Origin of the sequence: Aeromonas sp. s3, assembly GCF_040907805.1 — a bacterium.
Lineage (GTDB): Bacteria > Pseudomonadota > Gammaproteobacteria > Enterobacterales > Aeromonadaceae > Aeromonas > Aeromonas dhakensis.
The window spans coordinates 685,912-799,129 of record NZ_JBFOCQ010000006.1 but is presented as its reverse complement, the minus strand read 5'-3'; the positions used below and the strand labels follow the sequence as shown (position 1 = coordinate 799,129).

The window sequence follows — 113,218 nt, the reverse complement described above, 5'->3', positions numbered from 1 at the left end:
AGAAAAGGTCTATAAACCCCAGTTAAAAAAGACATTTTTATAATCCAGGTTGATTTTCGATCCGTTTTTGAGACTTAGATCAACGCTCTCTAATATATAAACCTTACAATTAAGATGGAAATGATTTATACCGTATTCAGTCCTCTTTTGACCCTTAAGTAGTATCTTTTTGGGAATTTTTTGAGCTGGCTCATATATGGAACAATAAGTCCGATAAAAAAGGATAAAAGAATGAAATACTGGAAAGTATTGGTGGCTGCAGCAATGGTGTTCACCCTCTCCTCCTGCGGGGGCGGCGGTGATGGCAACGACAAGACGGACCCACCGCCCCCTCCGCCGGGAACCCCGGATTCGCTGGTGATCTCGGCCTCCACCCCGCAACTTGGCGAGAGCGGTCAGCTCTCGGTGCAGTTCAAGGTCACCGACAAGCAAGGCAAGGGCTATGACCTGGGTACCACCCTCCCCTCCTTCACCCTGGCCAAGGTGATCCCCGGCCGTGATGCCACGCGGGAAGACCCCGTGATCTGGAAGAGCTTCATCTACAGCACCCGCAACAACCGCCCTACCGGCGAGAACAGCGGCAAGCTGGAAGCCCTCGGCAATGGCCAGTACCGCTACACCTTCTCCTTCAATGCCACCACGGTGCGCGACCCTTATCCGAGCGATTCGCAGGACAACAACGGTTTGATCCGCTGGGATGAGGCAGCGACTCACCGCCTCGGCATCTACTTTGGCGGCAGCAACGACATTCCGGTCACCGACTACGTGCTGGACTGGGTGCCGGCCGGCACGCCGCCGCTGCTGACCCGCGACATCCTGGAGCAGCAGAGCTGCGACAGCTGCCACATGAAGCAGCCGATCCACCACAGCAACCGGGCCGATCCCAAGCTCTGCGTCACCTGCCACAACGAGAGCGTGCCCGGCAGCGGACGGGGCGATCTGACCACCCTGGTGCACAAGCTGCACGGCAACCTGGATGCCACCGCCACCAAGCTGGTGAGCCACTTCCCGCAGGATCCGCGCAACTGCGACACCTGCCACAAGGGCGTCACCCCGACCACCCCGGATGCCAACAACTGGCAGCACGCCCAGGAGAAACCCTGCGGCGCCTGCCACGCGGACTCCACCACCACGACCGGCTACATCAGCCACATCAACGGCAAGATCAGCAGCGGCACCCTCTGTACCCAGTGCCACGCCGAGACACCCGGCAACACCAAGTCCCCCAGCAGCGTGCACATGGGCTACCTCGCCAACGAGGCTGCCGGTCGCGACAAGCTGGTGTTCAAGTTTGACGACGTGCGTTACGCCGCCCCCAACATCGAGGTCGAGCTGACCGTGACCGCCAACGGCACGCCGGTCGAGACCATGGACGGGGTGCTCAAGTACATCAAGTACGGCGATCTGGCCAAGGCCCCCTACATCCTGGTCAACTGGGATCAGGGCAACGGCTTCGAGCTGGGCTACACCAACCCGCAAACCTTCGTCGCCGGCAACAAGATTGACTTCACCAGATGCGACAGCCAGGGCGGAGGCAGCTTCCTGTGCCGCAAAGAGGTGGGTAACGAGGTGAGCGGCACCCTGGCGGCCACGGTTGCCGAACTGCAGGTGTGCGTGGCCCGCAAGGCGGATCGCAACGGTGCCTTCGCCGCCGGGGATCTGCTCCCCTGCAGCAGCACAGCCAGCGCCCTCTCCTACGTGCCTATCAATCCGGTCAAGGCCTACTTCCGGGCCGAAGGCGGGGTGGACGGCAACTATGTGCTCAAGGCAGGGGCGGATCTGGCCTCCTGCAACGGCTGTCACAAGGATCTGGCCGTCCACACCGAGGGCAACGCGGGCTCGGCCCACGCCTCCAAGGACTTTGCCCAGTGCACCAGCTGTCACAACGCCACCCGCACCTCCTTCTATGCGGGTGTGCCGGGGGATCTGAAGTACCACGTGCACTCCTTCCACGCCTTCGGCTCCCATCGCAGCGGTGATGCCACCTTCCCGGGCAAGCTGAACAACTGCGAGTCCTGCCACACCAAGGGTCAGTACAACCTGCCCAATCAGCAGAACGAACGACCCTCGCTGGTGGCGACCACGGCGGACAACAAGCAGCCCAGGTTCTTCAGTCCGACCCTGGTGGTCTGCGCCAGCTGCCACCTCAAGTCGCCGCTGGGGCTGGTCAAGCCGGACAGCCCGGTCGCCGGGGATGAGTGGGCCACCCACATGAAGAACAACGGCGCCATCTTTGGTGCAGAGACGATAGAGGCCGCCACCGGAGTTGAACAGTGCGCGTCCTGCCATGCCGTCGGGCAGGAGCAGGGCGTCGACAAGGTTCACAAGGTGTATGACTTCCGTTGAGACCACCAGGCCGGGGGGATGCCTCTCCCCGGCCCTTTGCCGTTGAAGGACACGATATGAAAAGAATCACCCCGCAGTGGCTCCTGGCGGGTTTGCTGGCTCTCGGTTGCCTGCCGGTCTGGGCCAAGAGCGATGCCCAGCCGGCGGCCGATGCCGATCCGCGCCTGCAGGTCGAGGCCACCCTCGACCAGAAATTCGACCAGGGCAAATACTCCCCCAAGGGGGCCGATACCTGCCTCAAGTGCCACGATGCCGACTCGCGCAAGCCCGCCACCGGCATCTTCCACAATGTGCACGGCAATCTCGGCAACCAGAACGGGCCGATGGCCGACAAGCAGTGTGAAGCCTGCCACGGCCCCGCCGGCAACCATCCGCGCAATCCCCGCAAGGGGCAGCAGCGGGAACCCATGATCACCTTCGGCCCCGACTCGCCGGTGCCGGTGGAAAAGCAGAACAGCGTCTGCCTCTCCTGCCACACCGATACCCAGCGAATGGGCTGGCATGCCAGTGCTCACGCGGTGGAGGATCTCTCCTGCACCAGCTGCCACAGCCTGCACCAGGCCAAGGATCCGGTGATGGACAGCAAGAAACAGGTGGAGACCTGTACCAGCTGCCACGCCCAGCAAAAGGCTGATCTGCACAAGCGCACCAGCCACCCCATTCTCAATGGCGAGCTGCCCTGCTCCAGTTGCCACAACCCGCACCAGTCGCAGAACGAGGCCAGCCTCAAGCAGCCCAGCCTCAACGAGAGCTGCTACGAGTGTCACGCCGAGAAACGGGGCCCCTTCCTGTGGGAACACGAACCGGTGACCGAGGATTGCTCCCTCTGCCACAGCCCGCACGGCTCCATCAACCAGGCGCTGCTCAACAAGCGGGTGCCCCAGCTGTGCCAGGAGTGCCACAGCGTGCCCCATGCCAACGTCTCCATCCCCGAGGGGGATCTCAAGGTGCGTGGCGGCAGTTGCCTGAACTGTCATAACCAGATCCACGGGACCAACCATCCCAACGGTCAATCACTGCGGCGCTGAGGAGAGAAGTCATGAAATACTCAACACTTTGGCTCTCCCTGCTGGCGGTCTGCTCGGCCCAGGCGGCCGAGGAGCCGCTGGCAGTCGGGGATTACGCCCTGCAGCAGAGCAAACCGGCCAAGACCGAACGCTGGAGCTGCAAGTCTTGCGAGCGCGATGAGGGCTGGTTTGGCGAGGTGGGGCTGGGTGCCGGCTATGCCAACGACGATGGCGCCACCCGCTTTCGCAACTGGGTGCCCAGCCAGCAGGACAGCGGCATGCTCGGCATCTTCAACGCCGACCTGCAATACCGGGGAGAAGGCTCCCGCTACGGCAGCCTGGAGGTAAAAAACCTCGGCATGGAGCGCTTTCGCCTAGCGACCGAACAGGGCCACTACGACGGCATGCGCGCCCGGCTGGGCTACTCGGAGTCCCCCTTCTACTGGAACAGCCACGGCCGCAGCGTCTATCAGCCGGACGAGAGCCCGCTGACCCAGGGATCGCTGGCCGAGTTCGACAAGGATGTGGTGCGCAAGAAGCTGACCGCCGGGCTCGCCTATACCCCGAAGAGCCCGTGGCGCCCCTACGCCGATTTTTCTCATGAGAAAAAAGAGGCCACCCTCGCCTACTACCAGTCGAGCGTGCCCGGCATCGGCAGCGGACCAGGCCTCTTGCCCAAGCCCGTCGACGGCAGCTCGACCACCCTGGTCAAGAGCGGCGTCAGCTACCTGGGAGAAGGCTGGCTGGTCGATCTCGCCTACAACGGATCCCTCTACCGTACCGATGACACGGCGCTCTACTATGGCAGCGTCACCGATCCTTACGCCAACGAGCGCGCCTACGAGCCGGACAACAACTTCCACCAGCTGAGCCTTTCCGGCCAGTACAACTGGGACCGGCAGAGCCTGACCGGCCGCGTGCTCACCAGCCAGGCCACCTCCAACGGCAGCCTGACCGCGTTTCGCAACGCCCCCATCACCCAGGATGACTTCCACGGCGAGGTCAGCACCCTGCAGGCCGACGCCAAGTGGGTGGGTCGCTTTGGCCGGGATCTCACCCTGCGCGCCGGCGGCGAGTATCGGGACCGCAAGGACAAGTCCGATGAATACGCGGTGGTCGGCAAGCAGCGCGGCAAGAGCGATCGCACTCGCAGCAAGGCGGATCTGGCGGCCGACTACCGGCTCAGCCGCTCGGTCAAGCTCACCACCGGCTATCAGTACAAAGCCGATCAGCGCGAGCAGGCCGACCGGCAGGACACCGACGAGCACACCCTGTTCCTCAAGGGGCGCTACCGCCCGGCCGGGGCGCTGCAACTGGGCGGCAAGCTCGCCTGGAGCACCCGCGACGGCTCGGACTGGCGCCACGACAGCGCCGGTGGCAACGGCAGCCCGACCCTGCGCCAGTTCTATCTGGCAGACAGGGACAGGGTCGAATTCAGGGGGGATCTCGGCTATCAGTTCAGCGAGGGGATGGATGCCCGCCTCGAAGGGTGGTGGGCCAGGGATGACTACAAGGAGCCGGACATAGGGCGCAGCGAGGGCAAGGATTATGGCATCGACCTGACCCTCAACCAGCAGTTCGACGACAACCTGAGCGGTCACCTGTTCAGCAACCTGCAGTGGATCAGCTCCAGCCAGAACCACGCCTACACAGGCGCGCCGGACTGGGATCCCTACAGCACGGCGGTGCGCGACGATATCTCCACCCTCGGGCTCGGGCTCACCCAGAAGAAGGCGTTTGACCGGGATCTCGAGCTCGGGCTCGATTACAGCTTCGCCTATGGCCGCGGCAAGACCGACGCCAGCAAGGGCTATGACTACCCGGATCTCACCAGCAAGCAGCACCGGCTGGAAGGCTACGCCCTCTATCAGCTCACCAAGCAGCATTCGCTGCGCTGGGATGTGCGCTACGAATACTTCCAGGACGTGGATTACCTCTACACCGGCGAAGAGCGCAACCTCGGCAACCTGAACCAGGACTACAACGGCTACTTCACCGCCGTCTCCTGGCTCTACAAGTTCTAAAGGACGGCCACGCGCCGGATAAGGACTGCCCCCCGGGGTTGTCAGCCCAACAATAAAGAGGGGAGCCCAGGCTCCCCTCTTTCATATCAAGTCAAAATACACCAGATAAAAATTCTCAGATGACGTGAGAAAATCCTATGTTCAGTAACCGATAAATATTAGAACGGCATTCCACCATTAATTACTATTGAAAAGGCTTGTGCATAGTTTGGTGTATTGTTTGCATAGTAACCATTGGCAACGAGTGATACCTGCCCCTGTGATGCGTCCGATGGTTGGCCTTCGATAACACCATATCCAGGATCAGCATTACCACCAGTGATAATACAGAACATAGCCGTTTTCCGTGGATCTAGCGTAAAGGGAGTATCCAGTGCAGAAATGATATATGTAGATGCCAACTTTCCGGAAAAAGGCTCGCCTGTTCTATCAAACATCTTAATATTGATTACTGCGCTACTAGCTGAAACGTTGGACACCTTATAGCAAGATTGTCCACCCCCATCCCAAACATAATACGCAGGAATAATTGCTGTGCCTGCATGCACACTAATTGAGAACACACTACACAATAGGCTTGCAGCGATAAGAGCTTTTTTCATGATGGAACCTCATTGTAAAAGCCTCAACCTTATCAGCATTAAATAAATACTCAAGTGACCCCCATCAATATTCTAAAAGAAGTCAGCTTCATAGGTATATCAAAATAACTGTCGCCACTTTGTCGCCATTTCGCCAAAAACAAAAAGGCCGCTATTGCTAGCGGCCTTTCGTAAGTATTTGATTGCTTTATTCAATAACTGGTGCCCGAGGCCGGAATCGAACCGGCACGACGCGAACGTCGAGGGATTTTAAATCCCTTGTGTCTACCGATTTCACCACTCGGGCACCGCAATCGGTATCAAGCTCGCGTGGCGGGCTTGTCAATATGGAGGCACGTTCCGGAGTCGAACCGGACTAAACGGATTTGCAATCCGCTGCATAACCGCTTTGCTAACGCGCCATGCAAAAGAGAGAAACTCTCTATTGTCTGAATTTGGAGCGGGAAACGAGACTCGAACTCGCGACCCCGACCTTGGCAAGGTCGTGCTCTACCAACTGAGCTATTCCCGCATCGGTCTGGCTGACTGCCTGACTACGAGGACGCATTCTAGCGATGTTCCTCGCCCAGTCAACCAAAAATGTTTAATACCCTGATCGTTCGAGTGTTTTTTGCCCTTTTCCTGCCTTTTCAGCGCTCACGACCGTTTCCCTGCCCCAAGAACGGGGAAACGGTTCTTTGTGTCGGCAGCTCAGAACCGGGAGTGATAGCTGAGATCGCCCCAGGCGGCCTTCATGTACTGGAACATGGACCAGAAGGTAAGCACGGTGGCCACGTAGAGCAGCACATAGGCCAGCCACACCATCCAGATGTCGTACTGCCAGATGAGGCCGGTGAGCGAGACCATCTGGATCATGGTCTTCCACTTGCCGATCCAGCTGACCGCCACCGAGGAGCGTTTGCCAAGCTCGGCCATCCATTCGCGCAGGGCGGAGATGATGATCTCGCGGCCAATCATGGTCATGGCAGGAATGGTGACCCAGATGGTGTTGTAGTGCTCGACGATCACCACCAGCGCCGCCGCCACCATGATCTTGTCGGCGACCGGATCGAGGAAGGCACCGAAGGCGGTGGATTGATTCAGCTTGCGGGCCAGGTAGCCGTCAAACCAGTCGGTCGCCGCCGCCAGGATGAAGATGATGGCCGCCGCCAGATAGGACCACTGGTAGGGAAGGTAGAACAGGATGACGAAGACGGGGATGAGCAAGATCCGAAAAAACGTCAGCAGATTAGGAATATTTGTCATTATTTTCAGCCACTTCTTGTATGCCGCTACATGGTAGCCCCAAGCCGATCACGGATGCAACCGGACAGGCGCCCGCCTTGGTCTATTAATCCATCAACAACCTCAGGATGCGGGCCATTATGGCATTTGCGGCCCCCCGGCGTCACGGCTCTTGTGTGCCGGGATCCCTGAAGGGGATGAACCCGGGGTGAATGGTGTGACTCACCTCGCCCCTTGTCGATACCCAGGGCGACAGCCCCTGCTCGCCGTCTGGGCAAACAGGGGCAACACGGAGGGGTATTCCCCCTTCTCGGCTACCAATGGCTAGAGGGAATGCAGGGCATCGTGGATGGCTTGGGCCAGCTCCTGGCTGATACCGGGCACCTTGGCAAGCTCCTCCACCCCGGCTTTTTTCACCTCCTGCAGACCGCCCAGGTACTTGAGCAGCGCCTGCCGCCGTTTCGGCCCCACCCCCGGAATATCCTCCAGGGTACTGGTGGTGCGGGCCTTCGCCCGTCTGGCGCGGTGGCCTGTGATGGCAAAACGGTGGGATTCGTCGCGGATGTGCTGGATGAGGTGCAGGGCGGACATGTCCGCCGGCAAATGCAGCTCTTCGTGGCTCTCCCCCAGGATCAGGGTCTCCAGCCCCGCCTTGCGGGTCACCCCCTTGGCAATGCCCACCAGCAGCGGATATTTGCCCCCCAGAAACTCCAGCTGACGGGCCAGGATCTCCTCGGCGCGGCGCAGCTGGCCGAGGCCGCCGTCGATAAACAGCACATCCGGCACCTTGTCCGGCTCCTGCTGCTTGCCAAAACGGCGCTCCAGCGCCTGCTCCATGGCGGCGTAGTCATCGCCGCCGGTGATGCCGTCGATGTTGAAGCGACGATATTCCGATGAGAGCGGCCCCTCCCGGTTGAACACCACGCAGGAGGCCACGGTGCGCTCCCCCATGGTGTGGGAGATATCGAAGCACTCCATGCGGGCGATGGGGCGCTCGAGCTCCAGCAGCTCCTCCAGCTGATCGTAGCGGGCGGTGATGGTGCTCTTGTGGGCAAGGCGCGAGCGCAGCGCGGTCTGGGCATTGATGGAGGCGAGCTTGATGAAGCGGGCCCGCTCGGCGCGGGTACGGCTCACCACCCGCACCTTGTAGCCCGCGGTCTGGCTCAGGGTCTCGGCGATGACGCTCTCGTCTTCGAGCGCCACGTCTAGCAGCACCTCGCTCGGGATCTGCCGCCCCCCCTGCCCCGACAGATAGAACTGCAGCAGGAAGGATTGCACCACCTCGTCGAGCTGGGTATCGGCCGGCACTTTCGGGAAGTAGCTGCGCGAGCCCAGCACCTTGCCCTGGCGAATGAATAGCACGTGAATGCAGGCGGTCCCCTGCTCGAAGGCCACCCCCACCACGTCGAGCTCGTCCAGCACGTTGCCGCTTACCGACTGCTGCTCGGTGACCCGGCGCAGGGCCTGGATCTGATCCCGGTATCGGGCCGCCTCCTCGAAGCGCAGATCGCCGCTGGCGGACTCCATCTTGCCCACCAGTTCGCCGATCACCTGCTGGTTCTTGCCCGCCAGAAACAGCTTGGCCAGCTCCACCTGCTGGGCATACTCGGCCTCGCTCACCAGCCCGGCCACGCAGGGGCCGGCGCAGCGTTTGAGCTGGTAGAGCAGACAGGGGCGGGTGCGGTTGGCATAGACTGCATCTTCGCACTGGCGTACCGGGAAGATCTTCTGCATCAGGTGCAGACTCTCGCGCACCGCGCCGCCGGAGGGGTACGGGCCGAAGTACTCCCCCTTCACCTTGCGGGCACCGCGATGGACGCCGATACGCGGATGCTGATGGGCGGTGATGATGATCCAGGGGTAGGACTTGTCATCCCGCAACAGCACGTTGTAGCGGGGCTGGTACTGCTTGATCAGGTTGTGCTCGAGGATCAGCGCCTCGGTCTCGGTGTGGGTGACCGTCACCTGCACATCGGCGATCTGGCGCACCAGAGTGCGGGTCTTAATGCTGTCGACGTTGGCCCGAAAGTAGGAAGCTAGCCGTTTCTTCAGATCCTTGGCCTTGCCCACGTAGATGACGGTGCCGCCGCTGTCGTACATGCGATAGACACCGCTCTGATGGGTGACGGCACTGAGAAACGCCTTGCTGTCGAAGAGAGGTTCAGAGGAGGTCATGCTGGCTCCGGCAACGGGGATCGAGGTGTTGGGTCTGGGATATCGCGGCAAGCGGAAGATCGAAAGAGAGGCTCATCGGCAACTCGGCTCAACGGATGAAAGCAGAAAACGGCACAGAGCATACTGCGCCAGACCGGCAAAAAGCAAAAAGGCGGCACAGGCCGCCTTTGATGGCTACACGCCGCCCGTTACAGGGTGTCGGCATCCAGCATGCCATAGCGAATGGCCAGATGGGTCAGCTCCACATCGCCATTGATGTTGAGCTTGCTGAACAGCCGGTAGCGGTAGCTGTTGACCGTCTTCGGGCTCAGGTTGAGCTGCTCGGAAATATCGGTCACCTTCTGCCCCTTGGTGATCATCATCATGATCTGCAGCTCGCGCTCGGAAAGAGACTTGAAGGGGTTCTCGTCGGCCGAGGCAAACTGGCTCAGGGCCATCTGCTGGGCGATCTCCGGGGAGATGTAACGCTGACCGGAGTGGACCAGGCGAATGGCGTGGATCATCTCGTCCGGTGCGGCTCCCTTGGTGAGATAACCGGCGGCACCCGCCTGCATCACCTTGGTCGGGAACGGATTTTCTGAATGAATGGTCAGCACTATGATGCGCACATCGGGTCGGATCCGCAGGATCTTGCGGGTTGCCTCCAGGCCGCCGATGCCCGGCATGTTCATGTCCATCAGGATCACGTCGGGATGGTTCTGACGACAGAAAGTGACTGCGGTTTCCCCGCTCTGCGCCTCGCCCACCACCTTGATCCCGCGGACATCTTCCAGAATGCGTCTTATCCCTGTACGCACCAACTCATGATCATCGACCAGGAATACATTAATCACCCAAACACCCCGTTTTTTATCTCGTTATATGCCAGTTAGGGTTAACACGGCGTCTTGCATCATAACCAAACTCGTCGATTTGGCAAACCATGGCCGGGAAAAGTTTGAAAGTGCTCATAAATGACGTTTGTAATCAAATAATTATGTAAAGATTAAACACAAAAAACGGCGCCCGCAGGCACCGTTCAGAGTCATTTTTGCTGTTGTCGGCATCAGTTCGCCAGCAGTGCGCGCACCTTGTCCAGATCGGCCTGGGTGTCCACCCCGACCGGCGGCGCCTCGAGGGCCTGGGCCACGTGGATCTTCTCCCCGTACCAGAGCACCCGCAGCTGCTCCAGCGCCTCTACTTGCTCGAGCGCGCTCGGCGCCCAGTCCACATAACGCTGGATGAAACCGGCGCGATAGGCATAGATGCCGATGTGGCGCTGGTAGTGATCACCAATCTGCTCGCGGCTTGCGGCAAAACGATCGCGATCCCACGGAATGGAGGCACGGCTGAAGTAGAGGGCGTAGCCATCCTGGTCGGTCACCACCTTCACGGCGTTCGGGTTGAACGCCTCTTCGGCGTCCTGAATTGGCACCGACAGGGTGGCCATGGGCGCGCTGGCGGCGGCCAGGTTGTCCGCCACCTGACGGATGATGACCGGCGGAATGAGCGGCTCATCCCCCTGCACGTTGACCACTATGGTGTCGGCGGCAAAACCGTAGTGACGGCACACCTCGGCCAGGCGCTCGGTACCGGACTGGTGATCCTTCGAGGTCATGCACACCTCGAACCCGGTCTGGCCGGCCAGCGCCTGCTGCACCCGCTCGTCATCGGTGGCGACGATCACCCGATCGGCGCCCGACTGCAGGGCCTTTTCCACCACGTGCTGCACCATGGGCTTGCCGTGGATGTCGGCCAACGGCTTGCCCGGCAGCCGGGTGGAAGCGTAGCGGGCCGGAATGACGACGACGAAGCTCATGACGACAGCTCGTCGCTATTGAGCTGCCGGGCGCGGTTCTCCAGCAGCACCGGGATCCCCTCCTCCAGCGGATAGGCCAGCTTGTCGAAGCGGCAGACCAGCTCATGCACGGACTTGTTATAGTGCAGCTTGCCCTTGCAAACCGGGCAGGCAATGATGTCGAGCAACTTGATGTCCAAAGCCAAAACGATACTCCTTCAACGATGTCGCGCCAGCGGCTTAATCACGCCGGCGATGGGTGTCGAACCAACCAGATGTTTCATGCGGGGCATGACAAGCCCCCTTCTCTCCCGCGCTGGCGAGCGAGATCAACCTTGTGCCTTGGTTGCGCCCTGCCCCTTCCCGCTCGCCCCCAGCTTGTGCAGCAGGGTATCGAGCAGGGAGGCGGGCAACTCGGCGCTGACCGGCAGATACCACCAGTTGTCGAGGGCAAAGGCGCGGCACTTGACCGCATCCTTCTCGGTCATCAGCAGCGGCTTGCCGGCAAAGCGGCCCACCAGCTCGTCCCGATCGAAGGGGTGGTGATCCCCGTAGGCCACCCGCTGATCCAGCTGGTAACCAAGCCCCTCGAGGGTGGCGAAGAAACGGGGCGGATGACCAATCCCCGCCAGCGCGTCGACCGACCCCGACAAGGGGGAGACCAGCTGGGCCTCGTCGCGCACTCGACGCGGGGCGTCGGCGACCAGTTGCATGGGGTACTCCCCCCGCCCCGGCTCGCCGCCGTTGCAGATGATGGCGTCCACCCGCTTGAGCCGGGTGACCGGCTCGCGCAGCGGCCCCATGGGCAGCAGGCAGGCGTTGCCGAAACGGCGGGCGCCATCCACCACCACCAGCTCGATGTCACGGGCCAGCGCATAGTGCTGCAGGCCATCGTCGGTGATGATGATGTCCACCTCACCGCTCTGCTCCAGCAGCCGTACCGCATCGGCCCGTTTCGGGGCAACCACCACCGGGCAGCCGCAGCGCCGGGCAATCAGTACCGGTTCATCCCCCGCCTGCGCCGTGGTGCTGGCGGCATCGAGCCGGTACGGGTAATGGGGCGCCTTGCCGCCATAGCCGCGGCTCACCACCCCGGGGCGATAGCCGCGGGCCTGCAACTGCTCCACCAGCCAGACCACTACCGGGGTCTTGCCGTTGCCACCCACCGAGATGTTGCCCACCACTATAACTGGCAAGGAGGCACGATAGCCCTTGCGCCAGCCGTGCCGATAGGCGTAGCGGCGGGTGCCGCTGACAACGGCAAACAGCAGGGCAAAGGGGGCCAGCAACCAGCGCCAGCCACTCTTTGCATACCAGAGCCGCTCCAGCATCAGACGTTGCCACCTTCGGTGGCATGGCCGAACTGGATGGCGCGCAGCTGGGCATAGGTGCCCTGCTGGGCCATCAGGGCCGCGTGGTTGCCACGTTCGACGATATGACCCTCATCGATCACCAGGATCTCGTCTACCTTCTCGATGGTGGAGAGGCGGTGAGCGATCACCAGCGAGGTGCGCGCCTTGCACAGCTCGTCGATGGCTGCCTGAATGTGGCGCTCGGACTCGGTATCCAGCGCCGAGGTGGCCTCATCCAGCAGCAGCACGGGGGCATCGCGCAGCAGGGCGCGGGCGATGGCGATGCGCTGACGCTGACCGCCGGAGAGCGACGCGCCGTTCTCGCCGACCACGGTGTCATACCCGTTGCTCATCTTGCTGACGAACTCGTCGGCGTGGGCGATGCGGGCCGCCTGCTTGATCTCGTCGAGGCTGTATTGCTCTTCCGCGGCGTAGGCGATGTTGCTCGCCACCGTGTCGTTGAACAGGTGGACATGCTGGGAGACCAGGGCGTACTGCTTGCGCAGCTCGCTCAGGCGGTAATCGCGGATGTTGACGCCGTCCAGCAGGATCTCCCCCTGCTCGATGTCATAGAAGCGGGTCAGCAGGCTGGCGATGGTGCTCTTGCCAGAGCCTGAGCGCCCCACCAGGGCCACCGATTTGCCCGCCTCCACCTTGAAGCTGACGTTGTGCAGCGCCGGGGTGTCCTTGGTCGGGTAGGTGAAGGTGACGTTGCGAAACTCGATCTCGCCGCGGGCGCGCTCCAGGGTACGAGTGCCGGTATCCTGCTCCGGCTCGGTATCGAGCAGGCCAAACAGGCTGTGGCAGGCGGTGATGGCGCGCTGGAACTGGTTGTTGACGTCGGTCAGGCTTTTCAGCGGCTTGAGCAGCATCATCATGGAGGTGATCATGACGGTGAAGGTACCGGCAGTCAGCTCGCTGCGCACGCTGTCGATGGTGGCCACATAGAGGAAGGCCGCCAGCGCGATGGAGGCCACCATCTGCACCACCGGGCTGCCGATGGCATCGGCGGCAACCATCTTCATGGTCTGCTGGCGCATGTTGTTGCTGACCTTGAAGAAGCGTTTCTCCTCCACCTTCTGGCCACCGAACATCAGCACCTCTTTGTGCCCCTTGAGCATCTGCTCGGTAGAGGTGGTGATGTCACCCACCGCCTGCTGGATGTGGCGGCTAATCTGACGGAAACGGCGGCTGATGAGACCGATGATGATGCCCACCACGGGCCCCACCACCAGGAAGATCACCGACAGCTGCCAGGAATGCCAGAACATCAGGCCGAGCAGACCGATGACGGTCGCCCCTTCCCGCACCAGGGTGACCAGGGTGGTACTGGCGGCCGAGGAGACCTGACTCGCGTCATAGGTCACCTTGGAGAGCAGGTGGCCGGTATTCTGACGGTCGAAGAAGCTCATCGGCATCGCCACCATGTGGTTGAATACCTGCTGCTGCAGGCGCATCACCACGTGGTTGCCGACCCAGGCCATGCAGTAGTTGGAGAGGAAGTTGGCGACGCCGCGCAGGGCCACGATACCCAGCACGAAGAAGGGCATCCACTTGAGCACGGTCGGATCGTTGCCGTTGATCCCCTTGTCGATCAGCGGCTTGATGGAATAGACGAAGGTGGTATCCACGGCGGCGTAGCCCAGCATGCCGATGATGCCGCCAATCAGGCCAAGCTTGCGGTCACGGACGTAGCCGAGCAGACGCTTGAAGACAGGCCAGCTGTCTTGTGAGGTTTCTTGTTGCATGAATAGCCGTTAATAAGGGAAATGACGGGCTATTCTAGCCAAAGCGCAGGATTACACCAAGCAGTGCCCATCACCAGAGCGGGAAATCACGGCCGTTATGCCAGCCACAGCCGGGTTTTCACCAAGCGCTGCCCATCACAAAGGCGGGCAATGACGGTCGTTATCCCAGCCAAAGCCGGTTTTACGCTCAGCGCTCAGGCCAGAATGCAGGACGCCACCAGTCACCATTGTGACGAAACCAGGGGCCCTGCTCCCGTTCGGCACGGATCCGCAGCCCGTCCGCCGCAGGCTCGACCAGGATCTCCCCGTCCAGTCCGGTGACCCATTGCTGCGCCTCCCGGTAGCGGGCCACCACCTCGGGGCGGGGAAATCCCCACTGGTTCATGAAGCCGGCGCTGTGCACCACATAGCGGGGAGCTACCGCCGCCACGAAGGGGGGCGTGGAGGAGGTGCGGCTGCCATGGTGAGGGCTCACCAGCAGGGTGCTGGCAAGCCCGGCCCCTTCCAGCGCCAGCAGCCGCTGCTCCGCCTGCCGCTCGATGTCGGCGCTGAGCAGGATACGTCGATCCCCGTCGCGGATCTGCAGCACGCACCCGTCGTTGTTGTGGCCGCCTCCAGGCTGCTGCGGCCAGAGCACTGCTATCTCGAGCCCCTGCCAGCGCCACTGCTGGCCACGCCGGCACAGGGTCGTGAAGCGGCCGAAGTCGAAGGAAGAGAGCTCGTGGCGTACCGGCAGAGCCTGAAGGATGGCACGCCGGTTGCCGGCGTGATCCCGGTCCTTGTGGCTGATGACCAGATAATCCAGCACCCGCACATCGAGCCGGTTCAGCAGCGGCAGGATCACGGCATCCGCCATGTTGTAGCCGCCCGGGTAGCGATCGCCGGTGTCAAACAGGATGCCGCGCTCACCCCGGGTGACCAGCACCGCCAGCCCCTGCCCTACGTCCAGCACCCTCAGTTGCCAGTGGGTCGGCGCCGGCCAGGCCGCCAGCAGCAGGGCCACGCCCCCCAGCAACAGCAAGGAACGACCGCCCGGCACATGCCAGGCGCACCATAGCAGGCTCAGCAGGGCGGTGAGCGGCAGTACCCAGCCCGGCACCGGCCACCAGAGCTGCCACTGGCTGGCCAACCTCTCCAGCGCCCACAATATCCACTGCAGGCCGACATCGGCCAGCCAGAACAGCAGGTGGGCCAGCTCCCCCGAGAGCGGCGCCAGCAGCACCCCGATGAGCGCCAGCGGTATGATGCCGATGCAAAAGAGCGGCAATGCCAGCAGATTGAGCAGCAGCGACAGCGGCGCTATCCCTTCGAACAGCGCCAGTTGCAGCGGCAGCAGCCCCAGCAGCAACAAGCCCTGCAGGCGAACGAGCCCGGGCTTGGCCTCCAGCAGGCTCGCCACCAGCAGCAGGGCCACCGCCAGGAAGGAGAGCCAGAATCCCGCCGAATAGAGGACGAAGGGATCCCAGAGCGTCAGCACCACGAAGGCCCACAACCAGACGCGATGGGCCGGCCACTCCCGCCGTCGCCAGCGCAGCAGACTCCACACCAGCACCATGATGAGGGCCCGCTCGGTGGCCACCGCAAAACCGGCCAGCCAGCTGTAGAGGGCGGCAAACAGCAGGGCAAGCAGAATCGCCCCCCGCAGCCCGAACAGCCGCCCCAGCCACCAGCCGAGCACCGCTACCAGCGCGATGTGCTGCCCCGAGATGGCGATGATGTGGGTCAGCCCGCTGCCGCGAAACAGGCTCCACTGCTCAGTCGTGATGCCCGCTTGCTCGCCGAAGGTGAGCGCCGCCAGCAGCGGGCCCTGGCTCAGATCCTGCCAGCTGGCGGCGGCCCGGGCCAGCCAGCGCTCGCGCAGCCCCGCTGGCACCGCTTCAATCTGGATCACCCGGCGCAGGTTGCCGGTGGCGGTGATCCCCTTGCCGAGCAGCAGGCGCCGCCCGTCCATCCCGGCCTCGTTGGCTAGGCCGTGGGCCGGCTTGAGGGAGACCTCCAGGGTCAGGCGACTGCCTGCCGTCATGGTGGGCAACACCTGGTAGGCATTGATGCGCACCAGGGGCGCCGGGGTGAGCGCCTGCTCATCGAGCCTGTTCACCCGCAGCACCAGCCGGACAAATTTATCGCCCTCGGGTTCTGCACTTTGCAGTTGTGCGGTTATGATGTGGCTCGTTTTTTTGCCAAGCTGATCCAGCCAGGCGAGCCGGTGCTGCAAATTCCCCTGCATCCAGAGGATGCCGCCCAGCAAGAACAGCAGCCGCCAGCAGCGGCAACCGGCGAGGGGAAACGCGAACAGCAGCATCAGGCCACCCCATTCCCATGAAGGCAACCATGGCCAAAGCAGTGAGGAGCTTGCCCCGAGGGCAAACGACAGCAGGCGCAGATCCATGGTGCAAGTATTTAGCAAGGTTTCAATATGCCCAAACGACTCATACAACGCTGGCTGCCTGATCCGGCGACCCTCAAGGAACACAAGCACTTGCGGTTGTTTGGCAAGCTGCTGCTGGACGCCAACCTGTGGCACCTCAATCGCCGCTCGGCGGCCGGTGCCTTCGCGGTGGGGCTGTTCATGGCCTGGGTACCGCTCCCCTGCCAGATGCTGCTGGCGGCCGGCGGCGCCATCGCCTGTCGGGTCAATCTGCCGCTCTCGGTGGCGCTGGTCTGGCTCTCCAATCCCATTACCATGCCGCCACTGTTCTACGGTGCCTACCTGACGGGCTGTCAGCTGCTGGGGCAATCCTCCCAACACATCGAGATCGAGTTCACCTGGGCCTGGCTGGTGTCGGTGTTCGAGACCGTGGCTCCGCCGCTGCTGCTGGGTTCGCTGGTGCTGGCACTGCTCAGCTCCCTCATCGGCTACGCCCTCATTCGCACCTGCTGGCGAATCAGCACCGTGCGTCAGTGGCAGAAACGCAAGGTGGCACGCGCATGCTGAATCGCTGGTTTGCCCGCTTCAAGATTGACCCCGATACCCTGCGCCAGCAGAAGTGGTTCGCCCTGTTTGGCGAGCGCCTGCTCGCCCCCGCCCTCTGGCAAGGGGGGCCGCGCGCCCTGAGCGGGGCGGTGGCTGCCGGCATCTTCGCCTGCTGGTTTCCCATCCCCATGCATTCACTCATCGCGGTCGGGCTGGCGCTGGCGTTCAGCCTCAACCTGCCGCTGGCGCTGCTGGCGGTCTGGTTCAACAACCCGCTGACCCTGCCCTTCATGTACCTCTACGCCTATCGCACCGGTTGTCTGGTGCTGCACAAGACGCCGGAGCCATTTCACCTCACCTGGACCCTGCACTGGCTGGAGCACGAAGCGGCCACCCTGGTGCCCCCCTTCCTGCTCGGCAGCCTACTGCTGGCGGTACTGACCGCCGCCACCGGCGGCCTCCTCACCCTGCTGTTGCTGCGCCTTGGCAAGCTGGTCCGCCCCCGCTGATCTCACCCGCCTCGTCAGCCTCTGGCGCGCTGACGAGGCACTGCCTTGCCATCCCCGGCACCTGCCACCACACTCCTTGTAACCCGTTGTTTTTAGTCCCCCATTTGCCACAAGGAGCCCACCATGGCCGAACCGCTCACGCTGGCCTATGCCAGTGGTCATCCCCTCGCCCTGCTGCCAGCCATGGCCAATCGCCACGGCCTCATCACCGGCGCCACCGGCACCGGCAAGACAGTCACCCTGCAGGTGCTGGCGGAGGGTTTCTCCCGCCTCGGCGTGCCGGTCTTTCTGGCCGACGTGAAGGGGGATCTGAGCGGCCTTGGCGCCGCCGGAGCGGGCTCGGCCAAGCTGGATGCCAGGCTGGCCCAGCTCGGCATCCCGGCCCCCGCCTTTGCCGCCAGCCCCACCCTGTTCTGGGATCTGTTTGCCGAACAGGGCCACCCGGTGCGGGCCACCATCTCCGACATGGGGCCCCTGCTGCTCGCCCGCCTGCTCGGTCTCAACGATACCCAGAGCGGGGTGTTGGAGCTGGTGTTCAAGGTGGCGGACGACGAGGGGCTGCTGCTGCTCGACCTCAAAGACCTGCGCGCCATGGTGCAGTTTGCCGGTGACAACGCCAAGTCCCTCACCACCCGTTACGGCAACGTCTCCACCGCCTCCATCGGCGCCATCCTGCGCAACCTGCTCACCCTGGAGAGTGCGGGCGGCGATCACTTCTTCGGCGAACCCATGCTGGACATCCAGGATCTGCTGCAGACAGATGAGTCTGGCCACGGTCATATCAATGTGCTGGCCGCCAGCAAGCTGACCCAATCCAGCCGCCTCTATGCCTGCTTCCTGCTCTGGCTGCTCTCCGAGCTGTTCGAGCAGTTGCCGGAGGTAGGGGATCCCGACAAACCTGTGCTGGTGTTCTTCTTCGACGAGGCACACCTGCTGTTCAACGATGCCCCCAAGGCGCTGCTGGAGAAGATCGAACTGGTGGTGCGGCTAATCCGCTCAAAGGGGGTGGGCGTCTACTTCGTGACCCAGAGCCCGGCCGATATCCCCGACAGCGTGCTGGGGCAGCTTGGCAACCGGGTGCAGCACGCCCTGCGCGCCTTTACCCCGAGTGATCAGAAGGCGGTGCGGATCGCCGCCAACACCCTGCGCGCCAACCCCGCCTTCGATGCCGCCGGCGTCATCACCGAGCTTGGCGTCGGCGAGGCGCTGGTCTCTCTGCTCGACGAGAAAGGACGGCCCAGCATGGTGGAGCGCGCCTTCATCGCCCCGCCCGCCAGCCGCATCGGCCCCTTGAGCGACGCCGAACGGCAGGCGCTCATTCAGTGCTCCCTGCTGCACGGCCGCTACGAGACGCCGGAGGATCGCGAGTCTGCTTTCGAGCGGCTCAACGACGGCAAGGTGACAACCACTGACGAGCAAGGCAGCGGACAGCCATCCAACGGGGAAGGCGGCCTGCTCGATGCCCTCAATGGCATCCTGTTTGGCCGCACCGGCCCCCGTGGCGGCCAGCACGATGGCGTGGTGCAGACCGCCGCCAAGAGCGTGGCCCGCACCATCGGCAGCGAGGTGGGTCGCCAGCTGGTGCGCGGGGTGCTCGGCTCCCTGCTGGGGGGTGGCAAACGCCGTCGCTAAGACCAGCTCCTGGAAATGAAAAAGCCCGCCGGGTCTCCCCGGCGGGCTTGTTACTGAACGGATATCGGCGGTTGTACTTACAGCACCTTGGCGATCGCATCGCACAGCGGATCTATGTTGGCACGGGTGATACCGGCCACGCTGATCCGGCCGGAGCCGACGATGTAGATGGCGAACTCGCTCTTGAGGCGCTCCACCTGATCCTTGGAAAGACCGGAGAAGGAGAACATGCCGTTCTGCTCGCGGATAAAGCTGAAGTCCTGGTTCACGCCGCGCGCGGCCAGTTTTTCCACCAGCAGCTCGCGCATCTCGCGAATGCGCACCCGCATGGCCGCCACCTCTTCCACCCACTCGGCATAGAGGGCCGGATCGCTCACCACGGCAGTGACGACGGCAGCGCCGTGTGACGGCGGGTTGGAGTAGTTGGCACGAATGACGGTCTTGACCTGGGTGAAGGCCACATCGGCGATCGCCTTGGTCGCGCTGACCAGGGTGAAGGCACCGACCCGCTCGTTGTAGAGGCCGAAGTTCTTGGAGAAGGAGCTCGCCACCAGCAGCTCGTCGTGGCATTCGGCGAAGATGCGCAGACCTTCGGCATCCTCTTCGATACCGCGGGCAAAGCCCTGATAGGCGAAGTCAAACAGCGGCAGCCAGCCGGCGGCGGCACTCTGCCTGGCCAGTGCACGCCACTGTTCAGCGGTCGGGTCGATACCGGTCGGGTTGTGGCAGCAGCCGTGCAGCAGCACCAGATCGCCGGCCTGCGCCTCGGCCAGCGAAGCCTGCATGGCGGCAAAGTCGAGCCCCTTGGTGGCCGCGTCGTAGTACTTGTACCACTTGACGGTCAGACCCGCCGCCTGGAACACGCTGATATGGTTGGCCCAGGTGGGATCGGAGATCCAGATGGTCTTGGCGAGGTTGTTGCGTACCACGAACTCGGCGGCGATGCGCAGGGCACCGGTACCACCCGGCGCTTGCGCCGTCTTGGCGCGGCCGCTGTTGACCAGCGCGGAATCCTGTCCGAACAGCAGTTGCTGCACGATGCGGCCGTATTCGATATTGCCTTCGATACCGAGATAGTTCTTGGTCTTCTCGTCGGTCAAGAGCTTCTGTTCGGCTTTCTTGACGCAGTGAAGAATGGGGGTGGCGCCGGTCTCATCCTTGTAGATCCCGACCCCCAGGTTGATCTTGTGGCTGCGAGAGTCGGCGCGGAAGGCTTCGGTCAGGCCCAGGATCGGATCCGCTGGGGCGGCAACAACCTTTTCAAACATGGTATTCCCTGTATTCCGTTGAGTTCGTTGGCTGGCAAAGCGTGTTGGCACACCGTCCGTGACACGCAAAACACGTGGCAAACAAAAGCGCCCACTGGCGAGCGCTTCGTCAACTCTTTATATCATCGTGCAGGATGGGGGAAAACCGCTTTTTCGGCCGGATCTGCGGCAATCTCAACCGATGGCATGCCACTGTGGCGCCAACGCGCACACCTCGGCAGACAAGCCACCATTGGACTCAACCAAACCGCTACAAACTGCTAACAATGACTTGGGGATCCGGCTCGGCTCCCAGGGGCGGGAGTCGGCCAACGGCAGGGCATAGGCCGTCATGATGGGAGCCAGCACGGTGGGCAGCCACCAGCTGGCCGGCCGACCCAAACGCTGGGCCAGAGTCAGCACCCGATCCACCCCGCTCGGATCGAGGGAGGTAAGATGACTCCACTGCACCTGAGGCGGCAGCGCGGCGATCACTTGCTGCAGTGCCTGCTGCGCCGAGGCGGGAGCCCAGATCAGCAAGCTCCCTGCCGGCAGCACCAGCTCGGCAAAGGCACCGACGCTGTCGGTGGTGATCACCCGCAGCAGCTCCCCCTCCCCCCACAGGATCTTGCCGAGGCTGGCCAAGTTGCGCTCCGGCAACGCCACCTCGCCAAGCGCCTGCAACCAGGGGGCAGCATCGAGCAGGGTGCCGCCGCTGAAAAACAGGCTGAACGGCTGGGGGGCACGCAGGCGCACCTGTTGATCCGAACAGAGCCGGATCCCCTTGTCTTCGAAGTCGATCTGCTCGTTGGGAGTAAAGCTCACCTCGCTCTTGCGATAGAGCGCGGCCAGCACCCGCTCGTTGACCTGTTCCGCCAGCTGCCAACCCTGCCCATGGAGCCACTCCTCCGGGGTTGGCGGCGCCGTGGCGATCTCGGCCAGCGTCAGTTCACGAGTCAGGTAGCGGCGACCAGCGGGGGTGAGCTCATAGTGGTGATTGCCCAGTGCCAGCAGCAGCTGGTTGTCCTTGAGCAGGCCCAGCAGGGGTTGCCACTGACGGGCGCGGATCACCGAGGTGGGGTTGTCCAGCAGCTGGCGGGCCAGCTCCCGCCACTGCGGGTGACTAAAGTCAATCAAGCGTCATCCTTCCCTGTCTGCCGAACATCCTGCAACGAGCTGAATAATCTAGCGATTCACTGACCGGGAGCCAAGTACAGAAAAGAGACAACGTGAACTGACGCAAGTCAAAGAGGGCAAGGAGAGGATGATCAACAGAGGAGAAGAGAAGCAATCCGGCGGAAAGCAGATAAAACAAAACGGCCAAGCAAGCTTGGCCGTTTATCAACTCAATCAGCGCAGAGGCTAGATTAGAAGTTGTATTGCAGGGCAACGGTCCACTCGTCGTCCATCTTGTCGATACCTTGGATCTTGTACTCGGTGTAGGCTTTCAGCTTGGAAGTGAAAGCGTACTGTACGCCCAGCAGGGTTTCGTCAACGATGTCTTTATACTCAGCACCAGCGGTGTTGGAAGCAGCTTTACCTTCAGTAAAGTTGTAGCCGGCCAGGAAGGTCCAGGCATCAACGTTGTAGGAAGCAGCCAGCTCGTAACCACGGCCCTTGTCCTTGTCACCACCGGTGGTGTGGTCATAGCTCAGGTCAGCTTGAGTGTAAACACCAGCGAAGTAGAATCCGTTGATGGCGTAGTGTGCGCCCAAGGCCCACTCTTTCTTGTCGCCAGAAGCGCTGGAAGTGGTGCTTTCCAGGTCGGAGTAAGAGTAACCGGCGTTCAGGCCCAGACCGAAGTCGAAGTCATAACCGGCAGCAGCGGCATAACCGTAGTTACGCTTTACATTCGGACCATAAACAGCAGTTTCTTTGATGCCCTGACCTACGTCAGTAACCTTGACGGCCTTGTCGTCGTTGGTCTGATAGGACAGTTTGCCTTTGAAGCCACCGTAGGTGTTGGAGTAGATGATCTGACCTTCTTGACGACCGTCATAGAAGTTACCTACGTCACCCCACTCGTTGAAGATATCGGTCGGTTCCAGCACGTCGTAGAACGCGGTATCGGTCTGACCGAAGATGATCTTACCGTACTGGGTGCCGTCGAAACCAACGTAGATGTGGCGGGAATCGAACTTGTTGGCGGAGTTTTCAGCAGAAACTTGCCACTCGGTCTTGGCGATACCGGACCAGGTGTTGTTCAGGGCAATCTTGCCGGACCAACCCAGACGGGAAGAACCAACCAGCTCACCATCGACATCTTGGTAGCTAGCAGCAGTGCCGGGAACGAAAACTGATTGACCAGTTTTAGTATCGAATTTATAGGCGTCGTCAGTTGCACCAACAGCCTTGTTGTGGTCACCGTAGTAGTTAGCCTGAACACGGCCGTATACGTCAAAAGTGGTACCGTCTTTGTCGTAAACCACTGCAGCGTTAGCGGCGGATGCAAACAGAGCCGGGATAGCAATAGCCAGAATTGTCTTTTTCATAGTTTCCAATGCCTACTGTAATTAAACACTAAGTCGTTGTTATTCCCTGTGTTAGCGATGTACTTTGCATCACTATGGCGCCGAGACTAGCACCGGGTTTTCCAATCCGCAATGAAAAAACTTGGAACTTTTTACGAAAAGCATAGTCATAGCGGAAAAATTGTGACCTAAATCCCACATTGTTTGCACGCCATGGGAAAACGTTTACAGCGATAACCGCTGGCAAAATTCGTCCGAATTGGTGATTTATCACACAATAACGACGACTCGCCTTATAAATAGAAGAAGAGGTCGGATCTGTGCGTTGCCACACACCTCGACCCAGGTTGCCGGTTGCAGGTATCCTGTCTTCCTTCACCCTGTGCAACGGTCATTTTCTTCATGCTGTCTACCCGTCTCAAAACCACCATTCGCAATACCTATCGGCAAATAGCCGATGGTTTACCCGGTTTTGTGCCGCGCAAGGAGCAGAATTTTCTGGTGGCCGAGATAGCCAAGACGCTGACCGGGGAGTATGACAAACAGCGTCGCATCCTGGTGGCCGAAGCCGGCACCGGTATCGGCAAGTCCCTCTCCTATGCTCAGGGGGCCATCCCGGTGGCTCGCCTTACTCAAAAGAAGCTGGTGATCTCCACCGCCACCGTGGCGCTGCAGGAGCAGCTGATCCACAAAGACCTCCCCTTCTATCATCGCCATAGCGAGCTGCCGTTTCGTTTCATGCTGGTCAAGGGGCGCCAGCGCTACTGCTGCGAACACCTGCTGGAGCAGGCCGCCAGTGGCAGCGAGATGGCCAACTTCGAGTTCGACTTCGGAGCCCTCAGCAAACACAAGCCGTCAGACGCCGACAAGGATTGCTATCAGGCGCTGTGGCAGGCCTACACGGAAGGCAAGTGGGACGGTGATCGAGACAACTGGCCCAAACCCATCAACGATAACTGCTGGGATCGCATCGCCGCCGACCGCCACACCTGCAACAAGGCGCTGACTCATCATCAGCACTGCCCCTTCCACCGCGCCCGCAACGACATGGATGCGGCCGATGTGCTGGTGGTCAACCACGCCCTGCTGCTCTCCGACCTCACCATGGGGGGCGGCATTATCCTACCGCCGCCGGACGAGTGCCTCTATGTGCTGGACGAGGCCCATCACTTGCCCACCATAGCCCGGGATCACGGCGCCGCCTCGGCCAGCGTCAAGGGGTCACGCCGCTGGCTGGAGAAGCTGGCGCAGGGGGCAGGCAAGCTGGCCAGAACCCTCAACAAGGAGAGCCTGCTCGATCCCCAGCTCAAGCTGCAGGACGCGCTGGCCTCCCTGCAGCCGGATCTGAAGGCGCTGGAGCAGTGGCTCGCAGCCAACGACCGCTTGTTCAATGAAGAAAAACACCATCGCTTCGCCGATGGTGTCTTGCCCGACCCCCTGCCCATGCTGGCGGAGAACCTCAAGGAGGCGAGCAAGAAGGCGCTGCGGGCGCTGGACAGAATGCAGGGCGCCATCGGCGAGGCGCTGAAGGATGGCGAGATCCGTCGCAAGGATGCCGAACCCCTGCTGGCGGAGAGCGGCTTCTATCTGCAGCGGCTGGAGGGTTTCTGCGCCCTGTGGGAGATGCTGGGGCGGCACGTGGCAGAAGGCAAGACGCCGCTGGCCCGCTGGATGGTCAAGAGCGATGACGGCGACATCTGGCTGCACGCCTCCCCCATCGAGGTGGGCTACCTGCTGGAGGAGTGGCTCTGGTCCAGATGTCTTGGCGCCGTGCTGGTATCGGCGACCCTGACCGCCCTCTCCTCCTTCAGCTATTTCCGCCACCAGGTGGGGCTCAAAGAGCACGACGGTACCCGCTATCTGCGCCTGCGCTCCCCCTTCGATTACCAGAAGGCCGAACTCTATCTGCCCAGGATGGAGCACGAGCCCAGCGCCCCCGCCTTTACCCAGGAGCTCGTCAGCATCCTGCCCCGTCTGCTGGCCGGCAAGGAGGCGAGCCTGGTGCTGTTCTCCTCCTACCGGCAGATGAACGAGGTGGCGGTGGGTCTGCGGGCCAAGGGGCTCTCCCTGCTGGTGCAAGGGGAAGCCTCCCGCAACGCCCTGCTCACCCTGCACAAACAAAAATGCGATGGCGGCCAGGCCAGCATATTGTTTGGCACCGGCAGCTTCTCGGAAGGGCTGGATCTGCCCGGTCACTACCTCACCAACCTGGTGATCACCAAGTTGCCGTTCGCGGTCCCCAACTCGCCGGTGGAAGAGGCCACCGCAGAGTGGGTCGAGAAACGGGGGGGCAATCCCTTCTTGCAGCTGACGGTGCCGGAGGCGTCGCGCAAGCTCATCCAGGCCTGTGGTCGCCTCATTCGCAAAGAGGCGGATAGAGGCCGGGTCACCATTCTCGATCGCCGTCTGCTGACCAAACGCTACGGCAAGGGGCTGCTCGATGCCCTGCCACCATTTCGACGCCGGATTGAGTAGCGACGGGGTTGGCCAAGGTAGCCAACCCCACTGGCCCGATGAGTTTGCATCGGGAAAGCGCGAGCCCAGACGCGACAGGGGCGCCATAAACGCCTATTGCCGCCCTCTGGCAAACCTGCAAAAATGAGCCCCTGTTTTTCAGTGGGCACTCGCCTGACTGTTCAAGGAGATGAAATGAAACTGACTGTTCTGGTGCCAGCCCTGGCTGGTCTGTTGTGGGCAGGTAGTGCCCTGGCCGATGCCCAACTGGAAGTGAACAACCCCTATGTGGTGCAGCTGATCGATGGCCAATCCATCAATCCCAAACTGCTCGACAAGACGAGTACCTATCCTATCAAAGCCGGCAAGCACCAACTGGTCGTCGCCTTCGAAGGCAACTACTCCAGCCGCAGCGACACCAAGCTGGTCACCGCCGAGCCGCTGGTGATCAACTTCACCGCCGCCGACAACCAGAAACTGGTGCTGGACTACAAGAAGCCGCGCAACGAATCCGAAGCCAACCAGTTCGTCAAGGAACAGAAAGTCGCGCTGAAAGACAAGAGCAGCGGCCAGGTCGTCACCACCGAGCAGTTCGTGCTGCCGAAGGTGGAAGGCTTCCAGCTGACCCGTGACTATCAGCAGGAGCTGATCAACATGGGCAAGGCGTTCAACCAGCCCAAGACTGTCGCCGTCTCCACCGCTGCCGTCATGGCCGCCAACAGCGCCCCGGTTCAGGTCGCCCCGAGCAAGGCCCAGAGCAATCCGGAAGCCCTGACACAGCTGCAAAACTGGTACAACAAGGCCGATGCGGAGACCCGCAAAGCCTTCCAGATCTGGGTGATCCAGCAGCAGTAATTGCATCTGTTCGTCCCGAATTATCGGGCATGACAAGGGGAGCCTGGCTCCCCTTTTTCATATCTGCCTATTTGCCAAGGCCCAGCCTTCATGTCACTGCGCATCTTCCATCATCCCCTCTACTCCGCCCTGACCCTGCCAGAGCGCCATCGCTTTCCGCTGGCCAAATACCAGGCGCTGTTCGAACATCTGGGAAACCTGGGTTATCCGCTGGCAGAGGCCGCGCCCGCCAGTCGCACCCAGATAGAGAGAGTGCACGATGCGGCCTATGTGGGCGCGGCCCTCACCGGCACCCTGGATGCGGGCGCCATTCGCCAGCTGGGGTTTCCCTGGTCCCCCGTGCTGATTGAACGTACCCTGCGCTCGGTGGGGGCCACCCTTGCCGCCAGCCGACACGCCCTCGTGCAAGGCTGCGGCCTGCAGATCTCCGGTGGCTATCACCACGCCCACCGGGACGTTGGCAGCGGCTTTTGCCTGTTCAACGATCTGGTTATCGCCGCCCAGACCTGTCTGGACGAAGGACGCTGCGAACAGGTATTGATCGTCGATCTCGATGTCCATCAGGGGGATGGCAGCGCCGCCCTGTGCCAGGGTCGGCGCGACATCATCACCCTCTCCCTGCACGGAGAGCACAACTTTCCCCGCCACAAGCCCGCCTCCCACATGGATTTCCCCCTGCCAAGCGGCATGGAGGACGATGCCTACCTCAGCACGCTGGCAGAGGCGCTCAATCTGGCGCTGCGGCTCTACGCCCCCGATCTCATCCTCTATCAGGCCGGCGTGGACGTGCATCATGCCGACGAACTCGGCTATCTCGCATTAAGTGATGAGGGGGTGCGCCAGCGCGATGCCATGGTCTTTGACTGCGCACAACGGCACGGGCTGCCCATTGCCGCCGTACCGGGCGGCGGCTACCGGCGTGACTGGCAACAGCTGATCCCGCTGCATATGTCCTTGTTTGAAGAGGCGAACAGGCGCTACGGCTAGCCGTTTATCTCTTCGTTAATCTCTCCTCTCCATGAATATCTAACTGGCTACCGTTGCAGACAGCAAGAAGGCGGCCCTGGGGCCGCCTCTGCTTTATATGGCGTACCATCCAGCCCCCTATCGGGAAGCGAGGATGGTGCCCTGCCGCCGACCACAGTTCAGGCGTGGGCCACCGGTGTCGAGTGTTTCCCCATGGGGCGCAGCAGCATCAGCAGATAGAGCAAGGCCACGCCGGCGATCATGATGAACAGCAGGTTGTCCGAAAGGTGCTGCATCAGGAGTGCGGTATAGGCCGGACCAAGCAGACTGCCGATGGTGTAGCTCAGCAGCAGCGCCTGGTTCATGGCCACCAGCTGATGGTGCTCGACCTTCTCGCAGGCCCACGCCATGGCCACCGGATAGAGGGTAAACCCGGCGGCGCCCAAGATGAACAGCGCCGGCCCCATCGCCACGCCGCCGAGCATGGCCCCGCACCCCAGGATCACCACCAGCACCTGCACCCGCAGCACCGGCAGACGGCCGAACCTGTCCGCCAGCCGACCCACCGGCCACTGCCCCAGGATGCCGGCACTCACCATCACCGCCATCCAGTAACCAATGCCGGCATCGCTCACCCCCTGATGGTTCAGATAGAGCGGCATCAGGCCGTAGAGCGACCCCAGCACGATGCCGGAGATGATGCAGCCATCGACCCCGAGCCGTGCCTGACGCAGCCGCAACATGGACCAGACCCGGGTTGAGCCCTGCGCTTCGCTGCGCTCACTGACGATGCGGGTGAACAACAGCGGCAGGATAGCCGCCAGGATCAGCCCACTCGCCCAGGGCAGTACCTCCATCAGGCCGGTCGGCAACTTGCTGACCAAGAGCTGGCCGAGCACAGTGCCCAGGTAGTAGACCATCATGTAGGCGGCCAGCAGACGGCCCCGATTGTGCGCGTTGCCGCTGCACATCAGCGCGCTCTCCACCACCACCCAGATCATGGCGCACCCGATACCGGCGATAAATCGCCAGCCGAGCCAGCTCCAGAAATCAAGGGTAATGCCGAGCCCGACACAACCGGCGGCAAAGAGGGCGGAGGCCAGGTAATAGCTGCGGTTGAAGCCGCAGCGCCTGATCAAGGTGCCCGCCAGCAGGGTGCCCAGCAGGTTGCCGCTGAAATAGGAGGAACCGACCATGCCCACCTGCCAGGTCGGCAGCTGTTCATGGGCAAGCCAGAGCGGTACCAGGGTATTGAGTACCGCGATGGAGAGGGTCAGCAGCAACAGGCCACAGAGCAATAACAGCACTGGCCGGGTGTATATGGTCATGGGTAAAACCGTGAGGAGAGTCAAAATGCGAGCGCATCATGCCACCGCCAATGCCATTGTCAATCGGCACTGAAAGCAGGATCGCAAGGTTTTATCGAATGCTGCTGGTGCGGTGCAGCACGGCACCGTTCGGCGCCTGGCTTATCCCCTTGATTCACGGACTCTTTGGCCATGATGACGGGCAGATGCCGGTTGCCTGTCGGCCTCCCCCTCACTCCAGGACGCCATAACGAGAAGAGGCGACCCCGGGTCGCCTCTTCTTTATACCTGGCACAACGCCGGTCAGCGCTGACGCTTCTTGGCGTACTTGCGGCGGGCCCGCGCCTGGCGCTCCTCTTCCCGCTCCGCCTTCTCCTTGGCCTTCTGTTCGGCCTCGGCATCGGCCTCCACAATCTCGCTGCTCACCATCTGCGGGGTCTCCAGCGAGATGCGGCCCAGCAGGCCAGAGCGGAACTCGTTGACCAGGATCTCGGACGCCTTGTGCAGATCCGACAGCCCCCCCTTGCGCATGAAGCCGCGCTGACGGGCAATCAGATCCAGCAGTTCGATCTCGGTCTCGGGCAGCGCGTCAATCTGATAGCGCGCCTGGATCCGCTCCGGATAGGCCTTGAGGAAGTAGTCCGCGGCGAACATGGCGATGTCCGCGTAGTCATAGACGGTGTCCTTGATGGCGGCCGTGATGGCCAGCCGATAGCCGCAGGAGGGCGGGTTGAGTTTGGGCCACAAGAAGCCAGGGGTGTCGGTCAGGATGACGTTGTTGTCGAGCTTGATCCGCTGCTGGGACTTGGTCACCCCCGCCTCGTTGCCGGTGCGGGCTATGATGCGCCCCGCCAGGGTGTTGATCAGGGTCGATTTGCCCACGTTGGGAATGCCCATGATCATGGCGCGCACGCCGCGCAGCTCCAGATTGCGCTCCGGCAGCATCTCGTGGCAGAGGGTCAGCAACTGCTTGATCTTCTCCGGCTCCTGCTGGGTCAGGGGCAGTGCCTTGATCCCCTTCTCCTGTTCCATGTGGGCCACCCACAGCGCGGTGATCTCGGGGTCGGCGAGATCCGCCTTGTTGAGCACCTTGATCACCGGAGTATCGCCGCGCAGCTCGGGCACCAGCGGGTTTTCGCTGGAGAAGGGGATGCGGGCGTCGAGCATCTCTATGATGACATCGACCTGGGGCATGACCTCGGCAATCTCTTTGCGGGCCTTGTGCATGTGGCCGGGGAACCAGTTGATGGACATATCCGTTACTCTCATCTAGGGACTGCGGGCGCGGGCTTGCGGTGGCGCGAGCGGCGGGCGATGGCGGACGCAGGGCGTCGCAAGGGGGCGCATTTTACCTGCACCCGCCCCGATTTGACAGGCCATTCTAGCCGCCAGCCGGCAAACCGGCCAGATTTTCGCCAGCCCCCTCCCCTCGTCAGCTGATGTGACCGGCCCCGGCTATTGATAGATAAGTGATTGATACAACATAACATTCACGCAACACCTTCATCGGATTGTCATCCAGTTTCACTAAAAGTGTCATCTGCGACCTCTAGGCTGCGCTCAGGTTTTACAAGGAGCGAACCCCAATGAGAAAGATGGCAGGACTTGCATTGATGATCGGCGCCGCCCTGGCCGCCGGCTGCAACTCCAACAACGACAGCAGTGCGCCAGAGCCCGGTGCCAAGAACGTGATCTTCTTCCTCGGCGACGGCATGGGTCTCAACACCCTGACCGCCGCCCGCATCTACGGCGTCGGTGAAGAGGGCAGCCTCACCATCGATACCCTGCCGGAGACGGCCTTCATCAAGACCTTCTCCCACGACGCCCAGGTGACCGACTCGGCCCCCTCCATGTCCGCCTACATGACCGGGGTCAAGAGCAACAACGGTGTCATCAGCATGGACGGCGATGCCACCCAGGAGAACGACTGCAGCAAGAGCGCCGGCAAGCCGGTCACCACCTTGCTGGAGCTGGCCAAGGCCGCCGGCCGCGGCACCGGCGTGGTCACCACCACCCGGGTGACCCACGCCACCCCGGCCGCCACCTATGCCCACCTCTGCAACCGGGATCTGGAAGCGGACATCGCCGCCCAGCTGGTACCTGGCGGCGCCGGTTACAACAGCGCTCTCAAAGAGGGTGTGGACGTGGTACTCGGCGGCGGCAGCAGCTTCTTCCTGCCCAAGGCCGACAAGGGCAAGCGCGAGGATGGCCGCAACCTCATCGACGAGATGAAGGCCAAGGGCTATCAGTTTGCCGCAACCCTGGACGAGCTGAACCAGGCCGATGCGAGCAAGCCGCTGCTGGGGCTGTTTGGCTCAAGCCACATGAAATATGACCTGGACCGACCCGCCAGCGAGCCCTCCCTGACCCAGATGACCCTGGCCGCCATCAAGCAGCTCAAGGACAAGAAACAGGGCTACTTCCTGATGGTGGAAGGGGGGCGCATCGACCATGCCCTGCACGACACCAACGCCAAGCGTGCCCTGCAGGACACCCTCGCCTTCGACAACGCCATCAAGGCGACCATCGACGAGGTGAAGAAAACCGATCCCGAGCTGAAAAACACCCTGATCGTGGTCACCGCCGACCATGACCACACGCTGGTGCTGAACGGCTACGCCAAGCGGACCGGCAAGACCACCGCCGACAATCCCGGCGTACTCGGGCTGGTGAAGAACTATGAAACCGGTGAGCCGAGCAAGGATGCCGACGGCATGCCCTACACCATCATCGGCTTTGGCAACGGCTACAACCGGGTGGATGGTCCGCGCAGCAGCGTGGCACCGCTGGACGACGCCACCGTCTCCGCCAACGACTATCACCAGGAGGTGGTGGTCAAGGTAGGCGAGATAGGTAACGAGACCCACGGCGGCACCGACGTCTTCCTCGGCGCCATCGGCCAGGGAGCGGAGAGCTTCCACGGCTCACTCGACAACACCGCCGTGTTCGGCAAGGTCAAGGCTGCGGCCGGGCTGTAAGGAGCATTCCCATGAAAAGCGCCATGAAACAAAAACTGCATAAAACCCTCATCAGCACGGCTCTGCTGGCCGCCCTCGGCGGCGCGGCCCAGGCACAGGCCAGCGACGCCAAAAACGTCATCCTGTTTATCGGTGACGGCATGGGCCCCACCGTGCTCACCGCCACCCGCCTCTACAAGGTGGGGGAAGAGGGCAATCTGGAGATAATGAAGCTGGCCCGCAGCGCCCGCATCAAGACCTTCTCCAACGACGCCCAGACCACCGACTCGGCCCCCTCCATGGCGGCCTACACCACCGGGGTCAAGATGAACAACGAGGTGATCGCCATGAGCAGCGACACCAAGGCCGTCGCGCCGTCCAAGGACGTCAACGGCAACAAGGGTATCAACAACTGCACCAGCGACAACGGCAAGCCGGTGCCCACCATTCTCGAACTGGCCAAGGCGGCCGGCAAGTCGGTGGGAGCCGTCACCACCACCGAGCTGACCCATGCCACCCCGGCCGCCACCTACTCCCACATCTGCCACCGGGACGCCGCCTACGCCATCGCCGAGCAGGCGGTACCGGGCGGTGCCGGCTTCAACACCGCGCTGGGGGATGGGGTCGACGTGCTGATGGGAGGCGGCGCCAACCACTGGACGCCCTACAACAGCACCAGCAACAAGGGTGGTCGCGCCGACGGGCGGGATCTCACCGCCGAGCTGACTGCCCAGGGCTACCACTACGTCACCACCAAAGATGAGCTCTCTGGCGTCAACTCGGGCAAGGTGCTTGGGCTGTTCAGCGCCAAGTCCCACCTCGACTACGAGCTGGACCGGGTCGCCAAGGGGGCGGCAAGCACCCAGCCCTCCCTCTCTGAGATGACCGCCAAGGCGATCGATCTGCTCAGCCAGAACAGTCAGGGTTACTTCCTGATGGTGGAAGGGGGTCGCATCGATCACGCCCTGCACGGCACCAATGCCAAGCGCTCGCTCACCGACGCGGTGGCGCTCGACGAGGCGGTCAAGACGGCGCTCGGCAAGGTGGATCTGAAAGATACCCTGATCGTGGTCACCGCCGACCATGACCACACCATGACCATCAACGGCTACTCCGCCAAGGGCAACAAGGTGCTGGATCTGGTGAAAAACGGCGACGGCTCGACCCAGAACGACGTGGATGGCAAGCCGTTCACTACCCTGGTGTTCGGCAACGGCCCCAACCGCGCCGACGTGCGCCCCACCCTCACCAGCGATCAGGTGATGGCGGACGACTACCTGCAAGAGACCGGGGTCAAGCTGGGCTCCGAGACTCACGGCGGCGGCGATGTGATGCTGTTTGCCGACGGCGCCGGCAGCAGCCGCTTCAAGGGAACCCTCGACAACACCAAGGTGTTCGGCAAGCTCAAGGAGGCGCTCGGTCTGTAAACGGCAGGGCCCGGCCAGGTGCCGGGCCCTGCTCGCTCGAGCGAGACGGCATGATGCGATATTTATTACCCTTGTGGCTGCTCACCAGCAGCCTCTCTTTTTCCCTCCTTGCCGATGAAGTCCCCGATCTGGCTGCCCGCATCCGCTATCAGGACAGGGTGACCAGCAGCGATGGCATCAGCAAGGAGAGTCAGTGGCAGGAGAAGTGGCTGCGGGTCGGCGATCAGGTGTGGAGCCAGCGGCTCATTCCCCTCCCCCTGGCCCGTGCCTACCACGCCGCCCACGATGCCACCCCGGGCCACAAGCACTTTACCCACCAGATGGCAGCGCGCTGGGTGACCCGCAACCAGCAGGATGAGTTGCAGCTGCGCTACGCCGACAACTGGCACAACCAGCTGGTGGAGGTACCGGAGGAGGAGTATGGCCAGGTGGCCTTCAAGCCCGACTGGCCCAGGATCCGCCACCTCATCAACCCGGCCCTGCTGCAGGAGATGACCCCCCTCGACGAGCCGGCTCCCGAGCAGGCCCGCTGGTATGAGAAGCGCGAGGGCAAGCAGCGCACCCGCATCCTCTGGTCGAGCCGCTGGCAGCTGCCGCTGGTGGTGGAGTCGGCGAGTCTCGACGGCTATCGCAGCTACCGGATGGAGGTGACCCTCAAACCCCTGCCCAAAGCCCTGCCCTGGCAGCAGCTGGAGGGCTACCAGACTCTGGATCTGCGAGATTTCTTCGACTGACGGGACGCCCCGAACAGGGTGGGCTGACTTGTGCCGACGGGGTGGTACACTCTGTGTACTCATCCCGGATCAGGTCTGCCATGCGAATTTCCGCTCTCCTGCTGCTGTTTTGCTCCCTGCTTTTTTCCGCCCTGCCGGCCCGGGCCGTGGTGGTCATCGCCGCCGAGATCCCCCCTTATGTGATCCGCTCCAATCAGGGCGCCCCGAGCGGCATGGTCATCGAGGTGCTGGAAGAGGCCGCCCGCCGGCTCAAGGAGCCGCTCACCATCGAGCTGATGCCGCTGGCCCGCGCCCTCAGCCAGGCCCGTTATCGCCGGAATGTCTTGCTGGTGCCGCCGGTGCGCAGCCCCCAGCGCGACCCTCAGTTTCTCTGGATTGCCCCCCTGATGGACGAGGCCTTCGTGCTGGTCAGCCATCGCCAGTACCACCCGACCCCCCTCACCATCAATGCCCTGCCCGGCCTCACCGTCGGCGTGATGCGCGGCTCCTTTGGCCAGAGCCTGCTGCGACCCTATCCGCAGGTGAAACAGGCACTGGTGGCCGAGGAGATCCACAATGCCGACAAGCTGGCACTCGGCCGCATCCAGGGCTGGGCGGTGGCTTGGAACAGCGCCCGCTACAACCAGCAGCAGGCCGGCCTGCCGGTGGCGGATCTGGTGCGCGGCGAAACCCTGCAACACTCTCCCCTGTACCTGGCTGCCAGCCCCCATTTTCCAACCGCCGAGGCGACCCGCTGGTACCAGACCATCACCGCCATGCGCGACGACGGCAGCCTGGCGCGCATCATCAAGCAGTACGATTACCAGGCGCCCTGACAAGCTTGTCAGGAGAATTGCCAAAGCAGTTCAGAATGGTTATGGTATCCCCATGAAAGCGCTCATGATTTTGTCAAGTCTGCTCACACCCCGTTGAGCCCCCGCCCTCGCCCCTGACAGCGAGTCGTTGGGGGCATCGCATTCCCGATCTGTTTTTTCGTATCGCACACTCTTTTTTCGGCCAGCTTGCCCGTCATCCTGGCCATCAGACCCATTGATAAGGAATATCTTATGAAACAGCCACATCTCGTGATTTCCAGCCTGGATCTCGATCGCATCGAGCAGCTGCTCGGCAACCATCCCCAGCACCTGGCCCTGCAGGAGGAGCTGGATCGCGCCGAGATCCGCGAACCGGCCGACATGCCGCCGGACGTGGTGACCATGAACAGCACGGTGCGCTTCAAGATGCAGAGCAGCGGCAACGAATTCTGCCTGACCCTGGTCTACCCGCGGGACGTACAGGGAGACGAGTCGAAGATCTCCGTGCTGGCCCCGGTCGGCAGTGCCCTGCTCGGGCTCAAGGTGGGTGACAGCATCGCCTGGCCGGGCCCGGCCGGTCGCACCATCCAGGTGGAGATCCTGGAGGTGGTCTACCAGCCGGAGCGTGCCGGCGAGCTGCACCGCTAGCCACCCCGGGCACGCGCCGGCCTGCATGACGGCGCCTGGCGTGCCCCTGCAGCTGATCCCGATCAAGCTTTGCCGCAGAAGTGGCGCCGATCCTGCCCTCCAGCCCCGCTTTCACTTGAGCCGGGGCGAGGGGGCAGGTATCTTGTTGGCCGCGCCAGCACCCTGGCCGCAGATTTCAGGCTGACATCATGATTAAGATTGCCCTCATCGACGATCACCAGATCGTCCGCTCCGGTTTTGCCCAACTGCTCAACCTCGAACCCGATCTGCGGGTGGTGGCCGAATTCGGCTCCGCCGCCGAGGCGCTGGCGGGGCTGCCCGGCAGCGGGGTACAGCTGTGCGTGTGCGACATCTCCATGCCGGATCAATCCGGGCTGGACCTGCTCAAGCGCCTCCCCTCGGGGCTGGCCGTGGTGATGCTGTCGGTGCACGACAGCCCGGCCCTCATCGAGCAGGCCCTGCAGGCCGGCGCCAAGGGGTTCCTCTCCAAGCGCTGCAGCCCGGACGAGCTGATCGCCGCGGTGCGCACCGCCGCCCATGGCGGCTGTTACCTCACCCCGGACATCGCCCAAAAGCTCGCCTGCAACAGCCAGGATCCCCTCACCAATCGGGAGCGGGAGGTGGCGCAGCTGCTGGCGCGGGGACTGGAGGTGAAGGCCATCGCCGAGCAGCTCGGCCTCTCCCCCAAGACGGTGCACGTGCACCGCGCCAACCTGATGGACAAGCTCAAGGTCAGCAACAACGTGGAGCTGGCCCACCGCATGCTGGACAGCTGGTGATCGCTCGTCTGGCCAGCTATGTCGCCATCTCGCTGGCGGCCTGCTTCATCTTTGCCGCCGGCTGGTTTTGCCTGTGGAGCATTGGCCTGCATCTGGCGGGCTCCCCCATGCTGGCAGCCCTGCTGTTCCCCTTCGGCCTGCGGCTGGGGCTGCTCTTGCAAAGCCCGCTCGCCTACTGGCCACCGCTGCTGCTGTGCGAATCCCTGCTGCTCTACTGGCTCAACCAGGAGGTGGGACTGCCGCTGTGGCCGCTCATTCAGGCGGGCAGCCTGCTCACCCTGCTGCCGCTGCTCATCGCCCGCCGCCAACCGGTGCGCAACGACTGGCAGCAGTTGCTGGTGCTGCTGGCCACCGTCACGGTGGCGGCCGGGCTGCAATCCCTGCTCTGGCATCTGGCCGGCGAGGATGGCCTCACCGCCCTGCTGCTCACCCTCACCGGCGGGCTGACCCTCACCTCCACCTGCATGCTGATCTGGCACTACCTCACCCGCGCCACCTGGGTGCCGCTCGGCCCTGCGCTGGTGGATCAACCGGTGGACTGGCGCTTTCGCCACCTGGTCTGGTATCTGCTGCTGTTCGTGCTGAGCCTCTGGCTGCAGCTCGGCCTGCCGGACTCGCTGGTGCGCTTCACCCCGTTTTGTCTGGCCATTCCCATCATCGCCATGGCCTGGCGCTACGGCTGGCAAGGGGCCCTGCTCGCCACCCTGATGAACACGGTGGCGCTGATGGCCGGCCAGGCCTGGCACGATCACCCCCTCGATCTGCTGCTCTCCCTGCTGGCCCAGAGCCTCACCGGCCTGCTGCTCGGCGCCGGCATCCAGCGCCAGCGCGAGCTCAACCAGGCGCTGACCCGCCAGCTCGCCCACAATCGCCAACTCACCGAACGGCTGCTGGAGACCGAAGAGAGCATCCGCAAAGAGGTGGCGCGCGAGCTGCACGACGACATCGGCCAGACCATCACCGCCATCCGCACCCAGGCCGGCATAGTGCGCCGCCTCGCCCCGGACAATGCCGGGGTCGGCCAGAGCAGCGCCCTTATCGAGACGCTGTCGCTGGGCATCTACGACGCGGTGCGCGGCCTGCTCGGCCGGCTGCGCCCCCGTCAGCTCGACGACATGAGCCTGGAGCAGGCGGTACGCGGCCTGCTGCGGGAGCTGGAGCTGGAGCGCCGCGGCATCGTCACCCGGCTTGAGTGGCAGCTGGCGGACGCCGGCCTCTCCGATGCCCAGCGGGTCACCCTGTTTCGGGTCTGTCAGGAGGGGCTCAACAACGTGGTGAAACACGCCAACGCCAGCTCGGTCACCATCCGGGCCCACCGCCAGGGCGAGCGACTGACTCTGCTGCTGGAAGACGATGGCTGCGGTCTGCCCGAACACCGCACGCCCCAGGGCTATGGCCTGCTCGGCATTCGCGAGCGGGTGCAGGCACTGGGGGGCTCGCTGCAACTCTCCTGCGTACACGGCACCCAGCTGACCGTGACCCTGCCCGGCCGCAAACGGGAGGAGAGTCATGAGTAACAGCCTGCTGCAGGGAAGGACCGCCTGATGCTCAGTTTCATGAGAAGCGCACCGCCCCAGCCCCTCATCCGCGATCAGGCCGAGATCGACGCCTGTTATCGCCACTGGCGGCTGCACATACTGCTGACCATGTATCTTGGCTATGCGGTGTTCTACTTCACCCGCAAGAGCTTCAACTTCGCCATGCCGGACATGCTGGCCAGCGGCATGCTGAACAAGGCCGACATCGGCATGCTGTGGACCCTGTTCTACATCACCTACGGCTGCTCCAAATTCTTCTCCGGCATCATCAGCGACCGCGCCAACCCACGCTACTTCATGGGCCTCGGGTTGATGGCGACCGGGGTCATCAACATACTGTTCGGGCTCTCGTCGTCGCTGTGGCTGTTCGCCGCCCTCTGGGTGACCAACGCTTTCTTCCAGGGCTGGGGCTGGCCCCCCTGCTCCAAGCTGCTCACCAGCTGGTACTCACGCAGCGAGCGCGGCTTCTGGTGGTCGGCCTGGAACACGGCCCACAACGTGGGTGGCGCACTCATTCCCCTCATCGTCAGCACCCTCGCCCTGCAGCACAGCTGGCGCTACGGCATGATAGTGCCCGGCCTGATCGCCATCCTGGCGGGGTTGTTCCTCTGCTGGCGACTGCGGGATACCCCAAGCGCCATGGGACTGCCCACGGTGGGCGAGTGGCGAAACGATGCCATGGAGCTGGCCCAGCAGACCCAGGATGCCGGCCTCTCCCATCGCCAGATCCTGCGCAAATACGTGATCGGCAACCCCTATATCTGGTTGCTGGCCTGCTGCTACGTACTGGTCTACGTGGTGCGCACCGCCATCAACGACTGGGGCAACCTCTACATGACCGAGCAGCGCGGCTTCAATCTGATGAGCGCCAACTCGGCCATCTCCATGTTCGAGGTGGGGGGCTTTATCGGTGCCCTGGTGGCGGGCTGGGGATCGGACAAGCTGTTCAACGGCAACCGCGGGCCCATGAACCTCATCTTCGCGGTGGGGATATTGCTCTCGGTGGGATCGCTGTGGCTGATGCCCTTCTTCAGTTACGTGATGCAGGCGGCCTGTTTCTTCACCATCGGCTTCTTCGTGTTCGGCCCCCAGATGCTGATCGGCATGGCAGCGGCGGAGTGCTCCCACAAGAACTCGGCGGGGGCCGCCACCGGCTTCGTCGGCCTGTTCGCCTACATGGGGGCGGCGCTGTCGGGCTATCCGCTGGCCAAGGTGATGGAGATCTGGCACTGGCAGGGCTTCTTCGTGGTGATCTCGGTGGCGGCCGGCGTCTCCGCCCTGTTGCTGCTCCCCTTCCTCAAGGCGCAGGCCCCCCGCCCTCGCGAGACGGCCTGACTCACCCCGGCCGGCAGGCCTCTTGCCCCCCCCCCCTTGATTTGCTCGCAGGTGCCGTCGGTCTGCGCCTGCCACCCACACCTCTCTGCCAACTCCCTTTACCACTTATGTGAAGCTGATTGTGGGCGCACGCCATCCGGCTGAGCAGCAATTGGCACTGCTGACGGCGGGTCCCCTTGTAACAAAATGTGCTGAATACATTTTGGGCTTGAACCCGCCCCATTAGATAGATATGTTGTTTTCGTGTGATTTTATGAGTGTCGCCACGGGGAAAATGCGCCACTAACCTATTGAGTCATCTGGCACAATCGGCATTTGGTACATTTTTCACTCAGCTGGTGGCGAATAGAATCCCATATGGGGCTTTCGCCTCAATCAAGACAATAATCCTGTCTTGCCCTGTTGCCGGATGCAGCAGTCTCTTGTGCCACGGAGTCGCACGGGATCAGGTTCAAGGCTGAACACACTTTTGACAGAGACGTCACTTATGATCAAAAAACTCATTCTCTCTACCCTGCTGCTGTGCGGGCTGGCCAACGCGGCCCCCAGTTCCACCCTGGATGCCGTACTGGAGCGCGGCGTGCTGCGGGTCGGTTTCGACGCTGGCTATCAACCCTTCGAGATGACCAACAAGCAGGGCCAGTACATCGGCTTTGACGTGGATCTGGCCAAGATGGTCGCCAAGGAGATGGGCGTGAAGGTGGAGTTCGTCAACACCGCCTGGGATGGCATCATCCCCGCGCTCTTGACCGACAAGTTCGACGTCATCATGGGCGGCATGACCGTCACTCCCCAACGCAACCTGCGCGTCAACTTCGCCGACCCCTACATCGTGGTCGGGCAGACCATCGTCCTGCGCAAGGACAAGGCTGGCGAGATCAAGTCCTTCACCGACCTCAACGACCCCAAATACAAGATTGCGGTCAAGCTCGGCACCACCGGCGAGCAGGCGGTCAAGCGTCTGATCCCCAAAGCCACCCTGCTGCAGTTTGAAACCCAGGATGACGCCAAGCTGGAAGTGATCAACGGCAAGGTCGACGCCTTCGTCTACGACCTGCCCTACAACGCCATCTTCGCCACCCAGAACAAGGGCGCCGTGGTGCATCTGGACAAGCCGTTCACCTTCGAACCGCTGGCCTGGGCCATCCGCAAGGGGGATCAGGACACCCTCAACTGGTTCAACAACTACCTGCGCCAGATCAAGGGCGACGGCAGCTACGACCGCCTCTACAAGAAGTGGTTCGAATCCACCGCCTGGCTTGATCAGCTCAAGTAACCTCGCAAGGGGCGGCCCGCCGCCCCTTCACGCAGATCCCCACACAATAACTACAACGAGGTTGCGACAGTGCACAACCCAACAAGACAGATGGAAAAACAACCCAATCAACTGCTCTGGCACGGCGTCTTCCTGCTGATCGTGCTGGCCGCCTTGTTCGGCATCTACAAGGCCGTGCAATCGGTGGATTACACCTGGCGCTGGGAGCGGATCCCCCAATACATCGCCTACCAGGCGGAGCAGAAAAATTACGCCGAGTTCGACGGCACCGTGGTCGCCGGCACCACCGAGGCCGACAAGGGCAAGCTGTTCCTGCAAAACGATCTCGATCCCAACCAGCGTCAGCCCATCGCCGTCAGCGGTGGTCAGGTGGCGCAGGGGGATACCGTCTTTCGCGGCGACACCCTCGACACCCAGCTGAGCTGGACCGCCGGCCCCATCGCCTGGGGCGTCTGGATGACCATCAAGCTCTCGCTGGTAGCGGGCATCTTTGCCATCCTGCTCGGCACCCTGGCGGGGCTGGCACGGCTCTCCCCCAATCCGGCCCTGCGCAACCTGGCGATCACCTATGTGGAGCTCATCCGCGGCACCCCGCTGCTGGTACAGATCTTCATCGTCTACTTCTTTATCGGCACTGTACTCAATCTGGATCGCTTCACCGCCGGGGTGGCGGCACTGGCGGTCTTCACCGGCGCCTACGTGGCGGAAATCGTGCGGGCCGGCATCAGCTCCATCCACAAGGGGCAGATGGAAGCGGGTCGCAGCCTTGGCATGACCTCGGCCCAGACCATGCGCTACGTGATCCTGCCGCAGGCCTTCAAGCGAGTACTGCCGCCGCTGGCGGGCCAGTTCATCAACCTGATCAAGGACTCCTCGCTGGTCTCGGTCATCTCCATCACCGATCTCACCAAGGCGGGACGGGAGGTGGTGAGCTCCACCTTCAGCCCGTTCGAGGTGTGGTTCACCGTGGCCCTGCTCTATCTGGTGCTGACCGGCACTCTCTCCTTCCTTGTACGCCGTCTGGAGGTGAAATATGCGCGCAGCAACTGATCCGATTATCAAGGCAAGCTCAGTGGAGAAGTTCTACGGCAGCGAGGTGCACGCCCTGAAAAACGTCAGCACCCAGGTGGCCGAAGGGGAAGTGGTGGTCATCGTCGGCCCCAGCGGCTCGGGCAAATCCACCTTCCTGCGCACTCTCAACCAACTGGAGACCATCAACGATGGCAATATCGTGGTGGATGGCATCAGTCTCACCGAGCCCGGCGACGTCAACAAGCTGCGAGAAGAGGTGGGCATGGTGTTCCAGTCTTTCAACCTCTTCCCCCATCTGAGCGTGCTGGACAACATCTGCCTTGCACCGCAAAAGGTGCGCGGGCTGTCGCGCAAGGACGCCGAGGACAGAGCCAAAGCCCTGCTGCTCAAGGTGGGGCTCTCCAACAAGGCTCAGAGCTACCCCTCCCAGCTCTCCGGCGGCCAGCAGCAGCGGGTGGCCATCGCCCGGGCACTCGCCATGCAGCCGCGCATCATGTTGTTTGACGAGCCCACCAGCGCACTCGACCCCGAGATGGTGGGCGAGGTGCTGGACGTGATGAAGGGGCTGGCCCGCGAGGGGATGACCATGGTGGTGGTTACCCACGAGATGGGCTTTGCCCGGGAAGTGGCGGATCGGGTGCTGTTCATGGAGAGCGGCGAGCTGCTGGTGGACGAGAAGCCGGCGGACTTTTTCGACAATCCCCCCTCCCCGCGCCTGCGCCAGTTCCTGAGCCAGGTGCTCTAAGGGATAACGCACAAAAAGAAAGAGGGAGCCCATGGCTCCCTCTTTGCGTTGATGCCCTGCCGACAATATCTATTTTGCCTCGTTGCGCTTTGCTTCATCCAGCATGGTTTGCAGTGCCGGCATGTTGCGCTCGGCCAGGGATTTACCTACCAGCGAGCTCTCCTGAAAGATGGCGGGCATGGTATCCAGGGATTTCTTCCCGACCGGGCTCTGATAGAAGGCGATCAGATCCTTGAGCTCAGCTTCGGTGAAATGTTTGCGGTAGATGGCGGCCACCTCGGCACTCATGGCCGGCCAGGAGAGATAACGGGCAAACCAGGCCTCCAGTACATCGCGGTGCTGGGCCAGCTCCTGTGCATGTTCACCGGCGCCCCGAATGATCAGCGGAATCATCTGTGCCTGCATCTGAGCCTGCAGCTGCTCCGCCTGCTGCTCGCTGTTGAGCAGACTGACCAGCTCCTGAGCGGGATCGGCCCACACTCCGCCACTCCACAACAGGGCGATCACAGCCCCTCTCTTCACCCACTGCATAACTGCCTCATCAACCATTTGAAAACAACAGGTTACATTGAATTTTCAAACAAACCAGTCGCCAGATGGTGGTGAGGGATGAGGGAATGCGGTTGTCATATGGGCAAGATCAGGCTGACTATAAAAGCAACAGAGGGACTCATAGTCCCTCTGTTGCTTGGCCGACACGACGAGAAGGCTGAATCTGACCGGCTCCATCATCAGTTCAGCGCGGGGACTTTCCCAGATAATGCTCCACTATGGTCCGGATCCCGTCCCGCTTTTTGAGTTCGTAGAGATGCTTGTCGAACTGCTCGACAAAGTCCTCCTTGAAGTCGAACTCCCCCTTGCGGCTGTAGCCGAGAAAACCCTGCTCCCGGCTGAGCACGGGCCCCTGCTTGAGCTGGGACATATCGGCCACTGCCAGCTGGTTGCCCTTGATCATGCTGAGCAGCTCATAGAGCAGCGAGAGCCGGTCGTTGACGGTGCAGTCCACCCGGCCGCGCACGATCTTGAGCAGGTTCTCCCGGTTGCTCTTCACCTCCTCCAGCCCGATCTTCTGCTCTTTGATCGCCTGCCAGAAGGGGGCGCCGCCGATGGTAAAACCGGCATTCATGCCAAAGCGCAGGCCATAGTAGTCGGTCGGGAACTGCGCCTGCGGGGTGTTGACGGCCACCCCGGCGCCGCACATCACCACCAGCTCTTCGTCGAGCAATGGCTGGGAGTAGGGCCACATCCAGGGGCGACCGTCTGGCTGGTAGTAGGGCGGGAAGATGGCGAAGGCGCTGCCCTGCTCCACCATGCTCAGACCCCGTCGCCAGGGCATGGCCTTGATCACCACCTCGTAGCCATCCATGGAGGCCGTCACGCTGCGAACTATGTCGGCATAGATCCCCTTGACCTCCTCTCCCTCCTGCCAGGAATAGGGGGGATAGTTGGCATCGGCCAGGATCTCGACCCGGGTCTTGGCCTGCGCCAGCAGGCAGACCCCCATCAACAAACAACACCACAGCCGCATCATCTGCCACTCCAGAGGTAGAAAGCCTCATCAAGCATAGTCACTGCACCCGCCGCTCAGGGAGTCGTCATACCAATTGATGGGCCGCCGTTGGCCATATGTCACATCAAGCTCCAGATGAACACACCCACTGCAGCAAAATGTTAATGAAAGTTTGCATTCATCCTTTATGCTGGAGAGCAATTGCTCTGACTGGATACCCGACATGGATGTGCAACTGCTCCTGCTCTACCTCTCGCCGATCTTTGTGGCCTTTATCGGCTGGGAGATGCTCTACCTGCGCAAGCATGGCGCCGCCTTTCCCAGCGCCGGCTACCAGTGGAGGGATCTCTTCGCCAACGCCACCCTGGCGCTGATGCATCAAGGGGGCGACGCGCTGGCGGCCATCGCCATCGCCTACCTCTACGACATCCTCTGGGGCTGGCGGTTGATGGACATAGGGCTGAACGTCTGGAGCCTGTTGCTGCTCTTCCTGCTGCAGGATCTCTGCTACTGGCTGTTCCACTTCGCGAGCCACCATGTGCGCTGGCTGTGGGCCTCCCACGTGGTGCACCACAGCTCGGAGCGGCTCAACCTCTCCACCGCCTTTCGCCAGAGCCTGATGTACCCGGTCTCCGGCATGTGGCTGTTCTGGATCCCGATGATCCTCATCGGTTTCCCGCCCGAGGCGGTGGTGGCCACCGTGCTCTTGAGCCTGGGCTTTCAGTTCTTCGTCCACACCCAGGTGGTGGGCAAGCTCGGCTGGCTGGAGTGGATCTTCAACACCCCCTCCCACCACAGGGTGCACCACGCCAGCAACGCCAAATATATCGATCGCAACTTCGCCGGGGTGCTCATCATCTGGGACCGGCTGTTTGGTACCTTCGTGGAAGAAGACTTAGGCGAGCCGTGTCGCTTCGGCATCACCAAGCCCATCCACAGTTTCAATCCGCTCACCCTCACCTTCCACGAGTGGCGCGACATGCTGCAAGAGGCCAGGGGCCTGCCCTGGCGACAGAAGCTCGCGGTGCTGTTTGGCAAGCCGGCTGGCCCCGCCAGCCGCTGAGCACGCACTGCAAGCAATCAGCAGACAAAAAGAGAGCGCCCCCTTGGGCGCTCTCTTGCATTGGGTCACCACCTCACTCAGACGTGGGCAAAAGACCAGACGGCGGGAATGAGGCTCAGCAGCGTCACCCCGGCCAGCAGCCGCTCGCGTCCGCTCAGGGGCTGCTCGGCCCCCAGCTGGCGCCGGCTGTACAGGAACAGCAGCAGACCCGGCCCGTAGAGCAACAAGGAGAGCAGCAGATACTCCACCCCGGCGGCATAGAGCAGCCAGAGGCCGTAACCGCTCGACACCAGCGCCACTACCCGCATCAGACCATTACCCTCCCTACGCAAGGAGAGCTTGAGCAGGAACAGGCCGATCAGCAGATAGGGCACCAGGATCATGGAGGTGGAGATGAGCAGCAGGTTGGTGTAGCCCTTGCCGAGCAGCCACACCAGCAGCAGGCAGCCCTGCACCGTCAGGCTGGTGAGCCACAGCGAGGCAATGGGGGTGCCGTTGCGGTTCTGGCGCCGGAAGATGGCCGGGAAGGCACCGTGGCGCGCCGCGCTGAACGGCACCTCGGCCGAGAAGAGGGTCCAGCTCACGTAGGAGGCGAGCACCGAGACGATAAGGCCGGCGCTAATGAGCAGCTTGCCCCAGGAGCCGGTCATCTGGGCCATCAGTCCCGCCATGGAGGGGTTGGGCAGGGCCGCGAGCTCGGGGCGGCTCAATATCCCGAGCGCCAGCACCGAGATGAGCACATAGAGCAGCAGCGCCAGCACCACCCCGAGCACGGTGGCCGTGCCCACGTCCCGCCTATTTCTGGCACGGGCCGACAGCACAGCCGCCCCCTCGATGCCGGTGAAGACCCAGAGGGTGATCAGCATGGTGTTGCGCACCTGCTCGGAGACCGGCGTCGCCAGGGTACTGCCCTGCTGATCCGCCGCGAAGGTGGCCGGGTCAAACCAGTAGCAGGCAAACAGGATGAACAGCAGCAGCGGCAGGCTCTTGGCCAGGGTCGCCACCAGGTTGAACAGCGCAGCCTGCTGCACGCCGCGAGCCACCAGCAGGTGCACCGCCCAGAGGATGCAGGACTCGCCGACAAAAGCCGCCAAGGTGTTGCCCTCGCCAAACCAGATCCGCTCCGGGGTGTCGACGAAGCTGCCCAGGGCCGCGAAGGCGATCACCAGATAGCCCACCACGCCGATGGTGGCACAGAGCCAATAACCCCAGGCGGAGAAGAAGCCCACCAGATCCCCGAAACCGGCCCGGGCGTAGCTGTAGATGCCGCCATCGAGTTCCGGCCTTAAACGCGACAGATAGAGAAAACTCATGGCCAGCGCCAGTATGCCGACCCCAGTGACGGCCCAGCCGATCAGCACGGCGCGCGCGCCGGCCACCTCGGCCATGTTCTGCGGCAGGCTGAAGATGCCCGCCCCCACCATGGAGCTGAACACCAGCGCGGTGAGGGACCAGAGGCCTATCTTGCTCTCTTTCATGGGCGCTCCTTAACGCAGCCGGCTGGCCAGCGCCTGAATGTGCTCGGGACCGATGCCGCAGCAGCCGCCGATGAGGTTTGCCCCGGCAGCGCGCCAGCGCTCGGCCCAGCCAAGGTAATCCAGCGGCCCCAGATCGGTGCGGATCTCGTCCAGCCCATTGTTGGCGGTCGCCTCCTTGGGCTGGGGCGGGAAGGCGTTGGCATAGGCGCCAAGCCGAATATCGGTGCGACCCTGCTCTTGCAAAGCGGCGACGGCCACCTTGAGCGCCTCTTCAATCACCTCGGGCTGGCAGCAGTTGAACAGAATGGCGTCTACCCCGGCCGATGCCAACGCGTAGACCGCATCGGCCATTCGCTCGCCGGAGCGCAGGGTCGGTTCGCTACCCGGCGCCTCGTCTTCCAGGGTGAAAGAGACCCAGAACGGCTTGCCATCCTCGGGCAGCAGGGCCTGGATGGCCAGCGGCTCGGCGATGAGGCTCATGGTCTCCGCCAGCCAGAGATCCACGTGGGGGGAGAGCGCCCGAATAAGCGGGGTCGCCAGCTCGCTCACCCGGCCCGCGTCGAACAGGTCGGCACGATAGGAACCAAACAGCGGCGGCAAGGAGCCAGCCACCTGCACGCGGCCCGGCTGCTCGTCAGCCACCTCCCGGGCCAGCTGACCGGCCAGGGCCGCCAGCTCCCCCCCCTCTGCCGCAAAACGCGCCTCACCGATATGAAACGGCACCAACGCATAGCTGTTGGTGGTGATGACCCGGGCCCCGCTCGCCACATAGGCCTGATGCACCTCGCGCACCGTCTCGGGGGCCTCCATCAGGGCCAGCGCCGACCACTCCGGCTGGCGAAACGGCGCACCCCGCCGTGCCAGCTCCCGCCCCATGCCGCCATCCAGTATCCACAATGCCTGCGTATCCATCTGTCTCGTCTCTTGTTTGTTGTGTTGTTGTCTTGTTGTGTTGTTGTCTTGTTGTGCGGATCCGTACGCTTTATCCGTTGCGCCTGTCCCGGCGGCGCGGCAACCCGTCGTCATCGTCACCCTGAACAAATCAGCCATAAAAACATATAGATGTTTAGATGGCCAAATCAAGATAAAGCAAAGCCCGCCCGACGGCAACCGGCATCACCGCAAAACCACAAACGCAGAAGGCAGAAAAGCAAGAGGCCACCCTAAGGTGGCCTCTTGTGGCAACAGATGAACTGGTGGCTCAACGCCCGGCCAGTACCCGCTTGGTCTGTTTGACCCAGTCGGAAACCCGACCCTGCTGGGGATACCCCTGCCAGATCTGCTCCCACTGGGCGGGGCTGAGCGGGCGGCCCAACCGGCGCTGTACCCCGGCATAGAGGTAGTCGTGGGCCGTGGTACGGGCCTGGGCAGAGGTGAGGAACTTGGCCACCGGATCGGTCAGGCGCACGTCTCGCATGCCGAGCAGCGGGTAGTCGCTGTGCACCGCCGCCAGCATGGTCTCGCGCATGGCCGACTCGACGTAGCCACGGGCAAACAGGGCGGTTACCGACTCGAGCGACCCTTGATCCGGGCCGTGATACTCCTCGTCGAACACCGGGCTCGGCTCCGCCACGGCGCTTTGCACCACCGCATCGGGATCCGGCTGCGGCATGACCACGGCTGCCTTGGGGGCGGACGGCTTGTCGACGGGAGTGGCCTTGCGCGGTGCGCTCTGGCTGCAGGCACCGAGTGCCAGGGCGAGCGCCACACAGGCCAGCGCACGGGAATGAGACTGCATCTTCATGATTGCTAACGAGCTCCTTTTACGATTCCTGAGCGGGCTTGTCGGCCGGCGTGGCCTCTACCCGGGTGACCAGCAGCTGGTCAATCTTGTAGCTGTCGATGTCCACCACTTCAAACTTGTAACCGGCGTATTTGACCGAGTCGGTTCGCTTGGGGATCTTGCGCAGCATGTACATGATGAAGCCGGCGATGGTTTCATAATTCTGGTTTTCCGGGAACTCCTCAATGTCGAAGGCACGCATCACGTCGGAGATGGGGGTCACCCCGTCCACCAGCCAGGAGTTCTCATCCCGCTGCACGATTTGCTCTTCCACCACGTGGGTGGCCCACTCGCCCATGACGGTACTCATCAGGTCGTTCATGGTGACGATACCCACCACCAGCGCGTACTCGTTCATCACCACCGCAAAGTCGCCGCGATGGTTCTTGAAGTACTCCATCGCCTCATAGAGGTTCAGGGTGTCGGGGATGATGATGACGTTCTGCACCAGGGAGCCGCTGTTGAGATCGATGCTCTGGCCGCTGATGACCCGGATCAGCAGCTCCTTGGAGTCGACGAAGCCTTTGATGCTGTCGAGGTTGTGGTCACACACCAGGAACTTGTTGTGGGGGTGTTCGGCAATCTTGGCTTTGATGCTCTCCTCGCCCTCTTGCAGGGTGAAGTAGATGAGGCTCTCGCGCGCCGTCATGGCCGAGGTGACACCGAGGGACTGCAGCTCGAACACGTTCTCGATGAGCTGATGCTCCTCGCGCTGGATGACGCCAGCCTCAGCCCCCGCATCCATCACCGCATAGATGTCGTCGGAGGTGATCTCGTCGTTGCGCACCATGGAGATGCGCAGCAGGCGGAACAGGCCGTTGGCCATGCCGTTGAACAGCCACACCAGCGGCATCAGCAGGGTGACGCACAGCAGCATGGGACGCACCACCACCACGGCGATCCGCTCCGGCATGGTCATGGCGAGGCGCTTGGGCATCAGATCGGCGATGAGAATGAACATGCCGGTGACGAACACGAAAGAGGTCGCCGAGCTGATTTCACTCAGCCAGGGCCCCTGATAGAACTCGGAGACCAGCTCCTTGATGGCCGGGTTCAGGGCGGATTCGCCCAGGATACCGCCCAGGATGGCGACGGTATTGAGCCCGATCTGCACCACGGTGAAGAAGTTGCCCGGCTGGGCCTGCAGTGCCAGTACCTTTTCGGCATGGCGGTTGCCCTCATCGGCCATCACCTGCAACTTGATCTTGCGGGAGGCGGCGAGGGATATCTCGGAGAGAGAGAAGAACACGCTGCCGGCAACCAGCAGCATCAGGAAAAATAAACTATCGGCAAAACTCATGATTAACCTATTGCTACACCCGCCTTAGCACAAGACGGCAAACTGGGTCCGGGAGACCGGACCGTGAGTCGATCCGGGACTCACACAGGGGGCATATTCTAGCAGAAAAGCGCCAGTCGGGTGGCGATATCTTGCACTGACTGAAAAGGCAACAAAAAAGGCGCTCAAAGCGCCTTTTTATTCATTTCAGACTCACCCTTTCCCCAGCAGGGTGCCCAGGTCGTCTGCCTTGGTGTGGCGCACGTCCTTGCCTTTCACGTAGTAGACGATGTATTCGCAGATGTGCTGGCAACGATCGCCGACCCGCTCGATGGCTCGCGCCGCCCACAGCACGTTGAGCACCTGCGGTATGGTGCGCGGATCTTCCATCATGTAGGTCATCAGCTCGCGAATGATGGACTCGTACTCCCGGTCCACCTTGTCATCTTCCTTGTAGACCGCCAGTGCAGCATCGAGATCCATGCGGGCGAAGGCGTCCAGCACGTCGTGCAGCATCTTGATGGTGCGTCGGCCCATGTTCTCCAGCGACACCAGCGGCGGCTGCGGCTTGTTGGCGTTGTCGGTCAGCATCCGAGCAATCTTGTCCGCCACGTCGCCGATGCGCTCGAGATCGGTGATGGTCTTGATGATGGCCATCACCAGCCGCAGGTCGGAGGCGGTGGGCTGGCGCTTGGCGATGATACGGGTGCACTCCTCGTCGATCGCCACTTCCATGGCGTTGACGTTATGGTCGTTGGCCACGATCTTGCGGGCCGCGTCCAGATCCTGATCGTGGATCGCCGCGATGGCGTCGGTCAGCTGCTGCTCCACCAGCCCGCCCATCACCAGCACCTGGTTGCGCACGCTCTCGAGCTCGGCATTGAACTGACCGGAGATGTGTTTGTTGAGGTTCATATTGTCCATACCAATAATCCTTGATGCTCCGAGTATGCCTTAGTCGTTGAACTGACGGGTAATCTGTTTGTTGATGCTCATCTTGCTCATCCCCATAACCCTTGTTGCACCAACACGCCTTAGTCGTTGAACTGACCGGTAATCTGTTTGTTGATGCTCATCTTGCTCATCTCTATCGCCAGCATCCCTTAGCCGTAACGACCGGTGATGTAGTCTTCGGTCTTCTTCTTGGCCGGGGTGGTGAAGATGGTGTTGGTGTCCGAGTACTCGATGAGCTCGCCCATGTACATGAAGGCGGTCTGATCCGAGACCCGCGCCGCCTGTTGCATGTTGTGGGTCACGATCACCACGGTGAACTGGCTCTTGAGCTCGTTGATCAGCTCCTCGATGGTGAGGGTGGAGATGGGGTCGAGCGCCGAGGTGGGTTCATCGAGCAGCAACACTTCCGGCTCGATGGCGATGGCGCGGGCAATCACCAGACGCTGCTGCTGACCACCGGAGAGGCCGAAGGCGTTGTCGTGCAGGCGATCCTTCACCTCGTCCCACAGGGCCGCGCCGCGCAGGGAGCGCTCGGCCGCCTCGTCCAGAGTGCGTCTGTCGTTGATGCCCTGCAGGCGCAGGCCATAGACCACGTTCTCGTAGATGGACTTGGGGAAGGGGTTCGGGCGCTGGAACACCATGCCCACCTGACGGCGCAGGGCGGAGACATCGACGCTCTTGTCATAGATGTTGTGGCCATGCAGCTGAATTTCGCCCTCGATGCGGCAGATCTCCACCAGGTCGTTCATCCGGTTGATGCAGCGCAGCAGGGTGGACTTGCCGCAGCCGGAGGGGCCGATAAAGGCGGTGACCTGGCCCTTGGGGATCTTCATGTTGACGTTGAACAGCGCCTGCTTGTTGCCGTAGTACAGGTTGAGATCCTTCACCTCCAGCGCGGTCTGCTCCGGGCTCAGGTTGAGCAGGTCGGTCGCGGTATGCTGGGTCGCTGCGGTCGTTACGTTGATCATCTGTTACCTCAAAATCTGTCGGTGGCGGCGGGCACTCTCATTGCCCGCGGCCGGAACGCTTGGCTGGCAGGGAACCCCGTTCCCTGCCCGTCTCTGTGGTGCTGGTCTATCAATGTTCCAGCGACCGGAATTTCTCACGCAAATGGTTGCGGATGCCCATCAGGCTCATCGTCATCAATGTTCCAAAGAGCGGAACTTCTCACGCAGGTGGTTGCGGATACCGATGGCCGTCAGGTTGAGGCCGACGATCACCGTCACCAGCAGGAAGGAGGTGGCGTAGACCAGCGGGCGCGCCGCCTCGACGTTGGGGCTCTGGAAGCCGACGTCATAGATGTGGAAGCCCAGGTGCATGAACTTGCGCTCCACGTGCAGGTACGGGAAGTTGCCGTCCATCGGCAGGGTCGGCGCCAGTTTCACCACCCCCACCAGCATCAGCGGCGCCACCTCACCGGCCGCGCGGGCGATGGCCAGGATGAGGCCGGTCATGATGGCCGGGCTTGCCATGGGCAGCACGATGCGCCACAGGGTCTCGGCCTGGGTGGCCCCCAGCGCGAGGGACCCCTGGCGGATGGTGCTCGGGATCCGGGCCAGCCCCTCTTCGGTGGAGACGATCACCACCGGCAGGGTCAGGATGGCCAGGGTCAGCGCAGACCAGATGACGCCAGGGGAGCCGAAGGTCGGGCTCGGCAGCGCTTCCGGATAGAACAGCTGGTCCAGCGAACCACCGAGGGTGTAGACGAAGAAGCCCAGACCGAACACGCCGTACACGATGGAGGGCACGCCCGCCAGGTTGATCACCGCGATGCGGATGATCTTGGTCAGGCTGTTCTTGCCCGCGTACTCGTGCAGGTAGACCGCTGCGATGACCCCCAGCGGAGTCACGATGATCGCCATCAGGAACACCATGAAGACGGTGCCGAAGATGGCCGGGAACACCCCGCCCTCGGTGTTGGCCTCGCGCGGATCGTCGGAGACGAACTTGCCGATCTGGTGGAACCAGTAACCCACCTTGGCCGGCAGGCTCATGTCGTTGGGCCACACCACGTCCAGCACCTTGGACATGGGCATGGTCACTAGCTCGCCACGCATGTCCTTGACCGTGATGCTGTCTCTGTCTGCCTGGGCACGCAGGGAGAAGAGCTCCTTCTCCAGCACCTGATAACGATCGTTGAGGGCCTGACGCTCGCTCGCCAGCTCAGCTTTAAGCTGATCGGTCAGCTTGTCGTCCAGCTCGGCCTTGCGCTCTTTCAGGCGCAGCCGCTCCAGTTGATAGTTGATGCTGCCGATGTCCCCTTTTTGCAGATCGTCGGCCTGTTCGGAGAGGCCGTTGGCCCGCGCCAGCACCCGCTGCAGGGCAGGATGCAGATCCGAGGTGAGCTCGCGGCCATCCTCTTTCACCGCGACGATATAGCCGTAGAAGTTGCCGTTGGTGGCACGCTCCACCATGGCCAGCTCCGCCGGCAGGCTCTGGGACTTGATGTCGGTCTCCAGCACCCAGCGGAAGTCCAGGTCGACGAACTCGCGGTTGCCGGTCTTGACCAGATAGCGGGTCAGCAGCTCGCGCTCCTCCCCTGCCAGCGGCAGGCCGGCGGCCCGCAACCGCTCGACCGGCACCAGCTCGCGGTCGTTGATTTCGCCGATCAGCACGCTCTTGTTGCCTTGGGCGTCTTCCAGTTGCCACTCATAGATGGGGTGGGGCCAGAAGTAGACCAGACCACGCCAGCCGATCAGCAGCAGCAGACCCAGTACCGCTACCAGACTCAGGCTGACGGCGCCGCCGGTCATCCAGATCCAGGGGGCCCCCGATTTAAACCACTTACCCATTGTCGATTCCTCGATCCTTACAGAGCAGCCCATCACAGGGAGCTGTATTTTTCACGCAACCGCTGACGGATGAACTCGGCCAGGGTATTGAACAAGAAGGTGAACACGAACAGCACGAAGGCGGCGAGGAACAGTACCCGATAGTGAGAGCTGCCCACTTCCGATTCCGGCATCTCCACCGCGATGTTGGCGGCCAGGGTGCGCAGCCCCTGGAACATGGAGAAGTCCATGATGGGGGTATTGCCGGTGGCCATCAGCACTATCATGGTCTCGCCCACGGCGCGGCCAAGGCCCATCATCACCGCCGAGAAGATGCCCGGGCTGGCGGTGAGGATCACCACCCGGCTCAGGGTCTGCCACGGTGTGGCACCGAGGGCCAGGGAGCCCTGGGTGAGGTGCTTGGGCACCGAGAAGACGGCGTCTTCGGCGATGGAGAAGATGGTGGGAATGACCGCAAAGCCCATGGCGATGCCGACCACCAGGGAGTTGCGCTGGTCAAACTTGATGCCCATGTCGTGGGTCAGCCAGATGCGCGAGTCACCGTGCATGAAGGCGTTCTCGATGAGCGGGCTCACCGCGAAGGCGCCCCAGCCAATCAGCAGCAGCACCGGGATCAGCAGGATGGCGTGCCACCCCTCCGGCAACCAGGATTTGCCGCGCTCCGGCAGGTAGTTCCAAACCAGGGCGGTCAACAGCATCCCCATCGGCAGCAAGATCAGCAGCAGCACCACGCCGGGCAGCGCCCCCTCGATGATGGGGGCGAGCCACAGACCCGCCAGGAAGCCGAGGATAACGGTCGGCAGGGCCGCCATGATCTCCACCGTCGGCTTGACGTATTTGCGCAGCCCCGCCGACATGAAGTAGGCGGTGTAGATGGCGCCGGCGACACCGAGCGGCACCGCAAACACCATGGCATAGAAGGAAGCCTTGAGGGTACCGAACACCAGCGGCACCAGGCTCAGCTTGGCTTCGAAGTCGTTGCTGGCGGAGGTGGACTGCCACACGTACTGTGGTTCGGGGTAGCCTTCATACCACACCTGTTGCCAGAGCGCCGACCAGGTCACCTCGGGGTGTTCGTTTTCCACCGCAAACAGCTTGAAGGCGTCCCCCTGCTGCATCAGCAGCACGTTGTGACGGGGTGAGATGGCCAGCGCCGACAGGGCGCCGCCCTCCACCTTCTCGCTCAGCAGCTTGGTTTCGCCGGTGGCGTGGAAGAAGCTGATGGTGCCGCTCTTGTCGGCACTGATGAAGCCCTTGCGAAAATGTTCGGGGGTCAGCTGCGCCACGGCACCATCGCCCTTGAAGTCGCGGATCTGGGTGAACTGGCGCTTGCCATCCCGGGCCACTTCGAACCACTGGGAGATGACGCCATTGTCGTTGCCCACCAGCAGGGAGGAGGCGCCGGAGAGCAGCTCGACCCGGGTCACGTTGGCATCGGGGGCGTTGATCTCCAGCACGTTGCGCAGGGAGATGTCGTTCAGGTTGTGAATGTCGTAGACCGAGAGGCGATTGCCCTCGCGCACGAACAGGATGCGCAGGTTGGGGGTCAGCAACATCTGATCCACGTGGCGCGGCAGGGAGGGGATGCTGTAGTTCTGGGCGCTCCACTCGACTTCGCCGGAGAGGAAGTTCTCCTCACCGCTCATCACCATCATGACGCCGCGACCATCGGCGGTCACGGCCGCGGTGGCCATCTTGTCCTTGGTGGCTTCAAATACCATCAGCGACAGCGCCTTGCCCGCAGGGTCCACCACGACCGGCTCTTCGCCGAAGGGGTACTGCAGACTGGGTGCGATGACCCGCACGTCGTTGGGATAGGAGACCTTGAAAGCGGGCTGCACCACCTGGGCCTTGCCGTCGGCAAAACCGTAAGCCATCAGCTTCTGGCCCGGCGACGGCGGCGCGACGGCGGTGATGTCACCCTTTACCTGTGCCTGACCGAGCGACTGGCCCACCTTGACCTTGCCATCATTCTGGACGGCAAAGAAGTTGACCTGGCCCTGGTCGCTGAAGCGATAGCCGATCTCGTTCTGCTCCTCCACTCCGATCCAGGCAGTTTTGCCCTGAATGGGCAGGGTAAACGATGCGGTCGGCTCCATGGAGGCGCCATTGAAGATGGGTTTCACCACATAGAGCAGATAGAAGAAAATAAGCAACAGGGCGACCAGTACCAGGGCTCCGCCCGTGGTCACCCCGTACTTGGCCAACTTATCCTTGATACGGCGCTTTCTGCTCCCCGCCATAACCAGGTGCAACGATTCCGATGACATGCAAAACCTCAATGTGAGCTAGGCTTGGCGGCATTATATGGCGGTTGCATGACAGTTTTGTTACATGAAGGTCCCGTGAACGGGGCTTATTTGCAGGCAAGAAAGCGGCATCAAAGATGCCATGAAGAAGATGGCAAACGACTGTTTTATAAAGTTAAAAATGCAGCGCAAGCGCCGCTGGAGCGTGCCGCTTGCGCCAATGCGCCTCAATCGTCGGCGGCCGGGGTTTGTTGCAATGCCAATCTGGCGGCTTTTTTCTCGGCGCGGCGACGCTTGAAGAAATCTGACAGCTGGGCCGAGCAGGCCTCTGCCAGCACGCCGCCGGTCAGCTCGACCCTGTGATTGTGACGCGGGTCCTGCAGGATCTCGAACACTGAACCGGCCGCGCCGGTCTTCAAATCCCGCGCGCCATAGACCACCCGCTTGACCCGGCTGTGGATCAGGGCACCGGCACACATGCAGCAGGGCTCCAGGGTCACATAGAGGGTGGTGTCGAGCAGACGGTAGTTTTGCAGCCGTTCGCCAGCAGCCCGGAGCGCCATCACCTCGGCATGGGCGCAGGCGTCGTGTTCGCTGATGGAGCGGTTCCAACCCTCTGCGACGATCTCATCCCCCAGCACCAGCACGGCGCCCACCGGGATCTCGCCGATCCCCTCGGCCCTGGCGGCCAGCGCCATGGCATGGCGCATCCAACGTTCATCCTGCTCGTGCTGGCTCGCCTGTGCTGCAACGTCCGATGGTTTCACGCCCTGCTCCTCTCTGACTGGTTGATGACGACAGATCATGCTGTCGGCGAAAGACGGTATCACGGCCCCGTGCCGCCGATCTCTGTGGCAGGGGTCCCGCCATCCATGCCCGCGGCGGGGCGGCGATTATGCCAAATCCCGCTGGCGCCCCCAAGTTCCATCTGTGCTGAGCAATAAAGAAGCAGTCAGCATCTCTATGATAAAAAAGGAGTTGCGTCCAAAGGTGCGGAACATTAGACTTCCTCCCCGTCAGCACAGACTGACCTTGTCGGCGTGTAGCGCAGCCAGGTAGCGCACTGTCATGGGGTGTCAGGGGTCGGAGGTTCAAATCCTCTCACGCCGACCATCATTCCCCGAAAATAGCCCAGTCCAGCGACTGGGCTATTTTTTTGTCCGTCATCCCGATCTTCAACCCGCCGCTCGCCGTTAGCCTCTCGTGTCACGCCCTCTCCTTCAAAGAGTCACCAGTCAGTTGCGGTACGGATTTTATTCAGAACCGCTTGAAACCTTTCGAGAGTATCGCTAGGATACGCGACTTTTCCGCCGGCAATTCGTACAGGGAGGTGGAAACCCGGGTGATGGAATCACCAACCGGCTTGCAATCCAGTGAGGCAAGCACCCATGACGCAAGCAGTTGAAACACAACCCGAACACTCTCCCCTGCCCCAGCCGGCCACCGAAACCGGTGCCAACCAGTATGTGGCCGAGCATGGCCCCGTCGTACGGCTCGACATCGTCGATCTGGCGGCGCCGGACGATGACTACTGAACCGTCAACCCTGGCGTCAACCCTTCCTGTCACGGGAGATCAGGGTCGCGACACTCGGGATCATCTCCCCTTGATACCTCCTTTGAGGGCCAGGATGGCCCGCTGATATAAATAACAACAATATCCTGCGTAACGAAATAGCTGCAGTCATATCTGCTACCAGCATCCCTCCCCTCACCTGCACACGCCATCCCCCGAGGTGATACAAACCTACGTTATTGCCCATCACTTTCTCACTCTGCTGCCACCGGATCCCATTCGGCCCCACTGAGCAATTTAAGTTTTAAACAACCGTTCTTCACCCAATGCCAGAGGGCACCAAGCGCTTGCTGGGTTACTCAAACGCATTTCATACGCACGTTTTTTAAAAGCTTGGAGTGAGGTCGGGATTTGTTTTTGCATTTGTAATTTTATTACGTAATAAGTTACATCCCATCGACTGTTCTCCCCCCGATATGGGGCCACCGCGAAGGGGTGGAAAACAAGAGCATAACCATCTGCATAGAGTTTTTGCGCTAATCAAACAAATCCATTTAAAACATATAGTTAACATCATGACCAAAACGGGCGTTTTAAAAAAGCTGTTGACGAATAGAGCAATATTTCGCACCTTATGAATCGTGTTATCCCGTTGTTACGGGAAGATTGAAAAAACAGGGATCGACTTTAGTCGTAGTTAATTAGTTCAAAATGTAATTCTCAAAGGAGTGAACACTATGTCGGCACCGGCCCAGACCCACTGTAGCGCCCGTCTGCGCATCCAGGGCGAAATGCATCCCGATTACGCGCAAATTCTGACGCCGGACGCGGTGGCCCTGGTATCCGAACTGGTGGAACGCTTTGCTCCCCAACGGGACGAATTGTTGAAACAACGTGTGGCACGCCAGGCCCGTATCGATGGCGGCGAGCTGCCGGACTTCCTGCCTGAGACTGCCCACATCCGCGCCGGCGACTGGACAGTACGCGGCATTCCTGCCGACCTGCAGGATCGCCGTGTTGAGATCACCGGCCCGGTCGAGCGCAAGATGGTGATCAACGCCCTCAACGCCAACGTCAAGGTGTTCATGGCGGACTTCGAAGATTCGCTGGCCCCCGCCTGGAACAAGGTGATCGAGGGTCAAATCAACCTGCGCGATGCGGTCAATGGCACCATTGCCTACCAGAGCCCGGAGGGGAAATCCTATACCCTCAATGCCGATCCGGCCTTGCTCATCTGCCGGGTACGCGGTCTGCACCTGCCGGAGAAACACGTCACCTTTGATGGTGCCCCCATTCCCGGCGGCCTGTTCGACTTCGCCCTCTATTTCCTGCACAACCACAAGGCGCTGCTGGCCAAGGGATCCGGCCCCTACTTCTACGTGCCCAAGCTGCAGAGTCACCTGGAAGGACGCTGGTGGAGCGAGGTGTTCGCCTGGACCGAAGACAAGTTTGGCCTGCCCCGCGGCACCATCAAGGCCACCGTGCTGATCGAAACCCTGCCGGCGGTGTTCGAGATGGACGAGCTGCTCTATCAGATGAAGGATCACATCGTCGCCCTCAACTGCGGCCGCTGGGACTACATCTTCAGCTATATCAAGACCCTGAAGAACCACCCGGATCGCGTCCTGCCGGACCGTCAGGTGGTGACCATGGACAAGCCGTTCCTCTCCGCCTACTCGCGGCTGCTGATCAAGACCTGTCACAAGCGCGGCGCGCTGGCCATGGGCGGCATGGCCGCCTTCATTCCGGCCAAGGATGCCGCCGTCAACGAGCAGGTCTTCGCCAAGGTACATGCCGACAAACAGCGTGAAGCCGACAACGGTCACGATGGCACCTGGGTGGCCCACCCGGGCCTGGCCGACACCGCCATGGCCGTGTTCAACGCCACCATCCCGGCCGGCGCCAAGAACCAGATCGGCGTGCTGCGCGAGCAGGATGCCCCCATCACAGCCGCCGACCTGCTGGCACCCTGCGAGGGCGAGCGCACCGAGGCAGGCATGCGCACCAACATCCGGGTTGCCCTGCAGTATCTGGAGGCCTGGATCAATGGCAACGGCTGCGTGCCCATCTACGGTCTGATGGAAGATGCGGCTACCGCCGAGATCTCCCGCACCTCCATCTGGCAATGGATCCGCCACGGCAAGTCCCTGTCAAACGGCCAGGTGGTGACCAAGGATCTGTTCCGCCAGATGCTGGCCGAGGAGCAGGAGGTGGTCAAACGCGAGGTGGGCGAAGCCCGCTGGCAGTCGGGTCGTTTCGCCGAGGCGAGCGCCCTGATGGAAGAGATCACCTGCGCCGATACCCTGATCGATTTTCTGACGCTGCCCGGTTACGAGCGGCTCTGAATCACGGGCTCCGCAAGGGGCTCGCCAATAACAAGTCAATGGAAACGTGAAATCAATGAAAGAGGGAACTGATATGGCACTGACCCGTGAGCAACAGATCCAGGCTATCGAGAAAGACTGGGCACAGAACCCCCGCTGGAAAGGGATCAAGCGCGGCTACAGCGCCGAGGACGTGGTCAACCTGCGCGGCAGCCTGCAGCCGCAGCACACCCTGGCCCAACGTGGCGCCGACAAGCTGTGGGAGCTGATCCACGGCGGCGCCAAGAAGGGCTACGTCAACTGTCTCGGCGCCCTGACCGGCGGCCAGGCGGTGCAACAGGCCAAGGCGGGGATCGAGGCGATTTACCTCTCCGGCTGGCAGGTAGCAGCAGACAACAACCTCTCCTCCACCATGTATCCGGATCAGTCCCTCTATCCGGCCAACTCGGTACCGTCGGTGGTGGAGCGCATCAACAACTCCTTCGCCCGTGCCGACCAGATCCAGTGGGCCAACAAGGTCGGGCCGCAGGACGAGGGCTTCATCGACTACTTCCTGCCCATCGTCGCGGATGCGGAAGCCGGCTTCGGCGGCGTGCTGAACGCCTTCGAGCTGATGAAGGGGATGATTGAAGCGGGCGCCGCCGGCGTCCACTTCGAAGATCAGCTCGCCTCCGTCAAGAAGTGCGGCCATATGGGCGGCAAGGTGCTGGTTCCGACCCAGGAAGCGGTGCAGAAGCTCGTCGCGGCTCGTCTGGCGGCCGACGTGTGCGGCACCAGCACCCTGGTGATCGCCCGTACCGACGCCAACGCGGCGGATCTGCTGACCACGGATGCAGACCCTTACGATGCGGACTTCCTGACCGGCGAGCGCACCGCCGAAGGTTTCTACAAGGTGCGTGCCGGCATCGATCAGGCCATCGCCCGCGGTCTGGCCTACGCCCCCTACGCCGACATGGTGTGGTGCGAAACCGCCAAGCCGGATCTGGACGAGGCGCGCAAGTTTGCCGAAGCGATCAAGGCCCAGTTCCCGGATCGCATCCTGGCCTACAACTGCTCGCCGAGCTTCAACTGGAAGAAGAACCTGGACGATGCCACCATCGCCCGCTTCCAGCAGGAGCTGTCCGACATGGGTTACAAGTACCAGTTCATCACCCTGGCGGGCATCCACAACATGTGGTTCCACATGTACGAGCTGGCCTACCAGTACGCCCGTGGCGAAGGGATGAAGCACTATGTAGAGATGGTGCAGCAGCCCGAGTTCGCCGCTGCCGAGCGGGGCTACACCTTCGTGGCACACCAGCAGGAAGTGGGTACCGGTTACTTCGACAAGGTGACCACCGTCATTCAGGGTGGCCAATCCTCGGTGACCGCGCTGACCGGCTCGACCGAAGAAGATCAGTTCCACTGATAGGCAGAACTCTTTGAGAGAGTCCTTGAGATAGCAAAACCCCGGCCACTGGCCGGGGTTTCTTTTTATTCATTGCCTCGGCGCCGCTCGCGCTCAAGTACACCCGAAGGGCTCAGAGCTCGAGGATCTCTTTGACAAAGGGGATGGTCAGCTTGCGCTTGGCACGGAAGGAGGCGTTGTCGAGCTGATTGAGAGTGGTGAGCAGGGTGCGCATGTCGCGCGAGAGACGGTTGAGCAGGAAGCGGCCCACATCGATGGGCAGTTTGAAGCCCCGCAGCTCGGCACGCAGCTGCAGGGCACTGAGCTTGCCTTCATCGTCCAGCTCGTCGAGGTGAAAACTCACTCCCCAGTCCAGCCGCGAGGCGAGATCCGGCAGTTGCAGCCCCAGTTTGCGCGGCGCGCTGCAACCGGTCACCACCAGGGTACCCTCGCCCTTCTCCTGCCAGCGGTTGTAAAAATCGAACAGGGCCCGCTCCCACAGCGCATTGCCGGCGATCGCTTCCAGGCTGTCGAGGCAGACCAGCGGCAGGCTTTCGAGGGCGTCGAGCATGCTGGGATCCAGCTGTTCGAACTGATCGAGGGAGAGATAAGCGGCTGCGGCGTCGCGGGCATTGACCTCGGCGCAGGTGGCGTGCAGCAGGTGGGAGCGGCCCGATCCCTTGGCCCCCCAGAAATAGAGGAAAGGTGAGCCCTGACCAATGGCCGCATTTTTGAGGGCGGTGATCAGATGAGCATTGTTGCCGGGATAAAAACTGACGAAGGTTTCATCATCCGGTAGTTGTACGGCTAAAGACAGTTGGGCCGGTTGCTTCACTCGTTGGGCTTTGACTGTGACATTTGCGGGCAAGTGTATCATCGCAAAGGCGGATAGAGAACCGCCCGGACGATGCCGGGCGGTGTGGATCCTCATAAAGGATCCAGGCTGCGACCATTGCTAACGAAAGCGGCTACTCCTTGGCCGGCGCACTCAAGCCCTAGCAGGAGAGCGCCCATGCCTCACGGCCGAATGGTCAGGATCCTTGGCCAGGATCAGGGCTGCGACCACTGGTAGCTCAGCCCCTCCGGGGTATCCGCCAGCTGGCGCAGCCGGCTCTCCAGCTGCAGCCCGCGGATGAGCTCGGCCTTGTCCCCTTGCAGGCTCAGGTTGAAGGTCACCTTGTCCCCCTCCAGTTTGCCAATCTCCACCTTGGTGACGCTGGCCATCCCCTGCAGCATCTTCTGCACCGTGATCATGCCGTCGATGCCGGACAACCCCTCCACCACCAGTGTCTGGCTGGAGGCCACCCCCGAGATGCGCGCCCCGTAGTTCTGCACCAGCCAGCCTGCCAGGGCATCGGCGAACGTCTGCGCTACCTCGGCCTGGGTACCGGCGCCCTCGCCCTTGGTCAGTTCGCTCAGCTCACCACCCGCTTTGGGGCCGTAGAGCCCCCAGTCGATGCTCCACTTGCCCTCCTCCTTGCCATCGGGCGTCAGCTTGCCCAGCACCACCATCTCGGCACCGTAACGCTGGCTCGCCTTGAGGATGGGATCGGCAAAGCGGCCCCAGACGTCGGTGGCGTTGACCGCCATGTTGTCGTCCAAGTCCATCAGCGGAATGCTGACCGGCAGCCCCATGGTCTGGGCCTGGGTACGCAGGGCGGCAGCCCAGCCATCGCTGGACTGATCCGGCAGAATGCGCCGCTCCCCTTCATTGATCACCAGCCAGATGGCCACTTGTGGCCGGGCCGGGCCCAGCAGGGCGAACTTGCTCTCGGCCACCAGAGCATTGACCTTGGCCACATCGAAATCGGCCTTGAGAAACTTCACCGGCCCCACGTCCTGATAACCGTAGTGCTGCACGAACTCGCCGGGGGCCGTCAGTGCCTTGACCACCGCCGGCTGGGTCAGGATGTCGCGCTTGCCGGTCACCTTGATCAGTACCTCGCCCAGGGCCTGGGACTGGGCCGCCGCCATGTCGCCGCTGGTGGGCGCCTTGCCCTGATAGAGATCGGTCACCTGGGCGGCCGACACCATGAATGACAAGCCGCAGCAGAGGGCGGTCACAACACGTTTGAGCATGAGAGGAGTCTCGAAATGGGAGATGGTGCTTATGGTAGCGGCAAGGCGCGCATGGCAGCAAGCCGGGGCGGGAGAAACAGCGGAGCCGGCGGGGTGCCGGCTCCGTTTGCGCGCCTGCTGGCGCGCGATGAGGCGATCGAGGCTTATTTGGTGCCGAAGATCTTGTCGCCGGCGTCGCCCAGACCCGGGACAATGTAGCCCTTCTCGTTCAGGCCCTGGTCGATGGAGGCACAGAACAGCTCCACGTCCGGGTGAGCGGCTTCCAGCGCCTTGATGCCTTCCGGCGCGGCAACCAGCACCAGCACCTTGATGGACTGGCAGCCCTTCTTCTTGAGCAGGTCGATGGTGGCGATCATGGAGCCGCCGGTGGCCAGCATGGGGTCGATGACCAGCGCCAGACGCTCTTCGATGTTGCTGACGATCTTCTCGAAGTAGGGAACCGGCTGCAGGGTCTCTTCGTCGCGGTAGATGCCGACCACGCTGACGCGGGCGCTCGGCATGTGCTCCAGCACGCCATCCATCATGCCAAGACCGGCACGCAGGATGGGCACCACGGTGACCTTCTTGCCCTTGATCTGGTCAACTTCCACTGGCCCATTCCAGCCATCGATGGTAACCTTCTCGGTTTCGAAGTCAGAGGTCGCTTCGTAGGTCAACAAACTGCCCACTTCCTTGGCCAGTTCACGGAAACGCTTGGTGCTGATATCGCCTTCACGCATCAGACCGATCTTGTGCTTGACCAGGGGGTGTTTGACTTCAACGACTTTCATTATTATCTCCTCTAACTGCCGCAAAAAAATCGCGGAATCATACAACAAAAGCCACCGCTTGTAGAGCATTTCCGCGCAAAAACGCGCAAACGATTTCCTTTCTAGTTTTTCACCGCCACTGTTAGAATACGCCCCGAATTTTACCCTCCACTTCTTTATATGACGGGGAATACGCGTGACTGACAAAACCTCACTGAGCTACAAGGATGCTGGCGTGGATATCGATGCCGGCAATGCACTGGTTGAACGTATCAAGGGCGTGTCAAAGCGCACTCGTCGTCCTGAAGTCCTTGGTGGTCTTGGCGGCTTTGGGGCCTTGTGTCAAATCCCTGCGGGCTACAAGGAGCCGGTGCTGGTCTCCGGCACCGACGGGGTGGGCACCAAGCTGCGCCTCGCCATCGACCTTAAGAAGCACGACACCGTGGGCATCGATCTGGTGGCCATGTGCGTCAATGACCTCATCGTGCAGGGCGCCGAGCCCCTCTTCTTCCTCGACTACTATGCCACCGGCAAGCTGGATGTGGACACCGCCGCGGCCGTGGTCACCGGCATCGGTGCCGGCTGCGAGCAGTCCGGCTGCGCCCTGGTGGGCGGCGAAACCGCCGAGATGCCGGGCATGTATGAAGGGGAAGATTACGACATCGCCGGTTTCTGCGTCGGCGTGGTGGAGAAGAGCGAGATCATCGACGGCAGCAAGGTCGGCGAAGGGGATGCCCTGATCGCCCTGGCCGCCAGCGGCCCCCACTCCAACGGTTTCTCGCTGGTGCGCAAGATCCTGGAAGTTTCCAAGGCCGACGTGCAGCAGCCGCTGGGTGGCACCACCCTGGCCAACGCCCTGCTGGAGCCGACCCGCATCTACGTGAAACCCGTGCTCAAGCTTATCAAGGAGTGCGAGATCCACGCTCTGTCCCACATCACAGGTGGCGGCTTTTGGGAGAACATCCCGCGCGTGCTGCCCGCCAACACCCAGGCGGTGATCGACGAGCAGAGCTGGCAGTGGCCGGCGGTGTTCAGCTGGCTGCAAGAGGCCGGCAACGTCACCCGCCATGAGATGTACCGCACCTTCAACTGCGGCGTCGGCATGATCATCGCCCTGCCGGCGGATCAGCTGGAAAAAGCGCTGACCCTGCTCAAGGCAGAAGGTGAGAACGCCTGGCATATCGGCCATATCGCCAAGGCGGCCGATGGTGAGGAGCAGGTCATCATTCAATGAATGACCGGATCAACAGCCAAATGACCTCCCCCATGAAACGCATCCTGGTGCTGATCTCCGGCAACGGCAGCAACCTGCAGACCATTCTCGACAGTTGCGCCGACGGCAAGATTGCCGGTGAGGTGGTCGGCGTCATCAGCAACAAGGCCGATGCCTATGGTCTGGTACGTGCCAAAGAGGCGGGGGTGGCCACCGCCATCCTCGCCCAGCAGCAGTTTGCCAGTCGGGAGGAGTATGACGCCGCCCTGCTGGCGCTGATGAACGACTATCAGCCCGACCTGGTGGTGCTGGCCGGCTTTATGCGGATCCTGAGTGCCGACCTGGTGCGGCACTTTGCCGGGCGGATGGTCAACATCCACCCCTCCCTGCTGCCCAAGTACCAGGGGCTGCACACCCACCAACGCGCCATCGACGCCGGTGACGACGAACACGGCGCCAGCGTCCACTTCGTCACCGAAGAGCTCGACGGCGGCCCGGTGATCCTGCAGGCGCGCGTTCCCATCTTCGAAGGGGACACGGCCGAGGAGGTGGCGGCCCGGGTGCAGGTGCAGGAGCACAGCATCTACCCGCTGGTGGTGCAGTGGTTCTGTGAAGGCAGGCTGCAGATGCTGGAGGGGGCCGCCCTGCTCGACGGCGCCCTGCTCGGTCCCGCGGGTTATGCCAGCGAGTAACGGTTAGCCGCAACATGCAAAATAGAACAAGGGAGGCTTTGGCCTCCCTTGTCATTTCTACATACCCGAACAATAGCTGCATTAATTCAAAGCTGTTCACGACCTGTCGCGAGAAAGCGTCAGCAAGGTCACAAGCCGCTCAGGAACCGGAGCGTATGGACATACGTGAGCACTCTTTGCTGCACATAAGCGAGCAGCACATGAGCCTTGATCACGGTTTCGCAGCAAGATCGTGGACTGGTTTACACCGGATTGTCGATATCGATAAAGGTGACATCCAGCCCATGCACCGTCGCCAGCCACTCCCCCAGCGCCTTGACGCCGTAACGCTCGGTGGCGTGATGACCGGCAGCGTAGAAGTGCATGCCCATCTCGCGGGCGGTGTGGATGGTCTGCTCGGAGGCTTCGCCAGAGATGAAGGCATCGATGCCCTGCTCCGCCGCCAGATTGATGTAGCTCTGACCGCCACCGGTGCACCAGGCCACCGAGCGGATAAGCTCGGGGCCGCTGTCGCCGCAATGGAGCGGCTCACGGCCGAGCCGCTCGGCAATCAGCTTGGCAAAGTCAGACCCGCTCATGGGCTCTTCCAGCTTGCCCACCATGGCGACGCTCTTGCTGTTCCAGGGCTCGAGGCCGCGGCGCACCTTGATGCCCAACAACTGGGCCAGCTGGGCGTTGTTGCCCACCTCGGGGTGCACGTCCAGCGGCAGGTGGTAGGCAAACAGGTTGATGTCGTGGGTCAGCAGGGTCTTGATGCGGCGCTGTTTCATGCCGGTGATCTGGGCTGGCTCGCCACTCCAGAAGTAGCCGTGATGGACCAGGATGGCGTCAGCATCGGCAGCCACGGCCGCGTCGATCAGAGCCTGACTGGCGGTCACGCCGGTCACCACCTTGCGAATGCGCTCACGCCCCTCCACCTGCAGGCCATTGGGGCAGTAATCCTTGATGGCGTGGGGTTCGAGCAGATGGTTGAGTACGCTTTCCAGTTTTCGATGAGAGATCATAGGGGTCCCTTATAAAGGCGCCGACCCCTGTGCTGCGATGCACAGAGGAATCGGGCTCATAACGCCGAGGCCCCATGATAATCGAGGCGGGCCGGCAAGACCATGATGCCTCCCGCACTGCGGCCCATGGTCGGGCCCGGAATGGCCTCAGGCTGGCAGGTCGATCCCCGCCTCGCGCATCTGGGCCAGCTTGTAGCGCAGGGTGCGTGGGCTGATGCCGAGCCGGTCGGCCACCGCCTTGCGGCTGCCGTTGCAATCCTGCAGGGTGTCGAGAATGATCTGGTGCTCCTGCTGCTTGAGCTCGCTGCCCAGGTGTTCGCTGCCGCTGCTGCGCTCGTTGCCGACCAGGCGGATCTCCTCTTCCTCCACCTCTTCCAGGATCAGGTGCTCGCAGCCGATGAGGCCGTCGGGGCTCAGAATAAGGGCGCGCTGCACCACGTTGTCGAGCTCGCGCACGTTGCCGGGCCAGGGGTGAGCCAGCAGCCGCTCGCGGGCCGCCTCGGTCAGTTGCGGCGTCGGCAGTCCCTGCTGACCGGCATGCAGCGCCAGCAGGTGTTCCGCCAGCGGCAGTATGTCGCCGGGGCGCTCCCATAGCGCCGTCCAGCGCAGCGGGAAGACATTGAGGCGATAGTAGAGATCCTCGCGAAACAGGCCATCCTGCACCGCTTTTTTCAGATCCCGGTTGCTGGTGGCGATGACCCTCACATCGAGCGGGATCAGCTTGCGACTGCCGAGCCGCTCCACCTCTTTCTCCTGCAGCACCCGCAGCAGCTTGGCCTGCAGCCCCAGATCCATCTCGGTGATCTCGTCGAGCAGCAGGGTCCCCCCCTGCGCCTGTTCGAACTTGCCGGGGCAGCCCTGCACCGCACCGGTAAAGGCCCCCTTCTCGTAGCCGAACAGGGTCGCCTCCAGCATGTTTTCCGGAATGGCGGCGCAGTTGATGGCGACGAATGTCTGTTCGGCGCGGCTGGAGTTGTCGTGGATGTAGCGGGCTAGCACCTCTTTACCGGTCCCGCTCGGGCCGGTCACCATCACGGTGGCCTCGCTTCTGGCCACCCGGGTCGCCAGCTGGAACAGCTCGGCGGTCTTGGGATCGCCATAGACCACGGCCCGTTTCTCCACCTTCTGGGCCGGCACATAACGGCTGACCTGATTGAGCAATACCTCGGGGGAGAAGGGCTTGGCCAGGTAATCGATGGCCCCTTCGCGCATGGCCCGCACCGCACCGTCAATGTTGGCGTAGGCGGTCATCAGGAGCACCGGCACCTGGGGATATTGCTGACGAATGTTGGCCAGCAGGGTCAGGCCGTCCATCCCCCCCATCTGGATATCCGAGATCACCATGTCGAAGCTCTGGCGCGACAGGGCCAGCAAAGCCCGCTCGCCGCTGTCCACCTCGCGGCACTCATAGCCGCCGAGCAACAGGGTATCCATCAGCGCTTCGCGCAGGCCATTGTCATCTTCCACTACCAGGATCCGGGCCTGAGTCATGCTACACCTCCCACCACAGCCAGCCTGGCCGCATTGATATTGATCCCTGCCGGATGGCGCTGACGCTCAACATGGCTCATGCGACACCTCCGAGCTGCACCGCCTGCTGATGCAGGGGGAACGACAGGGTAAAACAGGTGCCCTCGCCAGGAACCGAGGCCACGCTGACCTCCCCCTGATGGGCACGGACGACGGATTGCACCACCGCCAGCCCAAGGCCTGTGCCCTGGGATCGGGTGGTAAAAAAGGGTTCGAAGATCTGGCTGAGCAGGTGAGCGGGCATCCCCTTGCCGTTGTCGAGGATGCGCAGCTCCACCCGGGCGCCACTGCGCACCGCGCTCACCAGCAAGGAGGTTGCCCCCGCCTGCTGGGCGTTGGCGATAAGGTTGTTGACGGCTCCCGCCAGCGCACTGTTGTTGGCCAGCAGGCAGAGATCGGGCTCCGGCGCCTCCATGTGCAGCTCGCAGCCCTGCTGGGCGCAGAAGGCTTCGGCCCCCGCCTGCACTTCAGCCAGCAGTCCTTGTACCGAGGTGGGGGTCACCACCTGGTTGTCACCGTTGCGGGCAAACAGCAGGATGTCGTTGATCTGCTTCTCGAGATCCTGCAGGCGTGCCATCAGCTTTTGCTGGAACTGGCTGCGGGATTCGGGTTTGAGGGTGCGGTTGGCCAGGTTGGCGGCATAGAGCATGGCGGCGGAGAGCGGCGTGCGGATCTGGTGGGCCAGCGAGGCGGCCATGTTGCCAAGGGCCGACAACCGCTTCATGTGGTTGATGCGGTCTTGCAGTTGGCGGGTTTCGGTCAGATCGTTGATGAACACCAGCTGGCCCGGCTGATCCGGCAGCGGCTGGGTCGAGAGCTGGACCCGGCGCCCATCGCGCAGGGAGATCTCGTGGCCGTCATCCTCGCGGGGCTGAAAGCAGCGGTCGATGATCTGGCGCCAGGCCTGCCCTTCCAGCGGCTCCCCCAGCAGCGCCTTGGCAGCCGGATTGGCGCGGGTGATCCGGCCCTCGCCGTCGAGCAGCAAGACACCGGTGGGCAGCGCCGTGAAGATGGCGTAAAGCTGGCTCACCTCGTGAGACTGGAGCGGGGTTTCTTGCGGCTGGGCTGTCATAAAGCTGACCTCAAACTGGCGACTGAGTCAGCTTATTCAATTTCCATGCCACTAAAAATTATATATAAAATCAAAGCCTTGAAGCTAGGCGTCAAGGCTTTGACCCTTATGCTTCCTTGCTCATTCCGTATTTTTTCATCTTCTCCACCAGGGTGGTACGGCGCATGCCGAGCAGGTCGGCAGCGCGGGCCACCACCCCGTCCTGGGACTCCAGCGCCTGGCGGATCAGCTCCACTTCCAGGTCAGCCAGCATCTCCTTGAGGTTGACCCCCTCCTCCGGCAGCTGCATGGCACGGGCGTGGCTGGCGGGCAGATCCAGCTCGGGCGGATCCTGGAACACCGCGGCCAGCGCATCGCGCTCGTCCATCTCGGTCAGCCGCTCGTCCCGCGGCTCGCAGGGCAGCAGCCGATAGCGGCTCGGCAGGTCGGCCACATCGACGATCTGCTGCGGGTAGAGGATGAGCAGCCGCTCCAGCAGGTTGGAGAGCTCGCGCACGTTACCCGGCCAGGGGTACTGCATCAGGGACTCCATGGCGCGCTGGGTCAGGCGGATCATCCCTTGGTGCAGCTCGGCGTGGCGATTAAGCAGCTCCTGCAGCAGCAGCGGGATGTCGTCGGCCCGATCCCGCAGCGGCGGGGTCTCGATGGGGAAGACGTTGAGGCGATAGTAGAGATCTTCACGGAAGACCTGGGTGCGGATCATCGCCTCCAGATCCCGGTGGGTAGCCGCAATGATGCGCACGTCCGCCTGAATGGGCTTGCCACCGCCGACCCGATCAAACATCCGCTCCTGCAGCACCCGCAGCAGCTTGACCTGCATCGGCAGCGGCATGTCGCCGATCTCGTCGAGAAACAGGGTGCCCCCCTGGGCCAGCTCGAAGCGACCGCGCCGGGCGGCGATGGCACCGGTGAAGGCCCCCTTCTCGTGACCGAACAGCTCGCTCTCGAGCAGCTCGGCCGGGATGGCGCCGCAGTTGATGGGCACGAAGGGGCCCGCGCTTCGGGCCGAGAGTTCATGGATGGCGCGCGCCACCACCTCCTTGCCGGTACCCGATTCGCCGAGGATCAGCACGTTGGCATCGGTCTCGGCCACCTGGCTGATGAGCCGGCGCACCTCCTGGATCCCCTTGCCCTTGCCCACCAGCAGGCGCAGCAGCGCCTGCCCCTTGTCGTGGGTCTGCTGACGGGGGTGGAGGGAGACGAAGGCCTGGCAAAAATGGAGGTGGCGGGTCAGGGATTCATAGGTAAAGGGGGACTCAGCCACCCCGATGAAGTTGCTGTTGGGGAAGTCGGCTTCCACCAGCGACAGGAAAGGCACCCGGGGAAAACCGGTCAGCAGCTCGCCCAGCGGCCGGCCATTGAGGGCACCGGTCAGAACCCCCTGCAGCGGGCCGGATGACTCGATGGCAACCTCCAGATCACCCTCGGCAACCTCCTGCCAGGGGATCCCCATGAACGAGAGAACTGTCCCCAACTGTTGGCGCCGCTGCGCATCGGCGTCAACAATCAACACTCCCATTGCCATCATATCCATCCCTCTATTCTCGACGTAACTTATTGTTTTATTGTGCTTATGTGGTCAAGCCACGCACTTTATGCAGGATGCACAAAGTGCCAAAATTCCGACGCATTGTCAAAATTTGTCGCATTTCACCTAAGTTTATCGACCCAACGGCGCCACAAGATAAATTTTGTCGACACTTTTTTTGGGTAACGCGGGCAGGCCGCGGGCAAACATAGAGGAGGGGAGGAACAGGTGCGGGAGCGCCTGCTTGCGGCCCGCAGCGGGCCGCAAGCAGGCGGGATGGTCAATGACGAGCGTGGGTGTGGGGCGCGGCGTAACGACACTCTGGGAAGCGGCTGCAGGCCAGGAACAGGCGGCCGGCATGGGGTCCCTTCTTGGCTTCCCGCTCCACCAGCGGCGCATCGCAACGGGGGCAGTGCGGCACCTGATGGGGAGCCTCGTCTTCGTCCTCTTCCACCTCGGCAAACAGATTGTCCACCAGCTCGGCGTCGGCCGCCGGCAGCGGCACACTGCGTGGCGATACGATGGCCTTGATGGGGGCCACGGCCGGGGCTCGGCCACCATGGTGGGGCTCTTCCACCTCGACCCTGTCCAGCTGCAGAGGGCTGAAGGTGGGTTCGCGGCGCTCGCCCGGCAGCAGATCCTCTTGCGGCAGATCCGTGCTGCGGTTCAGCAGCGGCAGGATCTGTTCGCGCAGCTCCTCGACCTGATAGTGGCTGCTTGCCGGGATCTGCAGCAGCGGCAGACCGGCGCTGTCAAAGGCGGCCTTGAGGAAGCTGTCCCGCGCCTTGCGCTTCTGATGACGGTGGGAACTGTCATCGAGCTCGATGGCGCAGATGAAGGAGAGATCCGAGGGGTGGCAGAGCAGATAGTCCACGTGCTTGGCGCTGATCTTGTTGAAGGCCTGCTGCCACTTGCTCTTGCCCATCCCCGCCTCCGGCGTCAGCACATCGGCCACCCGCACCTTGGCAAAGACCCGGGCCTGGTCGCCCACCGCCAGATCCAGCACACCGAGGAAGGATCGCTCCGCCGGGCTGAACAGGGTCTCCTGCAGCTCATAGGGCAGCGCCTTGCCCTTCTTGCCCCTGCTCCAGAAGATCGCCAGCAGAAGCAGCACCAACAACACCAATCCCGATACGACAAGGCTATTCATACGCGCACATCCCGCTCACCAGAGCCAGCTAGTTTCACAATACAAAACAGGGGCATCACTCTACCACGCTGCCGCGGGCGCAGGCAGTGCAGAAATGGCGTCAGCCCCCTCTTCGCCGCGCTTTTTCGCCATTTTTGCTGCCAGCAGGGCTTCATATGGCCTGTGACAGCAGGCACAATGCTGGAGAAACCCAATTCCAAGGAGAGCAGGATGCAAAAGCAATTGGTCGTGACCGTGATCGGAGCGGACAAGCCCGGTATCGTCGAGAGTCTGGCGGACGTCATCAGTCACCAGCAGGGCAACTGGCTGGCCAGCTCCATGAGCGAGCTGGCGGGACAGTTTGCCGGCATCCTGCACGTGAGCGTGCCTGACGAGCACTACCGCAGCCTGTGCGAGGCACTGGCCATGCTGCCTGGCCTCACCGTCAGCTTCGCCGAAGGCCAGCTCAGCCAGGAGCCAGAGCGGCAGGTGATGGTCAGCGTCACCGGCAACGACCGGGCCGGCATCGTCCACGAGGTGGCCAGCATCTTGCGCCAGCTCAACGTCAACGTGGCCGACCTCACCACCGGCTGCGAGCCCGCCCCCCACTCGGGCGCCCCGCTCTTCTACGCCCACGCCCTGGTGGCGCTGCCGCCCCGGCTCGAACTGGGGGATCTCATCAGTGCGCTGGAGTCCCTCTCCGACGATCTGGTGGTCGACATCGACCAGGCCTTCATCGACTGAGCGGATGGTCATCAATCTGTCATATTTCCACGCCATAACTGCCGCGCAGACGCGACCTGACCACAGAGGCATCACATGAGCACCGACAAGCAGTATGAAGAGAAGGAGCTGAGTTGGCTCTCATTCAATGAACGGGTGTTGCAAGAGGCGATGGACAAGACGGTCCCGCTCATCGAGCGGGTCCGTTTTCTGGGGATCTTCTCCTCCAACCAGGACGAGTTCTTCAAGGTACGGGTATCGGACGTCAAGCGCCGCATCCTGATCAACGAGGTGCACGGCGGCGACGACGAGGCCAAGGTGTTGCTGCGGGCCATCCAGCAGAAGGTGATGGCGCTCGGCGAGGCGTTCGACAACACCTACAAGGAGCTGCTGATCGCGCTGGCCCGCCACAACATCTTTCTGGTCAACGAGAACCAGCTCTCCGAATCCATCCAGCAGTGGCTGCGGGTCTTCTTCAAGGAGAAGGTGCTGCGCCACATCATCCCGATCCTACTCAACAAGGAGGTCAACCCGGTCAAGTTCCTGAAAGACGAGTACACCTATCTCGCCATCGAGATGAAGAAGAACGGCCAGGTGATCCAGTACGCCCTGGTGGAGGTGCCGACCGACGATCTGCCCCGCTTCTTCCAGCTGCCGCCGGAGGGCACCCGCCGCAAGAAGCAGATCATCATCCTGGACAACGTCATCCGCTTCTGTCTGGACGAGATCTTCAAGGGCTTCTTCGATTACGACGAGATTGCCGCCTACGCGGTCAAGCTGACCCGGGATGCCGAGTATGACCTCTCCGACCAGCTCGACCTCAGCCTGGTGGACAAGATGAGTGATGGCTTGAAACAGCGCCTCACCGCCATGCCGGTGCGCTTCGTCTACGAGCGGGAGATGCCGGCAGCCATGATAAGCTTCTTGAAGCTCAAGCTGCAGATCAGCTCCTACGACGCCATCATGCCGGGCGGGCGCTATCACAACTTCAAGGATTTCATCGGCTTCCCCAACGTGGGTCGGGACTATCTGGAGAACCCCAAGCTGCCAGCGCTCGATTGCCGCGACTTCGACGGTTTCGTCAACGCCTTCGACGCCATCACCAAGCAGGACATACTGCTCTACTACCCGTACCACAAGTTCCACCACTTCACCGAGCTGGTGCGCCAGGCGGCGTTCGATCCGGCGGTGAGCGCCATTCGCATCAATATCTACCGGGTGGCCAAGAAGTCGCGCATCATCCACTCCCTCATCGACGCCGCCAACAACGGCAAGAAGGTGACCGTGGTGGTGGAGCTGCGCGCCCGCTTCGACGAGGCGGCCAACATCGACTGGGCCAATATCCTGACCAATGCGGGGGTCAAGGTGGTATTCGGGGTGCCAAGCCTCAAGATCCACTCCAAGCTCTGCCTCATCACCCGCCACGAACATGGCGAGGCGGTGCGTTACGCCCACATCGGCACCGGCAACTTCAACGAGAAGACCGCCAAGATCTACACCGACTTCTCCCTGCTGACCCGCCACCCGGACATCACCGCCGAGGTGGAGAGCGTGTTCGAATACATCGAGTATCCCTACCGGCGCTACAAGTTCAACCACCTGCTGGTCTCCCCCATCAACAGCCGGCGCCAGCTCTATCGGCTCATCGACAACGAGCTCACCAACGCCAAGGCGGGGCAGCCAAGCGGCATCACCCTCAAGATCAACAACCTGGTGGACAGGGATCTCATCAACCGGCTCTACGCCGCCGGCCAGGCCGGGGTGCCCATCCAGATGATCATCCGCGGCATGTGCGCCCTGCGCCCCGGGGTGCCGGGTCTTAGCGACAACATCCGGGTCATCAGCATCATCGACCGCTTCCTCGAACATCCGCGGGTGATGGTGTTCCACAACCGGGGCAACCCCCAGCTCTATATCTCCAGCGCCGACTGGATGAGCCGCAACATCGACGGTCGCATCGAGGTGGGCACCCCCATCTACGACGAGCGACTCAAGCAGCGCATCCTGGATATTCTCGAGCTACAACTGAGTGACACCTGCAAGGCGCGGGTCATCGATGCCGACCAGAAGAACGAATACGTGAAGCGGGGCAACCGCCGCAAAATTCGCTCCCAGGTCGCGATTTACGACTACCTCAAACGCATAGAGTCAAACAATGGACAATAGCCTGTACGCCGCCGTCGATCTCGGCTCGAACAGCTTTCACATGGTGATCGCCCATCTCAGCGAGGGGCGCTTTCGCATCGTCGATCGCATCAAGGAGCGGGTGCGGCTGGCCGAAGGGATGGATGCCCACAAGCTGATGAGCCCGGAGGCGATGGCTCGCGGCCTCGCCTGCCTGTCGATCTTTGCCGAGCGGCTCACCAACATCAATCCGGATCAGATCCGCATCGCCGGTACCTACACGTTGCGCCGCGCCAGCAATGCCCGCGAGTTTGTGAGCGAGGCGGCCAAGGTGCTCAACCACCCCATCGAGATCATCAGCGGTCAGGAGGAGGCGCGCCTCATCTATCAGGGGGTCGCCCATACCCAGCACATCGAGGGACAGGTGCTGGTGGTGGACATCGGCGGCGGCAGCACCGAGCTCATCATCGGCGAGGGGTTTGAACACAAGGCGCTCACCAGCCGCAAGATGGGTTGCGTCAGCTTTACCCAGAGCTTCTTTGCCAACGGCAAGCTCGGCGAAAAAGCCTTCAACGCCGCCGTGCTGGAGGCTCAACACCAGCTCGCCCCCATCATCAACCAGTACCGCAAGCTGGGCTGGCAGAGCTGCCTCGGCAGTTCGGGATCGATCCGCACCGTGCGCGATGTGCTGCAGGGTGAGGGCTGGACCGACGGCAGCATCACGCTCGCCGGGCTGGAGCAGCTCAAACGGGAGATGCTGGCCCACAAGCGGGTCGGCGATCTCAAGCTGGCCGGCCTCACCGAAGAGCGCCAGGAGGTGTTTGCCGCCGCGGTCGCCATCCTGATCGGGCTCTTCACCTCCCTGCCCATCGAGCGGATGGAGTACTCCGACGGTGCCCTGCGCGAGGGCTTGCTGTACGAGTTCGAGGAGCGGCTGCAGCACCACGACATTCGCGAGCGCACCGCCCAGGCCCTCGGCACCCACTACCGGCTGGACCGAAAGCAGGCCGCCCGGGTCGAACAGAGCGTGCTGACCCTGTTTGATGCCCTGCAGGTGCCATGGCAACTGCCGGTAGAGCCCTATCGCGCCATCCTCGGCTGGGCGGCGCGGCTGCACGAGATTGGCCTTGCCATCAACTACAGCGGCATCCACCGCCACTCCGCCTATATCCTGCAGCACACCGATCTGCCCGGCTTCAACCAGGACGATCAGGCCCTGCTGGCGGCCCTGGTGCGCTTCCAGCGCAAGGGGCTCAAACTCTCCGAGCTACCCGCCCTGCCCAACCACGACGAGCAGACGGTGCTGCGCTGCATCCGCATCCTGCGCCTCGCGGTGGCCGCCCACCACAGGCGTCAGGACAACCTGCTGCCCGAGTGGAAGGTCGCGGCGCAAGGCGATCAGCTGGTGGTGACCCTGCCGCTCGACTGGTGCGAGGAGAACAAATTGCTGATGCAAAATCTGGAAAAAGAGCATCGCTATTGCCAGGAGCAGGGCTGGCCGCTGCTGTTCCAGCTCGGCTGAGCGCGGGCGACGGATGCAAAAAAGGCAGCCCATGGGCTGCCTTTTGCGTTTTCGGATGGCGACTTACTGCAGCTCGGGCAACAGCAGCTTGGCAATCTCGAAGTAGATGATAAGACCGGTGCCGTCCACCAGGGTGGCGATGAAGGGGGCGGACACCACCGCCGGGTCGATGCGGAAGCGACGCAGCACCATGGGGATCACAGAGGCGACGGTGGCGCTCCACAGCACGATGGCGATGATGGTCAGGGTGACGACCATGCCGATCTGGGGACCGACCCCCAGGCTCCAGGCCCGCACCCAGGCCGCCAGCGCGATGGCGGCCGAGATGAGCAGACCGGTGGAGATCTCTTTTTTGAGCACGGTGCCGAGGTTGCGCAGGCTCACCTCCCCCACCGCCATGGCACGCACGATCGTGGTGGTGATCTGGGTGCCGCTGTTGCCGCCGGTGCCGATCAGGAGCGGGATGAAGAAGGCCAGCGCGATGGCGGCTTCCAGCTGCTCTTCAAAGGCCCGCAGCACGGTACCTGTATAGGCTTCGGCCACGAACAGGATCAGCAGCCAGCCCACCCGCTTGCGCCACAGCTGCCAGGGGGTCGCCTGCAGATAGGGGGTATCGAGCGGCGAGGAGCCACCCTGCATCTCGGCATCCTCGGTGGATTCGAGCTCCAGGATGTCGGCGGCATCGTCGACGTGGAAGATGCCCACCAGCTTGCCCTGATCCTCCACCGGCAGGGTCGAGAGGTCGCGATCGATCAGCAGGCGGGCGGCCAGCTCCTGATCCGCCCGGGCGTTGATGCGCACCACCTCCCGGTCCATCAGCTCGCTCACCGGCAGTTGCGGGTCGGCAATCAGCAGGGATTTGAGCGAGATGCTGCCGAGCAGGCGTTTGTCGTTGTTGACCACATAGAGGTTCTGGAACAGCTGGGCGTTGTCCCAGGCATCGTGGATCAGCTGCTTGGCACTGCCCACCGTCTCCTGATCGCCGATGGCCAGAAACTCGTGGCGCATGTTGGCGCCCACCGATTCGGTCGGCCAGTCGAGCAGGGAGTAGAAGGTGGACTGTACCTGCTCCGGGAAGCGAGCAAGCAGCATGGTGCGATCACTGCTGCCCAAGCGGCGCAGAATGGCCAGCATGTCGCGCCGGGGCATGGCCCCCTGCAACAGGCTGACGATGCTGACATGCAGTCGCATCAGCAGCCGGCCGGCACACTCCGCCGACAGCGAGCCGAGCAGTGCAGCCCCCTCGTTGATGGGCAAGGTATCGAAGATGCAGTTGAGCTCTTCCGGGCGCAGGGTCAGCAGTTGATCGGCGCGCTGCACCGGGTCCAGGTTGTGCTCCAGCCAGCCCTGCAGGGCGGCCAGATCGAGCAGTTGGTGACGATTGAGTAATGTCTGTGTTTTCTTCATCACAAATGACCTCATGTGATTTCAGGCAAGCCTGAGCGCGAACGGTGATCCGTCGCCGTCTGAAAGAAAACAGCAATTTGATTGACGAGTAATAGGCAGGAAATGACGCCGTTCGGCGTGTCATCATCCCCACGTACCAGCTTTAGCACTGCATAACGTATCCGGCATGCCGGAAGCCACTTGGGTTTACACCTTAATCCGATGAAAACTGTCCTGATCTTGGGCGTCTCTGGACGTCGTGAGATCAGTGGCCTGTGTTTATACAGGAGCCTCGCCTAACGAGATGCTGCAAATAGTCGCACAACCCTCTGTTGTGCGGGCAGCATGATTATCGAACGCTCAATAGGAGTCAACCCGGGGCAAGGGGCTAAATGGCCTATGGCAACAGCTTGTTACAATTGGTTGGCAAGGGGAGTTGAATGAGGATAAAAAAGCGAAAAAAAGGGACTGGAACGGCAACCATCGCTTGCGGCCAGCCGGGGCCGCAAGCGATGAAAAAAGCTCAGCGGATGTAGTCGAACAGGGTCAACTTGCTGATCTTGCTGAAGGAGAGCTGGGTGGCGCTCAGGGCCGCATCCTCTTTCGACAGGGTGGCGATCACCTCATAGAGATCCGCTTCGGAGACCTTGGCCCTCGCCTGCTGGTTGAGGGTACTCAAGCCTTCGTTCGAACCCATCACCTGCTCCAGCCCGTTCATGCGCCCGCCGATCTCCCCCAGCCCCTGATCCACGTTCAGACGGGCATTTTTCATGTGGGCGGTGGCATCCGCCACCTTCAGCTGGAAGGTATCCGGCGTGATGTTGGGATCCCGCAGCGCCGTGATGAAATCGGACATGCCATCCAGGATGTTGTTGTTCTGGGGCGGATCCAGCACGAAGTTCTGCGCCGCGCCCCCCGCCGGCAGCGACAGAGTCAGCTCCAGCCCGTTGAAGGGGATCTTGTTGCCCGCCACATAGTCGCCGCTTTGCAGCAGGGTACCGCCGCCATCCCGGATCTCGTAGGTATCCGGCGTGCCGGCGATGGTGTTCACCGTGTACTGGTTGCTGGCGAGCGAAGGGTCGTAATTGTTGCGGTAAAAACTGTCGAAGTGGCCCTGATCGGCCACCCCGACCTGAATATTGGCGCTGGCCGCGCTGCTGGTACGACGGGTCGGCACGATTTCGAACAGGTTGAAGCCCGAATCGTTGGCGGCAATCTGCACCGTCGGTGACACCTGGATCTTGCGCTGACCGGTATCCCCCTGAAAAATGTAGTTGCCGCTGGCATCCTGAATGAAGGGCTGGGTCTTGCTCTGGTTGCCGCCGAAGATATATTCGCCCTGGGAGTTCTTGCTGTTCATCAGGTCGAACATCTGCTTTTGCAGCCCCTCCAGCTCGCTGGCGATGGCCTGGCGATCCTCGTACCCCACCGCCGAGTCGTTCGCCTTCTGGATCAGGGTCTGGGCGCTGGTCATGGCGGTGTTGAGGGCGGTCAGCACCGTCTCCTCGTGGCCCAGGCTGTTTTCCAGCAGGCTGCCGTTGACCCCGTACTGCTTGAAGAGATCGATCTCCTTGGTCAGCGCCAACTTCTGGCTCATGCCGGAAGGGTCCTCCCCCGCCGTCTTGAACTTGTTGCCGGTCATCAGCTGTTCATAAGCCGTGCTCAGCCGCTCGTTGGCGCCGTTCAGCGAGGTGATGTTGCGGTCATAGACCATGTTGGTGGTGATACGCATCGGGTTACCTCACTGATGACAGCAGGGTGTCGAAGATGGTCTTGGCGGTGCTGACGATCTGGGCGGAGGCGGCATAGGACTGCTGATAGCGGATCAGGTTGGCCGCCTCCTCCTCCAGACTGACGCCGGAGACACTCTCGAAAATCTCCCTGCTCTGGGTCAATTTCGTTTCATCGGCCTTGAGCTGGCTCTTGGCCTGGCTGGTGGTGTTGCCCACCCCGGTCACCAGGCTGGAGTAGGCCTCGTTGAAGGTCATCTTGTCGTTGCTGGTGCCGGCGTTGCTGCTCTTGCGCACCAGATCCTTGTTCTGCAGTTCGGCCAGCGCCAGGCCGTTGGCGTTGTCGGCAAAACCGTCGGTGTTGTAGCTCAGGGTGAAGTTGTCACCACTCTTCACTTGGCCGGTGATGCTGAACTCATAACCCGGGGTCTGGGTCGGAGTGGCATACACCTTGGGGCCACCAAGCGGATTCTCGAGGGCCGCCATCAGGTTCTGCCCCTTGCTGGCGGCGGGGGCAACCCCGATCAGGGTGGTACCGTCCGCGGCATAGACCTGGTAGTTGCCGCTGACGTCTATCTTCACCACCTGGGGTGAGGCCGGATCCAGGCTGTTGGTGCCAAAGCCGGAACCGGCGCCGGTATTGGTGATGCCATTTAGCTTGATCTCGCCCGAACCGAAGTTGTCCTTGCCTTTATCCGCCTTGAGCGGCGATGCCAGCGCCAGATCTTCGGCCCGGGTCACCAGCTGGTCCAGCCCGGCAGCCGCCCGCTTGGTGGGTTGCAGCAAGATCTTATCCCCCGCCGCCGGCGTGCCGGAGAGATCGAACTGGATGCCGTGCCCCGCCACCTGCACGGTGGCGGGTGGCGTGGTGCCGGTGGCCAGCGAGGTGCGGTTGCCATCCTTGTCCACCGAAAACACCTCGTAGCCGGTGGCACTGCTGAACTGCACCTCGTAGTCGAAGGTGGTCACTTCCGTCCCCTTGCCGGGCACGAAGCTCACCTTGGCGGTAGCGTTGCCGGTATTCTGGCTGTAGGGCAGGCCATCGCTCGTGCCGAGAGAGAAGAGATCCCCCCCCAGCTCGTTGTCCAGATCCATCCCCAACCTGTTTTGCTGGTTCATGGCATCCGCCATGGCGGCCGCCAGCTGACCCAGCTCGCGCTTGGCCGGCTCCAGATCGTTGCGGGCGGAGAAAAGCCCCCCTATCCCGCCGCCTATGTCCTTGTCATTGAGGGCGACCTTGTTGGGGTCCATGACCAGCTGCAACTCGGACTCACGGGCATCGGGATTACCCGGCACCACGCTGAGCTGGGCAACGCTGCCGTTGAGCACCAGGGAGTGGCCGGTGCTCATGTTGACCAGCATGCTGCCGTTGTCCTGCGGCACGGTGCGGATCTCCATCTTCTCGGAGAGCTGGCGAATGGCCTCGTCCCGCTGATCGAACAGCATCAGGTTCTCTTCCGGCGTGCCCTGGGTGCGAATGATAGCCTGGTTCAGATCGTTGATGCTGTTGATCAGGCTGTTCACTCGCTTGGCTTCGTCACCGATGGTGGTGTTGATGGTGTCGGTCTGCTTGTCCAGCTGGGCCGACAGGGTATGAAAGCGGTTCACCATGCCACTCAGCCCGCTCAGGGTGGTCTTGCGGCCCGAGATGTCGGCGGGTGCTTCGTTGGCGGTATGGAATCCTTCGAAATAGGAGCTGATGGCGGCACCGACGCTGTTGCTGGTGTCCCCCAGCAGGGTATCGGTGTTGGCAAGCTGCTGATAACGGGTGGAAGAGGCATAGAAGGCCGAGGTGTCGCGTCTGACCTCCCCCTGGGCATAGGCGTTGATGACCCGCTCGGTCAGCATGTCCCCGGTGCCGAGTCCGTTGGCATTGGTATAGATCAGGGTACGTTCACGCACATAGCCCTGGCTATTGACGTTGACGATGTTGTTACTGGTGGTCTGCAGCAGCCGCTGCTGGGCCATCACACCCGAGGTACCAATTCCAAGCAGATCGCTTGCCATGACTTACAGCCCCATTTCTGTCGTGTTGGTCGCGGAGTAGCCGGCAATGGCATCACTGCGCAATACCTGTTTCAGTTTCCTGGCATAGTGCGGGTCGGTGGCGTATCCGGCCTGTTGCAAGGCTTCGAAATAGCGATCCGGACTGTCCACCTTGGCCAGTGCCCCCTTGTAGCGGGAGCCCGATGTCAGGAAATCGACATAGTCGTTGAAGCTCTCTTCGAACGACTCGTAAGAGCGAAACGCGGCCTTCTGGCGCGACGCCACTCCTTTTTCATATTCCAGAGTGCTGACCACTGTCTTGGGTCCTTCCCAGCGCGGGTCGGCCTTGATGCCGAACAGGTTGTGGGTCACTTGCCCCTCCCCGTTCTTGATCACCCGTTTACCCCAACCACTTTCCAGTGCGGCCTGCGCCACCAGCACCGCCGGGCTCAACCCCAGCTTGGCGGCCGCCTTCTTGGCCAGCGGCATCAGCCGGTCGACAAACTCTTCAGGGGAGTCGAACACCTGTGCGGTATCGTCCAGCGCCTTGTGACTGCGCATGCCGTGTGCCTCTGCCGCCGGCCCCATGGGCGGTACGGTTCGGCGGGTACGATGCAGCGCTGCCTGAGGCTGGGTATCCCCTTGCATCTCTTTCTCAGCAAAATCTTTGCCAACTTTTGAGGCAGAGATGAGATCGTTGGCGGTGGAGGTGGGCGGCTGATAGGGTTTGTAGACCCGCTCGGTACGCTGGGGCATCTTGAGCACCCGCCCGTCATGATGGGTGAAGGTCTCCGGCGAGAGCTGCTTGGCCACCATGGCGGCCAAGCCTATCCCCCCCTTGCTCGACATGTCGGCGACCCGCTGCTCATCCAGCATCCCTTCGTAGAACTGGGTGTAGCTGCTGTTGAAGGGGCTGTCCTGGGTCAGCACCTGGTTGGCCTGGCGCATGCTCTGGAACAGGGTCTGGGTGAAAATGGACTCGAACTGGCGGGAGGCGGCCATCAGCGCATCCGCTTTCCCCTCCTTGCTCTGGCTCAACTGGCGCAGGCGATCCAGGTTCTGGATATCCTGTACCATGCCCAGATTCACGCCGCCGTTGTTATCTAACTCTGCCATTTTGCTTACCTCATTGCCGCCCGTGGCAACCCCTTGCCGCTTGTTGATTACAGTATGACCAGCTGGCCTTCGATGGCGCCAGCCTGCTGCAGCGCCTCCAGGATCGCCATCAGGTCGCCGGGTGCCACCCCGACCTGGTTCACCGCCCGCACCAGATCATCCAGGGTCGCCCCGGTATCCAGCTTGAACATGCGCCCCTGCTCCTGCTGCACATTGATGGTGGAGTTGTTGGTCACCGCCGTCTGGCCGCCCGAGAGCGGATTGGGCTGGGAGACCTGCTGGTTCTCGGCGATGGTGACCGTCAAGCCGCCATGGCTGATGGCCGCTGGCTTGAGCCGCACCTGGCTGCCGATGACGATGGTGCCGGTACGGGAGTTGACGATGATCTTGGCCGCCTCGGTGGCCGGGTCCACCTCCAGGTTCTCGATGGTGGCGAGATAGGAGACCCGCTGGCCCGGATCCCGCGGCGCATAGACCTTGACCGAGGTGGCATCGAGCGCCTGCGCGGTGTTGGGGCCGACCAGATCGTTGACCACGTCGGCCAGCCGGCGCGCCGTGGTGAAGTCGGGACGATTCAGGTTGAAGGTGATGGTATCCCCCTGACTGAAGGAGTTCGGGACCTCCCGCTCCACGGTGGCCCCGTTGGCGATGCGGCCGACGGTGGGCGTATTGACCACCACCTTGGAGCCGTCAGCCCCCTCGGCCCCCAGCCCGCCAACCACCAGGCTGCCCTGCGCCACAGCATAGACCCGGCCATCCAGCCCCTTGAGGAAGCTTTGCAGCAGGGTGCCGCCACGCAGGCTCTTGGCCTCACCGATGGCCGATACGGTCACATCTATGGTCTGCCCCGGTTTGGAAAAAGGGGGCAGATCGGCATGGATGGCCACCGGCGCCACGTCCTTGATCTTGGGCTTGATGTTGTCCGGCACCTTGATGCCGAAGTTGTTCAGCATGGTGCGAAAGGTCTGCTCGGTGAAGGCGTTGCTCTTCTCACCCGTACCGGGCAGACCCACCACCAGGCCGTAGCCGATCAGCTGGTTGCTGCGCACCCCTTCCACCGAGCTGATGTCCTTGATCCGGGAGGCATGAGCCATCCCCAGGGGCAACAGGCAGCAAAACAGGGCAACAAGACGGAGCGACTTCATAACACCTCCTAGAGCGGCCACCAGGGACCATTGAAAAAGCTGGTGAGCCACCCCTGTTCCTGGCTGTTGGCCAGATCGCCGGTACCACCGTAATGGATGCGGGCATTGGCCACCTTCTGGGAGGAGACGCTGTTGTCCGTGGTCACATCCTCGGGGCGGATCATGCCGGTGATCCGGATATATTCATTGCCGTTGTTGAGCATGATCCACTTCTCGCCGCGCACCAGCAGGTTGCCGTTGGGCAGTACCTTGGCCACGCTGACGGAGATGTTGCCCTGCAGGCTGTTGCTCTGATCCGCCTTGGCCTGTCCCTTGAAAGCGCCATTCTGGCCAAGGGAGGCAGACAGATCATAGGGGCCGGCCGTTACCGGCACGCCACCCAGCATCGCCGTGTTCATCGTCAGCTTGTTGTCCTTGCCGCTCTGGGTATTGGCCTTCTTGGAGGCAGAGGTGGACTCGGCCAGCTCGATGGTGATGATGTCACCCACCTTGTGGGCCTTGATGTCCGAGTAGATGCCGTTGACCTGATCGGGCTGGAAAATCGCCCCGGTCGGTCTGACCGAGACCGGCTCCGACTCCCCGTAGACGGGGGCAAACTCGGGATCATCGGGCTTGGGGGTATTGGGGGTGCTGCTGCAGCCCCCCAACACCATCAGTCCCAGCATCCATATGGCTTTCATGGTGCGCCTCCTACTTATGTTCGCTGGATCAGGAAGGACATCATGCCGTCCACCGCCGAGAGAACCTTGGAGTTCATCTCGTACACCCGCTGGGCCTGGATCAGGTTGACCAGCTCTTCGGTCACGTTGACGTTGGAGGTCTCCAGCATGCCCTGCTTGATCACCCCAAGCCCGTCCGTGCCGGCCACCCCCTGAATCGGGGCACCGCTGGACTGGGTCTCGACGAACATGTTCTCCCCCATCGGCTGCAAGCCGGAGGCATTGACGAAGTCGCTGGTATTGATCTGGCCGATGACCTGGGAGGCGCCATCCCCCTTGAGCTGTACCGAGACCTGCCCATCTTCCCCTATGGTGACGCTCTGGGCGTTTTCGGGGATCTGGATTTCCGGCTGCAACGGATAGCCGTTGCCCGGCGTGACTATGGTCCCTTCATCGTTGAGGGTGAACTGGCCGTTGCGGGTATAGGCGGCGCTGCCGTCCGGCAGCTGGATCTCGAAGTAGCCGCGGCCGCTTATCATCAGATCCAGCGAGTTGTCGGTGGTCTGCACGTTGCCCTGGCTGTGGTTCTTCTGAGTGGCCACCACCTTGGCACCCGCCCCCAGCATCAGGCCGGAGGGAAGCTCGGTGTCGGCCGACGAGCGACCGCCCGGCTGATTGATGTTTTGATAGAGCAGATCCTCGAAGATGGCCCGGGATTTTTTGTAACCCACGGTGCTGGCGTTCGCCAGGTTGTTCGAGGTAACCGAGATATTGGTCTGCTGTGCATCCAACCCGGTCTTGCTGATCCAGAGTGCAGGGTTCATGTAAAACTCCTTGGTTAGCTGATACGCAGCAGCTGGGTTTGGGCCTCGTCATTCTCTTCCGCGGTCTTCATGATTTTGACCTGGGTTTCGAACTGACGTTGCAAGCGAATAAGGTTGGTCATTTCATCGACCACGTTGACGTTGCTCCCCTCGAGGGAGCCGGCGATGAGGCCCACATTGGCCGACGCAGCTTCATTCTGGCCATCCTTGCGACGGAACAGGCCATCCTGCCCCTTCTCCACCGCATCGGCCGCCGGGTTGACCAGCTTGATGCGCTGGTACTCCTCCGGCAGGTTGGGGGCGGCCCCCTCCGGCCGGCCGCTGATGGTGCCGTCCCGGTTGATTTCGATTTTCTCCATCGGCAGCGGCAGCACGATGGGCTGACCGCCGTCGTCCACCACGTTCAGGCCGGTGGAGGTCTGCAGATTGCCGGTGGCACTGAGCTGCAAGTTGCCCATGCGGGTATAGGCTTCGCCGCCCTTGGGATCCTGCACCGCAATCCAGCCCGGACCGTCGACGGCAACGTCAAGATCCCGACCCGTGGTCATCAGCATGCCGTGCTGCAGGTTCTGTCCCGGCCGCTCCGCCATGGCGAACACCCGGGTGGGCAGCCCTTCGCCAAACGCCTGCATGCTGCGCGCCTGCTCGAAGTCAGACTTGAAGCCGGTGGTGTTGGCGTTGGCCAGGTTGTTGCTTCGAACAGCCAGGCTGTTCATGCTCTCCTTGGCCCCGGACATGGCGATGTATAGCAGGTGATCCATGGGATCCTCCGTCAAACTGATGACTCTGACAGAGGAACTGCAATTTGAATGCCAATCCCCATCAAGCTTGTCAGTTACCGCCGCAATCACCCGCAACAACAGGCAATAAAAAGGGGCGCCGAAGCGCCCCTTGTCGTGCATGCAACCAGACTTAACGGATCTGCAGTATGGTCTGCTGCAGGGAGCTGTTCACTTCCAGCGAACGGGAGTTGGCCTGGAAGTTGCGCTGCGCCGTGATGAGGTTGACCAGCTGGGAGGTCAAATCCACGTTGGATTGCTCCAGCGCAGAGGATTTGATGCTGCCCAGGGTGCCCGAATTGGGGGTGCCTGGCAGCGCATCGCCAGAGAGCAGAGACTGGCGCCAGGAGGTATCGCCAACCTGGGTCAATCCTTGCGAGTTGGCGAATTTGGCAAGTGCCACCATGGCAACCTTCAACGTGGTCGCATTGCTGTAAGTCGCCGACACAATACCATCCGGCGTGATCTCCACCTTGGTCAGATTACCGACAGTGGCGCCATCCTGGGTCAGCTTGGTGACGTTAAAAGGCGAGCTGTATTGCGTCACGTCGCCGAGACGGATCTCCAGTGTCTGGGTGGGGTCGGCACCATTGGTGATAATCCCGGCCGCAGTACCAAGCGTGACGGTTTTGATCGGATCTGCCGGAACGGTCAGCGCTGTATCCAGTTTGCCGCCGGAGGTAAACGTCATCTGGACGCCGGTGGGGACGCCTGTGGCCGGGCTGGGTGAACCACCAGCGATGTCGATGGGCTTGTCCCCCTCATACATGTACATGCTCCAGGTACCCGGTGTCAGCGGCGTTCCCGGGGCAGCCGGATCCTCGTGGCGGACAAAATACTTGGTGATCACATGGGGGGCCCCCAGCGAATCATATATCGTCACGGAAGTTGAGTGGGCAAAGGTGGCGGAGTTGGTGTGATCAAACGCGGCGGGTGACGTCGGTTTGGTTTTCGACTCGATACTCAGGTTGAAACTGGCTTCCACCAGCTCGGTCATTTTGGGCTCACCCGCCCGATCCGGAATTTGAATCGGCTTGGTGGCGTTGATGCTGACCGCCTTGGGTGTCCCATCCGTGTTGATCTCATAACCTTGCAGATAGTTGCCCTGATTGTTGACCATATAGCTGTTTTCATTCAGCTTGAAGGCCCCAGCCCGGGTAAAGGTACGATCCAGGTTGGTCAGACCGTCCGACGTCACGAAGAAGCCGTTGCCCTGGATGGACAAATCAAGGGCGTTGTTGGTGAATTGCAGCGCCCCCTGATGGAACTGCTGCGCCACCGCCCCCGTTGCCACACCGTTGCCGACCTGGGTCTTGGCATTGACGAAGATGGAGTTGGCGTAGACGTCCGCAAACTCGGCACGAGACTCTTTAAAGCCCGTGGTATTGACGTTGGCAATGTTGTTGGCGGTAACGTTCAGATCTTTTTGTGCCGCGTTGACACCGCTCAAGGCATTGTTAAATGACATATCCAGCTCCTTAGATCGATGCTGTTGGCGTGGTGGTTGATGGTGTTTTCACCGTACCTGCAATCTGCAAGATACTGTTCAAGCTTGTTGTACCGAGGCCTTTCAAATTGAGCTGGGTCGGATTGCTTGCCGAACCCAGGATCACGCTGTCGACCTTGCCGTAGGCAAAGATCGGCACACTCTCCGACTTACCGTCCACGGTACCGTTGGCCTTGAGGGTGTATTTGCCCTCTTTGGCCGGGTTTCCGTTCTTGTCCTTGCCATCCCATACAATCTCGACGTTACCCTTCTGGTCACCTTCCAGCGGAAACTCCTTGATGACCTGTCCGCTCTCGTCTTCGATGGTGATCTTGACGTTCGAATACTTGTTTTCTGTGCCCACTGCGACCACACCCGGCAAAGAACCATCTTTTTCCAGGTAGCCGACGTTGCTCTGCAGCAAGACGTTTTGCCCCACCAGTGCCGACGCCTGCAGCGCCTGGCTGGAGGTCATCAAGGTATTGAGGCTGCCAATCTGGTTCGACAGGCTGCTGATCCCCTGGGACGTCGACATGGACGTCATCTGGGAAAGCATCTGGGCGTTGTCCACCGGTTTAAACGGATCCTGATAGGAGAGCTGCATGGTCAGCAGCTTCAGGAACGACTCCTGATCCAGCTCCTTCTTCGGAGTGGTGGTCGTGCCCGTGGTCTGGGTGGAGGTATAGCCAATACCGTTCACACCACTGGTTGTATCTGCCATTTATGCGTCCCCCTGTCAGGACTTGCCGAGGTTGAGCGTCTGCTGCAGCATCTTCTTGGCAGAATCGGCCACCTGCACGTTGGTTTGATAGCTGCGCGAGGCGTTGATCATGTCCGCCATCTCTTCCACCATGTTGACGTTTGGCTTGAAGATGAAGCCATCCTTGTCTGCCATGGGGTGGTTGGGGTTGTACTCCTTGAGCAGAGGGGCATCGCTCTCGACAATGCCCTTCACTTCAACCCCGGCCGACGCCTGTTTGTCCGACATGGCCTGATCCAGCTGGGCGGCAAAGATTGGCCGCCTGGCATGGTAAGTTTTTTCCACGCTGGAACTCACGCTGTCGGCGTTGGCCATGTTGCTGGCTACCGTGTTGAGTCGAACAGACTGTGCACTCATGGCCGAGCCTGCAATGTCAAAGACCTTGAACAAACTCATCACTGTTCTCCTTTCAAGGCCTTCAGCAGGCCACTGATCTTGCTGTTCATAAATTCAAGGGAGGTCTGGTATTCAAGGCTGTTGCGCAAGAACTCGCTGCGCTCCTGCTGCACGTCCACCGTGTTGCCATCACCGGTATCCGGCTGCAGGGGATTGCGGTACTGCGTCACGCCGGGCGCATCCATCTGCAGGGCAAAGTGCTTCTCGCTGGTCGTGGCAAGGCCGAAGCCCTGATGTTGCTGGGCCTCTTCCAATGCTTGCGAGAAGTTGATGTCTCTGGCCTTGAAGCCAGGGGTATCCGCGTTGGCAATGTTGCTGGACAACACCTCGGCACGCTTGGAGCGAACGCTCAGCGTGTATTGATGGATACCAAATGCCTTGTCGAATGAAATTGCCATAGCACACCTCCTGCTTGAGAAATTATTAGCAAAAGGTGTGCCAAGGAAGGATTTAAGCGGGGATCATTTAACCTTGTAGACGATGCCGGGGTTGCAGCGGATCATCTCGAACCTGTCGGTCAAACCGGCCAGCGACTCGGAAGCCCCCAACATCAGGTAGCCGCCAGGATTGAGGCTGGCTGCAAACTGGTTGAGGATCTTCGACTTCACTTCCGGGGCAAAGTAGATGAGTACGTTGCGACAGAAGATGATGTCAAACTTGCCAAGCAGGCTGTAGCTCTCCAGCAGGTTCAAGGGGCGGAAGGTGGTCAATTTTCTGACACGCTCCACCACCCGCATCTTGTTGTCACCATGGGGTTCGAAGAACAGCTTCTTGCGCTCGGGCGACAAACCACGGGCCAGTGCCAGGCTGTCGTATACCCCCTCCTTGCACTGATTGAGCATGGTGGTCGAGATGTCCGTCCCCACGATCTGGACGCCACCTGGCAAGGTACCGGGCTTCTTCATCTGCTGTTCCAGCGCCGTCATGGCGATGGAATAGGGCTCCTGTCCGGAGGAAGAGGCCGCAGACCAGATCTTGATGGGCCGACCGCTCTTGCCCAGTTCGGGAAAGATCTTGTCGGTCAGCAGCTGGAAGGGATAGGTATCGCGAAACCACAGGGTCTCGTTGGTGGTCATGGCATCAACCACTGCCATTTTCAGGTCACGCTCACGCACACTCATCGCTCGAGTAACCAGATCAGACAGACTCTCAATACCAAACTGAGTCATCAAGGGTGAAAGCCGACTCTTGACCAGATACTGTTTGTTGTCACCCAGCACGATTCCGCTCTGTACCGCCAGAAAATTGCTGAATTGTTTGTATAAGTCGTCCGAAAGTGTCTTCATGCAGTTTGTTCTTCTTGATTAGAGTGCGCCTTGTACGGCCTTGGCCAATTCATCCGGCTGGAATTTGGCAATGAAATTGTTCGCACCAACTTTCTGCACCATGGCCTGATTGAACACCCCACTGAGGGATGTGTGCAGAATAACATGTAAGTCCTTGAGATTGGGATTGTTGCGGATCTCTGCCGTGAAAGTATATCCATCCATCTCCGGCATCTCGATGTCCGAGATCACCAGGGCGATCTGATCCTTGATGGGACCGTTTTTGGACATCTCCAGCAACATGTTGAGCGCTTCGCGTCCATCCTTGGCCAGCACGCACTGTACCCCGATGGCTTCGAGGGCGCGCTGCACCTGCTTGCGGGCCACGGAAGAGTCATCGGCCACCAGCACCGGACGTCCCAGGGTCGGGTGTTCTACGCTGGCCTCCACCAGCTCCTGGCTCACTTCGGTCGACACCGGCGAAATCTCGTTGAGGATGCGCTCCACGTCCAGGATCTCGACCAGCTCCCCATCCACCTCGGTGACGGCCGTCATGTAGTTGATGCGCCCAGCCCCTTTCGGCGGTGGCAGGATGGATTCCCAGTTCATGTTGATGATGCGCTCGACCGAGTGCACCAGAAAGCCCTGAATGGAGCGGTTGTATTCAGAAATGATGATGAAACACTTGGTCAGATCTTCGATAGGACGCTTGCCCATCGCCATGCTCAGATCGATGACGGAGATCGTCTGGCCACGAATGTGAGCCACCCCGCGAATGCAGGAGTTGAGCTTGGGCATGACGGTCAAGGGAGGACACTGCAACACTTCACGTACCTTGAATACGTTGATGCCAAATCTTTGACGTCCGTTGAGACGAAACAACAACAATTCCAGCCGGTTTTGCCCCACCAGCTGGGTACGTTGGTTGACCGAGTCCAGGATACTGGCCATAAACACTCCCTAAAAACGCTTGGCATTAATCATGCATGCGTGTTGGCTTGCGTCAGACTGTCGATGTCACTACGAACGAATTCTGAAGCAAGCATAGTTAAATATGGTGATATACGTGAACAACTTATCGGCCTGCGAGCGAAAATGATTAGTAGACTTTTCCTCACCTTACTGCTGTTTTGCGGCATTTCTCACGCCACGGCATCCGAGGTGACCAGTTACTTGCAAGAAAAGGCGCAGGAATTTGTGCTCGGCCAGCTCGATGTCCCCCTCGACGCCCAGGCACAGGTACAGGCCGCTTCCATCGATGAACGTCTTCCCCTGAGCCGCTGCGAAGAGCATCTGTCCATCACCCTGCCCGCCAAGATGGAGATCCGCCGCAATACCACCGTCTACCTCAAATGTGAGGAGGAGAAACCCTGGGATCTCTACCTGCCGGTGCGGATCAGCATACAGAAGCCGTATGTGACCGTCTCCACGCCGGTGGCCAAGGGCGACATCCTCAGCGAGAGCGTGCTGACACAGGCCTACCAGGATCAGACCCTGATCCGCGGCGACTATCTCAGCGATACTACAGCCTTCATCGGCGTTCGCAGCAAACGGGAACTCAAGCCGGGCCAGCCCATCCGGCTCAGCCAGGTCTGCGTCGTCTGCAAGGGTGACCAGGTGACCCTCAGCGCAGAAAATAGCAGCATGCAAATCAAAACCATGGCCCGAGCCTTGCAAGATGGCAGCTTCGGAGACATGATCAGGCTCGTCAATATCCGGTCAGGCAAAACGGTGCAGGGAAAAGTCAACGCAGTTGGCTCCGTGGTGGTCACCTTCTGAGTATTTTCGGATCACTTTTTTTCTAAAGTTATGACGGCAGCCACCGATAAACAGGTAAGCGAACAGCAAAGCAGGCGAAGGTAAACACTATGGCTATTAACAATATCAACAACTTGGCGAACAATCGGTTGCAAAATACCGGTAGCAGCCAGGGTGCCAGCACCAAACCAGCGACCTCGTCCTCCGACAACCGTGCGGCGGCCGTCAAGACCGACTCCGTCTCTCTGACCAGCGAGGCGCAGCAATTGCAACAGATGCAGAAGAACCTCAACTCAGCCTCCACCGGCAATGAAAGCCGGGTCGAGAGCCTGAAGAAAGCCGTGGCCAATGGTGAATATCGGGTCGACAGCGAAGCTGTGGCCAAGAAGATGTTCAGTTTTGAATCCAACCTCGACAAGTTGCTGGGATGATGGATTTACCTTCGCTGCTGCACACCCAAGACGACTACCTCTCCCAGATGCAGGGCTTGCTGGAGGAGGAGTTCAACCTGCTCAAGCAGCACCAGGCACTGGCGCTGCCCGAGCTGGCAGAGCGCAAGCAGAAGCTGCTTGCCGATATTGAAGAGCTGGACAAGGCCATGGCCCTGCTGCCCGACCTGAAACAGCAACTGAATACCTATCCCGAGCAGATGCGAGTACTGCGTGAAAAACTCGATGCCTGCCAGGAACAGAACGATCTGAACGGGCGCCTGCTCGAGCTCAGCATCGTCTCCAACCGCCGGCTGGCCAGCTACCTGAGCAAGCTGCGGGATCGCAACTCCCTGACCTATGACGCCAAGGGCAATACCCGCTCCGGTACCCGCTCCATCGGCATCAAGGCCTGACCTCCCCCGTTACGACGACAGGCTGCCCCGCAGCACAACCATCCCCCCTTCTCTTTTTTACAGCGCCAGCTGCAACAGCACTTCGCTGTCCGCACAGGCGTGAATGCCGAGCACCCCATCCTCGTAGCGGCCATAACTTGCCGCCAGGTTGCCGCGTGGAAAACAGATGGATCCCGGGTTCATCAACACCAGCTCCCCTTCCCGCTGCAGCACGGGCAGATGGGTGTGACCGCTGATGAACAGGCTGCCGGCAGGCAGCGGCACCTCGGCAGGCTGATAGAGATGGCCGTGACTGACGAACCAGCGCCGGCCGTCCACCAGCAGCTGGTTGTAAGGGGCGGTGATGGGAAAATCCAGCAGCATCTGATCCACTTCCGAATCACAGTTGCCACGTACCGCCATGATGCGGGAGGCCAGCCCATTGAGCCGCTCGGCCACGGCCGCGGGAGCATAGCCAGGTGGCACCGGGTTACGCGGGCCGTGATTGAGCAGATCGCCGAGCAGCAGATAGTGATCCGGCTGCCAGGGGGCGAGCTGGTCGAGCACCTGCTCCAGCGCACTCAGGCTGCCGTGCAGGTCGGAAAGAATGGCAATCTTCATGGCAAGCTCCTTACTGCTGACTGAAGTAGAGATCCTTGGTGGCGATCGCCCCCTTCAGGTTCTGCACCGGCAGGCCGCGCAGGGTGGGATCCACCAGTCGCATCTGGTTGTAGTGATAGACGGGGATGGCCGGCATCTCGTCCATCAGCAACTGCTCTGCCTGGTGGTAGATCCCGCTCCTGGCATTGCCATCCAGGGTATCGGCCGCCTGTTGCAGCAGGCCGTCGAAGGCGGGGTTGCAGTAACCGCTCTCGTTCTGGGGATCCTGGCAGCGGAAGCTGTTGAGCATGGCAGAGGGCTCCACGTAATCCCCAAACAGGAAGGAGCGGGCCAGCATGAAATCGCCGCTGTCTTTGGCCACCTGATAGGCGTTCCACTCCATGTTGTTGAGCGTCACTTCGACCCCCAGCGGCTTCCACATGGATGCGACGGCCAGCGCCAGCTTCTTGTGATTCTCAGAGGTGTTGTAGGTGAGCGTCAGCTTGAGAGGATGCTGGCTGTCATAGCCGGCCTGGGCCAGCAGCGCGGCCGCCCTGGCCAGCCGGGTCGGCTGATCCTGCAGGGCCAGGGGGGAGCTCAGCGCCTCATAGCCCGGCATGCCTGGCAGCAGCGACCAGGCGGGTTGTTCGCCCTGCCCGCTGACCTTTTCGGTCAGCAGGTGACGATCGATGGTCATGGCCAATGCCTGGCGCACCCGCACGTCCTGCAGTTCAGGGCGGCGCAGGTTGAAGGTGTAGAGGTAGGTACCCAGCAGCGGCAGACCCCAGATCCGCTCGGGGGTTGCCTCTCTGGTTTTCTGGTAATACTCCAGCGCCACCTTGTTGGTGAGCTGGATCTCCCCCGCCTCGTAGCGCAGCCGTTCGGCATGCTGGGAGGCGAGCGGCAGATAGGTCACCCGCTGGATCCGGGTATGGGCATCATCCCAGTACTGCACGTTGCGCTCCGCCTCGATGCGCTCGTTCGGTACCCAGTTCACCAGCTTGTAGGCGCCGTTGCTGACCAGCTTGCCGGGCTGGGTCCACTGCTTGCCGAACTGGCTGATGGCTTTCTCGTTGACCGGCACGAAGGGGCGCTGGCTTATCAGTTGCAGGAAGTAGGGAACCGGCCGCTCCAGCGTCACTTTGAGGATCTGCTCACTCTCGGCTTCCACCCCCAGGGTGTTGAGATCGAGCGCGCCTGCGTAGATGGACTGGGCATTGTTGATGCCGGTTGCCAGCAGCAGGCCGGCAGAGGGCGAGGCCTGGGCGGGGTCCAGCAGACGGCGCCAGGCATAGACGAAATCGGCGGCTGTGAGCGGCTCGCCGTTGGACCACTTGAGCTGCGGTCGCAGGAAGAAACGCCAGACCAGTCCGTCTGCACTGGTCTCCCAGCGCTGGGCCTGGGCCGGTACGATCCGGCCCTGACCATCCTCGCTCACCAACCCTTCAAACAGGTCCACCAGCACCACTTCACCGGGGAAGCCGGAGCGGATCTGGGCCGGGTCGAGGGATTCGGGCTCGGCGCCATTGCCCTTGACCAGGGTCTGGCGATCCGACAACGCGGGATCCTGGGATACCGTGGTCGCCTGCAGCGGCGGGGTCAGCAGCAGCCCCAGCAGCAAGGGGGAGAGCCAGCGTGGTGCCGGCCGGCGTACTAAGCGGTAAACCATGACATAAACCTCGTTCAATGCACTTATTTCAGGAAAGGGGGAAGGCCGGCGGCGCGCCTGGATACGAATGCATGATGCCGCGCTTGTTATCCCCGAAGACGCCCCGTATTGTATCGGGCTTGCCCAAGAGATGGAGTCTCTCGGGCTATTTTTTTCAGGAGTTTTTATGGGGTATGAGTGGCTGGCGCTGGCAGCGGCCAGTTTATGGGCAGTGGCGGCCCTGATTTCCGTCAAACCAGCTCGCCATCTGGGGCCATTTGCCTACAGCCGCTGGCGGATGTGCCTGGTCAGCCTGATGCTCGGCAGCATGAGTCTCTTGACCGGCGGCTGGCATACCCTCTCGGGCAGTGCCCTCCCCCTGCTGGCCATCTCGGGCCTCATCGGCATCTTCATCGGCGATACCGCCCTCTACGCCTGCATGAACCGGCTGGGTCCCCGTCGCAGCGGTCTGCTGTTTTCTTGCCATGCGCTGTTTTCCGCGCTGCTCGGGCTCTGGCTGTTCAACGAGCAGTTGACCGGTTCCCGGCTGACCGGCGCCATGCTGGTGTTTGTCGGCGTCATGCTGGCCATTCTGTTTGGTCGGCGCAGCAGCGGCAGCGAATGGGAGAAAATACGGGGCAGCCTGGCGGCCGGGGTCGCGCTGGGGCTGACCGCCGCCCTCTGCCAGAGCCTGGGCGCCATCATCGCCAAACCGGTGATGATGGGCGGCGACGTCGATGCGGTGAGCGCCTCCGGCGTCAGGATGGGCAGCGCCCTGCTGGCTCACTGCGCCCTGCGCATGACCGGGCTGCCACTGAGCAAGCCGCTGCATCCCATCAACCGTCGCATCTTCGGCATGATAGCCCTCAACGGATTCCTCGCCATGGCGCTCGGCATGACGCTGATCCTGGTGGCCCTGAAACAGGGGGATGTGGGCATGGTGGCCATCCTCTCCTCCACCACCCCCGTCATCTTGCTGCCACTGCTGTGGTGGCACTCGGGCGAGCGGCCGTCCGCCGCCGCCTGGGCCGGCACCCTGCTGGCCACCCTGGGGACAGTGCTGGTGCTGGGAGCCAGCGGCCACTGACTCCTGGCGATCAGAAGCGGGCGATTTCGTCGATGGTCAGCTCGCGATATTCGCCCGGCGCCAGATCGTCGTCCAGCACCAGATCGCCCACCCGCTCCCGGTGCAGCCCCACCACCTTGTTGCCGATGGCGGCAAACATCCGCTTCACCTGATGGTACTTGCCCTCGTGGATGGTGAGGCGCGCCTCGCACTCCCCCAGGATCTCCAGCTGGGCCGGCCGGGTCTTCTCGGTCTCGCTGCGCAGCAGCACCCCTTCGGCAAACAGCGCAATGGCATCCGGGCTCACCGGATCGGCCAGCCAGACGTGATAGGTCTTGGCGCACTCGTGACGGGGAGAGGTGATGCGATGGGACCACTGGCCGTCATCGGTCACCAGTACCAGACCTGTGGTGTCGAGATCGAGCCGCCCCACCACATGCAGCTTGCCCATGGCCGGCTCGTCCATCAGGAAGAAGACGGTGGGATGATCCGGATCCTCGTTGGAGCAGACATACCCTTCCGGCTTGTGCAGCATGAAGTAGCGGTTGCGCTGATCCAGAGTCAGGGTGACGCCGTCGAATTCAATCTGGCTCTGCTCGTTGATGTGGAAGGCGGGCTGCTTGACCACGATGCCGTCCACCATCACCTCTCCCTGCCGGATCAGTTTGCCCGCCAGCGAGCGGGTCAAGTCGGAACAATCGCAAAGAAATTTATCGAGCCGCATGCACAACCTCAGAGTCCATCAAGAAAGGGGCGTCATTATATCGGCCGGGGCCGACAACTCCAGCACTAAGCGCCAAGGCCGGCCAGCATGTCGCCATGACGAACCCCGGCGCCGGTGTTAGACTGCCAACAGAGGGCCTAACGTCACGCATAATAATAATGTCAGGAAGCCGTATGAAGTCGCACACTCCTCATCCCGTTATCCCCGTCAACCAGCTGCAACCCGGCATGTACGTGATCGCCATTACCAGCCAGACCGGCGGCATGGAGATTGCCCAGATGGGGCTGGTGACCACCCGTCAGCAGATCAACGATCTGGTCAGGCGCGGCGTACTCACGGTGCGGGTCGATCTCGCCCGCAGCAAGCTGCCCGGCATCGAGCAGGTCATCTCCCCCCAGCCCGCCGTCTCTGCGACCAGCTCACCGCGTCCCTCCGGCAGTGGCAACGGCGAGGGGCGCGAGCTGAAGATCCGCCGGCTTTATCAGGAGGCTCGCGAGCTGCAGGGCAAGTTCATCCGCCACCTCAAGGCGGGGGAGCCCATCGACATCACGCCGCTGGCGGCAGTGGCCGAGGAGATGGTGGACACCATGTTCACCCACGGCGACGCCATGCTCTGTCTGGCCCGCATTCGCGCCAAGGATGCCTACCTGATGGAACACTCCATGAACGTCGCCATCCTGCTGGCGAACTTTGGCCGTTATCTGGACCTGGATCGCAGCGTGCTCAAGGAGCTGACCCTGGGCGGCCTGCTGCACGACGTGGGCAAGATCATGACCCCGGACGAGGTGCTCAACAAACCGGGCAAGCTCACCGACGAGGAGTTCGCTGTCATGCGCCAGCACGTGGTGCACAGCTACGAGATCCTGAGCAACACCCCCGGCATCACCGCCACCATGCTGGAGGTGGCCGCCAACCATCACGAACGGCTCGACGGCACCGGTTACCCGCAGCGGCTCAAGGGCGAGCAGCTCTCGCTCTATACCCGCATGAGCGGCATCGTCGATGTCTATGACGCCGTCACCGCGGATCGTGTCTACAAGCAGGGGATGCAGCCGACCCAGGCCTTTCGCATTCTGCTCAAGGGGATCAACCACCACTTCGATGCCGAACTGGTTACCAAGTTCATCAAGTGCATGGGGGTCTATCCGGTAGGTACGCTGGTGCAGCTCTCCAACCAGCGGCTGGCCATTGTCATGCAGCGCAATCCCCATGAGCCGCTCAAGCCGGTGGTGAAGGTGATTTATCACGGAACCCAGCGCCACTACCTCGAGGTGCAGTGGCTGGATCTTGCCAAGAACGGGGTGCAGGAGACCATCGAGAGCACGGTCGATCCCAAGGAGTTCGGCATCAACCTCGCCAACTTCGTCTAGTTGGCCCCCCCTTCCCGCGGCCGCTCGGTGCAGTGCTGGATGAGGAACTCCTCATCCAGCGGCGACAGATCGAAGCGGATGCAGGCCTCTTCGATGGCCCGGATGTCGTGTTGATGGTGCTCGCTGAGCCAGCGCACGGCGCGGCGCAGATCTTCACCGTGGGGCAGCAGGGTATGGTCGCTCATGGGGCACCTCCGGTCAGCCATCGATAGCGGCCCGTCACAGCGGGCCCTCTCTTCTAGCTTAGCCCGCCTGCCGCCCCTTCATCATCCGGCCTTCAAACAGGCTCAGGCAAACGCTCGCTGCCAATCTTGGTCAAACTTCGCCAGCGCCGCATCCACCGCCGGCACCCGCAGCAGCTGTTCGGCCACATCGAGCGGCAGCGTGATGGACTGGCAACCCGCCAGCAGGCAGTCGAGGGCCTGGCGCGGGGTGCGGAACGATGCCGCCAGCACCTTGCTGTTCGGCGCGTGCAGCGCCAGCAGCTGTTGCAGCTCCTGTACGGTGGCGATGCCATCGCCCCCCTGGGCATCCAGCCGGTTGACGTAGGGCGCCACGTACTCGGCCCCCGCCACCGCCGCCAGCCAGCCCTGCAGCGGGGTATAGACCGCCGTGCCCAGGGTCGGCACCCCGTTGGCCGTCAGGGTCTTGATGGCCGCCAGCCCCTCTTCACATACCGGGATCTTGATCACCAGGTCCCGGTCCAGCTCACGCAGGGCAAATGCCTCGCGCACCATCTCGGTCTCGGTTTTGGCCATCACCTGGGCAAACAGCCGCGCCTTGGGACCCAGCGCCTCCCGCAGAGCGGGCAGCAGCTCGGCCAGCGGCATGCCACCGGCAGCGGTAATGGACGGGTTGGTGGTGACGCCGGCCAGCGGCAGGATCCGTGACCAGCGGCGCACCGCAGCCACATCGGCAGTATCGAGATAAAGCTCCATCTCTGACTCCTTAAGGGGATGTGCAATCTGTCGCCATTCTAGCGAGATAACATCCGCAATTTAGTTGATCAAAATCAAATCAACTTTCGAACGAAAGAAAATAGAATGCAAAAACAAAAGGAGGCGGTATGATTTTCGACCTGCAACGCTATTCAACCCACGATGGCCCCGGCATTCGCACTCTGGTGTTTCTCAAGGGGTGCTCGCTGGCCTGTCGCTGGTGTCAAAACCCGGAAAGCCGCTCTCCCAAGCCGGACATACTACTCGACCGGCGCCAATGCATCGAGGGATGCCGGCTCTGCAGCGACGCCTGCCCGGCAATCTTGCGTGACAGCCAGGGTGTCCAGCTCACCCGCACATCCCTCGGCAATCAGGATGTGGAACGGCTGCGCGGCCTCTGCCCCAGCGAAGCGCTGCAGGTGTGCGGCCGGGAGGAGAGTCTGGACAGCCTGATGGCCACCATCTTGCGGGATCGCCCCTTCTTCGAGCGCAGTGGCGGCGGGGTCACCCTCTCCGGCGGCGAGCCCTTCATGCAGCCCGCATTTGCCGCCAGCCTGCTGGCCCGCTGCAAGGCCGAGGGGCTGCATACCGCGGTGGAAAGTTGCCTGCACGTGCCCTGGCACCAAATTGAACCCAGCCTCCCCCACCTCGACCTGCTGCTGGCGGATCTCAAGCAGGTGGATGAGGATCGCTTCTTCGACTGGACCCGCGGCAAGGTCGCCCTGCCTCTGGCCAATCTCAAGCGGCTGGCCGAGCGCGGCGTAGCCATGCAGATCCGGGTGCCGCTCATCCCCGGATTCAATGCCGACCACGCCTCCATCGAGGCCATCACCCGGGCCGCCGCCAGCCTCGGTACGGTACAGGAGATCCACTTTCTCCCCTACCACACCCTGGGCGCGGGCAAGTACGCCCTGCTCGACCAACCCTATCAGGCCCCCCTCCAGCCACTCGATGACCCGGCACTGCTCGCCTTTGCCCATGAGTGTGCCCGTGTGCAGGGGCTGACCCCGCTAACCCGGGGCTAGAAAGACCCCATGACATCAGCCACTCACTGCCCTATGACCAGAGGATAAGACCATGACCCAGCTCGACCTCACCACCCTGCCCCCGCGGATCCGCGCCCACAAGGAGAGCCTGATCCACATCGTCCAGCCGCCGGTCTGCACCGAACGTGCCCGCCACTATACAGAGGCCTATCAGGCCCACCTGGCAAGGCCGCTGCCGGTGCGCCGTGCCCTGGCGCTGGCCCACCACCTCAAGAAGCGCACCATCTGGATCAAGCACGACGAGCTCATCGTCGGCAACCAGGCGAGCCAGGTGCGGGCGGCGCCGCTCTTTCCCGAATACACGGTGGGCTGGATCGAGAAGGAGATCGACGAGCTGGCTGACCGCCCCGGCGCCGGCTTTGCGGTGAGCAAGGCGGACAAGCTGGCCATCCACGCCCTCACCCCCTTCTGGCGCGGCCAGACGGTGCAGGATCGCTGCTACGGCCTCTTTACCGACGAGCAGAAGGGGCTGCTGGAGAGCGGCATCATCAAGGCCGAGGGCAACATGACTTCGGGGGATGCGCACCTCGCGGTCAACTATGAGCAGCTGCTTGCTCTCGGTCTCGACGGCCTCAAGGCCAGGGTGGCCGAGCGGCGCGGCCGGCTCGATCTGGCTGACTGGGCCGATCTGCAGCGCGAGCAGTTCCTGCAGGCCGTCGCCATCACCTTCGATGCCGTCAGCCAGCACATCGAGCGTTACGCCGCGCTGGCCCGCGAACTGGCGCTGCAGGAGCCGCGCCCAGAGCGCCGCTGCGAGCTTGAGACCATCGCCCTCAACTGCGCCCACATCGCCCACCGACCCCCCGAGACCTTCTGGCAGGCGCTGCAGCTGTGCTACTTCATCCAGCTCATCCTGCAGATCGAGTCCAACGGCCACTCAGTATCGTTTGGCCGGATGGACCAGTACCTCTACCCTTGGTATCGCCGCGAGGTGGAATTGTCGGAATCCCTGCCACGCACGCGCGCCATCGAGCTGCTGCAGGGCTGCTGGCTCAAGCTGCTGGAGGTGAACAAGATCCGCTCCGGCACCCACTCCAAGGCCTCCGCCGGCAGCCCGCTCTACCAGAACGTCACCATCGGCGGCCAGAACTGGCGGGATGGCAAAGCCCACGACGCGGTCAACGGCCTCTCCTACACGATTCTGGAGTCCTGCGGCCAGCTGCGCTCGACCCAACCCAACCTCTCGGTGCGCTACCACGCCGGCATGAGCGAGGATTTCCTCGACGCCTGCATCCAGGTGATCCGCTGCGGCTTCGGCATGCCCGCCTTCAACAACGACGAGGTGGTGATCCCCGAGTTCATCAAGCTCGGGGTGAGTGAGGAGGATGCCCACCACTACGCCGCCATCGGCTGCATCGAGACCGCGGTGCCCGGCAAGTGGGGCTATCGCTGTACCGGCATGAGCTTCATCAACTTCGCCCGCATCCTGCTGGCGGCGCTCGATGGCGGCCGTGACGCCACCACCGGCAAGGTCTTCCTGCCCCAGCCCCAGTCGCTGCGGCAAGGCTCGTTCGACCACTTCGACGAGGTGATGGCCCGCTGGGACGAGCAGGTGCGCTACTTCACCCGCAAGTCCATCGAGATCGACTGCGTGGTCGACAGCGTGCTGGAGGCCCAGGCCCACGACATCCTCTGCAGCGCCCTGGTGGATGACTGCATCGAGCGCGGCAAGACCATCAAGCAGGGGGGCGCCGTCTATGACTGGGTCTCCGGCCTGCAGGTGGGGATCGCCAACCTGGGCAACAGCCTGGCGGCGCTGAAGAAACTGGTGTTCGAGCAGGGGGTGGTGGATCAGTGCGAGCTGGCCGAGGCGCTCGAGCAGGATTTTGCCGGGCTTGAGGGCGAGCAGCTGCGCCAGCGCCTCACCAATGCAGCTCCCAAATATGGCAACGATCTGGACGAGGTCGACCTGCTGCTGGTGCAGGCCTACCAGAGCTACATCGACGAGCTCAAGGGGCTGCACAACACCCGTTTCGGCCGCGGCCCCATCGGCGGCACCTACTATGCGGGTACCTCCTCCATCTCGGCCAACGTGCCGTTCGGTGCGGCCACCATGGCCACCCCGGATGGCCGCCACGCCCGCACCCCGCTGGCGGAAGGGGCCAGCCCAGCGTCGGGCTCGGATCGCCTCGGCCCCACGGCGGTGTTCAACTCCCTCGGCAAGCTGCCCACCCCGGCCATCCTCGGCGGCGTGCTGCTCAACCAGAAGCTGAGCCCGGCCAGCCTCGAGAGCGAGCGGGACAAGGCCAAGCTGATGAGCCTGCTGCGCACCTTCTTCGAGGTACACAAGGGGTGGCACGTGCAGTACAACATCGTCTCGCGGGAAACCCTGCTGGCCGCCAAGGCCCATCCCGACCAGTATCGGGATCTGGTGGTGCGGGTGGCGGGCTATTCGGCCTTCTTCACCGCCTTATCCCCCGATGCGCAAGATGATATCATCGCCCGCACCGAGCACAGTCTCTGACGGGCCCCACCAGGGGCAGCTGTGCCCCATTATGACCGGCAAGCCACCCGCGAGGTGGCTTGCCGCTATCCACTGCCAGCCAGCGAGGTCCCATGAACCCACGCCACCAACTGATCCTCACCCTGGTCCATCAGGCCCGCAAGATGAGCGTGAGCGAGCTCTCCCAACGTACCGGGGTCTCGGAGGTGACGGTGCGCAACGACCTGACCGCCCTCGAAAAACAGGGGCTGCTCAAGCGGGTGCACGGCTCGGCCATGGCGCTGGAGAGCGACGACCCCGACGCCCGGATGAACATCAACTACCTGCTCAAGGAGCGCCTCGCCGAGCGCGCCGCCCAGCTGGTGGAGGATGGCGAGACGGTCTTTATCGAGGGGGGCAGCGCCAACGCCCTGCTGGCCCGTCATCTGGCCCTGCACAAACGGGTCACCATCATCACCATCAGCAGCTACATCGCCCATCTGCTGCGCGACACCCAGGCCCAGGTGGTGCTGCTCGGCGGTCTGTTCCAGCATCAGAGCGAGAGCGTGGTGGGGCCGCTGACCCGGCTGTGCATCGAGCAGGTGCACTTCTCCAAGGCCTTCATCGGGGTGGACGGCTTTCACCCCGAGGTGGGCTTCACCGGCCGCGACATGATGCGGGCGGATGTGGTCAACAGCGTGCTGGCCAAGGGGGTGACCAATGTGGTCATCACCGACAGCAGCAAGTTTGGCGCCATCCATCCGAGCCCGCTCGGCACGCCGAACCAGATCGGCGTGCTGGTCACCGACGACGCCTTGCCCGTCACCATGCGATCCACCCTGACTGCGCGCGGCATCACAGTGCACTGCGTCACCGCCTGAATCGCACCTTGCCCCCCGTTGCCGGGTTGCTCCCCCGCCTGGCCGCTTGACGGCGCCCACCGAGGCTGGGGTATGCTCGTCCTCTTTTGGCCACCGCCTGGCAAGGGCCACTCTTTCAAGGACGTGACATGCACACCAAGGACAAGTTTCTGGCCGCTCTGGTCATCCTCTGCTGGGGGCTCAACTTCGTCGCCATCAAGTGGGGGCTGGAGGGGATCCCGCCACTGCTGCTGGGGGCGCTGCGCTTCGTCGGGGTGGTCTTTCCCGCCATCCTGCTGGTCCCCAGACCCGCCATGCCCTGGCGCTGGCTGCTGGCCTACGGCGGTGCCATCAGCCTGGGGCAGTTCTCCTTTCTGTTCTGCGCCATGAAGTTCGGCATGCCGGCGGGCATGGCCTCGCTGGTACTGCAATCCCAGGTGGTGTTCACCCTGCTGTTCGCCATGATCTGGCTGGGGGAGCGCTGGCAACCCCACCACTGGGTGGCCCTGCCGCTGGCGGGGGCCGGGCTCTACCTCATTGCCACCCATGGCGAGGGCAATCTCACCCTGCTCGGCTTCGTGCTGACCCTCTGCGCCGCCGCCTGCTGGGGCCTTGGCAATGTCATCAATCGCCAGATCGGCCTGCGTTACAAGACGTCTCTGCCAAGCCTGGTCGCCTGGGGCGGGCTGGTGCCCATCCTCCCCTTCTTCGCCCTCTCCTGGCTGTTCGAGGGGCCTGAGCTGATGGCCAGCAGCCTGCTCAACATCAGCTGGCAGGGGATCCTGTGCGTGCTCTATCTCTCCTTTGTCGCCACCTGGCTCGGCTACGGCCTGTGGGGACGGCTGCTGATGCGCTACCCGGTGGCGCAGGTGGCCCCCCTCTCCCTGCTGGTGCCCTGCGTCGGCATGGTGGCGGCGGCCCTGTTGCTGGACGAGCACCCCACCCCCTTGCAGTGGCTGGGCTCGGCCCTGGTGCTGCTGGGGTTCGTGGTGCATCTGCTGGGCGGGCGGCTGCGCTGGTTCAAATCGCAGACCGCCGCCTGACGCTTATTTACCCGTCGCCATTGACCGGGGCGGAGAAACTTTTCATGATGAGCCAGCCCCCAACGGGGCTCGCATCATCAACATATGGCCTGCAGGACGCAGCCATCAGGAGAGCAAGGACATGCCATCGACAGTCACCGCCGGCCCCCGGATCATCCCGCGCCTTCTGCGCACCAGTGCCATCACCCTGACCCTCTGCCTGAGCCACTACGGCTGGAGCGCCACCCTGCCCGCTGACCTCAAGTGGGAGAGCAACAACGCGGATCCGGTGTTCGCGGATCCGGCCGCCAAGCGGGGCGGCACCTTTCGCGGCTTCATGACCAGTTTTCCGCTGACCCTGCGGGTGTACGGTCCGGACTCCAACGGCGGCTTCGCCGGCTATGTGCGGGAGACCAACCTGCCGCTCTTGAGTACCCACCCCGTCACCGGCAATCCCATGCCCATGCTGGCCAACGAATGGGCCTTTGGGCCCGACCACAAGACCCTCTATCTGCGCATCAACCCCAAGGCGCGCTGGTCTGATGGCCAACCGGTCACCGCCGATGACTGGCTGTTCACCCTCAAGCTGCTGCGCAGCAAGGAGATCAACGACCCCTGGTACAACAACTACTACAGCACCCAGATAAGCGACGTCACCAAGTTTGATGACCACACCCTGGCCATCTCCAGCGGCAGTGCCAAGAGTCGCCAGGATCTGCTGGAATCCCTCCCCTTCACCCCGGCCCCCAGCCACGCCATCAAGATCACCGCCGACTGGGTTAAGGCGTACAACTGGAAGGTGCTGCCGGTGACCGGCCCCTACCAGCTTGGCGAGGTGAAGAAGGGCAAGTCGGTCACCTTCGAGCGGGTCAAGGATTGGTGGGGCAATGACGAGCGCTACTTCCAGCACCGTTTCAACCCGGACCGGATAGAGCTCAAGGTGCTCAGGGATCAGAACATCGCCTGGCAGCACTTCCTGCGCGGCGAGCTGGATACCTTCCCGCTGGTCATGCCCAACTGGTGGCACGACAAGACCAGGACGCCTGAGTTCGAGCAGGGTTATATCGAGCGACTCTGGTTCTACAACCAGACCCCCCAGTCCCCCATGGGGCTCTATCTCAACACCGCCAACCCGCTGCTGCGCGACCTCAATGTGCGGCTCGGCATCCAGCATGCCCTCAACCTCGACAAGATGCTCACCACCCTGCTGCGGGGAGACTACCAACGCCTCAACAGCTACGGCTCAGGCCAGGGGGAGTTCACCAACACGGCGCTCAAGGCCCGCCCGTTTGACCCCGAGCTGGCGCGCCAGTACTTCGCCAGGGCCGGTTTCACCAAGCCCGGCCCCGACGGTACCCTGCAAAACGACAAGGGCCAGCCGCTGACTCTGAGCATCACCTACACCACGGCGGAGCACGCCCAGCGCCTCACCCTGCTGCGCGAAGAGGCCAAGAAGGCGGGGCTCAACCTCGAGCTCAACCTGATGGATGCCTCGGCCGGCTTCAAATCGATGCTGGAGAAGAAACACCAGAGCGCCTGGATGGGCTGGAGCACCAGCCGCTATCCCGCCTACTGGGAATATTTCCACAAGGTCAACGCCAACAAGCCGCAGACCAACAACATCATGAACATAAATGACGACGCCATCACAGCCCTGGTGGAGCAGTACGACAAGGAGTTCGACTTCGCCAAAAAGGCGGCGCTGTCGCGCCAGATCCAGCAGCGACTCTATGAACTGGCCAGCTTCGTGCCCGCCTATCAGGTGCCCTACACCCGGGAGGGGGCCTGGCGCTGGATAAAACTGCCCAAGTTGCCGGCGACGCCCAAGAGCGAGCTGCTCTACTGGCCGCTGGACGGCAGCAACAGTGGCTACAGCTACGGCGGTCTATTCTGGATTGATGAAGAGACCAAGGCGCAGACCCGGGCAGCCATCAAGGCAGGCCAGCCCTTCCCGCCCGTCACCCTGGTTGACACCACCTATCAGCAGAAATAGGGGGCCTGCGCAGCCTGCCTCTTTGCCAGGGTGTGCCAAGGCCATCAACAAAAAGACCCCGCACAGTGGCGGGGTCTTTTTTGCAACCTAGGTTGCTGCTGAGGCAGGAGGCGCTTAGCCGCGCTTGGCCTGCTTCTGGGCGATGGCGTCGGCCACGTCGGCCGGCTCCAGCACGATACCTTCCTGATCCGGCGTCGGGAAGACGGCCACGCACAGCTCATCCTGCTCCATGCCGTCAATCCAGCGCTCCAGCCACACCTTGAGGGTGATGGACTGCGGCTTGCAGTCGGCCCACTCGCCTTCGGCCCACGCCTTGGCGTACTCCGGGTGCGGCCATACCGGGATGCAGTCTTCATCGTCGGTGGTCAGCATCATGACGCCGTGCTCGTCGGTCAGAACGAACAGCTCTTCGTGCTCGACCAGCTTGCTGATGAAGTGATCAAAGCGGTAGTCCGCGTTCAGTTGCAGCGCAGCATTGCGCTCGGTGTCGCTCAGTTCATAGCTCATCGGTCAAGTCTCTTGTGCAATAAAGGGCGCCATGTTCACATCTTGCCGGCGCCTTGTCCAGTATGAGAGATCGGTCACCGATTTTTGAGCAGGTTCACCCGAGCTCAGGAGTCACCAGGTCGATCTCCGCCATCTCGCCAAGGCGCTGGCGCAGCCAGTAGGCCGCCTCCACTTCGACGAAGCAGAGCTGATCCCGACCGGCCCTAGCCCCCGCCAGGATCTGCGCAAGACGAGCCTGCTGCGCGCTGTCCCAGGCATCGGCCAGCTTGCCGCCATGAGCCTCTTCCACCACCTCGCGGCGCAGCTCGAACAGGTTGTCGGTGATCGGGCTGTTGATCTTGGCCGGGCTGTGCCAGTACATCTGCAGGTTGTCCATCATCTCGCTGTCGTAGTTGGCCAGCGCATCCAGCTCAGGCGTCGCCCCCTCTTCACCGGTCGCGAAGTCACACCAGGCAGCCGTCAGCGGTGCCAGACTCTGGGCGGTTGCGCCCTTGCCATGCTGATGCAGGGCGGCGACATCAGCCCCCTTGCAGGCGGGTAGCCAGACATCCCCTTCATGTTGTTCGAGCAGCGGCAATAACAGGGAGGCCGGGTAGACGGAAAAACGGGAACCCAGGGTGTGCAGCAGGGATACCAGTGTGATCTTGACCATGGAATGCGCCTTGAACCGGGGGCCGACAGACAATATCGGCCAGATAGACAAAGGAAGCCCTATCCTATCATGTTTGACGCCGCAAAGCCGGACTCAAACAATTCTCAATTTATTCACCAGATGACGGCCAAAAAAGCAGCGTTCGAGCACGCCAGGGAGAGAGAAAGCCCAATAGTTTGAGCCAGCGCCCACTAAAGTGGATCCGGGAGTGCTAGTTTGCATACATCTTTAGCGTAAGGAGTGCATTCATGATCGGGATCGACCAGGTTTCCAGCGAGTTTGTAAACGATTTGAAAATACTGGCATGCTTTGATCCGGCCAACATGAGCCTGGGGATCAAGTTGCGCAGCGACATGTCCGACGAACTCTGCCAGGCGGCAGTTCGCCTGCATCAGCAGGGACTCATCAGCGCGGAAGATGGCGGCTATCTGACGCCCTTTGGCATGACCATGGTGGAACACCTGCAGCACCTGCTGGTGGCACTCAAACCGCTTTGACCGCCTTGGGAGCCCACAGCGAAAAGTTGAGCAGCTCCCAGCGTTTCCCTTGACGCAACAGACAGGCAAACAGCAAAGGACCTTCGGGTCCTTTTATCTTGCCATCGACCATCCACTCCCCCGCCCGTTGCGGCAACGGCTGCGCCCTGATCTCGTCCGGAAGCCTGCCAGCACCCACCCGCACCTGCACAAACTGCTGGCACACGGCCATGGCCTCTTTCTCAACGAGGTTCGGCCCCTGTTGATCGGTGGAGGCTATCAGAGTGGCGGCAAGCAGAAGGGATGGCAGCATAGTCGGCACAACATGCAGAAGTAGAAGGTCACGCCTCACACCGACGGACGGTGAAAAACGCCCATAAACAAAAAGCCGTGGAACCCAAAGGCACCACGGCTTTCTTAAATTCTGTAAGAATTACAGAGCAGTTACGTTCTCAGCCTGCGGGCCTTTTTGACCTTGGGTCACGGAGAACTGTACGCGCTGACCTTCAGCCAGGGTACGGAAGCCGTTACCTTGGATGGCGCTGAAGTGAACGAAAACGTCCGGGCCGTTTTCTTGCTGGATGAAGCCAAAACCTTTGGTTTCGTTGAAAAACTTAACGGTACCGGTGATCATGTTAGACATATCTTTAAACCTGTATTCAAAATAATTACTTATGCTTTTCAGCGGATAAAGCTCAAAAAACGGGATTAACTTATGAACAACAGGAAAAGATGTAAAACATCATATTCATTGACATAACTATCGCCCTTTCAAGCTGGTTGAGATTATACGTGGCTTTGGGGATTACGCAAACAATTTGTGCCCTGCCACGGCAGGGCACAAACGTTACAGCGTAGGTGCTTCCAGTGCCTGAACCAGGGCTTTGAGGAAGCGTGCCGCCTCGCCGCCGGTACAGGCTCTGTGGTCGAATGTCATCGACAGTGGCAGCGCTCTGACCGGGCGCGCCTCCCCATGGATGAACACCACCTTTTCGAACAACTTGCCCGCGCCAATGATGGCCACCTGGGGCGGCGTCACGATCGGGCTGGCATAGCGGCCCGCGATGGCGCCGAAGTTGGTGAGGGTGATGGTCGCCCCCTGCAGCATCTCGCGCGGTACGGCGCGCGCCTTCACGTCGGCGATCATGCGATCCAGCCCCTGGCGCAGATCAGCCCCTTCCCGCTCGGCCACGTTCTCCATTACCGGCACGTAGAGCCCATGTTTGGAATCCACCGCAATGGCCACGTTGACCTCCCTGAACAGCCGTCTTGACAGGGTGTCGCCGTCAAACCAGGCATTCATGGAGGGCTCGGCCCGGCAAGCTACACCGATGGCCTTGATGAGCCTTACAGTAACGTCTTCATCGGGGCGCCAGTGGCGCAAGTCCACCTCGTCGGTGATGCTGACCGGCACCACCGTCTGGTGCGAGAGCTCCATCGCCTTGGCCATGGCCCGGCGCGACCCCTTGAGGAACTCGTTGCCACTGCTCTGCTGGGCCTCGAACGCCTGCTGCACGTCTTGCTCGGTCACCATGCCGGCACTGCCGCTGCCCTTGATCCGCTCGATGTCGAGCCCCAGTTTCTGGGCCAGCAGGCGCACCGCCGGCATGGCCTGCACCAGGGCGCCGCCGGGGGCGATGGCGCCCACCACGAAGTGATCCTCGATATGCTGCTGATGAGCGTTGACCTTGCCGACCACGGTGCCGTCATCCTCGCCGCCTTCGAACTCCACCAGCGGCGCACCTATGTGCAGAATGTCCCCCTCGGCACCACACAGCCTGGCGATGACCCCAGCTACCGGCGAAGGAACATCCACCAGCGCCTTGGCCGTCTCTACCGATAACAACACCTGGTCGACACTCACGGTATCGCCGGCGCTGACCTTCCATTCGACGATCTCGGCTTCGGCCAAGCCTTCACCCAGATCCGGTAATTTGAAAAATTTCATAGCCACTGGTTCTCCATCAGCTGATGAGCCGCATCGGCAATGTCCTGCTCGGTGATGAGGTAATACTCTTCGTTGCGGTAGTAGGGGACGGCGGCGTCCACCCCGGTAAGCCGTCTGGGCGGTGCCTTGAGGGAGGTGAGCGCCTCCTCGGTGACCCGTGCCACGATTTCGGCACCGACTCCGAAGCTGCCGCACGCCTCGTGCACCACCAAGAGGCGGCCGGTCTTGCGCACCGATGCCAGTATGCTCTCCATGTCCAGCGGCTTGATGGTGGCCAGATCCAGCACCTCGCACTGGATATCCTGCTCCGCCAGCAGGTTCGCAGCCCGCATCACCTCCTGGATGCAGGCCCCCCAGGCGACGACCGTGAGGTCGCGGCCTGGACGCAGGGTGAAGCAGACATCCAGCGGCAGGCCGATGCCGTCATCCACCACGTCGGATTTCATGGAGCGATAGATGCGATCGGGCTCGAAGAACATCACGGGATCCGGGTCACGGATAGCCGACAACAGCAAGCCATATGCCCGTTTCGGGCTGGAAGGGATCACCACCCGCAGCCCGGGAATATGGGCGAACAGGGCTTCCACACTCTCGCTGTGGTGCTCGGGGGAGTGAATACCGGCGCCATAGGGGGAGCGGTAGACGATGGGGCAGGTGATGCGGCCCCGGGTACGGTTGCGCATCCGCGCCGCCTGGCAGATGATCTGCTCCATGCCCGGGAAGATGAACCCCTGAAACTGGAATTCGGCCACGGGTTTGAGCCCCTGGGTGGCCATGCCGACCGCCACCCCGGCGATCAGCCCCTCGGCCAGCGGCGTGTCGATCACCCGCTTGAAGCCGAACTTGTCGCGCAGGCCCACGGTGGCACGAAACACCCCGCCGTTTACCCCCACATCCTCGCCGAGCACCACCACATCCGGGTCCCGCTCCATCTCGTGATGCAACGCCAGATTGACGGCCTCGAGCAACGTCATATCACTCATGCTTCCTCCCCGCTGTGCTGCTGCATGCCTTTGGCGATGATGCGCTGGCGCTGCGTGCGGTAATCCTTCGGCAACTCGGCAAACTGATAGTCGAGCAGGGTTTCCGGGGCCTGCGCCGCCGTTCCTTCATAAACGGCCACGGCGCGCTCGACCTCGCGGGCCGCCTCGGCCAGCAGTGCCTGCTCCTGCTGCTCGTCCCACCAGCCTTGTTCAAACATGAACTGACGCAGCCGTTTGACCGGCTCCTTGGCCCAGGCGGCTTCCACCTCGGCCGCTTCCCGATAGCGGGTCGCATCGTCGGCCGTGGTGTGATCCCCCAGCCGGTAACTGACCGCTTCGATCAGGGTCGGCCCCTTGCCGCTGCGGGCGCGTTCGACGGCGCTGCGGGTGGCCTCATAAACGGCGACCACGTCGTTGCCGTCCACCTGGAGGCTACGCACGCCGGCCCCTATCCCCTTCTGGGCCAGGGTGGGGGCGCTCGACTGCAGCTTGCGCGGCACCGAGATGGCCCACTGGTTGTTGTTGATGATCATCACCATGGGCAGGTGCCAGACGCCGGCACAGTTGAGCCCCTCCAGGAAGTCACCCTTGGAGGTGCCACCATCGCCGATGGTCACCACGGCGACTCTGGGCTGATTGCGCAGTTTGAAGGCCGCGGCGATGCCGGCGGCATGGGTGATCTGGGTGGCGATGGGCACGCAGATGGGCAGATCCTCGGAGAGTTCACCGTCGGCCTTGTAAAAGACGCTGCCGCGCTCGTCCCCACCCCAGTACTGCAGGTTTTTCTCCATGGGCACGCCCCGCACATAGAGGGTGGGCATGTCCCGGTAGTAGGGCACGTAGACATCCTGCGACTGCATGGCAAGCCCGACGCCTATCCCGACCGCTTCGGCCCCCAGATGGGAGGGAAACGTGCCGAGCTTGCCGGTTCGCTGCAGCGCGATCGCTTTCTTGTCATAACTGCGCACCATCACCATGTTTCGGTAGAAGGTGTGCAGCATCGCCTTGTCCAGCCAGGTCGGTAGTGTGGCGACCGGGCGCCCTTCCTCATCGAGGTAACGAAGGAAAGGGATGTCGACATGGGTCATAACTGGCTCCTTGCCGTTGTCAACGTCACCACCATGAGGTGACCCTTTGAATGTAAATAGATTGTTAACCAAAGGGCAATGAGATTTAGCCAGGTAAGACCAGTAGAAACTTCTTTAATTTCAGAAAGAAGCTGGATTTTTCGGCTGAAAGAAAACGAAACAGGGAGCCACGTCGGGCTCCCTGTCAGGGCGGGACGGGAGCATCAGGGGCTCCCGCTCCGAGCTGCACGGCCGGCAAGGCCGGCGGCAGCCTGAGATTGTCATCAGGGGTCGCGCCGGGTTACTCCCACAGCCGGGTCGGCACCACCAGCAACACGGTACGCTGGCCGATGGCCACGTTGGCGTTGGGGAACACCACCGCCTCCCGCAGTTTCTCTACCGTGTAGCGCAGTTCGCCATCCTCGGCCAGCACGAAACCCTGGGGAAATTCGGTGAAATTGTCCACATCGCTGGCAAACAGGAAACGAAACTGCTCCGAGCGTTTGTTGATCACCCGATCGATGGCAAAGATGGTGAAGTCATCCGCTCGCCAGGGCTCCAGCTCCACCTCATCCCGGGTCACCAGATCCTGCAGCGCCTGCCGGGTTTCGATGAAACGGGTCATGTCATTCTCGCCAAACGGGCGCACCTTGCCCAGCTCCACCGTGAAGGCGTGAGCGCCATGGCGATGGGAGCTGTAATAGCTGAAGGTGGTGGTGGGGCCGCTGGAGAGCAGAATGGTGCGCACGCCGCAGGCACCGAGAAACTGTACCTGCTCCTTGCAGTGAGGCCGCTCGTGGGGGAAGGGGTAGACGGCAAACTTCTCGTGGCGCGAGCCGCGAATGGCGGTGTGCAGATCGTAGTGGTAGCGAGGCCTCCCCTCGTCGGCAAAGAAGCGGCTCACATACTGCTCGAGGCGCATGGCGCGGATCCGCTCCTGGTTGCACAGCCCCTCCCCCTTGCTGTGGGCGCCGGAGAAGAGCCGGTTCATGTTCTCCTCCACTTCCCGCACACTCAGGTTCATGGCTGCCGGGTTGCCGAACAGGAACAGTACCCGATGGCGGGCCTTGAGCTCACCGCAGAGCAGGCGAGTCAGCAGCTGGTTGCAGATCTCGATGGGCGCGGTTTCGTTGCCGTGAATGCCGCAGGAGAGCACGATATCCTTGCGCCCACCGGGTTGCTCACCGGCCCCGAAGGCGGGCTCGAGGCAGAGCACGCCGGTATCCCAGACACTCACCCTGTCGCCATTGGCCAACGCATAGGAAAAGGGCTCAAGCTGCCACTCGTGGCGGCGGGTCAGGGCCAAAAAGTCATGCTGGGGAATCATCCATCTCACCCTTTTGTCAGGAACGCTATGGGCGGATTATACGCAAGGCGCTTCGGCTTAAAATCAATTTTTAAACAAATTCAAACAGTAATGTTACAAGTTTGAGTGTGGAGCAGGATCGGGGCGTAGGGAACAGAGAGAGAGCGGCACAGAGCCGTGAGGGAAGAAATGGGGTAAGGCGATCAGCATGAAGCAGCTGATGAACAGGGCAATCCATCAACCCGTGACGGCGGCGGTCTGCGGCCGTGGATCAGCAAAAAAACGAGGCATCCTTGCCCGGCAGATCAACCACGCCAGAACGGCTTGGTGGTCTCTTGATAACGATCGGCTTCGTTCAGACCGATGTCCTTGAGCAGGTATTCGGGCAGCTCGGAGAGCTGGCGACGGCTGCGGCTGCGTTCCAGCCAGGTCAGTACGGTCATTTTGACGCGAGCAACCAGATTCAGTTGGCTGGAATGCTGGTAACCGGCGGCGGTATAAGTCATGTTGGCCATGATATGGCTCCTCTGTAGGGTGTCTGCGCGGGTGCAAATTTGTTGCGCAAAGCTTAGTCAGGGGGTATGGCCGACTCAATTGACGAATTTTGATAGCAGACATTAGTAAAACTAATGGTTGATGTCCGCAGTGAGATAATCATAAGATACTGATTATAAAAGACTAACAAACATTTTCTGGGCCTGATGAAAGGCTGCAGCATATTCTCCTGCATGGCTCCCTTCTAACTATGCAGTTTCCTCTGCTGGCTATGCACTCCCGTCCTTGGCAAAAAGCAGGGTCAACCGGCTGTTTACATTCAATTGTTAATGAAGAGATCTTTCGTTGATCTTCAATTAACACGTTGATACACCACAGTTACCTTCCAGTGACCCATCGCCTTGCCCGC

The 113,218-nt window shown here is 62.0% G+C and carries 101 protein-coding genes, 4 tRNA genes and 1 riboswitch; of the genes, 41 read left to right on the top strand and 64 right to left on the bottom strand.

From position 1 onward, the window contains the following. Positions 1-231 precede the first annotated feature (231 nt). Genes AB5Y98_RS04240 through AB5Y98_RS04230 form a run of 3 tightly spaced genes read left to right on the top strand, consistent with a single transcriptional unit; the run spans position 232 to position 5,377 of the window. Positions 232-2,346 (top strand): OmcA/MtrC family decaheme c-type cytochrome, encoded by a 2,115-nt coding sequence (locus AB5Y98_RS04240; RefSeq protein ID WP_368231393.1) that lies wholly within the window; start codon positions 232-234, stop codon positions 2,344-2,346. Positions 2,347-2,402: 56 nt separating this feature from the next. Further along, positions 2,403-3,374: a DmsE family decaheme c-type cytochrome gene (locus tag AB5Y98_RS04235; RefSeq protein ID WP_010633519.1), complete on the top strand. Its 972-nt coding sequence runs from the start codon at positions 2,403-2,405 to the stop codon at positions 3,372-3,374. Positions 3,375-3,385: 11 nt separating this feature from the next. Next, positions 3,386-5,377, top strand: coding sequence for an MtrB/PioB family decaheme-associated outer membrane protein (locus AB5Y98_RS04230; RefSeq protein ID WP_368231392.1), 1,992 nt, complete (start codon positions 3,386-3,388; stop codon positions 5,375-5,377). Positions 5,378-5,535: 158 nt separating this feature from the next. On the opposite strand, the gene AB5Y98_RS04225 is transcribed toward AB5Y98_RS04230, so the two are convergent. From AB5Y98_RS04225 to AB5Y98_RS04170, 12 genes are all read right to left on the bottom strand, one after another. Continuing rightward, positions 5,536-5,979, bottom strand: a complete 444-nt coding sequence (locus AB5Y98_RS04225; RefSeq protein WP_368231391.1) for a hypothetical protein — start codon at positions 5,977-5,979, stop codon at positions 5,536-5,538. Positions 5,980-6,178: 199 nt separating this feature from the next. Next, positions 6,179-6,265: transfer RNA gene (locus AB5Y98_RS04220), tRNA-Leu, on the bottom strand. A gap of 41 nt (positions 6,266-6,306) precedes the next feature. Next, a tRNA-Cys gene (locus AB5Y98_RS04215) sits at positions 6,307-6,380 on the bottom strand. A 34-nt stretch (positions 6,381-6,414) separates the two neighbouring features. Beyond that, positions 6,415-6,490 (bottom strand) — tRNA-Gly (locus AB5Y98_RS04210). 179 nt (positions 6,491-6,669) lie between these two features. After that, positions 6,670-7,224, bottom strand: a complete 555-nt coding sequence (gene pgsA, locus AB5Y98_RS04205; protein ID WP_368231390.1) for a CDP-diacylglycerol--glycerol-3-phosphate 3-phosphatidyltransferase — start codon at positions 7,222-7,224, stop codon at positions 6,670-6,672. 303 nt (positions 7,225-7,527) lie between these two features. After that, positions 7,528-9,378 (bottom strand): excinuclease ABC subunit UvrC, encoded by a 1,851-nt coding sequence (gene uvrC, locus AB5Y98_RS04200; protein WP_368231389.1) that lies wholly within the window; start codon positions 9,376-9,378, stop codon positions 7,528-7,530. Between the two features lie 188 nt (positions 9,379-9,566). Next, positions 9,567-10,211 (bottom strand): UvrY/SirA/GacA family response regulator transcription factor, encoded by a 645-nt coding sequence (gene uvrY / locus AB5Y98_RS04195; protein ID WP_005302696.1) that lies wholly within the window; start codon positions 10,209-10,211, stop codon positions 9,567-9,569. Positions 10,212-10,423: 212 nt separating this feature from the next. Then, positions 10,424-11,176 carry a 3-deoxy-manno-octulosonate cytidylyltransferase gene (gene kdsB / locus AB5Y98_RS04190; protein WP_010633514.1) on the bottom strand — a complete coding sequence of 251 codons (753 nt, stop codon included), beginning with the start codon at positions 11,174-11,176 and terminating at the stop codon, positions 10,424-10,426. After that, the gene (locus tag AB5Y98_RS04185) at positions 11,173-11,361 is read right to left on the bottom strand and encodes a Trm112 family protein (protein WP_201988936.1); all 189 of its coding nucleotides are present in this window, start codon (positions 11,359-11,361) and stop codon (positions 11,173-11,175) included. The genes kdsB and AB5Y98_RS04185 overlap by 4 nt, the downstream gene beginning before the upstream one ends. A 123-nt stretch (positions 11,362-11,484) precedes the next feature. Next, complete coding sequence (gene lpxK, locus AB5Y98_RS04180; RefSeq protein WP_324042998.1) at positions 11,485-12,486, bottom strand: tetraacyldisaccharide 4'-kinase; 1,002 nt, start codon at positions 12,484-12,486, stop codon at positions 11,485-11,487. Then, a complete protein-coding gene (msbA, locus tag AB5Y98_RS04175) occupies positions 12,486-14,255 on the bottom strand; it encodes a lipid A ABC transporter ATP-binding protein/permease MsbA (RefSeq protein WP_368231388.1) in 1,770 nt (589 codons plus the stop codon). The genes lpxK and msbA overlap by 1 nt, the downstream gene beginning before the upstream one ends. Before the next feature lie 187 nt (positions 14,256-14,442). After that, the gene (locus tag AB5Y98_RS04170) at positions 14,443-16,734 is read right to left on the bottom strand and encodes a DNA internalization-related competence protein ComEC/Rec2 (protein WP_368231387.1); all 2,292 of its coding nucleotides are present in this window, start codon (positions 16,732-16,734) and stop codon (positions 14,443-14,445) included. Between AB5Y98_RS04170 and AB5Y98_RS04165 the strand changes: the two genes are divergently transcribed. The 3 genes from AB5Y98_RS04165 (at position 16,672) to AB5Y98_RS04155 (ending at position 19,310) form a co-directional block, all read left to right on the top strand. Next, a complete protein-coding gene (locus tag AB5Y98_RS04165; RefSeq protein ID WP_005302706.1) occupies positions 16,672-17,190 on the top strand; it encodes a DUF2062 domain-containing protein in 519 nt (172 codons plus the stop codon). The genes AB5Y98_RS04170 and AB5Y98_RS04165 overlap by 63 nt on opposite strands. Then, positions 17,184-17,678 carry a DUF2062 domain-containing protein gene (locus tag AB5Y98_RS04160; protein ID WP_005302707.1) on the top strand — a complete coding sequence of 165 codons (495 nt, stop codon included), beginning with the start codon at positions 17,184-17,186 and terminating at the stop codon, positions 17,676-17,678. Before AB5Y98_RS04165 ends, AB5Y98_RS04160 begins: the two co-directional genes overlap by 7 nt. Positions 17,679-17,801: 123 nt before the next feature. Further along, entirely contained in the window at positions 17,802-19,310 is a 1,509-nt protein-coding gene (locus tag AB5Y98_RS04155) for a helicase HerA-like domain-containing protein (protein ID WP_017786229.1), read from the top strand. A 77-nt stretch (positions 19,311-19,387) separates the two neighbouring features. Here AB5Y98_RS04155 and AB5Y98_RS04150 read toward each other — a convergent pair whose 3' ends face one another. From AB5Y98_RS04150 to AB5Y98_RS04140, 3 genes are all read right to left on the bottom strand, one after another. Next, positions 19,388-20,578, bottom strand: coding sequence for an amino acid aminotransferase (locus AB5Y98_RS04150; RefSeq protein WP_368231386.1), 1,191 nt, complete (start codon positions 20,576-20,578; stop codon positions 19,388-19,390). 174 nt (positions 20,579-20,752) lie between these two features. Next, positions 20,753-21,694 (bottom strand): hypothetical protein, encoded by a 942-nt coding sequence (locus tag AB5Y98_RS04145; protein ID WP_368231385.1) that lies wholly within the window; start codon positions 21,692-21,694, stop codon positions 20,753-20,755. A 230-nt stretch (positions 21,695-21,924) separates the two neighbouring features. Further along, positions 21,925-23,049 carry a porin gene (locus AB5Y98_RS04140; RefSeq protein WP_017785743.1) on the bottom strand — a complete coding sequence of 375 codons (1,125 nt, stop codon included), beginning with the start codon at positions 23,047-23,049 and terminating at the stop codon, positions 21,925-21,927. Between the two features lie 381 nt (positions 23,050-23,430). Between AB5Y98_RS04140 and dinG the strand changes: the two genes are divergently transcribed. From dinG to AB5Y98_RS04125, 3 genes are all read left to right on the top strand, one after another. Then, positions 23,431-25,503 (top strand): ATP-dependent DNA helicase DinG, encoded by a 2,073-nt coding sequence (gene dinG / locus AB5Y98_RS04135; RefSeq protein WP_019838870.1) that lies wholly within the window; start codon positions 23,431-23,433, stop codon positions 25,501-25,503. A gap of 174 nt (positions 25,504-25,677) precedes the next feature. Next, positions 25,678-26,337 carry a DUF2057 domain-containing protein gene (locus tag AB5Y98_RS04130; protein WP_010633503.1) on the top strand — a complete coding sequence of 220 codons (660 nt, stop codon included), beginning with the start codon at positions 25,678-25,680 and terminating at the stop codon, positions 26,335-26,337. Between the two features lie 90 nt (positions 26,338-26,427). After that, complete coding sequence (locus tag AB5Y98_RS04125) at positions 26,428-27,324, top strand: histone deacetylase (protein ID WP_252601154.1); 897 nt, start codon at positions 26,428-26,430, stop codon at positions 27,322-27,324. 158 nt (positions 27,325-27,482) lie between these two features. Here AB5Y98_RS04125 and AB5Y98_RS04120 read toward each other — a convergent pair whose 3' ends face one another. Together AB5Y98_RS04120 and ylqF are read right to left on the bottom strand one after the other, a co-directional pair. Further along, complete coding sequence (locus tag AB5Y98_RS04120; RefSeq protein WP_017778538.1) at positions 27,483-28,631, bottom strand: MFS transporter; 1,149 nt, start codon at positions 28,629-28,631, stop codon at positions 27,483-27,485. Positions 28,632-28,913: 282 nt separating this feature from the next. Then, entirely contained in the window at positions 28,914-29,864 is a 951-nt protein-coding gene (ylqF, locus tag AB5Y98_RS04115) for a ribosome biogenesis GTPase YlqF (RefSeq protein ID WP_010633500.1), read from the bottom strand. Between the two features lie 332 nt (positions 29,865-30,196). Between ylqF and AB5Y98_RS04110 the strand changes: the two genes are divergently transcribed. The 11 genes from AB5Y98_RS04110 to AB5Y98_RS04060 all read left to right on the top strand — a co-directional run bounded on the left by AB5Y98_RS04110 (position 30,197) and on the right by AB5Y98_RS04060 (position 41,875). Then, the gene (locus tag AB5Y98_RS04110; protein WP_024942425.1) at positions 30,197-31,588 is read left to right on the top strand and encodes an alkaline phosphatase; all 1,392 of its coding nucleotides are present in this window, start codon (positions 30,197-30,199) and stop codon (positions 31,586-31,588) included. A gap of 11 nt (positions 31,589-31,599) precedes the next feature. After that, positions 31,600-32,994, top strand: coding sequence for an alkaline phosphatase (locus AB5Y98_RS04105; protein ID WP_368160698.1), 1,395 nt, complete (start codon positions 31,600-31,602; stop codon positions 32,992-32,994). Positions 32,995-33,044: 50 nt separating this feature from the next. Next, complete coding sequence (locus tag AB5Y98_RS04100; protein ID WP_042008461.1) at positions 33,045-33,728, top strand: hypothetical protein; 684 nt, start codon at positions 33,045-33,047, stop codon at positions 33,726-33,728. 80 nt (positions 33,729-33,808) lie between these two features. Further along, the gene (locus AB5Y98_RS04095; protein ID WP_042008463.1) at positions 33,809-34,543 is read left to right on the top strand and encodes an ABC transporter substrate-binding protein; all 735 of its coding nucleotides are present in this window, start codon (positions 33,809-33,811) and stop codon (positions 34,541-34,543) included. Positions 34,544-34,774: 231 nt separating this feature from the next. Then, positions 34,775-35,170, top strand: a complete 396-nt coding sequence (gene rnk, locus AB5Y98_RS04090; protein ID WP_005302721.1) for a nucleoside diphosphate kinase regulator — start codon at positions 34,775-34,777, stop codon at positions 35,168-35,170. 188 nt (positions 35,171-35,358) lie between these two features. Further along, positions 35,359-35,949: a transcriptional regulator UhpA gene (gene uhpA / locus AB5Y98_RS04085; protein ID WP_005302722.1), complete on the top strand. Its 591-nt coding sequence runs from the start codon at positions 35,359-35,361 to the stop codon at positions 35,947-35,949. After that, positions 35,946-37,466 (top strand): signal transduction histidine-protein kinase/phosphatase UhpB, encoded by a 1,521-nt coding sequence (uhpB, locus tag AB5Y98_RS04080; RefSeq protein ID WP_368231384.1) that lies wholly within the window; start codon positions 35,946-35,948, stop codon positions 37,464-37,466. The genes uhpA and uhpB overlap by 4 nt, the downstream gene beginning before the upstream one ends. Positions 37,467-37,493: 27 nt before the next feature. Continuing rightward, on the top strand, positions 37,494-38,822 hold the full coding sequence (locus AB5Y98_RS04075) for an MFS transporter (protein ID WP_368231383.1): 1,329 nt from the start codon (positions 37,494-37,496) through the stop codon (positions 38,820-38,822). Positions 38,823-39,309: 487 nt separating this feature from the next. Then, on the top strand, positions 39,310-40,098 hold the full coding sequence (locus tag AB5Y98_RS04070) for a transporter substrate-binding domain-containing protein (protein ID WP_019838861.1): 789 nt from the start codon (positions 39,310-39,312) through the stop codon (positions 40,096-40,098). Between the two features lie 90 nt (positions 40,099-40,188). Continuing rightward, positions 40,189-41,148, top strand: coding sequence for an amino acid ABC transporter permease (locus AB5Y98_RS04065; protein ID WP_041203158.1), 960 nt, complete (start codon positions 40,189-40,191; stop codon positions 41,146-41,148). After that, positions 41,132-41,875, top strand: a complete 744-nt coding sequence (locus AB5Y98_RS04060; RefSeq protein WP_017782344.1) for an amino acid ABC transporter ATP-binding protein — start codon at positions 41,132-41,134, stop codon at positions 41,873-41,875. The genes AB5Y98_RS04065 and AB5Y98_RS04060 overlap by 17 nt, the downstream gene beginning before the upstream one ends. A 69-nt stretch (positions 41,876-41,944) precedes the next feature. Here AB5Y98_RS04060 and AB5Y98_RS04055 read toward each other — a convergent pair whose 3' ends face one another. Together AB5Y98_RS04055 and AB5Y98_RS04050 are read right to left on the bottom strand one after the other, a co-directional pair. Then, positions 41,945-42,406, bottom strand: a complete 462-nt coding sequence (locus AB5Y98_RS04055) for a DUF2059 domain-containing protein (protein ID WP_211052055.1) — start codon at positions 42,404-42,406, stop codon at positions 41,945-41,947. A 205-nt stretch (positions 42,407-42,611) separates the two neighbouring features. Further along, a complete protein-coding gene (locus AB5Y98_RS04050; protein WP_017765601.1) occupies positions 42,612-43,379 on the bottom strand; it encodes an ABC transporter substrate-binding protein in 768 nt (255 codons plus the stop codon). A gap of 229 nt (positions 43,380-43,608) precedes the next feature. Here AB5Y98_RS04050 and AB5Y98_RS04045 point away from each other — a divergent pair, with 229 nt between their 5' ends. Further along, positions 43,609-44,448, top strand: coding sequence for a sterol desaturase family protein (locus AB5Y98_RS04045; RefSeq protein WP_368231382.1), 840 nt, complete (start codon positions 43,609-43,611; stop codon positions 44,446-44,448). Between the two features lie 77 nt (positions 44,449-44,525). Here the strand turns inward: AB5Y98_RS04045 and AB5Y98_RS04040 are convergent, their stop codons facing one another. From AB5Y98_RS04040 to tadA, 9 genes are all read right to left on the bottom strand, one after another. After that, positions 44,526-45,926, bottom strand: a complete 1,401-nt coding sequence (locus tag AB5Y98_RS04040) for a basic amino acid/polyamine antiporter (RefSeq protein ID WP_368231381.1) — start codon at positions 45,924-45,926, stop codon at positions 44,526-44,528. Positions 45,927-45,935: 9 nt separating this feature from the next. After that, positions 45,936-46,838, bottom strand: coding sequence for a homocysteine S-methyltransferase family protein (locus AB5Y98_RS04035; RefSeq protein ID WP_368231380.1), 903 nt, complete (start codon positions 46,836-46,838; stop codon positions 45,936-45,938). Between the two features lie 289 nt (positions 46,839-47,127). Further along, positions 47,128-47,670: a hypothetical protein gene (locus AB5Y98_RS04030; protein ID WP_368231379.1), complete on the bottom strand. Its 543-nt coding sequence runs from the start codon at positions 47,668-47,670 to the stop codon at positions 47,128-47,130. 19 nt (positions 47,671-47,689) lie between these two features. Next, a complete protein-coding gene (locus AB5Y98_RS04025; protein WP_010633484.1) occupies positions 47,690-49,009 on the bottom strand; it encodes a hemolysin family protein in 1,320 nt (439 codons plus the stop codon). A gap of 192 nt (positions 49,010-49,201) precedes the next feature. Then, positions 49,202-49,912 carry a phosphate signaling complex protein PhoU gene (gene phoU / locus AB5Y98_RS04020; protein WP_005302735.1) on the bottom strand — a complete coding sequence of 237 codons (711 nt, stop codon included), beginning with the start codon at positions 49,910-49,912 and terminating at the stop codon, positions 49,202-49,204. A 179-nt stretch (positions 49,913-50,091) separates the two neighbouring features. Further along, complete coding sequence (pstB, locus tag AB5Y98_RS04015; RefSeq protein WP_005302736.1) at positions 50,092-50,910, bottom strand: phosphate ABC transporter ATP-binding protein PstB; 819 nt, start codon at positions 50,908-50,910, stop codon at positions 50,092-50,094. Between the two features lie 174 nt (positions 50,911-51,084). Continuing rightward, positions 51,085-52,734 (bottom strand): phosphate ABC transporter permease PstA, encoded by a 1,650-nt coding sequence (gene pstA / locus AB5Y98_RS04010; protein WP_017782339.1) that lies wholly within the window; start codon positions 52,732-52,734, stop codon positions 51,085-51,087. A 32-nt stretch (positions 52,735-52,766) separates the two neighbouring features. Then, entirely contained in the window at positions 52,767-55,004 is a 2,238-nt protein-coding gene (locus AB5Y98_RS04005; RefSeq protein ID WP_201988924.1) for an ABC transporter permease subunit, read from the bottom strand. 206 nt (positions 55,005-55,210) lie between these two features. Further along, positions 55,211-55,750: a tRNA adenosine(34) deaminase TadA gene (gene tadA, locus AB5Y98_RS04000; RefSeq protein ID WP_206220377.1), complete on the bottom strand. Its 540-nt coding sequence runs from the start codon at positions 55,748-55,750 to the stop codon at positions 55,211-55,213. Between the two features lie 269 nt (positions 55,751-56,019). On the opposite strand from tadA, the gene AB5Y98_RS03995 reads away from it, so the two are divergent. The 4 genes from AB5Y98_RS03995 to aceA all read left to right on the top strand — a co-directional run bounded on the left by AB5Y98_RS03995 (position 56,020) and on the right by aceA (position 60,229). Continuing rightward, a tRNA-Pro gene (locus tag AB5Y98_RS03995) sits at positions 56,020-56,096 on the top strand. 275 nt (positions 56,097-56,371) lie between these two features. Next, complete coding sequence (locus AB5Y98_RS03990) at positions 56,372-56,518, top strand: hypothetical protein (protein ID WP_005302740.1); 147 nt, start codon at positions 56,372-56,374, stop codon at positions 56,516-56,518. 716 nt (positions 56,519-57,234) lie between these two features. After that, positions 57,235-58,842, top strand: a complete 1,608-nt coding sequence (gene aceB / locus AB5Y98_RS03985; protein WP_368231378.1) for a malate synthase A — start codon at positions 57,235-57,237, stop codon at positions 58,840-58,842. A 73-nt stretch (positions 58,843-58,915) separates the two neighbouring features. Further along, on the top strand, positions 58,916-60,229 hold the full coding sequence (gene aceA / locus AB5Y98_RS03980) for an isocitrate lyase (protein ID WP_005302742.1): 1,314 nt from the start codon (positions 58,916-58,918) through the stop codon (positions 60,227-60,229). Between the two features lie 112 nt (positions 60,230-60,341). Here the strand turns inward: aceA and hda are convergent, their stop codons facing one another. From hda to upp, 3 genes are all read right to left on the bottom strand, one after another. Further along, positions 60,342-61,043 (bottom strand): DnaA inactivator Hda, encoded by a 702-nt coding sequence (hda, locus tag AB5Y98_RS03975; RefSeq protein WP_016351307.1) that lies wholly within the window; start codon positions 61,041-61,043, stop codon positions 60,342-60,344. Between the two features lie 215 nt (positions 61,044-61,258). Then, positions 61,259-62,287, bottom strand: coding sequence for a DUF2066 domain-containing protein (locus tag AB5Y98_RS03970; protein ID WP_041217311.1), 1,029 nt, complete (start codon positions 62,285-62,287; stop codon positions 61,259-61,261). 143 nt (positions 62,288-62,430) lie between these two features. Beyond that, entirely contained in the window at positions 62,431-63,057 is a 627-nt protein-coding gene (upp, locus tag AB5Y98_RS03965) for a uracil phosphoribosyltransferase (protein ID WP_005302745.1), read from the bottom strand. A gap of 175 nt (positions 63,058-63,232) precedes the next feature. Between upp and purM the strand changes: the two genes are divergently transcribed. Further along, on the top strand, positions 63,233-64,270 hold the full coding sequence (purM, locus tag AB5Y98_RS03960; protein ID WP_368231377.1) for a phosphoribosylformylglycinamidine cyclo-ligase: 1,038 nt from the start codon (positions 63,233-63,235) through the stop codon (positions 64,268-64,270). A gap of 32 nt (positions 64,271-64,302) precedes the next feature. Further along, on the top strand, positions 64,303-64,941 hold the full coding sequence (gene purN, locus AB5Y98_RS03955) for a phosphoribosylglycinamide formyltransferase (protein ID WP_368231376.1): 639 nt from the start codon (positions 64,303-64,305) through the stop codon (positions 64,939-64,941). A 242-nt stretch (positions 64,942-65,183) separates the two neighbouring features. On the opposite strand, the gene AB5Y98_RS03950 is transcribed toward purN, so the two are convergent. From AB5Y98_RS03950 to AB5Y98_RS03930, 5 genes are all read right to left on the bottom strand, one after another. Continuing rightward, a complete protein-coding gene (locus AB5Y98_RS03950) occupies positions 65,184-65,945 on the bottom strand; it encodes a Nif3-like dinuclear metal center hexameric protein (protein WP_017786251.1) in 762 nt (253 codons plus the stop codon). A gap of 147 nt (positions 65,946-66,092) precedes the next feature. Then, positions 66,093-67,436 (bottom strand): sigma-54 dependent transcriptional regulator, encoded by a 1,344-nt coding sequence (locus tag AB5Y98_RS03945; protein ID WP_010633470.1) that lies wholly within the window; start codon positions 67,434-67,436, stop codon positions 66,093-66,095. Between the two features lie 76 nt (positions 67,437-67,512). Next, on the bottom strand, positions 67,513-68,547 hold the full coding sequence (locus AB5Y98_RS03940) for a sensor histidine kinase (RefSeq protein WP_005302750.1): 1,035 nt from the start codon (positions 68,545-68,547) through the stop codon (positions 67,513-67,515). A gap of 106 nt (positions 68,548-68,653) precedes the next feature. Continuing rightward, positions 68,654-70,075, bottom strand: coding sequence for a sigma-54 dependent transcriptional regulator (locus tag AB5Y98_RS03935; RefSeq protein ID WP_005302751.1), 1,422 nt, complete (start codon positions 70,073-70,075; stop codon positions 68,654-68,656). 280 nt (positions 70,076-70,355) lie between these two features. Continuing rightward, positions 70,356-71,225 carry a DUF2726 domain-containing protein gene (locus AB5Y98_RS03930; RefSeq protein WP_041202951.1) on the bottom strand — a complete coding sequence of 290 codons (870 nt, stop codon included), beginning with the start codon at positions 71,223-71,225 and terminating at the stop codon, positions 70,356-70,358. A gap of 210 nt (positions 71,226-71,435) precedes the next feature. Between AB5Y98_RS03930 and AB5Y98_RS03925 the strand changes: the two genes are divergently transcribed. The 3 genes from AB5Y98_RS03925 (at position 71,436) to ppx (ending at position 75,573) form a co-directional block, all read left to right on the top strand. Further along, a complete protein-coding gene (locus AB5Y98_RS03925) occupies positions 71,436-71,948 on the top strand; it encodes a glycine cleavage system protein R (protein WP_005302753.1) in 513 nt (170 codons plus the stop codon). Positions 71,949-72,023: 75 nt separating this feature from the next. Beyond that, the gene (ppk1, locus tag AB5Y98_RS03920) at positions 72,024-74,093 is read left to right on the top strand and encodes a polyphosphate kinase 1 (RefSeq protein ID WP_005302754.1); all 2,070 of its coding nucleotides are present in this window, start codon (positions 72,024-72,026) and stop codon (positions 74,091-74,093) included. Further along, positions 74,083-75,573: an exopolyphosphatase gene (ppx, locus tag AB5Y98_RS03915; protein WP_368231375.1), complete on the top strand. Its 1,491-nt coding sequence runs from the start codon at positions 74,083-74,085 to the stop codon at positions 75,571-75,573. Before ppk1 ends, ppx begins: the two co-directional genes overlap by 11 nt. A 63-nt stretch (positions 75,574-75,636) precedes the next feature. On the opposite strand, the gene mgtE is transcribed toward ppx, so the two are convergent. The 14 genes from mgtE to AB5Y98_RS03845 all read right to left on the bottom strand — a co-directional run bounded on the left by mgtE (position 75,637) and on the right by AB5Y98_RS03845 (position 90,056). Next, positions 75,637-76,980 (bottom strand): magnesium transporter, encoded by a 1,344-nt coding sequence (mgtE, locus tag AB5Y98_RS03910; RefSeq protein WP_005302756.1) that lies wholly within the window; start codon positions 76,978-76,980, stop codon positions 75,637-75,639. A 120-nt stretch (positions 76,981-77,100) separates the two neighbouring features. Further along, positions 77,101-77,270, bottom strand: a riboswitch (M-box (ykoK) riboswitch). A 212-nt stretch (positions 77,271-77,482) separates the two neighbouring features. Next, complete coding sequence (gene flgL / locus AB5Y98_RS03905) at positions 77,483-78,691, bottom strand: flagellar hook-associated protein FlgL (RefSeq protein ID WP_005302757.1); 1,209 nt, start codon at positions 78,689-78,691, stop codon at positions 77,483-77,485. A gap of 4 nt (positions 78,692-78,695) precedes the next feature. Continuing rightward, entirely contained in the window at positions 78,696-80,696 is a 2,001-nt protein-coding gene (locus AB5Y98_RS03900; protein ID WP_368231374.1) for a flagellar basal body rod C-terminal domain-containing protein, read from the bottom strand. Between the two features lie 3 nt (positions 80,697-80,699). Further along, entirely contained in the window at positions 80,700-81,791 is a 1,092-nt protein-coding gene (flgJ, locus tag AB5Y98_RS03895; RefSeq protein ID WP_368231373.1) for a flagellar assembly peptidoglycan hydrolase FlgJ, read from the bottom strand. Positions 81,792-81,838: 47 nt separating this feature from the next. After that, positions 81,839-82,936: a flagellar basal body P-ring protein FlgI gene (locus AB5Y98_RS03890; RefSeq protein WP_010633466.1), complete on the bottom strand. Its 1,098-nt coding sequence runs from the start codon at positions 82,934-82,936 to the stop codon at positions 81,839-81,841. Positions 82,937-82,944: 8 nt separating this feature from the next. Then, on the bottom strand, positions 82,945-83,616 hold the full coding sequence (gene flgH / locus AB5Y98_RS03885) for a flagellar basal body L-ring protein FlgH (RefSeq protein WP_005302761.1): 672 nt from the start codon (positions 83,614-83,616) through the stop codon (positions 82,945-82,947). A 14-nt stretch (positions 83,617-83,630) separates the two neighbouring features. Next, the gene (gene flgG / locus AB5Y98_RS03880) at positions 83,631-84,419 is read right to left on the bottom strand and encodes a flagellar basal-body rod protein FlgG (RefSeq protein WP_005302762.1); all 789 of its coding nucleotides are present in this window, start codon (positions 84,417-84,419) and stop codon (positions 83,631-83,633) included. 14 nt (positions 84,420-84,433) lie between these two features. Continuing rightward, a complete protein-coding gene (gene flgF, locus AB5Y98_RS03875; protein WP_005302763.1) occupies positions 84,434-85,180 on the bottom strand; it encodes a flagellar basal-body rod protein FlgF in 747 nt (248 codons plus the stop codon). A 151-nt stretch (positions 85,181-85,331) separates the two neighbouring features. Then, a complete protein-coding gene (flgE, locus tag AB5Y98_RS03870; RefSeq protein ID WP_065017000.1) occupies positions 85,332-86,666 on the bottom strand; it encodes a flagellar hook protein FlgE in 1,335 nt (444 codons plus the stop codon). A gap of 10 nt (positions 86,667-86,676) precedes the next feature. Beyond that, complete coding sequence (locus tag AB5Y98_RS03865) at positions 86,677-87,405, bottom strand: flagellar hook assembly protein FlgD (RefSeq protein ID WP_005302765.1); 729 nt, start codon at positions 87,403-87,405, stop codon at positions 86,677-86,679. 15 nt (positions 87,406-87,420) lie between these two features. Beyond that, complete coding sequence (flgC, locus tag AB5Y98_RS03860) at positions 87,421-87,840, bottom strand: flagellar basal body rod protein FlgC (protein ID WP_005302766.1); 420 nt, start codon at positions 87,838-87,840, stop codon at positions 87,421-87,423. Next, positions 87,840-88,238 (bottom strand): flagellar basal body rod protein FlgB, encoded by a 399-nt coding sequence (gene flgB, locus AB5Y98_RS03855; RefSeq protein WP_005302767.1) that lies wholly within the window; start codon positions 88,236-88,238, stop codon positions 87,840-87,842. The genes flgC and flgB overlap by 1 nt, the downstream gene beginning before the upstream one ends. A 63-nt stretch (positions 88,239-88,301) precedes the next feature. Continuing rightward, complete coding sequence (locus tag AB5Y98_RS03850; protein ID WP_005302768.1) at positions 88,302-89,126, bottom strand: protein-glutamate O-methyltransferase CheR; 825 nt, start codon at positions 89,124-89,126, stop codon at positions 88,302-88,304. An 18-nt stretch (positions 89,127-89,144) separates the two neighbouring features. Next, on the bottom strand, positions 89,145-90,056 hold the full coding sequence (locus AB5Y98_RS03845; protein ID WP_005302769.1) for a chemotaxis protein CheV: 912 nt from the start codon (positions 90,054-90,056) through the stop codon (positions 89,145-89,147). Between the two features lie 222 nt (positions 90,057-90,278). On the opposite strand from AB5Y98_RS03845, the gene flgA reads away from it, so the two are divergent. The 3 genes from flgA to AB5Y98_RS03830 all read left to right on the top strand — a co-directional run bounded on the left by flgA (position 90,279) and on the right by AB5Y98_RS03830 (position 91,707). Continuing rightward, positions 90,279-90,884: a flagellar basal body P-ring formation chaperone FlgA gene (flgA, locus tag AB5Y98_RS03840; RefSeq protein WP_043169702.1), complete on the top strand. Its 606-nt coding sequence runs from the start codon at positions 90,279-90,281 to the stop codon at positions 90,882-90,884. 89 nt (positions 90,885-90,973) lie between these two features. Beyond that, positions 90,974-91,294: a flagellar biosynthesis anti-sigma factor FlgM gene (gene flgM / locus AB5Y98_RS03835; RefSeq protein WP_005302771.1), complete on the top strand. Its 321-nt coding sequence runs from the start codon at positions 90,974-90,976 to the stop codon at positions 91,292-91,294. Next, entirely contained in the window at positions 91,291-91,707 is a 417-nt protein-coding gene (locus AB5Y98_RS03830; RefSeq protein ID WP_226008744.1) for a flagella synthesis protein FlgN, read from the top strand. Before flgM ends, AB5Y98_RS03830 begins: the two co-directional genes overlap by 4 nt. Positions 91,708-91,764: 57 nt before the next feature. Here AB5Y98_RS03830 and yfcE read toward each other — a convergent pair whose 3' ends face one another. Then, entirely contained in the window at positions 91,765-92,307 is a 543-nt protein-coding gene (gene yfcE / locus AB5Y98_RS03825) for a phosphodiesterase (protein WP_124250083.1), read from the bottom strand. A 10-nt stretch (positions 92,308-92,317) separates the two neighbouring features. Further along, on the bottom strand, positions 92,318-93,955 hold the full coding sequence (locus tag AB5Y98_RS03820) for a peptide ABC transporter substrate-binding protein (RefSeq protein ID WP_026141519.1): 1,638 nt from the start codon (positions 93,953-93,955) through the stop codon (positions 92,318-92,320). 166 nt (positions 93,956-94,121) lie between these two features. On the opposite strand from AB5Y98_RS03820, the gene AB5Y98_RS03815 reads away from it, so the two are divergent. Further along, on the top strand, positions 94,122-95,021 hold the full coding sequence (locus AB5Y98_RS03815; RefSeq protein ID WP_368231372.1) for a DMT family transporter: 900 nt from the start codon (positions 94,122-94,124) through the stop codon (positions 95,019-95,021). Between the two features lie 10 nt (positions 95,022-95,031). Here the strand turns inward: AB5Y98_RS03815 and rsuA are convergent, their stop codons facing one another. Further along, entirely contained in the window at positions 95,032-95,724 is a 693-nt protein-coding gene (rsuA, locus tag AB5Y98_RS03810; RefSeq protein ID WP_368231371.1) for a 16S rRNA pseudouridine(516) synthase RsuA, read from the bottom strand. Between the two features lie 173 nt (positions 95,725-95,897). Here rsuA and AB5Y98_RS03805 point away from each other — a divergent pair, with 173 nt between their 5' ends. After that, positions 95,898-97,094, top strand: a complete 1,197-nt coding sequence (locus tag AB5Y98_RS03805) for an HD-GYP domain-containing protein (RefSeq protein ID WP_042008489.1) — start codon at positions 95,898-95,900, stop codon at positions 97,092-97,094. Here the strand turns inward: AB5Y98_RS03805 and AB5Y98_RS03800 are convergent. Together AB5Y98_RS03800 and fsa are read right to left on the bottom strand one after the other, a co-directional pair. Next, entirely contained in the window at positions 97,091-97,279 is a 189-nt protein-coding gene (locus AB5Y98_RS03800; protein ID WP_368231370.1) for a hypothetical protein, read from the bottom strand. The genes AB5Y98_RS03805 and AB5Y98_RS03800 overlap by 4 nt on opposite strands. Positions 97,280-97,381: 102 nt before the next feature. Then, a complete protein-coding gene (fsa, locus tag AB5Y98_RS03795; RefSeq protein ID WP_017765632.1) occupies positions 97,382-98,032 on the bottom strand; it encodes a fructose-6-phosphate aldolase in 651 nt (216 codons plus the stop codon). A 128-nt stretch (positions 98,033-98,160) separates the two neighbouring features. Here fsa and AB5Y98_RS03790 point away from each other — a divergent pair, with 128 nt between their 5' ends. The 5 genes from AB5Y98_RS03790 to AB5Y98_RS03770 all read left to right on the top strand — a co-directional run bounded on the left by AB5Y98_RS03790 (position 98,161) and on the right by AB5Y98_RS03770 (position 105,375). After that, a complete protein-coding gene (locus tag AB5Y98_RS03790) occupies positions 98,161-99,057 on the top strand; it encodes a glycyl-radical enzyme activating protein (protein ID WP_368231369.1) in 897 nt (298 codons plus the stop codon). 52 nt (positions 99,058-99,109) lie between these two features. Further along, a complete protein-coding gene (locus AB5Y98_RS03785; RefSeq protein WP_368231368.1) occupies positions 99,110-101,542 on the top strand; it encodes a formate C-acetyltransferase/glycerol dehydratase family glycyl radical enzyme in 2,433 nt (810 codons plus the stop codon). Positions 101,543-101,634: 92 nt separating this feature from the next. Then, a complete protein-coding gene (locus tag AB5Y98_RS03780; RefSeq protein WP_368231367.1) occupies positions 101,635-102,381 on the top strand; it encodes a DNA-binding transcriptional regulator YciT in 747 nt (248 codons plus the stop codon). A 128-nt stretch (positions 102,382-102,509) separates the two neighbouring features. Continuing rightward, on the top strand, positions 102,510-103,403 hold the full coding sequence (locus tag AB5Y98_RS03775; protein WP_005302790.1) for an EamA family transporter: 894 nt from the start codon (positions 102,510-102,512) through the stop codon (positions 103,401-103,403). 121 nt (positions 103,404-103,524) lie between these two features. Beyond that, positions 103,525-105,375, top strand: a complete 1,851-nt coding sequence (locus AB5Y98_RS03770; RefSeq protein ID WP_368231366.1) for an extracellular solute-binding protein — start codon at positions 103,525-103,527, stop codon at positions 105,373-105,375. A 114-nt stretch (positions 105,376-105,489) separates the two neighbouring features. On the opposite strand, the gene AB5Y98_RS03765 is transcribed toward AB5Y98_RS03770, so the two are convergent. Next, a complete protein-coding gene (locus AB5Y98_RS03765; RefSeq protein ID WP_005302792.1) occupies positions 105,490-105,882 on the bottom strand; it encodes a DUF2750 domain-containing protein in 393 nt (130 codons plus the stop codon). Between the two features lie 94 nt (positions 105,883-105,976). After that, positions 105,977-106,534, bottom strand: a complete 558-nt coding sequence (locus AB5Y98_RS03760; protein ID WP_319906504.1) for a hypothetical protein — start codon at positions 106,532-106,534, stop codon at positions 105,977-105,979. 248 nt (positions 106,535-106,782) lie between these two features. Between AB5Y98_RS03760 and AB5Y98_RS03755 the strand changes: the two genes are divergently transcribed. Then, a complete protein-coding gene (locus AB5Y98_RS03755) occupies positions 106,783-107,031 on the top strand; it encodes a TIGR02647 family protein (RefSeq protein WP_005302794.1) in 249 nt (82 codons plus the stop codon). On the opposite strand, the gene AB5Y98_RS03750 is transcribed toward AB5Y98_RS03755, so the two are convergent. The 7 genes from AB5Y98_RS03750 to AB5Y98_RS03720 all read right to left on the bottom strand — a co-directional run bounded on the left by AB5Y98_RS03750 (position 107,018) and on the right by AB5Y98_RS03720 (position 112,829). Continuing rightward, positions 107,018-107,323, bottom strand: coding sequence for a hypothetical protein (locus AB5Y98_RS03750; protein WP_267996695.1), 306 nt, complete (start codon positions 107,321-107,323; stop codon positions 107,018-107,020). The two genes, AB5Y98_RS03755 and AB5Y98_RS03750, sit on opposite strands and share 14 nt — an antisense overlap. A gap of 120 nt (positions 107,324-107,443) precedes the next feature. After that, positions 107,444-107,653, bottom strand: coding sequence for a cold-shock protein (locus AB5Y98_RS03745; RefSeq protein ID WP_005302803.1), 210 nt, complete (start codon positions 107,651-107,653; stop codon positions 107,444-107,446). A 204-nt stretch (positions 107,654-107,857) separates the two neighbouring features. After that, complete coding sequence (locus AB5Y98_RS03740; RefSeq protein WP_017778578.1) at positions 107,858-108,958, bottom strand: dihydrolipoamide acetyltransferase family protein; 1,101 nt, start codon at positions 108,956-108,958, stop codon at positions 107,858-107,860. Further along, positions 108,955-109,941 carry an alpha-ketoacid dehydrogenase subunit beta gene (locus AB5Y98_RS03735; RefSeq protein ID WP_005302805.1) on the bottom strand — a complete coding sequence of 329 codons (987 nt, stop codon included), beginning with the start codon at positions 109,939-109,941 and terminating at the stop codon, positions 108,955-108,957. The genes AB5Y98_RS03740 and AB5Y98_RS03735 overlap by 4 nt, the downstream gene beginning before the upstream one ends. Then, the gene (gene pdhA, locus AB5Y98_RS03730) at positions 109,938-111,029 is read right to left on the bottom strand and encodes a pyruvate dehydrogenase (acetyl-transferring) E1 component subunit alpha (protein ID WP_368231365.1); all 1,092 of its coding nucleotides are present in this window, start codon (positions 111,027-111,029) and stop codon (positions 109,938-109,940) included. The genes AB5Y98_RS03735 and pdhA overlap by 4 nt, the downstream gene beginning before the upstream one ends. 280 nt (positions 111,030-111,309) lie before the next feature. Then, positions 111,310-112,335 carry a succinylglutamate desuccinylase gene (gene astE / locus AB5Y98_RS03725; RefSeq protein ID WP_368231364.1) on the bottom strand — a complete coding sequence of 342 codons (1,026 nt, stop codon included), beginning with the start codon at positions 112,333-112,335 and terminating at the stop codon, positions 111,310-111,312. Between the two features lie 284 nt (positions 112,336-112,619). Then, entirely contained in the window at positions 112,620-112,829 is a 210-nt protein-coding gene (locus AB5Y98_RS03720) for a DUF1127 domain-containing protein (RefSeq protein WP_005302810.1), read from the bottom strand. Positions 112,830-113,218 lie beyond the last annotated feature (389 nt).

Excerpts from the sequence above, each read along its gene's own strand:
- AB5Y98_RS04240 (WP_368231393.1), top strand. The coding sequence starts at position 232 with ATGAAATACTGGAAAGTATTGGTGGCTGCAGCAATGGTGTTCACCCTC.
- AB5Y98_RS04235 (WP_010633519.1), top strand. The coding sequence starts at position 2,403 with ATGAAAAGAATCACCCCGCAGTGGCTCCTGGCGGGTTTGCTGGCTCTC.
- AB5Y98_RS04230 (WP_368231392.1), top strand. The coding sequence starts at position 3,386 with ATGAAATACTCAACACTTTGGCTCTCCCTGCTGGCGGTCTGCTCGGCC.
- AB5Y98_RS04225 (WP_368231391.1), bottom strand. The coding sequence starts at position 5,979 with ATGAAAAAAGCTCTTATCGCTGCAAGCCTATTGTGTAGTGTGTTCTCA.
- pgsA (WP_368231390.1), bottom strand. The coding sequence starts at position 7,224 with ATGACAAATATTCCTAATCTGCTGACGTTTTTTCGGATCTTGCTCATC.
- uvrC (WP_368231389.1), bottom strand. The coding sequence starts at position 9,378 with ATGACCTCCTCTGAACCTCTCTTCGACAGCAAGGCGTTTCTCAGTGCC.
- kdsB (WP_010633514.1), bottom strand. The coding sequence starts at position 11,176 with ATGAGCTTCGTCGTCGTCATTCCGGCCCGCTACGCTTCCACCCGGCTG.
- lpxK (WP_324042998.1), bottom strand. The coding sequence starts at position 12,486 with ATGCTGGAGCGGCTCTGGTATGCAAAGAGTGGCTGGCGCTGGTTGCTG.
- msbA (WP_368231388.1), bottom strand. The coding sequence starts at position 14,255 with ATGCAACAAGAAACCTCACAAGACAGCTGGCCTGTCTTCAAGCGTCTG.
- AB5Y98_RS04165 (WP_005302706.1), top strand. The coding sequence starts at position 16,672 with ATGCCCAAACGACTCATACAACGCTGGCTGCCTGATCCGGCGACCCTC.
- AB5Y98_RS04160 (WP_005302707.1), top strand. The coding sequence starts at position 17,184 with ATGCTGAATCGCTGGTTTGCCCGCTTCAAGATTGACCCCGATACCCTG.
- AB5Y98_RS04155 (WP_017786229.1), top strand. The coding sequence starts at position 17,802 with ATGGCCGAACCGCTCACGCTGGCCTATGCCAGTGGTCATCCCCTCGCC.
- AB5Y98_RS04150 (WP_368231386.1), bottom strand. The coding sequence starts at position 20,578 with ATGTTTGAAAAGGTTGTTGCCGCCCCAGCGGATCCGATCCTGGGCCTG.
- AB5Y98_RS04140 (WP_017785743.1), bottom strand. The coding sequence starts at position 23,049 with ATGAAAAAGACAATTCTGGCTATTGCTATCCCGGCTCTGTTTGCATCC.
- dinG (WP_019838870.1), top strand. The coding sequence starts at position 23,431 with ATGCTGTCTACCCGTCTCAAAACCACCATTCGCAATACCTATCGGCAA.
- AB5Y98_RS04130 (WP_010633503.1), top strand. The coding sequence starts at position 25,678 with ATGAAACTGACTGTTCTGGTGCCAGCCCTGGCTGGTCTGTTGTGGGCA.
- AB5Y98_RS04125 (WP_252601154.1), top strand. The coding sequence starts at position 26,428 with ATGTCACTGCGCATCTTCCATCATCCCCTCTACTCCGCCCTGACCCTG.
- AB5Y98_RS04120 (WP_017778538.1), bottom strand. The coding sequence starts at position 28,631 with ATGACCATATACACCCGGCCAGTGCTGTTATTGCTCTGTGGCCTGTTG.
- ylqF (WP_010633500.1), bottom strand. The coding sequence starts at position 29,864 with ATGTCCATCAACTGGTTCCCCGGCCACATGCACAAGGCCCGCAAAGAG.
- AB5Y98_RS04110 (WP_024942425.1), top strand. The coding sequence starts at position 30,197 with ATGAGAAAGATGGCAGGACTTGCATTGATGATCGGCGCCGCCCTGGCC.
- AB5Y98_RS04105 (WP_368160698.1), top strand. The coding sequence starts at position 31,600 with ATGAAAAGCGCCATGAAACAAAAACTGCATAAAACCCTCATCAGCACG.
- AB5Y98_RS04100 (WP_042008461.1), top strand. The coding sequence starts at position 33,045 with ATGATGCGATATTTATTACCCTTGTGGCTGCTCACCAGCAGCCTCTCT.
- AB5Y98_RS04095 (WP_042008463.1), top strand. The coding sequence starts at position 33,809 with ATGCGAATTTCCGCTCTCCTGCTGCTGTTTTGCTCCCTGCTTTTTTCC.
- rnk (WP_005302721.1), top strand. The coding sequence starts at position 34,775 with ATGAAACAGCCACATCTCGTGATTTCCAGCCTGGATCTCGATCGCATC.
- uhpA (WP_005302722.1), top strand. The coding sequence starts at position 35,359 with ATGATTAAGATTGCCCTCATCGACGATCACCAGATCGTCCGCTCCGGT.
- AB5Y98_RS04075 (WP_368231383.1), top strand. The coding sequence starts at position 37,494 with ATGCTCAGTTTCATGAGAAGCGCACCGCCCCAGCCCCTCATCCGCGAT.
- AB5Y98_RS04070 (WP_019838861.1), top strand. The coding sequence starts at position 39,310 with ATGATCAAAAAACTCATTCTCTCTACCCTGCTGCTGTGCGGGCTGGCC.
- AB5Y98_RS04065 (WP_041203158.1), top strand. The coding sequence starts at position 40,189 with ATGGAAAAACAACCCAATCAACTGCTCTGGCACGGCGTCTTCCTGCTG.
- AB5Y98_RS04060 (WP_017782344.1), top strand. The coding sequence starts at position 41,132 with ATGCGCGCAGCAACTGATCCGATTATCAAGGCAAGCTCAGTGGAGAAG.
- AB5Y98_RS04055 (WP_211052055.1), bottom strand. The coding sequence starts at position 42,406 with ATGCAGTGGGTGAAGAGAGGGGCTGTGATCGCCCTGTTGTGGAGTGGC.
- AB5Y98_RS04050 (WP_017765601.1), bottom strand. The coding sequence starts at position 43,379 with ATGGGGGTCTGCCTGCTGGCGCAGGCCAAGACCCGGGTCGAGATCCTG.
- AB5Y98_RS04045 (WP_368231382.1), top strand. The coding sequence starts at position 43,609 with ATGGATGTGCAACTGCTCCTGCTCTACCTCTCGCCGATCTTTGTGGCC.
- AB5Y98_RS04040 (WP_368231381.1), bottom strand. The coding sequence starts at position 45,926 with ATGAAAGAGAGCAAGATAGGCCTCTGGTCCCTCACCGCGCTGGTGTTC.
- AB5Y98_RS04035 (WP_368231380.1), bottom strand. The coding sequence starts at position 46,838 with ATGGATACGCAGGCATTGTGGATACTGGATGGCGGCATGGGGCGGGAG.
- AB5Y98_RS04030 (WP_368231379.1), bottom strand. The coding sequence starts at position 47,670 with ATGAAGATGCAGTCTCATTCCCGTGCGCTGGCCTGTGTGGCGCTCGCC.
- AB5Y98_RS04025 (WP_010633484.1), bottom strand. The coding sequence starts at position 49,009 with ATGAGTTTTGCCGATAGTTTATTTTTCCTGATGCTGCTGGTTGCCGGC.
- phoU (WP_005302735.1), bottom strand. The coding sequence starts at position 49,912 with ATGGACAATATGAACCTCAACAAACACATCTCCGGTCAGTTCAATGCC.
- pstB (WP_005302736.1), bottom strand. The coding sequence starts at position 50,910 with ATGATCAACGTAACGACCGCAGCGACCCAGCATACCGCGACCGACCTG.
- pstA (WP_017782339.1), bottom strand. The coding sequence starts at position 52,734 with ATGGGTAAGTGGTTTAAATCGGGGGCCCCCTGGATCTGGATGACCGGC.
- AB5Y98_RS04005 (WP_201988924.1), bottom strand. The coding sequence starts at position 55,004 with ATGTCATCGGAATCGTTGCACCTGGTTATGGCGGGGAGCAGAAAGCGC.
- AB5Y98_RS03990 (WP_005302740.1), top strand. The coding sequence starts at position 56,372 with ATGACGCAAGCAGTTGAAACACAACCCGAACACTCTCCCCTGCCCCAG.
- aceB (WP_368231378.1), top strand. The coding sequence starts at position 57,235 with ATGTCGGCACCGGCCCAGACCCACTGTAGCGCCCGTCTGCGCATCCAG.
- aceA (WP_005302742.1), top strand. The coding sequence starts at position 58,916 with ATGGCACTGACCCGTGAGCAACAGATCCAGGCTATCGAGAAAGACTGG.
- AB5Y98_RS03970 (WP_041217311.1), bottom strand. The coding sequence starts at position 62,287 with ATGCTCAAACGTGTTGTGACCGCCCTCTGCTGCGGCTTGTCATTCATG.
- upp (WP_005302745.1), bottom strand. The coding sequence starts at position 63,057 with ATGAAAGTCGTTGAAGTCAAACACCCCCTGGTCAAGCACAAGATCGGT.
- purN (WP_368231376.1), top strand. The coding sequence starts at position 64,303 with ATGAAACGCATCCTGGTGCTGATCTCCGGCAACGGCAGCAACCTGCAG.
- AB5Y98_RS03950 (WP_017786251.1), bottom strand. The coding sequence starts at position 65,945 with ATGATCTCTCATCGAAAACTGGAAAGCGTACTCAACCATCTGCTCGAA.
- AB5Y98_RS03945 (WP_010633470.1), bottom strand. The coding sequence starts at position 67,436 with ATGACTCAGGCCCGGATCCTGGTAGTGGAAGATGACAATGGCCTGCGC.
- AB5Y98_RS03940 (WP_005302750.1), bottom strand. The coding sequence starts at position 68,547 with ATGACAGCCCAGCCGCAAGAAACCCCGCTCCAGTCTCACGAGGTGAGC.
- AB5Y98_RS03935 (WP_005302751.1), bottom strand. The coding sequence starts at position 70,075 with ATGATGGCAATGGGAGTGTTGATTGTTGACGCCGATGCGCAGCGGCGC.
- AB5Y98_RS03930 (WP_041202951.1), bottom strand. The coding sequence starts at position 71,225 with ATGAATAGCCTTGTCGTATCGGGATTGGTGTTGTTGGTGCTGCTTCTG.
- AB5Y98_RS03925 (WP_005302753.1), top strand. The coding sequence starts at position 71,436 with ATGCAAAAGCAATTGGTCGTGACCGTGATCGGAGCGGACAAGCCCGGT.
- ppk1 (WP_005302754.1), top strand. The coding sequence starts at position 72,024 with ATGAGCACCGACAAGCAGTATGAAGAGAAGGAGCTGAGTTGGCTCTCA.
- ppx (WP_368231375.1), top strand. The coding sequence starts at position 74,083 with ATGGACAATAGCCTGTACGCCGCCGTCGATCTCGGCTCGAACAGCTTT.
- mgtE (WP_005302756.1), bottom strand. The coding sequence starts at position 76,980 with ATGAAGAAAACACAGACATTACTCAATCGTCACCAACTGCTCGATCTG.
- flgL (WP_005302757.1), bottom strand. The coding sequence starts at position 78,691 with ATGCGTATCACCACCAACATGGTCTATGACCGCAACATCACCTCGCTG.
- AB5Y98_RS03900 (WP_368231374.1), bottom strand. The coding sequence starts at position 80,696 with ATGGCAAGCGATCTGCTTGGAATTGGTACCTCGGGTGTGATGGCCCAG.
- flgJ (WP_368231373.1), bottom strand. The coding sequence starts at position 81,791 with ATGGCAGAGTTAGATAACAACGGCGGCGTGAATCTGGGCATGGTACAG.
- AB5Y98_RS03890 (WP_010633466.1), bottom strand. The coding sequence starts at position 82,936 with ATGAAGTCGCTCCGTCTTGTTGCCCTGTTTTGCTGCCTGTTGCCCCTG.
- flgH (WP_005302761.1), bottom strand. The coding sequence starts at position 83,616 with ATGAAAGCCATATGGATGCTGGGACTGATGGTGTTGGGGGGCTGCAGC.
- flgG (WP_005302762.1), bottom strand. The coding sequence starts at position 84,419 with ATGAACCCTGCACTCTGGATCAGCAAGACCGGGTTGGATGCACAGCAG.
- flgF (WP_005302763.1), bottom strand. The coding sequence starts at position 85,180 with ATGGATCACCTGCTATACATCGCCATGTCCGGGGCCAAGGAGAGCATG.
- flgE (WP_065017000.1), bottom strand. The coding sequence starts at position 86,666 with ATGTCATTTAACAATGCCTTGAGCGGTGTCAACGCGGCACAAAAAGAT.
- AB5Y98_RS03865 (WP_005302765.1), bottom strand. The coding sequence starts at position 87,405 with ATGGCAGATACAACCAGTGGTGTGAACGGTATTGGCTATACCTCCACC.
- flgC (WP_005302766.1), bottom strand. The coding sequence starts at position 87,840 with ATGAGTTTGTTCAAGGTCTTTGACATTGCAGGCTCGGCCATGAGTGCA.
- flgB (WP_005302767.1), bottom strand. The coding sequence starts at position 88,238 with ATGGCAATTTCATTCGACAAGGCATTTGGTATCCATCAATACACGCTG.
- AB5Y98_RS03850 (WP_005302768.1), bottom strand. The coding sequence starts at position 89,126 with ATGAAGACACTTTCGGACGACTTATACAAACAATTCAGCAATTTTCTG.
- AB5Y98_RS03845 (WP_005302769.1), bottom strand. The coding sequence starts at position 90,056 with ATGGCCAGTATCCTGGACTCGGTCAACCAACGTACCCAGCTGGTGGGG.
- flgM (WP_005302771.1), top strand. The coding sequence starts at position 90,974 with ATGGCTATTAACAATATCAACAACTTGGCGAACAATCGGTTGCAAAAT.
- AB5Y98_RS03830 (WP_226008744.1), top strand. The coding sequence starts at position 91,291 with ATGATGGATTTACCTTCGCTGCTGCACACCCAAGACGACTACCTCTCC.
- yfcE (WP_124250083.1), bottom strand. The coding sequence starts at position 92,307 with ATGAAGATTGCCATTCTTTCCGACCTGCACGGCAGCCTGAGTGCGCTG.
- AB5Y98_RS03820 (WP_026141519.1), bottom strand. The coding sequence starts at position 93,955 with ATGGTTTACCGCTTAGTACGCCGGCCGGCACCACGCTGGCTCTCCCCC.
- AB5Y98_RS03815 (WP_368231372.1), top strand. The coding sequence starts at position 94,122 with ATGGGGTATGAGTGGCTGGCGCTGGCAGCGGCCAGTTTATGGGCAGTG.
- rsuA (WP_368231371.1), bottom strand. The coding sequence starts at position 95,724 with ATGCGGCTCGATAAATTTCTTTGCGATTGTTCCGACTTGACCCGCTCG.
- AB5Y98_RS03805 (WP_042008489.1), top strand. The coding sequence starts at position 95,898 with ATGAAGTCGCACACTCCTCATCCCGTTATCCCCGTCAACCAGCTGCAA.
- AB5Y98_RS03800 (WP_368231370.1), bottom strand. The coding sequence starts at position 97,279 with ATGAGCGACCATACCCTGCTGCCCCACGGTGAAGATCTGCGCCGCGCC.
- fsa (WP_017765632.1), bottom strand. The coding sequence starts at position 98,032 with ATGGAGCTTTATCTCGATACTGCCGATGTGGCTGCGGTGCGCCGCTGG.
- AB5Y98_RS03790 (WP_368231369.1), top strand. The coding sequence starts at position 98,161 with ATGATTTTCGACCTGCAACGCTATTCAACCCACGATGGCCCCGGCATT.
- AB5Y98_RS03785 (WP_368231368.1), top strand. The coding sequence starts at position 99,110 with ATGACCCAGCTCGACCTCACCACCCTGCCCCCGCGGATCCGCGCCCAC.
- AB5Y98_RS03780 (WP_368231367.1), top strand. The coding sequence starts at position 101,635 with ATGAACCCACGCCACCAACTGATCCTCACCCTGGTCCATCAGGCCCGC.
- AB5Y98_RS03775 (WP_005302790.1), top strand. The coding sequence starts at position 102,510 with ATGCACACCAAGGACAAGTTTCTGGCCGCTCTGGTCATCCTCTGCTGG.
- AB5Y98_RS03770 (WP_368231366.1), top strand. The coding sequence starts at position 103,525 with ATGCCATCGACAGTCACCGCCGGCCCCCGGATCATCCCGCGCCTTCTG.
- AB5Y98_RS03765 (WP_005302792.1), bottom strand. The coding sequence starts at position 105,882 with ATGAGCTATGAACTGAGCGACACCGAGCGCAATGCTGCGCTGCAACTG.
- AB5Y98_RS03760 (WP_319906504.1), bottom strand. The coding sequence starts at position 106,534 with ATGGTCAAGATCACACTGGTATCCCTGCTGCACACCCTGGGTTCCCGT.
- AB5Y98_RS03755 (WP_005302794.1), top strand. The coding sequence starts at position 106,783 with ATGATCGGGATCGACCAGGTTTCCAGCGAGTTTGTAAACGATTTGAAA.
- AB5Y98_RS03750 (WP_267996695.1), bottom strand. The coding sequence starts at position 107,323 with ATGCTGCCATCCCTTCTGCTTGCCGCCACTCTGATAGCCTCCACCGAT.
- AB5Y98_RS03745 (WP_005302803.1), bottom strand. The coding sequence starts at position 107,653 with ATGTCTAACATGATCACCGGTACCGTTAAGTTTTTCAACGAAACCAAA.
- AB5Y98_RS03740 (WP_017778578.1), bottom strand. The coding sequence starts at position 108,958 with ATGAAATTTTTCAAATTACCGGATCTGGGTGAAGGCTTGGCCGAAGCC.
- AB5Y98_RS03735 (WP_005302805.1), bottom strand. The coding sequence starts at position 109,941 with ATGAGTGATATGACGTTGCTCGAGGCCGTCAATCTGGCGTTGCATCAC.
- pdhA (WP_368231365.1), bottom strand. The coding sequence starts at position 111,029 with ATGACCCATGTCGACATCCCTTTCCTTCGTTACCTCGATGAGGAAGGG.
- astE (WP_368231364.1), bottom strand. The coding sequence starts at position 112,335 with ATGATTCCCCAGCATGACTTTTTGGCCCTGACCCGCCGCCACGAGTGG.
- AB5Y98_RS03720 (WP_005302810.1), bottom strand. The coding sequence starts at position 112,829 with ATGGCCAACATGACTTATACCGCCGCCGGTTACCAGCATTCCAGCCAA.